Consider the following 115,343-nt stretch of genomic DNA (forward strand, 5'->3'; position numbering starts at 1 on the left):
ATTCGGGTGCGTAGACCCGGACATAGTCGATGACGAATTCCTGCGGGAAGATGGCATCATCTACCTCAGGGCCGCCGAAGTTGCCGCCGATGGCGACGTTGAGTAGGATGTAAAAGGGCTGGTCGAAGGGCCACACTTCTTCGCTGCGCTCCTCCGGGTCGAAGGTGTACACCAGCTGGTCGTCGACGAAGAAGGAAATCTCCTCCGCCGTCCACTCCGCGGCGTAACGGTGAAAGCCCTCCTCGATATCGGCGAATTGGCTCTTCTGCGAGCTGCCGTTGTCCCCGTGGCCGGCGGCGGTGTGCAGGGTGGTGAATACCTCGCCGGGTTCGCGTCCCACGTACTCCAGGATGTCGATCTCTCCACTCAGCGGCCAGCCGACCTCATCGATGTTGGTGCCCAGCATCCAGAAAGCCGGCCAGATGCCCTGGCCGGTTGCCAGCTTGGCGCGGGTCTCGATGCGCCCGTACTGGAACTCCTTATTGTCTTTGGTCGTGATCCGGGTGGACGTATAGCGGTCGCCGTCCCTACGGGCCGTGATGACGAGGTGGCCATCTTCCAGCCGGTGGTTATCCCGGGTGTAGATCTGCCGCTCGTTATTGCCCCAGCCACAAAGGTTGGGGCAACCGTCGCCGAGTTCGAAGTTCCAGACCGTCGTATCGAGTTCGTCGGCGTTGAATTCATCCGACCAGAGCAACGTACGGTCGCTGCCGCCCGGGGCTCCGGGCTGGCCGGGTTGGCCGTCCTGACCGAGCTGCACGTTGCAGGCGGCCAGGGAAAGCAGGAGGGGGAGGGCGCAAGAAAAGGCGTGCATGCTGGAGGATTTACTGGTATACCCGTACGTAATCCACTTCCATGGACGAGGACTGAAATTCAGGATCGATCGCCCCGCCCAGCGTGCCGCCTACGGCCACGTTGAAGATCAGGAAGAAGTCGTGGTTGAACGGAATGCCCGCGTTGTTCTCGAAGGTGTGGTACACCTCATCGTCTACGAGGAAGCGGATGGTGTTTTCCGTCCAGATGGTGGTATAGACGTGGAATTCCGTCTCGGCGTCTTCCACGGTGGTGCTCTGCGTCACGGCGTTTCCGCCATTATTGCCGGGGAAGTGCAGGGCGGAGAGTACCCGCGTCGGGTCGTTGCCTACGTGCTCCATCATATCGATCTCGCCGCAGGCCGGCCAGCCCACTTCGTCGAAGTTCGCGCCCAGCATCCACAGAGCCGGCCAGGTGCCGCCGCCCTCGGGCAGGTTGGCCCGAATCTCGATACGTCCGTAGGTGAACTCGAACTTGTCCATCGTCACGATCCGTCCGGAGGTGAATTCCGAGCCGCTGAAATTCTCGCGCTGGGCGGTGATGGTCAACATGCCGTCGGCTACGCTTACGTTGTCGGTGCGGTCCGTGTAGTTCTGCGATTCGTTGTTACCCCAGCCGTCGTTGCCGGTACCGGTGTCGTAGCTCCAGGCGGTGTCGGCCAGTACGTCGCCGTCGAATTCGTCGGCCCAAACCAGGTTATTGAATTCCGGCTCCTCGTTGCCGCCGCCCCCGCCACCTTGCACGGGCTTTTCGGAGGTAAAGATGTGGTACCAGGCCAGGGCATTGTTGCCGCCCATGACGACCCGTACGACCAGCCGGTTTTCCGTCAGCGAAAGGATCTCGTAGGTCGAATTGCCCACGTAGTAGCTCATGAAGCCACCCTCGGTGAAGTTCAGCAGGGTACCCCGCGTCTGGCCGGGAATGTCGTTGGCGACCACGACCGACTCGGAGGGAGACAGGGCCACCAATTGGGGATCGTCCTGTACCTCGTATGCCAGACAGGCGTCCTCACCGCCCGACCCGCCGGCTACGCTCAGAAAGTCGACGTTGAAGAAGGTGAATCCGAAGTTATTCAGCTCGTAGTACAGATTGTCCCCCTGGCGGCTGAAGATCAGTTCGTCCTCGTACATACACGTATTGCCTACCTTTTCAAAGGGCGCGGCCTGGTAGTAATTCGCGAAGTAGTTGGCCGTGGCATCGCCGTCGTTTTGCCCCACGCCCAGGTGGCCGGGCTCGTCGGCGGCCCAGTACCAGGTCTTGGTTCCGTCGCCGGTAAGCAGGGCGAGAGCCTCGTTATCGTTAAAGGTGCTCTCCACGGTAACTTCCGTGCTGCCGGTCGTGGCGATGCCGGCGGTTCCCGAAGCCACCACCGTTACTTGGTAGGTATTGATGCCTACCTGGGTGAAGCGCTTGGTGAGGCGACCGCTGGGAGCCACCTCCTCGGTGCCGTCGCTAAAGATGTATTTATACGTAATGGCATTATCCGCCGTAGCCACGAAGGTGACCGTACCGCTGCCGTCCCCGTTCGGGGTGTCCGCCGTTTGTCCCGTCACGTTGGCCTCGATCTGCAGATTGGAGGGCGCGGTGAGATCGCCGAAGGCGTATTCTTCCTGCTCGCAGGCGACGACCGTTAGGCCGAGCAGCAGCAGTATATAGTGGAATTTCATGATCGTTATATTCTTGTTTGGTTAGGTCTCTGTTGCGGCGGAGCGCAGGTAAAGACACTTTTTAGTGGGGGAAGCGGAATCAGGGCATCTGCCGGATGTCGTCGAAATAGTAGACCGAATCGTCACCGACCGTACCGAAGTCGAAGAAGATCACCACCTTGGAGTAGTCTTGGGTCAGGTCGCCGCCGCTGTAGTCGAAGGTGAGTTCCTCCCACTGATTGGCGACGGTCGTATTTCGGGTCACCTCCATGGCGATGTCGCCGTTGCCGGCATTTTCCATCTTCAGCAGTACGGGGATACCGGCCTTGGGCGACCAGACCTTCACGGTTACGGTCGTGGTTTCCGTAAAGTCGATCGGTTGGGGCAGTTCGCTTACCGCACCGGCCCAGTCCATGGCACCCGTGGGCTTGGTGAACTCACCCACCCGGCCGGACATATTGATGCCGGTTGGGTCCGGGTTGTCAACAATCGCTACCGCCGCGCCACCGAAGGCCGACAGCGCGTAGTCCGTATCTTCTGATTCGAAGCCGATGGGTAGCTCGTTGACGACCTCCTCGCCGCCACCGACGCCTACCTGAGCGATGTCGTCGAAGTAGTAGGTCGCGCCGGTACCGGGATTGCCGAAGTTGAAGAAGACGGCCACCTTGCTGTATTCGCGGGTCAGGGTCGGATCGGCCTCGGCTCCGCCGTACTCGTAGGTGAGGGTTTCCCAGGCATTCGCCACGGTCGTGTTTTGCGTGACTTCGATGAAGATGTCTCCGTCCGTACCGTTTTCCACCTTGAGCATCACGGGGATGCCGGCGGCCGGCGACCACACTTTCATGGACAGCTGCGTAGAGGCCGTAAAGTCGATATTTTCGGGCAAGGCGATGGCCACGCCGCCCCAGGTCTGGGCGCCTTCGGTTTTGATCACCTGACCGACCTTCGCGCTGGTGTTACTTCCCGTGGCGTCCGGATTGTCGATTAGTTCGAAGGTTGCTCCCCCGAATTCCTCCCAATTGTAGGTCAGGTCGTCGGACTCCAGGGTGATCGGCAGGCTGATCACCGGACCTAAATCGGCCATCATGACATCGTCGAAGTAGTAATCCGCACCCGTGCCGGCATTACCGATATCGAAGAATACGACCACTTTGCTGTATTCCCGCGTCAGGTCGTCCTCACTGAAGTCGAAGGTGACTTCTTCCCACTGATTCGCTACCGAAGTGTAGATGGTGTCGTCGACGAAGATGGCGCCGTCTCCGGCGTTCTCCAATTTCAGGGTGACGGGCGTACCGACCTGGGGAGCCCATACTTTCATGCTCATCCGCTGTGCCTGACTGAAGTCGATGGGGTCTCCGACTTCCACGAAAGCACCCGCCCAAACTTCCGAGCCCTCTTGCTTATTCAGTTTCACCACGCGGTCACTGGTGTTGCCGTCATCCGCTGCCGGATTCGCTACTACCTCCGCGCTTGCCCCCCCGAAGTTGGTAAAGGTGTACTCCCGGCTGGCATCTTCGAAGGTCAGGGGCAGGTATAGCGGATTGGTGATATTCACCTCGACGGTATCGCTCACCGTTGCCGTGCCGCCACTTCTGGCCTCCACGACCAATTGGTACAATCCGACATTACCGTACTCGTAGCTCACCGTTTCGCCCTCCTGGAAAGAAACCGGCTCTTCGTCGAGGTCTTCGCCGAAGTAAACCAGGAAGTTAGTTTCCAGGTCCGCCGTCGCGGTCACGTCGATGGAAAGCGGGTTTCCTGCGGTCGGGGTGACGCTAACGTTCAGGTTTTCCGGAGCGCGGAAGCTGACCGTCAGTTCCTCGGTGTAGGTAGTGGTTTGCCCGTTGATGTTCATGGCTTCCAGGGTGACGGTGTACACGCCCTCGTCGTACACGTGGGTGATGGTCTCGCCGGGAGCCAGATTGCCGGAGGCAGCGCCGCCGTCCCCGAAGTCCACGGAGAAGGCCGTTACCGCCTGACCGCCGGGGCGGACCGTCACGGTACCGGTGTTGTCGCCGGTGATCTGGAAGTCCAGCGAGAGTTCGCTGGGCATGGCGGCACTATCCAGGTCGGGCATCATCAACTCGTCCTCACACGCACTGATCGCGAGTACCAGCAGGAGGAAGTAAAATATCGTATTCAGTTTCATAACTGTAGTTGTATTAGGATGCGGGGTACTCGCTTAGTAGTTGGGATTCTGTTCCCAGTTGCCTCCCGAAAATTGGATTTCCTCGAAGGGTACGGGGAAGACTTCGTTCTTTCCGGCCGTAAAGCCGTCAATCTCGGCGGCGGCGCGGCCGGTCCGGACGAGGTCGAAGAAGCGGTGTCCTTCTCCCACGAGTTCCAGCCGCCGTTCGGCGAGGATAAAGTCGCGCAGGGCATCACCGGAGGCACTGATGTCGTGGTCTTCGTCGCCGAAGGCACGGCGGCGGACCATATTGAGGTACTCCCGTGCCTGCTCGTCGTTGCCGGTGGCATTCAGCGCCTCGGCGGCCATTAACAGGACGTCGGCGTAGCGAATGGCGCGGTAATTGTTCGGATTGGTCAGGTTCTGATCGCCGATGTTGGTGTCCCCCTTCCGGGCGATATACTTGCGGTTGTAGTAGCCGGTGTGCTCGTAGCCGGTACCGTAGGTCGCGCCGGTCTCGTCGGCCCACGCCTCGATATCGAGGATGCTCACGTCGCGGCGGCTGTCGCCGGGCTCGAAGGCATCGTAGGCCTCCTGTACCGGTACGTTGAAACTGAAGCCACCGTCGAAAACGGGGCCGCTGTAGTTACGGATGCCGTTGAAGCCGACGGCGATGTTGCCTTCGCTACACTGCAGGCAGCCGAAACCGGCGCCTTCCGCGTCGGAGTACTGCACTTCGAAGATGGATCCGGGGCCGTTCTCGCCGGCCGGCTCGAAGATGCCGTCGAAGTCCTCTTCCAGCATGTAATTGCCGGATTGGATCACCTCCTGCAGTACCTGGGCAGCGGAGGTGTAGTTTTCCTGGTACAGGTACGCTTTACCGAGCAGCGCCTGGGCGGCCGCCTTCGGTACGCGACCCACCTGCGGAGCGGTAGCGGCCAGATCGGGGATCGCCGCCATCAGGTCGGATTCAATCAGGGCGTACACCTCGCTGACGGGGCTGCGAGGGATCGAATTTTCATCTCCCAGGGCGAAGCGGGCCTCCGGCTTGATCGGGATCGGGCCGAACCACTTGACGAGTTCAAAATTGTAATAAGCGCGCAGGAAGCGGGCCTCGGCGATGATCTGCGCCTTTCCGTCGAAGTCGATCTTGTCCTGAAATTCCAGGATGAAGGTCGCCCGGTTTACGCCGGCAAACATCCAGTCCCAGATGTTACCCACCTGGTCGTTGACGGGGGTGTGGATCATATCGTCCACCTGCTGGAAACCGATGACGTCGTTGGCACTCTCGCCGCCGGCCAGGGTATTGTCGGAAGCGATCTCGCCGAGCAAGACATTCAGATAGGTGGGTTGCAGCAGGTCGTACGCGGCGATCAGGGCGTTCTCGTAATCGGGGGGCGTATTGAAGTAGTTCTCCGAATCGATGGAGTAGACCGGGTCGCGGCCGATGAAGTCCTCCTCGCACGCCGTCAGGCTGATGAGCAGCGCGGCCCCGAGCAGGAATGTCGTTTTCAGTTTGTGCATAATCTTTGGTAATTACAGGCTGAGGTTAGCGCCGACGAGGAAAGAGCGGGCGATGGGGTAGAAGCCGAAGTCGATGCCGCTGCCGATGGGGGCACCGCTGGAGGCAGCGGGGTCGTAGCCCAGGTAGTCGGAAAGGGTGAGCAGGTTGTTGCCGCTGAAGTAGAGGCGAAGGCTGGAGTTATCCCGACTGCCGATGGTCAGGGGCAGGGTGTAGCCGAGGGTCACCGTCTGCAGGCGCAGAAAGGAACCGTCCTCCACGTAGAAGTCGGAGAAGACGCGGTTAGCGGTAGCGGCGTTGGTCACGCGGGGTACCTCGTTGGTGCTTCCCGGGCCCGTCCAGCGCTGGAGGTAGTAGTCCAGGCGATTGACGTCGCTCAGTGCCCGCTCGTAGTTGCGGACGATCTCGCCCCCCAGGCTTGCGAAAGCGTAGGCCGTAAAGTCAAACCGGCGGAAACTGACCTGGGCGTTGAAGCCCATCGTCATATCGGAGATGGGGTCCCCGAGGTAGGTCCGGTCGTCGGGGTCGATGACGCCGTCGCCGTTGGTGTCGACGTAGCGCAGGTCACCCGGTTGGGCCTCGGCGCCGAGCGCGATCTGGGACGGCGCCCCTTCGACATCGTCCGCCGTTTGGAAGATGCCGTCGGTCTTATAGCCGTAGAAGTAGCCGATGGGCAGGCCGACTTCCATCCGGGAAGGAGCAAGTTGGCCGACGCCGAAGCCGCCACCCTCGATAAAGCCGGTGCCGTTATTCACCTCCAGTACCTCGTTGTCGAGGGTGGTGAAGTTGTAGTTCAGGTTGATGCGCCAGTCGCTGTTTAGCCGCTCGCGGTAGTTGAGGGCCAGTTCCAGTCCGCGGTTGCGGACCGCGCCGGCGTTGACCGTAGGTGCCGCGCTACCGGGAGCCGCCGTGCCGACGATACCCGACACCGGAATGTTGCTGATCAGCAGGTTGTCGCGGGTGTTGATGAAGTAGTCGGCTACCACGCTGAGTTTATAGTCCAGTAGGTTCAGGTCGAAACCGGCGTTAAATTTCTTGGCCTCCTCCCACTGCAGGGCGGGGTTGGGCAGCGCGCCGATCGCCGTACCGTTGACCAGCACGCCGTCGAAAACGTAGGTGGCCTCCCCGCTCAGGGTACCGATGTAGCCGTTGTTAAGGATCTGGTCGTTACCGAGGATACCGTAGCTCACGCGCAGCTTAAGCAGGTCGATGGCGCTGTTGTCCGCCAGCGTATTCTCGTCCAGCACGATCACCCCGGCCGTGAAGGAGGGGAACAGGGCCGAGCGGTTCTGCGGGCCGAACTTGGTGGACGCATCCCGCCGCAGCATAGCCGAGGCGAAGTAGCGTTCGTTGTAGTTGTACTGTACGCGGCCGAAGTAGCTCAGGCGGCGCTCGTCGTAGCTGTAGGAACTGACGTCCCGGGCCCCTTCGGGGCTGGTGCCGGTGGCCAGGCTGATGTCGGCAAACTCCACGTTGTTGTTCGGTACGTCGTAGCCGGTGGCGAATAGGCCGTTGCCCAGTTCCCGGAAGATGGTCGTACCCACGGTAGCGGTCACCTGGTGGGCCTCCCCGAACTGCCGGTCGTAGGTACCGAAGAGGTCGATGGAGTAGTTATTGTCGTTGATGCCGTTCTGGTTGACGCTGCTGCGGGTCACGTCGAAGACCTTGCCGCCGTAGCTGATCAGCGGGTTGAATACCCGGCTCTCGCTGTTGGAGGTGTTGAAGCCGACGCGACCGGTCAGGGTCAGGTCGTCGATCAGGTTCCAGTCCAGCGTAGCCTGGCCGTTCAGCTTATTCAGGTTGTAGTCGTTGTAGGTATTCGCGATCTGGGCGGCGGGGTTGATGACCTCGATGCCGAGTCCCGGCGTATTGGGCACCAGGGTAAAATCACCGTTCTCATCCGTTACCGGAAGGGTGGGAGGCGTATTGAGGGCATTGAAAAGCACCGAACCGAGACCGTTTTCGCTCAGCGAATTGCGCTCCAGGTAGGTATAGATCAGGTTCGTGCTAAGTTTCAGCCGGCTGGCCAGGTCGACGCCGAGGCTGACGCGTCCGGTTGCCCGGGTGAAGGCGGACTTGTCCCCCCCGATGATGCCCTCCTGGTCGAGGTAGGAACCCCCGATGGAGTAAGTGATCCGGTCGCTGCCCCCGGAAGCCGTGAGGTCGTGACTCATGATGGGGGCATTGCCGAAGACCTGGTCCTGGTAATCCGTGCCGGCCCCCAGGTTGGTAGCATTGGGGTAGGGGAGGGCCTGACCGCCCGCGGCGTAAGATTCGTTTAGGAGGAGCGCGTACTCCGTGGCATTCAGCAGGTCTAAGGAGCGGGAGCTTTCCTGCGTGCCAACGTAAGCGTTGTAGCTGATGCGGGTAGGCTGGTTCTTTTCTCCCGTCTTCGTCGTGATGAGGATAACGCCGTTGGCACCCACCGTACCGTAGACCGCCGCCTGGGCGTCCTTTAGCACCGTGATGGTTTCGATGTCGGCGGGGTTCACCGTGCTCAGGTCACCCTGGTATCCGTCGATGATGACGAGCGGGGCGTTTTGCCCGTTGGTGGAAACACCGCGGATGCGGATATTCAGTCCGGCACCCGGCGCACCGGATTGGGTCGTTACGTTGACCCCGGCGACCGTACCCTGCAACGCCTGCTCGATCTTCTGCGGCTTCAGGTCGGTGATGGTCTCCGAATCGACGGTGGAAACCGCCCCGGTGACGTTTCGCTTGGTCTGCGTACCGTAGCCGATCACGACCACCTCGTCCAGGGCCTGTACGTCCGATCCGAGCTCGATGGTCAGCGGATCGCTGTTTTCCACCGTCACGGTCGTTGGTGCGTAGCCCGTATAGGAAATGCGTAATTCCGCACCGGCGGTTAGGTCGGTTATGGTGAAGGATCCATCCAGATCGGTTACCGTGCCCCTGACGTTTCCATCACCGGGGCCGGAGGCGACAATCACGCTCGCCCCGATCAAGGGGTCACCGCTTTCCGCGTCGGTTATAATACCGGTTACGTCAAAGCTTTGCGCGGTCAGACTAAAACCCGTACCCAGGAGTACGAGCAGACATAAAATTTTATACATGCGACTTGAAGTTTAGCAGCACTCCCTACACCATAATCGTGCCGTCACCGGGCTTCGGTAGAGTGTACTGCAAAGCTAGTAGTGTTGTGGTCGCGAATGGCAATGATCGACCCCTACAAAAACTCCCTGGTTGCTGAAATGCCCGTAGATGCTCGTTTTCATTACCGTATTCGTACACCGGCCGACACGGAAGACGGGCGCGTGTTGTGGTAATGTATGGGTGGTGTTGGGGTGATCGATGGGCAATTTTCTTTCTACCTGCGCCCCGCCGCAAGAAATTTCGTCAACGATGGAATATCAGATCTCCAGGATGTATTCCGTCAGCCCCGTTTCCCGCTCCAGCCCCATCTTTTTGCGCAATCGATAGCGCTTTACCTCCACGCTGCGGGGAGAAATATTGAGCATGGGCGCGATCTCCTTGGAGGTCAGGTTAAGCCGAAGGTAAGCGCACAGTTTGAGGTCATTCGGCGTGAGTTCGGGGTGGCGCTCCTTGATCTTTTTGAAGAACTCCCGGTCGGCATTTTCAAAGGCATCACGGAAGAGGGCCCAGGTCTCCGCTTCGTCGATGTTGTGATCGATGGTCTTGACGACGGCCCGAATATTCTTCTCCGGATCGCGGGCCGCCAGCAGGTCGGACTTGATCTGCTGCAAGAGCTCGTTCTTCTTGACCAGGTTCATGGTGGACAGGGCCGCCTCGCGGTTCTTGGCCTCGATATCCTCCCGCAGGCGCTGGTTGTTGAGGCGGGCGAGTTCGAGTTCCGTTTGTCGCTGCCGGGCGGCCATGGCACGCTCCTTTTCCACCCGCCAGAGACGCTGCTTGCGGCGGTAGTAGCCGGTATACGAGCGGTGTAACAGGAACACGAGTCCCACCGCACCCAGTAGGTAAAGCAGTATCGCCAGATAGGAAGCGTACCACGGCCGGGCGATCGTAAAGGGGTAGCTGATCGTATTTTCCGACATTCTGCGCCCCAGCAGGGATCGGACCTCGAGGGTGTAGCTTCCGTAGCCCAAGGCCGGAAACCGCACGGTCGTTGCCTCGGTCCATTCACTCCACTCGTCGGTCAGTCCCCGCAGGCGATACTGATAGCGCGGGTGGAAGTACTGACTGTAATCCGGTACCGCGTAGGAAAACGAAAGGGTGCGTGAGGTATACGGTATGGTTTGGGCATCGCGCAGCGGAAGCGCCCGCGGACCTTCCTGTCCTGACTGACTCGTGACCGCCGTTAAGTGCAGTTCGTGCCGTTGCAGGGGAACGGCAGCGCGAGCCAGGATCAGGTAGCCATCCGCCGTACCGATGAGTAGGGTGTCCCGTCCGATCGGGGTTATGTTCTCGTACCCGACCGGGGCATCGATCAGCTCAGTAGCAAGGGCAATGTCGGCTCGTCCGAGGGATTCCCGCAAGGCACCACGCTGCAGGTACCCCAGGCCGTCGGCGTGTACCAACCAAAGTCGGCTATCGGTCGCGCTGAGCCGGCCGCTGACGTAGCCTTCCGCGGGTACTTCCGCGCTCAGACCCGGGGACCGGTGGAAGCCCTTTTCGTAATTTTCCAGTACAAAAATGCCCTCCCGGGAGTAATAGTATACGCTGTCCTGGAACGCGGTCAGGCCCGCATTCTTACCCTTTTCCGGGGTCGTGTACTGCTGGCTTTCCGTCACCCGTCGGTAGTTCGCGTCGAGCCGTAGGCCGTAGACACCGCGGTACTCGTGACTTACGTAGGCGTGCCGGTCGGGTTGAAGGGTGAGGTAGCGGGCCGATAGATCGAAACCGTCGATGCGGTTCCGCAGCTGCCAGTTTCCCTCGTCGCGCTCCAGCACCGACAGGCCCTGATAATTTCCCTGTAACAGCCAGTCCGGGTGCCCGGGGATTGCCTGAAAGATCCACGTACCGCGCACGTCGGCTATGAGGCGCGCGGTTTCGCCGTCCACCGCGAAGGTGCCCGAATCGTGGCCGGCAAAAAGTTGCCCGGCGTGCTCGTACAGCGACCAGACCTGTCCGCGGGTGCCCGGTACGAGGTCGAATCCGCCGACGTCGTCCCGGACGAAAAGTCCCTGATTGCTACCGAGGTACAGCCTTCCCGCATGGCGGGCGGCGGCGTACACCGTGCCGACCTGTCCGCTGCGGTCGGTGAACTTGCGGATCGGGGAGGCCAAATTGATGCAGTTCAGGCCGTTGTCCGAGCCCGCCCACACATTGCTCTGAGCATCCTGGTAGAGGGAGAGAACCGTATTATTAGTCAGGCCTTTCACCTGGTCGATGTGGTACTGAAGTTGCCCCGCCGCATCCGTCACGTACAGCCCGCTGGAGATGGTTCCGAAGGCGTGGCCTCCCCGCTGCAAATCGATGGCACTGTACACCCGCTTGCCGGCGAGAAAGGCGAAGTCATTAAGCGCTTCCGCCCTTCCCCGGTCCAGAAGAAAAGTGCCATCGGATTCCGTCTGAAACAGCAGTCGGCCGTCTTCCTGCCAGAGGTGTATGATAGCGGAGGCGAGGGCGCCCGGGGGCAGCAGGGTACGAATGCGGCCGCTCCCGATCAGGTACAGACCGCCGCCCGCATCCGTGAAGTACAGACCGCTGAGTAGTTGGAAGGTCTTGGTAACCCCGTTTTCCGGCCGTAGCACGTCAATTTTCCCTGATTCGGGGCGGTAGAAAAACAGTTGCTGCAGGGATTGAAAAATGATCGCGTCCTCATAGCTCAGGATATTCCAAAATTGCTCGTCGGGCAGGAGGCGATCGCTCACCCCGTCGGTCAGGTTACGGTAGCTTAGGTGCCCCTCGGGCTGGCGTACCCAGTAGCCGAAGTCCATATAGCTGCCGGTATAGACGCGGTCATTCGTGGCGTGGACCGAGCGAATAACCGATTCATTGCGGGAGGGGTAACGGGTCCACTGCGCGCCGTTGTACTCTAACAGCCCTTCGTTGTTCGCAACGTACAGGAAGCGGTTTTCGTCCTGCCCGATCATCCAGTTCTGGCTGCCCGCCCCGTAAGTGGCCGGATCAAACCGATTCACGGGGGGGAGTTCCTGGGCGGCGGTGCGCAGGTAGAATGCTGACAACAGGACCAGACCTACTATACGGACGAGAAACATAGGACCCGTTAAGGTACATTGCTACGGGCTGGATTAGCGTCTTCCTGGCCGCCAAGTCGCGGGACGGTAATCATTGCGACGATTCCCCGCTTGTCACCATCCGGCACGATGTCGGTTTGGACGTGGGCACTCGCGAGTGTACATTCAGCAAAACGAACGGCGGGATTTTGAGCCTAACCAATTCATACTATCATTGGTCTCCTGCGGCACGGAGTCGATTTCAGGTGAAGCTCGCCCTTTGGGCCTGCGTACCCAATCTGTTCCTTGCCGGTGGACTGTACCTCCTTTCTCCGGGCCTACTGGTGATTTCCGTCTTTTCGTTTGCCATCACGCTTACGGTGGTTGCTTCTTTCTTCGATGTCCCAAGCCTCGTCGAGCGGGGTAAATTGACCTATTATTCACCCTTTCTACTGGGGGAAGAACCTAAAAACGGGCGCATGACCGTGCACGGGGGCACGCTGTTCGACTACTACTTTACGCTGGATCGGTCCGATCCCGGCACTGTCCGGACCCGGCAGGTTTTAGTGGAGTATTTGCGGGGATTACTCGCGCTAACCGAAGCGCACGACGACGAACTCACGGTCCGGGGCACGAGCTACATCGTCGGTGAGCGCACGGCTAGCCGGGTAGGACTTACGAAGACACCGACGGACAGCCTGCAGTACCTGATCTTACTGTTCAACTACTTCAATTTGGCGGTGGCCATGCGGTTGGTGAAGGGGCGCTGGGAATGGCCGAACCTGCATCGGGTACACACGTTTGCCGGCCGGGTTGGGGACATACGGCTGCGGGCGGCTTATATTCAGTCCCTGTTGCTGCGGCTTGAATCGCGGGATTGAAGGTTGCGGCCTGGTTAAGAGCCGGTCTCCGAAGCGGTGCTGCTGCTTACCTGATTTCAAGAGGTAATACCCAGTTAATATGCCTTTGCCACCTTTGCGCATTCGGCCAACGATCCGTCCGGTCCATCTCTTTCGGCCCGGACGTAGGCATAGGGGACTTCTTTAGGATCCTGCAAACCTTCACTTATGTACTTCCGCACCATGCTTTTCGTCTACCTCGCTTCCTTCCGGCTGTGCGGGCAGGTGGGAACGAATGACTACTACCCCCCAACGCCGGTTCCTGATCGCATCATGCTCAACCTGACGGACACCCCTTCGACCAGTACCGCCGTGAACTGGCGGACGTCGCTTCCGGTCGCGAAGAGCTACGTACAAATCACCGAGGCCGATCCCGGTCCCGACCTGGAAGGCTCCGCCCGGGTGATCGCCGGCACCAGCGAAAGCTTCATGACGGATCTGAACGGGGCCCGCTTCCATTCGGCTACCCTGGATGACCTGCGCCCCGGGACGCAGTACGCCTACCGCGTCGGCGACAGCCTGCACTGGAGCGAATGGAATCACTTTACGACCGCTGAGGCGGGGGAAGCGCCGCTGTCTTTCCTCTACTTCGGTGATGCGCAGAACGACATTAAGAGCCTGTGGTCACGGGCCATCCGCGGTGCCTACGCCAAAATGCCCGAAGCGGACTTCATGCTTCACGCCGGAGATTTGATCAATCGCTCCGACCGCGACCACGAGTGGGGGGAGTGGTTCTACGCCGGCGGCTGGATCTACGGCATGATGCCGAGCATCGCCACCCCCGGCAACCACGAATACGGCCGCACGATCCTGGGCGATCGGGAACTGTCTCCCCACTGGCGACCGACCTTCCACCTGCCGGAGAACGGTCCGGCCGATTATCCCGAAACGGTCTACTACGTCGACTACCAGGGCACCCGGGTCATCTCCCTCGATTCGCCGGCCTTTCTACGGGACTCCAGCGAGGCGAACGTGCAGATGGATTGGTTGCGGGGCCTACTGGCCGATAACCCGAATACGTGGACGATCGTGACGATGCACCATCCGGTGTACTCCAGCCGGCTGGGTCGCGACAATCTCGAACTGCGGGAAGGGCTGCAACCCATTTTCGAGGAATTCGGGGTCGACCTGGTCCTGCAGGGCCACGATCACACCTATGGTCGCGGTACCAACCTGCCCATCGGCTCCGGCAAGCAACCGACCATCGACGGACCGATCTACGTGGTGAGCGTCAGCGGCCCGAAGATGTACGATCTCAGCCTGGAGCCCTGGATGCAACGCGGCGCATCCAATACCCAACTCTACCAGTTGATCGAGATCGACGGCGACGTCCTGCACTTCACCGCTTACACCGTCACCGGCCAGAAATACGATGCCTTCGAGCTCCGCAAGCAGGGGGCCGGCCAGCCCAACGTCTTCATCGATCAGGCCCCGGCGGATGTTCCCGAGCGACTGGCCCTGCCCCCTCGCTTCGAGCGCGAATACACCGACGAGGAGCGCGCCGTATACCGCAACCGCTTCGAGGAGTACGAGGCCCGGAAAAATTGACCGGGATCATTCCGGGTCCCGGAGCTCCAGCTCCGGGGGACTGATCTGCCGGTTCGTTTAACCCGAGTTATAAATTTCCCCACCCGCTGTGACCGGACTACAGGTCGGGACCCGGGCCACGCCGACTCCCCAGGCATGCAGGAAAGGAAATAGCTATTTTCATCGTGCAGTAACCCGCAGCTAACCCTCATGAAAACCGCAATCAGAGCTATGCAACCCGCTGACTGGCCGCAGGTGAAAGAAATTTACCTCCTAGGGATGGCGTCGGGCACGGTCACCTTCGAAACCGGGGTGCCGGAGTGGGAAGCGTGGAACGCCGACCATCATCCTTTTTGCCGGATCGTGGCCGTATGGGAGGGAAGGGTAGTCGGATGGTTGGCCCTGAAGCCGATCTCGAAGCGAGCCGCTTACCGGGGCGTAGCGGAGGGAAGCATTTACGTCCACCCCGATCACCGGCGCCGCGGGATTGCCGCGGAACTCATTCGGCGGGCCGTAGTGGAAGGAGAGGAAGCGGGAATCTATTCCGTACAGGCGTCCGTGTTCCCGGAGAACGCCGCCAGTATCGAGCTGCTAATGCACTTCGGTTTTCGACGGATTGGGGTCAGGAAGAAAGTGGCCCGACGCGATGGGGTATGGAAGGATAACGTACTGCTGGAGCGGCGAAGTGAACTGCCGGAGTACAACTGACTGGCCGGCCTGGATTGCTCTCTCGCTTCGTCCGCCGAGCGTAGCTCGTCTGCCGAAGCGAGAGGTCTGCCGAACAAAGTAGTGCCCTCTTCACTACAGAGGTAGCCCATCAATAACCACCCCAGTATGCCCAACCCCCTCTACACCTGCCCCGAATTCACGCTGTACCCGGATGGCGTAGAGCAGGGCAAGATGCGGGCCGAATGCCTTTCTTCTACCCGATTGCGCAGTAATTACGGAGACACCATCCACGACGACCGGGATCCCCGCACCGAATGGGAAATGGCCAGCGACATTCCCGAGGGGGCAAGCTATAGCTCCGATCAGCCGCTCGTCGATGCCTTGTTTAATCTGGCCAGGGAGGAAGCCCACCGTAACGTGGAAGCGGATGGTACCCTGCGCACCGGCGCCAAGTGGGCGGGGGTATGGACGCGGGATGTCAGCTATAGCGCCTTGCTGGCCTTTGCCATTCACAATCCAGAGGCGGTGAAGACCAGCCTGCGGGATAAAGTAAGGCGGGGGCGTATCGTACAGGACACCGGCTCGGGGGGCGCCTGGCCGGTTTCCTCCGACCGGACGACCTGGGTGCTGGCCGCCTGGGAAGTTTACCAGGTAACGGGCGAGCGGGAATGGCTGGAAGAGATCTTTCCCATCATCCAGGCTACTCTCGACGACGACCGGAAGACGCTGGCCGACCCCGAAACCGGGCTTTATCGCGGCGAATCTTCCTTTCTTGATTGGCGGGAACAGACCTACCCCCGTTGGATGGACAACACCGATATTTACGAGTCACTTTGTCTCGGCACGAACGCCGTCCACTACCGGGCGCACTACCTCCTGGCGGAAATGGCCGATATCCTGAATAAAGATGCCGCTCCCTACCGCGAAACCGCCGAATCGCTCAAGCAGGCCATCAACGACCGGCTGTGGCTGCTCGATAAGGGGTACTACGGACAGTACCTCTACGGCCGCGACCATATGCTGGTCTCTCCCCGCTTCGAAGCGCTGGGGGAAGCACTGTGCATCCTTTTCGACGTAGCTGACGCCGAGCAGTCCGCCTCGATCGTCGAGCGATCGCCCCTGACTCCCTACGGGGTATCCTGTATCTACCCCCAGATACCGGATATGCCGCCGTACCACAACAATGGGGTGTGGCCGTTCGTGCAGGGCTTTTGGAACCTGGCGGCCGCCAAAGCCGGTAACGGGGCGGCACTGGAACACGGACTGGCGGCCATCTACCGCTCGGCCGGGCTGTACCTGAGCAACTACGAGAATATGGTGGCCGAGAGCGGCGGCGTCATGGGTACGGAAATCAACTCCCACCGGATGCTCTGGAGCATCGCCGCCAATCTGGCCATGGTCTACCGGGTTTATATGGGCATGGAGTTCCGGGCCGACGGCCTCTATTTCGCTCCTTCCGTACCGAAAAGCTACACCGGCGCGCGTCGTCTGACCGGCTTCCGGTACCGCGAGGCGACCTTGGACATTACCGTAAGTGGTTACGGACAACGCGTCAAGGCCGTACGGATCGATGACAGGCCGGCGGACGTAGCTTTCGTGGATGGGAAGTCGACGGGGCACCACACCGTGGAGATCGAGCTGGACGATAAGGAATTTACCTACGACGCGATAAACCGGGTCGACAATCAATCGTCCCTGCCCACGCTCTGGGCCGGAAGGGTAGGGGAGGTGCTGCAGTGGAGCCGGGTAGTTGGGGCCACGCACTACCTGGTCTACCGCAACGAGGAACTGTTCCACCAAACGTCCGACAATAAATGCCAGGTGGATCCCTACGCGTACGCCTCCTACCAGGTGGCCGGGATGGATGCCGAGGGGCAGGAGGCCTTCGCCAGCGAGCCGGTACTGGTGACGCCGGTCGTCCACGTGTTCCAGGCGGAAGGCTACGCCCCGGCGGCCAGGGTGGAGGAAAGTGTCGAACACTACACCGGAAAGGGTTTTGTGGAACTGACCCGGGAAGAGAACCGCGAGGTGAAATGGGAGATCGAGGTCGAAGAGGCGGGGACCTACCTGGTCGACTTCCGCTTCGCCAACGGCAGCGGGCCGGTGAACACAGATAACAAATGCGCCATCCGCAGCCTGACAATCAACGAGCAGTACGCTGGCGCCGTCGTCTTTCCCCAGCGGGGCGCGGACGACTGGTCGAAGTGGGGCCACAGCAATGCCCACCGGGTGTCGATGAAAACGGGTGCGAATACCATTCTACTTCACTTCGAGGAATGGAACCATAATATGGACGGGGAGGTGAACCGGGCTTTCGTCGACTATATGCGACTGACGTTAGTGGAGGACTAGCGGTTTCCGAATGGGTTTTTACCTGCGCTCCGCCGCAAATAAGATTGGTCAGCCTTGCCGGTGGGCTTGTTTCGGTGGAAATTTTAAGGGTTGGCGATTTAATTACATAGATCTTTGACTCATGTATAAATTATGTGTACTCATCGTCGTCCTGATCACCCTGCTGGCCTGCGAGAATCCATCTGGGGAGAACAACCAGCCGGACACCATCCCAACCACTGACGAGACTGCCATCGACACCGTGGAAAACGAGACCCTAAGCGGGACCACCGGCGATTTACAGGGGAAGTGGCGTAGCGCCGACGACTCCTTGCATACGCTGGTCTTCGAGGGTAACCTGATGACAATGAACTACGCTGGAGAAGCAGCCGGCGAGGCGGAAAACTTCGTCATCGGTTCGACCTGTCCGGAAGCTCCCGCCACGGCCTCCACGAATGATGAGCGCCGCTACCTCAGCGTGCCCGACGACAACCGGTGCTACTACATCATCGAGCTGAACGATAGTAGCCTGCAGATGAGCTACCTCGGGCGAGGTAATACGCTGCGGTACACCCGCTAGCTTCGCCAGGCCTACCCAGCAAGCAATCTACTCCACAAACGGCCCGCTTTTCCGTTATGGCAGCAAAGCGATCAACATGTACAAAGTAATCCTGACCGCCCTCACGCTAATCATGGCGGTGGCCTGCGGCGAGGTATCCGAATCCGTGCAGGAAGCGGGAGACAAAACGGTTTCCAAGACGAACACCGTCGGCGAATTACAGGGAACCTGGAAGAATGAGGACAACGTGCTGCAAACCGTACGTTTCGAAGGAAACCTGATGATCACCAGCCAGCAGGGAAGCGTCGAATCAGAGGAGAACTTCGTCATCGGGCGTACCTGCCCCAACGTATCCGACGCCGTGGAACCCACCGGAGACGGCCGCTATCTCGCTATTCCGGACGACGGTCGCTGTTACTTCATCGGCAAGCTGAATGCGGACCGGCTGGAGATGAGCCTGGTGGGGAAGGGGGATAAGCTTTGGCTGGTGCGGGCGGAAGACGGGTAGAAGTACGATTTTTGAAGTACGAATTACGATTTACGAAGGGGCTGCCGCGTTTGGTAGCTCGCCTGCGGCTCGTGGATCCTCCGGGTTGAGGACCTCAGGTCCGATCGGACGTGGTACTTGGCGCGTAGCCTCGCTCGCCTTCGGCTCGGGATTTAGTTCAACACAGATTTCGCGGATCGCTTCGCTCGGGCACGGATGCCCGCGGATTATGGAAGGCGCTGCGCGCTTTTCCCGCATGATGGAGCTCGCCTGCGGCTCGTGGATCCTCCGGGTTGAGGACCTCAGGTCCGATCGGGCATGGTACTTGGCGCGTAGCCTCGCTCGCCTTCGGCTCGGGATTTAGTTCAACACAGATTTTACGGATCGCTGCGCTTGGGCACGGATGCCCGCGGATTGGCTGCGCCGCTGCTTCGTGGTTGTCCTGCCGGACTTTAGATGTCGCGGATTATGGAAGGCGCTGCGCGCCTTCTTCTGTGTCTCTGTGTTTAAATTTTAGCCGTATTGCATGCCTGCTACCGGCGTAGCCCCCCGTTCGTTGTTTTTTAACCGCGGATTCAGGCAGACCGCTGCGCTAGTTCGCGGATTTGCACGGATTGGCTATGCCGCTGGTTCGTGGTTTTCCGCAGAGCTCCGGATTACGCGGATTATGGAATGCGCTGCGTGCCTTCTGCTCAATTTTTGGCCTCTCCCCCGGCCCCTCTCCGGAGGAGAGGGGTGACACAGCCTGGTTGAATGTCCTGCTATTTAGTTCTTCTTCGCTCTGGGAAGATCGCCGTGAATCTTCTCGGAACCGATAAGCACAGCATGCCTCCAGCGATCTGGCGGGTTGGTCACCCCTCTCCCTTGGAGAGGGGCCGGGGGAGAGGGAGGTAGGATTCTCCCGGACTGCCAGACACCCCCTCTTAGCACAGCGGCTCATGAAGCTTATGAGTTCAGGACCTCCGGTCCGATTTCGCTATTTCGGCGGTCACTTCTTCGGCCAGGCGGCAATCCAGAAGTCTGTATTAGGTTATATATGGACCGCAATTAATCCTACCATTCGTGAGCTACCCATCACTGAATAGACTACTTTACTTGTTGTTCCTGCCGCTGCTGGCGCTGGCTTGTGAAAAGGAAACGATACAACCCGCCCAGAATCTTCCCGGCCAATCGGAGCAGCGAGTATGCCGGATCACCGAAATACCCTACGGTAATTCCATCTATCTGCCGGATACGGTCCTGACGGAATACGACACGCTGCGGTTCGTGTACACGGACGACGGCAAACTACTTACCGCGGACCGCTACGAGGGGGGACAGGTGACCTTCTCCTACGAGGGCGATCGGGTAGCCGGGGCCGTTTATACCGTTCCCGAGTATGCCGTGGAATTTGTGGGCATCTATAGCTACGACGATGAGGGCCTGCTGCGGGAAGTGCGGTACCCGAACTGGTACACTTCACCACGGCGGGGGGAGTCTCGGCTCGAGGTGGACAGTTTCTTCTACGACGACACCGGGCGCAGAACAGGCATGTCGACCTGGGCGGAAGTGGATGATCACCTGTTTACCGGTTACGTTCCGGTCGTGGAGCGGAGCTATACCTACGATGCAAGCGGCAACATCCCCCAGGTAATCGAACTGGAATACTACAGCACCCAGTACGAGGGCCGGCAGGCGAACAGACGGGTGACCACCCGAACCGGGTTCACCGTGTACCGCAGCCTGCTGTTCGAGTCCCCCCTTCGTGACCACCATCTCTATGCCATCTCGCCGTACCTGCACGAACGCGAGGAGTTTATCGTGACCGATCCGCGCGGGAACCGAAAATCCTACGGTACGGCCGATTTCGTCTTTACTCCGGAGTACATCATTCCCGAGGGCTACTATACCTGGTCGCGCCCGTACACCTGTTTTGGCGAGTAGCCCCCTTCTACTGCGCTCCGCCGCAAAAACCAACTTTCGAATCCGCCGTTAAGCCGGTATGGAAGAGCTAAAAAACTTCAGCGTAGCCCCGGAGCGGCTCCAGCAACTCAACGAAAAGGATCTGAAGGAAGACGGGAAGTACGTCGTCTACTGGATGCAGGAAAGCATGCGTGCGTACGAGAATCCCGCCCTGGAATACGCGATCCGGTGGGCGAATGACCTGGACAAGTATTGCGTGGTCGTATTCACGTTGATCGATGACTTTCCGGAGGCGAATCTGCGCCACTATAAATTTCTGATCGAGGGGCTGAAGGATGCCGCCGACCGCATCACCGAGCGGGGGATCAAGTTCATTCTGCTTCACGGCCCCCGGGCGGAGAAGATTGCTGGCTTCGTGGAACAAAATGATGTTTGTGCCGTCGTCACCGACCGGGCCTATACCCGCCACGAGCGAAAATGGCGTTCCGATGCGGCCGAGAAGCTGGATATACCCCTGGTGCAGGTGGAAGGGAACGTGGTGGTACCCGTCGAAACCGCCAGTGATAAGCAGGAGTATGCCGCGCGCACGATTAGGAAGAAGATCATGGGGAAGGTCGAAAAGTTCAGCACCGAAACTACCGAGACGAAGCCAGACAATCCCAGCAAACGGGTTCATCTCAGCGGCGATATGGAATTGGATAGCGTGAGCGGAGTACTGAACCAACTGAAGGTTGACCGCGAGGTAAAGCCCGTTGACGAATTCATCGGCGGCACCACGGAGGCCCGTAAGCGGATCACCAGTTTCCTGCGCGCGGACCTGGAGGGATACGCCGACGGCCGGCTGGAGCCTTCGGAAGACGCTACCAGCCACATTAGCCCGTACCTGCACTTCGGACACATCAGCCCGTGTGAGTTGTACCGCAAGGTGAACGATTCCAGCGCCCCTAAATCCGACAAGGAAGGCTACATCGAGGAGTTCGTCGTGCGCCGCGAACTGGCCCACAATTTTGTCTGGTACGCGCCCGACACCTACGATAGCCTGGACGCCGTTCCTGATTGGGCCCAGGAAACCATGGAAAAGCACGAGAGCGACAAGCGCCCACACCATTACACCCGCGAAGAACTGGAAAATGGCGAAACCGACGACGATGCCTGGAACGCCGCCATGAAAGAAATGCGCGAGCGGGGATTCCTGCCTAACTACATGCGTATGTACTGGGGGAAGCAGATCATCACCTACACCAATACCTACCAGTACGCCTACGAAACCACGCTCTACCTCAACAATAAATACTTCATGGACGGACGCGACCCCAACAGCTACACCAACGTGCTGTGGCTCTTCGGCCTCCACGACCGCGGCTGGACCGAGCGGGACGTATTCGGCAAGCTACGCACCATGACCCGCGGCGGACTGGACCGCAAATACGACGTAGAAGGCTACATCGAACGCGTCAACGGGTAAAACGCGGTCTCCGACCGCGCTGTACGATGCGCTTTCCAAGCGCGCAAGTACGATGCAGTCTCCGACTGCGCAAAACAGAAAAGCAGACCCGGCGTACGCCAGGTCTGCTTTTCAATAAGAACGAATCGCCTAAAGCGACTTAGCCGCGTCGGTAAGCTGCTTCCCCAGCGCCTTAATCTTATCGGCGGTAGCACCTTCCGCCTGTTTGGCGGCGGCGGTGGTCTTCTTGCCGAGGGAGGTCAGCGCCTTCTTCAGTTGGGCGGGCGTGGTGTCTTCGTCGCCGAGCAGATCGCCGAGCTCTTCGAGCTCGTCGGCAATTTGGATCAGGTCGTCATCGTCGGAGTCGCCGAGCGTGTCCACCCAGCTATTGATGCTGCGGGTCGCGCCGGTCTTTGCCTTTTCGAGGCCCTGGTCGAGCGATTTTATAGTGGAATCTAGATGGGCATTTTCACTAGCCATGGTAATCGTAGTTTGATTTCCTAGCTAATACGATTTGCCGGCAAACGTTCCAATATTGACCACCATTGTGAAAATAATTATCGACGGGTGGCGCTAATCCTCACTTCCTGAATCTCAAAAAAACGAGAGTGTGAAAAAAGGCTAGTCCGCGCCGTTCTCCTCGTTCACCGTATTGATGAACTCCACTACGCCGGCGAAGTACTTTTCCTGGTCGTCATACATTGCCATGTGACTGCCGTCGGGTAGATATAGGTAGTGACCATTGGGGAATTGCTCGGCCATCCATTCCATATGATCGGGGTCCATGGTGTCGTGCTCGGCACCGATAACCAGGGTAGGGACTTCAATCTGGCTCAGATCCGCACTGCGGTCCCAGTCGGCCAGGCTGGCACTGGGGTGGATGCCGAATTCGCTGGGCCCCTGCATGGTGAGGTAAACGTCGTAGTTGACGTGCTCGAGTCCGCGCAAAGCGGGTTCCGGCCAGTCCGCCACCGGCATACGCAGTACGTGCTCGGTGTAGTAGTTTTCCATCAGGAGTTCGGTGTAGCGCGGGTTGCCGTAATCTTCCGCCGCTTCGAGTTGCTGGATTTCCGCCAGCACGTCGGGGTCGAGCTGGGGGCCGAGTACTTCCTGCGCGTAGCGATTGTATTCCGGGATACTTGACATCATATTGGAAATGATGAGTCCCTTAAGCGCGTCGGGGTGAGCGAAGGCGTATTCCATGGCCAGGATCCCGCCCCAGCTGTGGCCGAGCAGGTAGAAATTTTCGGCGTCCAGCCCAAGCGCCTGCCGAACCTGATCGACTTCACTGACGAAGCGGTCGATGGTCCAAAGGGTAGAATCACCAGGGTGGTCGCTCCGCCCGCTTTCCAGCTGGTCGTAGTAGTAATACTCGATATTCTCCCCGGGGAAGTAGCTGTCCGCCGCCTCGAAGTATTCGTGGGTGTTCCCCGGCCCGCCGTGGAGCAGCAAGACTTTCTTGTCCGGATTGTTGCCGACCCGCTTCGTCCAGACCCGAAATTCACCGGCGGGAGTAGAGATCGGAATCATCCGGGCACCGCCGGCCAAAGCATCGACGTGGTTGGTGCGGTCAAAGTAAGGGGCCGTTTCGGGGGTGTCGACCGTCGGCGAACAGGCAAACACACAGAGGATGGCTAAACGCAGTATAAATGGCATGCAATAAAGGTATAGATCACCCAGCCAGGATGCGCCAGAAAGACCCACGTTTTAGCGAAGGAGCGAGAAGGTTGTCAAAAACGCGCTCTGATGGCAGCGTTTGTCTATTAAGTGTCGTTTAGACAAAAATCGGCAAATTAACGGAGCATAAATTAACGCAAGCTGCGCTTAAATGATACTTTTGCCCCCCGGTGGAGGACTCCCCCCCGCCATCACGAAATCGATTGTGTAACGCAATATCTATACATTATGATAATTTCTATACGCAAATGCGTATCGTTGACTCTTTTTCTTTGCTTGTTAACCAGCGTAGCCTGGTCGCAAACTACGGTCACCGGTACGGTCACTGACGGCGACGGTTTCCCCCTGACCGGGGTGAACGTTCTGGTTGTTGGGAGTAGTTCCGGAACGGTCACCGACCTGGATGGGGAGTACAGTCTGACGGCTCCGGAAGGTTCCGTACTACGTTTTTCTTATATCGGTTTCACTTCCCAGGAGGTGCCCATTGAAGGACAAAGCGTTATCGACATTACCCTCGGTGCGGATGCCAACGTAATTGACGAGGTAGTGGTCGTCGGATACGGTAGCCAGCGCCGCGAGGCCGTTACCGGTGCCGTTTCCTCCATTGACGCCGAGGAAGTATCTGCCCTTACCGTCAGTAACCTGGGTGAAGCAATCCAGGGCCGGCTCGCCGGTGTCCAGGTAGTCAGTGGCGGCTCGCCGGGTGCCCCCCCGATCATTCAGGTCCGGGGTATCGGCTCCATCAGCTTCGGCTCCGGCCCGCTCTACGTTGTGGACGGTGTTCCCGGTGCCGGTGGACTCAACCAGTTCGATTCCCGCGATATCGCCAGCATCAACGTTCTGAAGGACGCTTCGGCAACCGCCGTTTACGGTTCGCGCGCCTCGAACGGTGTCATCATTATCGAAACCAAGAAAGGTGCTAACGCGCAGGGCCTGCGCATGAGCCTCGAATCGACCGTCGGTGTTCAGACCCAGCCCCGTCGTTATGACCTGCTCAACACCGACCAGTACATCCAGTACGCCGAGATCTTCAACGGAGGCCCACTGCCCCGCGATCTGGATCAGCCGGTTTACGAAGGTGCCGATCAGACTTTCCGGGAAACGGAAACCGACTGGCAGGACGCCATCTTCCAAGATGGCCTCATCACCCAAAACTCCCTTCATATCACCGGAGGCGGCGAACGGTCTTCTTTCTTTAGCTCCTTCGGCTACCTCAAGCAGGAGGGCGTCGTGAAGGGATCGCCCTACGAGCGTTTCAACTTCCGGATCAACAGCGAGCACTCCCTCAGTGAAGACGGACGGTTCAAATTCGGTCAGACCCTCCTCCTGGTAAACGACGAGCGTGGTATCCAGCCCGAACTCGGCGGACGCCCGCTCTTTCTTCAGGCAATTCAGTCGCTGCCCTACCAGCCGATCGAAAACCCCAACAACGTGGGTGGTTTCTCCGGTGCATCCTCCGGCCTCGACATCGCCGACCCGGGTAACCCCGCCCTGGCGGTTAACCTGTTGGAAAACCGGGATCGCGTATTCAAAATGCTGGGTACGGCCTACCTGACCTACGAACTATTAGATGGTCTGGAGGCTCAGGCTTTTGTCGGAGGGAACTACCAGAACTACCGTAATTACAACCGGACGCCGATTTACGAGTCGACCTCGCCCAATAATAACAATACGATCATCGATAACCGCCAGACCACCTTCAGCCCGATCTACCGCGGCCTGCTGAACTTCGATCGACTCTTTGGCGACCACAGCATCAACGCGGTACTGGTAGGGGAAATTCAGAACAGCTATTACAGCCCCCTCGCACTGACCGTTACCCAGCCTAACCCCGTATTAGACGTGTTGGAGGGCGGAGCCGATCTGCGGGTAATTCCCGGCCAGCTGGCACCCAACGAAACGACCCTGCGTTCGTTGGTAACCCGCGTGACCTACGGTTACCAGGGTAAGTACTACGCGACCTTCAGTTTCCGTCGTGACGGATCGTCGATCTTCGCTCCCGGATTTCAGACCGAAAACTTCCCCGCCGGTGCCCTTGGCTGGAACATCAGCGAAGAGTCCTTTATGGATGATACTCCCTTTAGCCTCCTGAAGGCACGGGTCAGCTACGGACGTACCGGATCGATCGGTCTTCCCCCCTACTCTTTCCAGGATCCCATCAACTCTACCGTCGGTCCGGTCTTCGGCGGCGGCAACCAGCCCACGATCAGCTACATCAACACCCTGGCGAACCCCGAACTGCGGTGGGAGCTTACGGACATGCTGAACATCGGTTTGGACATGGGCTTCTTCAACAACCGCCTGAACTTCAGCATGGAGTACTACGACCGTCAGGTGGATAACCTCATCCTGCAGATCGCCCTGCCCCCCTCCGCCGGGGTCGCGACTACCTCCCAGAACATCGGTGCGCTTCAGAACACCGGCTTTGAGTTTCAGGGACAGTACTACGGTAATCCGAGTGGTGATTTCCAGTGGAACGTATCGGCTAACCTGAGTACCAACTCCAACGAAGTGCTCAGCCTCGCCAACCCGGACGATGTGATCGAAGGCAACAACGATATCGAATTCACCGGTAGCTTCAACTCCACTGTTACCCGCGTGGGTGACCCCGTATACAGCTTCTTCGGATTCGAAACCGACGGCATCTTCCAGACCGTCGGGGAAGTGGACGAAGCACCCTTCCAGAACGACCTGACCGCACCGGGCGACATCCGCTTTGTCGATCAGAATGACGACGGTGTCATCGACGCGGCCGACCGCGTGATCATCGGTAAGTACCTTCCCGACTTCACCTACGGCTTCAACTTCAATGCACGCTACGTTGGATTCGACTTCAACGTCTTCTTCCAGGGCTCGCAGGGCAATGACGTATACAACGGCGTCGGATCCTTGCTTTCCCAGACGCAGCGTCTGTTCAACGTCGGTACCGATGTCCTGAACGCCTGGACCCCGCAGAACACCAGCACGGATGTTCCCCGGATCGTCGCCGACGACCCCAATAATAACCGTCGGGTATCCGACCGTTTCGTGGAAGATGGATCGTACCTGCGGATGAAGGCCCTGACCGTCGGATACACCCTTCCCCTCTCCGAGGGCGGCGTATTGTCTAATCTTCGCCTGTACCTCACGGGTCAGAACCTAGTCACACTCACGGGTTACAGCGGTCTGGATCCGGAAATCGGCGGCGCCCTGAGCGAAACCGGTTTCGATAACGGCGATTATCCCAATGCCCGCGCCTTCATTTTCGGTGCGCAGGTTGGCTTCTAAGCACCCACTCAATCCGCAACCCTCCACCCCCGCGTACTATTAGTAGAGCGGGGGTGGAGCGGCCAAGGCCTTTAATCAATCAATACAACATCTTGCGATCATGAAGTTGAAAGCTATATTCTTATTCGGACTCCTCGCCATTGGCTTCGGCTGTAGTGAGGACGATCTGACCCGCCTCGATCCGGGCCGCGTCGTTCCGGAAAACTATTTCCAGAACGAGCAGCAGATCGAGTCGGCTATCCTTAGCGCCTACTCTACGTTGCGCTCCGGCCCCCTGGTCAGCCGCTGGTATTTCTTTATCAACGACCTGCGTGACGACCACCACGTCGCTACCTCGTCCCTGACCGTTTTGTTATCGATCCCCGGCGGTAATGCCGCTGCGACGGATTTCGAAATGACGGAACACTGGACTGCCCTCTATCTTCTCATCCACCGCGCGAATACCGCACTGGACGGCATCGAGGCTAACACCACCGTCGACGAAGACGTGAAGAACACGCTCGCCGGTGAAGCCCGTTTCCTGAGAGGGTGGGCCTACAACGAACTCGGCACCCAGTGGGGTGGCGTTCCGATCTACACGACCCGCCTGACCACCCTGGACGGTTTCCAGCCACGTAGCACCCGTGAGGAAACTTTCGCACAGGCGCAGGCCGACCTACAGTTTGCCGCGGAGAATTTGCCGGAAACCCGCGCCGATGCCTCCCTTGGACGCGCAACCCGCGGATCCGCGCTGGGTATTCTCGGTCGTAGCTACATGCAGACCGACAATCTAGACGAGGCCAAGACGGCCCTGGAAGCCATCGTTCAGTCGAACCAGTACGAGCTGGAAGAGAACTTCGGTGACCTGTTTATCGAAGAGAACGACTTTAGCTCCGAGAGCCTGTTCGAGGTTGTGTATGCCCCCATTGGCGACTACAACTGGAACGGTTTCGGTACGGGTGACGGCTCGGACTCCAAGTCGGTACGGGCCCAGGAGTACGGAAAGGCCTGGCGGAACGTCGCGCCATCTTCCGACCTCGTTAACCTGTACGAGAACGAACTGGCCGGCTGTGACTACACCGACCCCCGCCTGCGCGAAACGGTCATCTTCGATGGCGATACGTACGCCAACGGTACGGAAGTATTCGACGATGCTCGTCCCAACAGTCCCGATATTAACTACCAGGGTACGGAAATTGGAGCGAGCTTCTACAAGTACGAAGTTTACTACAAGCTCAATCCGGGTGAATTCTACACCTCTACCACCAATTACATCCTGATGCGCTACGCTGACGTGCTGTTGCTGCTGGCCGAGATCGAAGCCCGCCAGGGTGACCTTGACGCCGCCCGCGACTACGTCAATCAGGTCCGCTCGCGTGTCGACCTTCCCGACCTGGAAGACAGCTGCGTTCCCAATGAATCCCGGGATGAACTCATCAAAGCCATCATCGATGAGCGCGGTAAGGAACTCGCTTCGGAATCCGTCCGGGCTCGTGACCTGCGTCGCTGGGATCTCTACGGTGTGATTGATGCCGCTAACTACCTGGACTACTGGACGGACCGCGAACTGCTGCTGCCCATCCCGCTCCAGGAGATCGTGACCAATACCGAGATCAGCCAGGCCGATCAGAACCCCGGCTACAACTAGTCGGTTCCACGTAATTTGTTCCATCAATGGGGACCGTGTCCAACCGGATACGGTCCCCATTGTGTTTTTAGCACAAGTCTACCGTTATGCGTTGGTTTTATTTTCTGGCTCTCTTCACCCCGTTTGCCTGCTCCGGTCCGGAGGGGCACCATTTCGAGCTGCTCGCTCCGGAGGACGTGGGGGTGGACTTTGCCAACGTCCTTTCCGAAAACGATACGGTCAACATTCTCCAGTACGAGTACCTCTACAACGGCGGCGGGGTAGGGGTAGGAGATTTCGACCGGAACGGGCGTTACGATCTATTCTTTTCCGGTAACCTGGTGTCCAGTGAGCTATACCTCCAGGATACGGACGGCACCTTCCGCAAGGTGACCCAGGCCGCCGGCCTGACGACGGATCGGTGGTGCGCCGGCGTCGTGGTGGGTGACGTCGATGGCAATGGCTACGACGATATTTACCTTTCCGTGCTGCACCCGGGTGACGAACGGCCCAGTCCGAACCTGCTGTTCTTGAATGAAGGCCCGACCGGTCCGGACAGTATTCCCCGGTTTAGGGAGGTAGCCGCCGAGGCGGGCGTTGCCGACCCCGGATTCGGTACGCAGGCGGCCCTGCTGGACTACGACCGGGACGGGCGCCTGGATCTCTACGTCCTGAATAATTCACTGGAAGAGTACCCCCGCACCATTGCCAAGGGCACGGACACCCTGGGCCGGGGAGCCAGCGTAGACCGACTGTACCGGAACGTGACCGAGCCGGGAGGCGAATTGCGGTACGAAGTCGCCGACCAGTTGCGTACCGAAGGGTGGGGATTGGGTATCAACGTTCAGGATTTCGACGGCAACGGCTACCCCGATATCTACGTGGGTAACGACTTTATGTCCAACGATTTTCTCTTGCTGAACTACGGGGGGACATTCACGGACGAGATCAACGACCGCATGCCTCACCAGTCCAAAAACACCATGGGCGTAGACGTCGCGGACCTGAATAACGACGGTTATCCGGAGATCATGACCGTGGATATGCTGCCCGACGATAATCTTCGCCGGAAGACGATGTTCTCCGATATCCCCCACGCGGCCATTGCCGAGGAGGAGCGGCGGGGCTACAATATCCAGTACGTCCGGAACACGCTGCAGGTCAACAACCGGGACGGAACCTTCAGCGACGTAGCTCTCCAGGCGGGCGTGGCCGCTACGGACTGGAGTTGGGCACCCTTACTCGCCGATTTCGATAACGACGGGCGGCGGGACATCTTCATTTCAAACGGCTACCCCCGGGACGTGACCAACCGGGACTTCATCGATTATGCCCAGCAGGCGGAAATGTTCGGAACCCAGGAGGCCCGCTACCAATCCATCGCCCGCGCGCTCGAGGACGTCGGCGGGGTGTACCAGCGCGACTTCATCTTCCGCAACGACGGGGACCTGCGATTCACCGCCACCGACTGGCTCCCCGAAGACCCGACTTACGCCAACGGCGCGGTAACGGTCGACCTCGATAACGACGGCGACCTGGACCTGGTCACCAACAACATCAACCAGCCGGCGCGCATCTACCGGAATATGAGCCGCGAAAACGCCCCGGACTCGACCCACTATCTGACGGTTCGGCTGGAAGGGCCTTCCGGTAATCCGGACGGACTCGGCGCCACCGTGCATCTCGTCGCCGGTGATCTGCGCTTAATGGCGGAACAGCAGCGGCAACGCGGCTACCTCTCCACGGTGGACCCCCGTCTGCACTTCGGATTGGGAACGAGAAAGCAAATCGATTCCGTGGTAGTCGTCTGGCCCGGGGGCAGGCGTTCGGTTGTGGGGGGAGTGGCCGCGGACCGGGAACTGACCGTTCCGTTCGGGGAAAGCAAATTACCTGCGCCGCCGCCGCCCGCCTCCTTTGCCGATACCTTGGCGCTGCAACCCGTTGCCCTGAATTGGCTACCCCGCCACGAGGAATCTTACTACACGGACTTTGACCGCTACGCACTCAAATTGCGGGACAACAGCCACGACGGTCCGGCCCTGGCCGTTACCGAATCCGGACAGCTGATCGTAGGCGGCGCAGCGGGGCAGCCGGTTACCGTGTACGATTTGGGCGACGGAGCGCAGGTAGAAAGCCTTTCGGAAACCGCCGCATCCGAAACCACCCGGCTTCTACTTTTCGATTACGACGGTGATGGCGACAAAGATCTCTACGTGGGTAACGGGAGTAGTGAATTTGACAAGCGAGACGAATATTTCCGCGACTTCCTCTACGAGAATAAGGATGGCCGCTATGCGTTGACAACCGACGTGCTGCCCGAAATTCTGGTGCCCACCGGTGCGGTAGCGGCCGCCGACCTGGAAGGTGATGGTGATCTGGATTTGTTTGTCGGCGCGCGGTTGCTGTCGGGCAAGTATCCCCTGTCGCCTAGCTCCTACGTCCTGCGCAATGACGGTGGCCGCTTTGCTGTAGCGGATGAAATTGACGCCGGTATGATCACCGGGGCCGTATGGCGGGACCTTAACGGCGACGGGCGCCCCGATCTGGCTACGGTGGGGGAATACAGCAGCCTGCAAGTGTTCATGAACGGTCCGGAAGGGTGGACTCCGCAGACCGTCGACCCTAATCTGGCGGGCTGGTGGTACTGTCTGATCCCAAATGACCTGGACGGCGACGGCGACGTAGACCTGCTGGCAGGTAACCTGGGACTGAATAGCCTGTACACCGCCTCCTCCGAGGCTCCGCTGGTCGTGCACGCCGATGATTACGACCGTAACGGGGCGATCGATCCGATCGTGACCGCCTACCTGGAGGGGAAGTCTCACCCCATTCACCCGCGCAACACCCTCGCCCGGCAATTACCCAGCCTGAAACGACAATTTCCGGACTACGCCACCTACGGCACCTGGACGGATGCCGAGATGCCCGAACTGACCGCCGAAGGAATCCGTCTGGAAGCCCGGGAGTTTCGCTCCGCCTGGTTCGAGAACCAGGGGAACGGCACCTTCACCGCCCACTTCCTGCCGGGTACCGGGCAAACCGCCCCGATCCGCGACGCGATCGGCACCACGCTGGCGGACGGTCGCCCGGGCTTGCTCGCCGTACAAAACGACTATGCCTTCGAAGTGCTGAACGGCCGCATGGATGCCGGCACCGGTCTGGCCATCACCCTAGACGAAGCGGGCGAGCCCGAAGTACTGCCGGATTACTGGAGTGTACGCGGCGACGCCCGCAGCGTCGTACAGTGGCAGGAACTTTTCCTGGTCGGCATCAATAACGGCCAGGTCCGCGCCTACCGTACGATGCGGTCTCCGACCGCGCTGTAAAATGCGGTCTCCGACCGCGCCGGCACAATGCGGCCTCCGGCCGCGCGTTTCCATTTACACTGTGCGCCCCCTGAAACATGCCCTAGCCGTACTCTTACTAACCCTCCTGACCCAGGTAGGCGGAATCCTCTACCTCCTCCATATCCCCATCGCTCGCAAACTCCGCTCCCTCTTTCCCGGTTGGCGGGGCAGTCTGATCGGCGCAACCTCCTTCATTATCCTACTGGTGGCGGCAGCAATCTGGGTCATTCCCACGGTAGCGCGCCCAATCGGACGGGTACCTTTACCGCTGCGGGCAACTACGGAAGTGCCACTTGCTCCCGGAGGCTGGTTAACCGTTCTGGCGAATCGCCACTACGTCAAACCCGAAATGCTGGACGTGCTGCAGGGTGTAGCGAAACGTATGGCCGCGCGCTTTCCGGGTACGGAGCTTCGCTACCTGGATGCAAATTTTCCCTTTCTCGAAGGCTACCCCTTGCTGCCGCACCGGAGTCACGATGACGGGAATAAGGTGGACATCAGTTTCCTGTATCTGGACGAGCAGGGAAAACGGGTGAACGCCAGTCCCGGACTGCTAGGTTACGGCTACGTGGAAGCTCCCGGTCCGGGGGAACAGGACCAGCCGGCCGTCTGTGCCGACCGGGGATACTGGCAGTACAGTTTGTTAAGTACGCTCAATACTGATGATACTGACCTGACCTTTGACGAGGTTGGTACGGCCTGGCTAGTAAGGACTATCACCGCCGATCCACGCATTGGTAAGGTGTTTGTCGAACCGCATCTTAAGACGCGGCTCGGTCAGGGTGGCAACGACAAGGTTCGTTTTCACGGCTGCGTGGCCGTGCGCCACGATGACCACATTCACCTCCAGTTGTAGCGGATAGTGCTATTGGGGCGTCGACCAAATCCCCTCCAGGGAATAAGCTTCACCGCCTAAGACTTCCGTATCGGTACCACTGAACACGGACACCTGCTGGAACGGCTCGGAGGGGAAGAAAATCTCCGTAATCACGGTAGCGCCGTCGTCGGTAAACAGCTCGGCGGAAGCCACGTCCAGCAGCAGATGCAGGCGAACGGTGTCGGAGGTTGCCACGCGGGGCGCACGTGCCGCCGTGCCGGCAAAGACATCCGAGAACTGATCCTCTCCGGCCTCGCTGCGGTCGCTGAAGAATTCATCGGTAGATGGATCGTACCCGACGCGGTAGGCTTCGCCGGCCTCATTCTCCAGTCGGATGCCGAAGGGCTCATCCGTTTCCGAAGTGATTAGAAAGGAGATATCTACTTCCTGGGTACCCTGCGTGTTGCTGGCAACGGTGGTACTGCCCGCGGCAATTTCCGAGGGGGTACCGCGAAGTTTTTCCAGTTCCCTGACCGGCGTGGAGAAAAGCCGGTAGCCCGCCGGCAGTCGGTGAAGGGACAGGGCACGCGGCACCGTCATCGCGCTGCGCCAGACGGTAGTCGGTACCTCCTGCCCGTACAGCCAGTTGCTCATCCAGCCGATGAATATGCGGCGACCGTCCTCCTCCGGAATGTTGGCAAAGGTTACTCCGGCGTAATTGTCCCGGCCGTAGTCGATATAGACCCCCTTCCCGTTTTGGACATCCGGAAGAAAGGACGGGTCGGGGGTGAAGGACTTCCCGTCGAAGTCACCAACGAAGTACTGGGTAGCGGATCCGCCATTCGGTCCGCCGGGGTTGATGCTAATGAGCAGCACCCATTTGGTTTCCTGGCCTCCCGCTACGGTCAGGGGGAAGAGGTCGGGACACTCCCACACGCCACCGTGCCCACCGAGCTCCGTTCCAAATTCGCTTTGCAGTTCCCAGTCGATCAGGTTATCACTGCGCCAGAACAGGATCCGGTCCTGGGCGGCGAGGGCCATGACCCACTGGTCGCGCTCCGCGTCCCACATAACTTTCGGGTCGCGAAAGTCGCGAATAAGCTTTTCATTCGAAATGACCGGATTGCCGGCGTATTTCGTCCAGCTCCGTCCGTTGTCGTTGCTGTAGGCGATGGCCTGGGTCTGGTGATCGTCGCGGCCGGCACTCGCGGCTTCGGCATCGTGGTAGGTGAAGATTGCTACGAGCGGGTCTTGTCCGTCGGTGCCGAGTCCACTAGTGTTTCCCTTATCGACTACGGCACTTCCCGAGAAAATGTAGCCGAGGGAATCGGGGTACAGCGCGATAGGTAAATTTTCCCAGTGGACGAGATCCTCGCTCACGGCGTGCCCCCAGTGCATCGGGCCCCAGACATTGCTGTCGGGGTAGTGTTGATAAAAAAGGTGGTATTCCCCGTCGTGGTAGACCATGCCGTTGGGATCGTTCATCCACTGGGCCGGTGGGGAATAATGGTAGCGGGGTCGGTGGGCTTCCGCGTATGGAGTGGTGGAATCGGCCATGGAGGTCATCGTATCCACCGCGGCCGGGCGTTCGCTACCGCAGGCTAGCAGAAACAAGATGGGGATACTGAGGAGGAGGGTGTGGCGACGAAGCATGACCGGATAGTTATATGCCAAATATAGGTCACGCGCTCCGCCGCCCTATATTTAAACCCACACGCTATCTATCGATCATGCCATTAGCCATACACAACTGGATGCGCGCCGAGCCCCTGGAGGCCACGCTGGCCCGCATCCAACCCCTGGGGTACGATTATCTCGAAGTTCAGGGTACGCCCGCCGATTATGACACTACGGAGGTGCGCCGCCTGCTGAAAAAATACGATATCCGCTGCTGGGGCTCCGTGACGCTCATGCTTGGCAAGCGCAACCCTTTGGCCGCCGACCCCGGTGAACGGGCCGACTCGGTCCGGTACGTCAAGGAAATCATCACGATGGTGAAGGAGCTAGACGGCACCATGGTTTCGGTGGTTCCCGGCACGGTTGGCAAGATCATGCCCGGGGCCCGCCCGGAAGAGGAATGGGGCTGGGCGGTAGCCTCCATGCAGGAATGCTACGAATTCGCTCAGGCCGCCGGTATCAAATTGGGCATCGAGCCCATCAACCGCTTTGAAACCTACTTCATTAACCGCGGCGAGCAGGCGTATGCCCTGGCCGAAGCTACCGGGCCGGAGTGCGGGGTATGCCTCGATATCTTCCACATGAATTTGGAGGAACCGGACTATTACACGACGATTGAGCACTGTGGCGACCGCCTGGTCGGTTTCCACGTGGCCGATAACAACCGCATGGCACCGGGCATGGGCCACCTCGACTGGCCGCGCATCGTAGATACGGTAAAGCGTACCGGCTTCGATGGTCCGCTGTCGGTAGAGTTCGCCGCCCCGGTAGATCGTACCCCCGCTAACCCGTATCCGAACAGCATCGACACCGATCCGCAGGGGCTCACCGAGGAGGCACGTAAATTTCTCGAGGATCACGGCAGCTCGGCGCTAACCGAGGCGTTCTACACGATGCTGACGCGGAAGTCGGCGGAGACCTTGCTGCCCCTGCTATGAAGATAAAATCAGTAAAGGCCTACTGGCTGCGCTGCCCCATCCCGGCCGGGCGGCAATGGCGGTCGGACTACGGCCAACTCACCCACTTCGACATGACGCTGGTGGAAGTCACGGACACCGACGGCAAGGTCGGCTACGGCGAGGCCAAGGCGGCGGTCGGTGCTACCGGGGCCTGTGCCTCCATCGTGACCTGCATTGAGCGGGAATTAGCGCCCCGGCTCGAGGGGCTGGATGCGGATCGCATTACGGCGGTGTGGGAGGAAGTCTACAGCGGCAGCCGCGCACACTACGCCCGCGACCGGGGGCGGGTGTTTCCCATTCTCGGCAACCGGGGGACGACTATTTCCGCCTTGAGCGGCATCGATACCGCCCTGTGGGACCTGCGGGGCAAGCGCCTGGGCGTACCGGTCGTCGATCTGTTAGGGGGTGCCTGCCGCGACAGCATGCCCTGCTACGCCAGTGGCGGCTGGGCGGATAAGGACCGGCTTGGCGATCAACTCAAATCCTACCTCGATCATGGCTACGGCGGAGTAAAGATGCGCGTAGGGGTGATGGACGATACCCTAAGCGAAACCGTCGATCGGGTAGGGGAGGCCCGCCGCGCCCTCGGACCGGATATCGACATCATGGCCGACGCCCACGGCACCTTCAGTGTCTCCGAAGCCCGCCGCTTTGCCCGGCAGACGGAGGATCTAGATCTTTACTGGTTCGAGGAGCCCGTCACTTCCGACAATAAAGCCGGCACCGCGGAGGTGCGCCGGGGCACCACCACGCCGATCGCGGCGGGGGAGAGCGAATTCACCCGCTTCGACTTCCGCGACCTGGTCCTGGCGAGAGCGGTCGACGTCCTCCAGCCCGACTGTGCCATCGTGGGCGGCATCACCGAAGCCCGTCGCGTGGCCGCCCTCGCCGAAACCCACCAGCTCGAACTCGCGCCCCACTGCTGGGGCTCTGCCTTCAGCTTCATGGCCGGCGTTCACCTGGCCTTCAGTAGCCCCTCGGCCGTCTATATCGAGCATTCCCTGGGCGGAAACCCGATGCTCTACGACCTGGTCAGAGAGGCCCAATCGTTACCGATGGCCGCATCCGCGTCCCCGACCGACCGGGCCTGGGCGTGGAGATCGATTTGGATTTCGTGGAGCGGTATCGGCAGGAGGTCGGGTAAGTCTGTCCGCACGCTCGCAGGTGCAAGCACACTCCGAGGTGCTATGCTGATTCCCGAGCCGCATGCCTGCCGTGATCCGCACGCTCGCAGGTGCAAGTACACTCTGAGGTGCTATGCTGATCCCCGACCCGTCTGCCTGCCGTGTTCCGCACGCTCGCAGGTGCAAGTACACTCTGAGGTGCTATGTTCGGCCCGAGGTGAAAGCCCAAGGACCTCGGAATGTGACCGAGCGGCAGCGAAGGAGATTTGCGAGTGTCCGGGAAACAGAATGTATTACCTTAAACACCCGACCCCCGCCCCCCCGACAACCGACAACCTCCCCCCCCATGATCGCCGAAATCAACCACGTAACCCTAATCGTAGACAATCTCGAAGCCGCCGCCAGCTTCTACGAAAAAGAAATGGGCCTGGAGCCGGTACCTGCCTTTGTATTCGATTACCCTACGGCCTTCTTTCGCATCACGGACACCACGCAATTGCACCTGAGCGAATGGGAAGACAGCCGATCCTTCCGGGGGCACCTTTGCGTAAGGGTAGACAACTTCAGCGAGCTCTTCTACCGGATGAAGGAGCAGGGGCGCATCGATACCGAGCCCTGGGGCAAGGTCCGCCGCCTGCCCGACGGAGCCATGCAGGCTTTCATCCGCGACCCGGCGGGCAACCTGATCGAACTTACTTCCTTCCCGGACGATGAGATAGACCCCGCCATCTTTGCCGATGAACTCTACGAAGAGGGATTGTACGTCTCCGGCCGCAACGACTTCCGGGGTTATAAGGCTGAAGACGCTACGCTCTATCACCCACCGAAAACCTAATATTCGCGCCAATGTCCAAAACCATCTACATTACCGAACCCATCGACGAACGCGCGCTCGAGGTGCTGCCGGAGGAAGGCTACAACGTGGTTTTACCCGGGGACGAGCCCGATGATTGGGATACCATTGAGGCCATCGTCGTGCGGGGGCAGGTACAAGTGGACCGGTCGATGATGGACCGCTGTTCCAATCTGCGGGTCATCGTGCGTAACGGGGTAGGGGTGAATAACATCGACGTTGAATACGCCACCGAAAAAGGCATTCAGGTGCTGAACGTCCCAGGCGTAAATGCAGCTACCGTAGCCGAACATACGCTGGGGCTGATGTTGCTGATCGTACGGGGGATGTACCGCCTCATCCGCGAAGTGAAACAGGATAACTACGACTACCGCCAGGAATACAAGGGCCACGAGCTACGCAAACTCACGCTCGGGCTCATCGGCAAGGGGGACATCGGCAGCCGGGTAGCGGAAAGCGCCGCCGTCTTTGGAATGGACGTCATCTATACTTCCCGCAGCGAAGGTGATCGGTCGGAGGGCTACCGTTCGATGGATGAGTTGCTGGCCAAGGCCGACGTAATCAGTCTTCACCTGCCGCTAACCGACGAATCCCGTGGCACGATCAACGAGGCGGCCCTGGGAAAAATGAAGTCCGGTAGCTACCTCATCAACACCGCCCGCGCGGAGATCGTGGAGGAAAAGCCCCTGCTGGCCGCCCTCGAGTCCGGCAAGCTAGCCGGCTACGCCAGTGACCTGATGGTTAAGGGCGACGAAGATACCGTCCGCCAGTTGGTGAACCACGATCGCGTCCTCATCACCCCCCACGCCGCCAGTCTGACGGAGCTTACTTACTACGAACTCAGCGAACGGGGCCTGCGGCACGTCAAGGAATTCCTGGCCGGGAAAAAGATGGAGGAGGTGTACCGGGTTAATGAGGTGGCCAATCATTAATCAAGGTACCCGGGGAAGCAGGATAATCAGTCCTCTTTTGAAATTCTAACCGGTGAATAAGCGCTGGTTACGACTTCCGTTTGAAGGTATTTCGCAGTTGACGGCGTGGGCTTTCTGGCCGGGCTAGACGCGGTCATTATGATGAGGTGCCGGTGGCGGCCAAAGGTTGTTCTGTAACTATCGCCTATCGCGATCGGAAATGATGCGAGGCAGGAAGAATGCGGCATAGTTGGGAGGTGGTTTTTACCTGCGCTCCGCCGCAATCGTTGTCCAGGCAAAGGTTATTGGTTACATTAATGGCTTAATGTAATCACATGGCAACACGACTACTCTTACCTTTTCTTCTGCTTTTTTCTTTTTGCGTCGGAGCGCAGGATAAAAACGAAACCATAACCGGAATGCCCCTGCGGAACGTGGGGCCCGCCTTCGTGGCCGGCCGGATCGCGGATATCGCCCTCGACCCCACCGACGAGCACACCTGGTACGTCGCCGTAGGTTCGGGAGGGCTCTGGAAGACCGAGAACTCGGGGGTGACCTGGGATCCCATCTTCGACGATTACGCCAGCTACTCCACCGGGGCCGTCACCGTCGACCCCAGCAACAACGCCCGCATCTGGCTCGGCACCGGCGAGAACGTCGGCGGCCGCCACGTCGGCTACGGCGACGGTGTGTACCGCAGCGATGACGCCGGCAAGAAGTGGAAGAATATGGGGCTCAAAAACTCGGAGCACATCTCCGAAATCATCGTGCATCCGGAAAACTCCGACATCGTTTGGGTAGCCGCACAGGGGCCGCTTTGGTCCAGCGGCGGTGACCGGGGCCTGTATATGACCACCGACGGTGGCGAAAGCTGGGAAAAAACCCTCGGTGATGACGAATGGACCGGGGTCACCGACATCATGATCGATCCCCGCAATCCCGATATGCTGTACGCCGCTACCTGGCAGCGCCACCGGACCGTAGCCGCCTATATGGGCAGCGGCCCCGAATCGGGCATCCACCGGAGCCGCGACGGAGGAAGAACCTGGGAAAAGCTGACCAGCGGCCTGCCGAATGCCAATATGGGCAAGATCGGTATTGCGATCAGCCCGCAAAATCCCGATGTGGTCTACGCCGCGGTGACGCTGGAGCGCACGACGGGCGGCCTGTACCGCTCCGAGAACCAGGGCGCCAGCTGGACCAAGATGAGCAATACCGTCAGTGGCGGGACCGGCCCGCACTACTATCAGGAGCTCTACGCCAGCCCCCACGCCTTCGACCGCCTGTACCTGATGAACGTGCGCGTGCTGGTGAGCGACGACGGGGGAAGCAACTTCCGCGAGCTCAAGGAAGAACGCAAGCACTCCGATAACCACGCGCTCGTCTTCCGCGAGGACGATCCGGATTACCTGCTGATCGGAACCGACGCCGGTCTCTACGAGAGCTTCGATCTGGCGGAGAACTGGCGCTTTATCGATAACATGCCCATCACCCAGTACTATAAAGTAGCGGTAGACGACCGGGAGCCTTTTTATCACATCTTCGGCGGAACGCAGGACAACGGCAGCACCGGCGGACCGAGTCGTACCGATAGCGAGGCCGGCATCCTCAACGGGGATTGGTATAAGACACTGGGCGCCGATGGCCACCAGTCGGCCACCGAACCCGGTAACCCCGACATCATCTACGCCGAAACCCAACAGGGCGGCCTGCACCGGGTCGATCTGAAAACGGGCGAGACCGTACTGGTACAACCCCAAGCACGGGAAGGCGATCCCCACGAACGCTTCAACTGGGACGCGCCGATCGTGGTAAGCCCACACGACCCCGCCCGCCTCTACGTAGCCAGCTACCGCGTCTGGCGGAGCGACAACCGCGGTGATGACTGGACGCCCATCAGCGAAGACCTCACCCGCAACGAAGAGCGGCTGGAGCTTCCGATCATGGGCCGTGTACAAAGCTGGGACAATGCCTGGGACGTGGGCGCCATGTCAAACTACAATACCATCACCTCACTGTCCGAATCACCCGTACAGGAAGGCCTGGTCTGGGCCGGTACCGATGACGGCATCCTGCAGGTAACGCAGGACGGCGGCGGCCGCTGGAAAAAGATCATGGTGAGCGAGATGCCGGGGGTGCCGGAACGGGCCTTCATCAATGACGTCAAGGCCGATCAGTACGACGCCAATACCGTCTACGTCAGCCTGGACAACCACAAGGCGGGGGATTTCAGCCCCTACCTTTTCAAGAGCACGGACCTGGGCGAAAGCTGGACCGACCTGGGGAGCAGCCTTCCCGATCGTACGCTCGTATGGCGCCTGGTGCAGGATTTCGAGCAGCCCGAGCTACTCTTCATCGGAACGGAAAACGGAATTTATACCTCGCTGAACGGAGGTGACGAGTGGAAGAAACTGGCCGGGGCACCCACCATTCCCTTTCGCGACCTGGCGATCCAGAAGCGGGAGCACGATCTGGTAGGTGCCAGCTTCGGACGGGGTTTCTGGATTCTGGATGACTACAGTCCACTGCGGGAGATGACCGATGAAAATCTGGCGCAGGATGCCTACCTGTTCGAGCCGCGCGACGCCTGGTGGTATTCGCCCCGCGACAACGACCCCGGAGTGGGCGCGAACGTATACGCGGCCGATAACCCGGAATTCGGTGCCACCTTCACTTACCATCTAAAGGAGGGATTCACCAGTAAGAAGAAGGCCCGCCAGGAGGAAGAGAAGGCGCTGGCGGATACCGAGGAAAACATCCCCTTCCCCGGCTACGATGCCCTGGACGCGGAGGCCAGCGAAATGGCTCCGAAGATCTGGCTTACCGTATACGACAGTGACGGGGAGGTAGTCCGTAAAGTGGAGGGTAACAATAGTAAAGGCCTCCACCGTACGACTTGGGACCTTCGCTACCCTTCCTTCTTTGCCGTACGCCCCGGACAGTCGGGTGGGGGAGGCCGCTGGTCGAGTGGGCCCCTCGCGCCTCCGGGTGAATACACCGTTACCCTGTCGAGGGAAGAGAACGGCTCTGTCAACCAGCTGGCCGGCCCGGTCAGCTTCGAGGTCAAGCCGCTGCACGAGCCTACCCTGGAGGGGCCGGCCCCGGCGGAATACCAGGCATACCGGATGGAATTGATCGAGGTACAGAATCAACTGGCTTCCGTCCAGGAATTCATGAGCGAGGCCAAGGGACAATTGTCCGCGATGGAAACCGCCCTCGAACGAACCTCCGTGGAACCCGGTGCCCTAAACGGTCGGCTGTATGAATTACGCCAGGAATTGATGGCCCTGGAGAAGGAGGTAAACGGAAGCCCGAGCCGGGAGGAGATCGGGGAGCGTAACCCACCGACCATCAGCAGCCACTTCTATACCGGCTACCGCGGCCTGAGTACGACCTACGGTCCGACCGGCAACCACCGGCGCAGTCTGCGGATAGCGGCCAGCGAGCTGGAGGAATTGATGCCCCGGATCGAGCGCCTGCGGGATGAAACGATCCCGGAGTTACGCGATGAACTCCGTAAGGTCGGAGCTCCCTATATCATTGGCGCGGGGCGCTAGCGTTACACTTGTCGGGCCGGAAACCCTTCCGGCCCGACAATTACGATTGCTAAACTAAGACCAAGCCGCCGGGTTTCTACAATAACAGCCGGCGATTGCCCGTCCCTGCCTATATTAAGCAGGTAAAACCCCCGAAAAGAGCGAAAATTCGCTATCGAAGTATGGATACAGCGCAAAAAAAGACCGCCCAGCCGAAGGCAAAAAATACGACCGCCAAAACGAACGGCGTAGCTAAGGAATTGAAATACAGCAAGGAGCAGTACCTGGAATGGTATACACTCATGCTCCGTATCCGTCGCTTCGAAGAGCGGGCACTGATGGCTTACGGCCAGCAGGACGTGCGCGGTTTCTGCCACGTTTACATCGGTCAGGAGGCCGTCGCGGCCGGTATTGAGAGCGCGATCACGAAAGATGACGGAATCGTGACCGCCTACCGTCAGCACGGTACGGCCATCGGTCGCGGTGTTCCCACTAAGGAGGCCATGGCCGAGCTCTACGGCAAGGCGACCGGCATCGTAAAGGGTAAGGGTGGCTCGATGCACTTCTTCAGCCGCGAGAATAATTACTACGGAGGTAACGGTATCGTAGGCGCCCAGATCCCCATCGGAACCGGAATCGCCTTCGCCGAGAAGTACAAGAAAACGAAGAATCTGTGTGTCGTCATGTTCGGCGACGGTGCCGCCCGCCAAGGTGCACTGTGGGAAAGCTGGAATATGGCCATGACCTGGAAAGTTCCCGCGCTTTACATCTGTGAGAACAACGGGTACGCCATGGGTACGAGCGTTCAGCGCACCAGTAACGTGACCGACCTGGGCAAGCTGGGTGATAGTTTCGAGATGCCCAGTGAGACCGTTGACGGCATGGATCCGGAAGCGGTACACGAGGCCATTTCCCGCGCCGCCGAGCACATCCGCGCCGGTAACGGCCCCTACTACCTCAACATCAAGACTTACCGTTACAAAGGGCACTCGGTTTCCGATCCCGCCCGCTACCGGGAAAAGACGGAGGTGAAGACCTACCAGGACCGCGACCCGGTCAAGATGACCGAGAAGAAGATCCTCGATAACGGCATCGCCACCGAAGAGGAGATCAAGGAGATCAAGGATCAGGTAAAGGCGGAAATCGCCGAGGCAGCTCAGTTCGCCGCCGATAGCCCCTATCCGGACGCAGACGGTCTGTACGCCGATAACTATTCGCAACCCTACCCCTTCCTGACCTAGTGCGGGAGTAATCAACGGGACCGCCGGGGAGGCGGGGCGCAAAGCCAAAGACATTCCGCCGGGGAGATAGTACTCACTTAGCGGGCTTTACCTTATCTTTGCGCCACTTTTTCAGCAGCCGGGCTCCCCGTGGAGTTGGCAGCATCACGAGTATTATGGCAAGAAAGAACAATATCGGACGTCGCCCGACCGGAACGCCTAGCCGCGGCCGGAGCAGTGAGGGTAATCAGGAAATACGGATCGAGGAGCAGGACGATAAGCTCGTCGATATTATCGAGGTCCGCGAGAAGGGCATGGACTTTTTCGAGCGCAACCGCAAGCCGATTATCGGAGCGGTCGTGGCCCTGATCTTCATCGTGGCTGGTGCCCTCCTCTACCAGACTTTCATAGCCGGGCCCGCCGAGCGCAATGCCGCTCAGCAGATGCAACAGGCACAGTACCAGTTCGAGCAGGACAGCTTCGCCCTTGCCCTGACCAACCCCGGACAGGCCTATCCCGGCTTTCTCGAGATTGCCGATGAGTACGGAAGTACCGAGGCCGGTAACCTGGCGAATTATTACGTAGCCGTATGCTACCTCAACCTCGGCCAGTACGAAGCGGCCCTGGATTACCTGGAAGATTTCGACGCCGATGGCGATCTGCTGCCCACCATGAAGATGGGCGTGATGGGTGACCTCCAGAGCGAACTGGGTGATTTCGCCGCGGCCATCGATGCCTACGAAGAGGCCGTTGACGCAGCCGGTGACAACTATGTAACCGGAGGCTACTACCTCAATAAGTTAGGTCTGCTCTACCGCCACCAGGGAGAAACCGAGAACGCGCTGGATGCCTTCCGCCGTCTCAAGATGGATTTCGGGCAGAGTGCCGAAGCCGCTCAGGCGGATAAGTACATTGCCGCTCTGGAGCAATAGTCGGCTTTACGCGCCGAACCGGCGATGAAGCAGGCGGAGAGTCCGAAGCTTCTTGCCGCTGTCATCGTAGATAGAAATAAGATAAAGCCCGTCCGGCAGGTTTTCAATGTCGAAACCGTCGGTGCCGGATTCCGCGGAGAAAGTCTTGATGCGGCGACCCAGCGTGTTCGTGACTTCTACCCGCCCAAGGCGCACGGACCGTGGCGCTTCCACGTAAAAGCGATCGGTAGCCGGATTGGGGTATAAGCGAACGGTAGTGGGGTTGGCGCGCGCGTCCGCTTCTTCCGCCGCAGTAGGATCCTGACGCGTCAGGGTCGTGTTGATGGTGGCGGCAGCCAGAACCGTGCCCGGGAGGGTAAGGTCGGAAAAGCGAAGTTCGGCCGTTCCGTTGCCGGCGACACCGTCGGGACGCAGCACTACGAAGAAGGTGGTCGACTGGCCGGGGCTAAGGCTGATTTGCCGCCCGGCGGCCTGCGGATCGTCGGAAATAACGTAGGGCGTAGCCCGGCTGACCCGGTCGAGGGCCGAGTACGACCACGCGCGGGGACTCTCCCGAACGACGTTTTCCCGGAGCAATTGAATCGTCCGGCCGGAGTTGTTCGTGACTACTACGGCGGACACATCCTCAAAATCTTCGTCGATGTTATCCACCCGGATCACCTTGTTGATCTCCGCCGGCTCCACCCGCAATGCGGAAGATGACTGCGCCGGCATACCCAGGCAGGGAAGGAGCAGCAGTAAGGAGAGTAGACGTTTCATCGGTGGAGTGGTAGAAGAATGCTCATATTCAACTGAACGAGCGGATAAAGGTTAGCGCCAGCTACAATAATAATGCGGCAACGGGCTAGCCCAGGATACGTGTCGGCAGTTTAACACTTAATTCACCAGAAGGGGGGCGGCGTTACGCGCTGCAAAATATCCACCTCTGCGATACGTCTGCTACCTTTGCGGCCTATGAAAGTATCGCTCAATTGGCTAAGAGAGTACCTGGACCTGAATTTTCCGCCCGAGCGCGTCAGTGATCTACTCACCGGCACGGGGCTGGAAGTCGAGGGAATGGATAAGGTGGAATCCGTCCCGGGCGGGCTGGAAGGTGTTGTCGTCGGCCACGTGGTCGAATGCGGGAAGCACCCCAATGCCGACCGGCTTTCGGTGACCAAAGTCGACATCGGTCGCGAAGAACCGGTGTCTATCGTTTGCGGAGCCCCCAACGTAGCTGCCGGTCAGCACGTGCCGGTCGCTACCGTAGGTACCACGCTCTATCCCACCGGAGGCGAAGCGTTCACTATTAAAAAAGGAAAGATCCGGGGGGAAGTAAGCGAAGGCATGATCTGCGCCGAAGATGAACTCGGACTGGGAACCGACCACGACGGGATTATCGTTTTTGACCGGGCTTTCGAACCCGGCACCCCGGTGGCGGACGTCTATGAGCTGGAGACCGACCACGTATACGAGATCGGTTTGACCCCGAATCGCTCCGACGCCACGAATCACCTGGGGGTCGCCTTCGATCTCGCCGCCGCCCTGAGCGTGGAACGGGACGATCAGGTGACACTCGTTCAGCCGGACGTCTCGGCTTTTGCCGAAGGGGATGCTGCCGCGCCCGCCGCGCAGGTTGCCGACCCAACCCAGGCGCCACGCTACGCGGGCCTGGTGATCGAAAATTTACGGGTAGCTACCAGCCCCGACTGGCTACGCGCCCGCCTGAATGCGATCGGCGTGCGACCGATCAATAACGTGGTCGACGTAACAAACTACGTCCTGCACGAACTGGGGCAACCCCTGCACGCCTTCGACCTGGATAAGGTAGCCGGTAGCCGTATTAAGGTGCAGAAACTAGCGGAGGGGACCGTGTTCCGCTCGCTGGACGGGATGGAGCGAAAGCTCTCGGCCGACGACCTTGTGATCTGCGACGGAAACGACGACCCCATGTGCCTGGCCGGTGTATTCGGCGGGGCTGACAGCGGAGTGACCGAGCAAACGACCCGCATTTTCCTGGAATCCGCTCACTTCGAGGCGGGAACGGTCCGGCGTACGAGTATGCGTCACACCCTGCGGACGGACGCCGCGCGCATCTTCGAAAAGGGTAGCGACCCGAACGTGGTCGTATACGCGCTGAAGCGGGCCGCCTTGCTGCTGCAAGAGCTGGCGGGGGGGAAGGTAGCCGGTAAGATGCTGGACCTTTACCCGGAGCCCATCGAGCCGAAACTAATCACGGTCCGCTATCAGCGTATCAGCGAACTCATCGGCGTCGATCTTGGACGGGATACGGTACGGAATATCCTGCGCAGTATGAATATGGACATCCGGGAAGATGACGAAGCCAGCTTCACCGTGGCCGTGCCGACCAATAAGGTCGACGTCACGCGGGAGGTGGACGTAATCGAAGAGATTTTGCGGGTCTACGGCTTCAACAAGATTCCGGAGCCCGACATGATCACGACGGCCATGGTGGTAGCACCACAGCCCGACCCCAATGCCTTGCGCGAATTGATCGGCGATCTGCTGGCGGCTAACGGGTTCCTGGAAATGATGGCCCTCAGTCTGACGGAAAGCCGGTACTACGACGACAGAAGTCACCTGATCGGCATCAATAATACCAGCAACGTACACCTCGATGTGATGCGGCCGGACCTCTTGTATTCCGCCCTGGAGGCCGTTCGGCATAACCATAGCTTCAGCCAGCGCGACCTGCGTCTGTTTGAGTTTGGGCGCAGCTACGGCCTGGAAGGAGAAAAATACCGGGAGATAAACCACCTTAGTCTTACGCTAACCGGACGCCGCCACGCCGAGAGTTGGCTAAGCACGGGAGAGGACGATCGCGCCGGCTTCTATACGCTCAAGGCAGCCGTGGAATTGGTACTTCAGCGACTTGGTGTCGACAACTACCGTACGGCGGAGGCCCCTTCGGACCAGTTCGACTTCGGACTGCGGTACCACAAGGGTCCCATGGAACTGGTTGACTTCGGTCAGGTTGCCGCAGTCCCTCTGGACCGGGCCGGCGTAAAGGAGACCGTGTTCTTTGCGGACTTCAACTGGGATAACCTGTTGCGCGTATTACCCCGCAAGCCAATCCAGGTGACCACGCCGGGTAAGTATCCGACCGTGCGGCGCGATCTGGCCCTGGTGGTAGACGTCGGAGTTAGTTTCGCGGATATCGAGCGGCTGGCCGCTAAGGCGGGCAAGCAGCTCATCACCGAGATCAATCTCTTCGATGTTTACCGAAACGAGGAGCAGTTGGGGGTTGGTAAGAAGAGCTACGCGGTCAGTTTCCTCTTTGAAAGCACGGAGCGTACCCTGAAGGATAAGGAGGTCGACAAGGTCATGTCCGGGGTGGAGGCGATCCTCGGCAAGCAACTCGGCGCGGAGGTTCGCCGTTAATTCATAACTTTAAGCCCTACCCACCAATTGACTATGACACCGGCAACAGAAATTGACGGTCTGGAAATAAAATTACGGCAGCTTGCCGCTAAAGTTGACCGCCAACGGGCGCAATACGAGGCGACGCTGACCGAGAACGAAAATCTGAAACGCGAACTTGACCGCCAGCTCGGCGTCGTCAGTTCGCTTAAGGATAAACTAGTGCAGTCCCAATCCTCCCCGGAGGGCGGGGCACCGCCGGCCGATACCCGCGATCACCAGGAGACGATAGACTACTGTCTTCAGGAAATCGACCGCTGTATTGAATGGCTTCACCGCAACTAAGTCATGGCAGATAACGCCCCCGATAATAAACCGATCAGCGTGGTCATTGCCGGCCGTCCTTATCCGATTCGCGTAGCCGAAGCGGAGGAAGAAGGCCTGCGTGCCCTGGTAAAGGAAATCAACGATCGATTCAATGATTTCCAGATCCGGTATCGCGATCGCGATAAGCAGGATTGCCTAGTTATGACCCTGCTCACCTACGCCAGTGAACTACGCAGTGCCCGCGACCAAGCCGACAGCGGCTCGGATGTCGAGCTCAGCAAACGACTGGCGAAGCTGAACGACTTAGTTGAGGCGATGCTCTAGTGAGCTTCACTTCTATAACTACAACGAACAATGGAAATCATCATCGGGCTCGTCATCGGGCTCATCGTAGGCGGTGCGATCGCCTACTTCATCTTTGGCAACAAGGCCAAAGAGCAGGACCAAACCCACCAGGCCGAAGCGGAAAAGACCCTCGCCGAAGCCAAACTGAAAGCCGATAAGATCCTGTCGGACGCGGAATTAAAAGCCGAAAAGACCTTCGCCGAATACAAAGACAAACAGGAAGCCTTTAAAAAGCAGAAGATCGCCGAGAGCCGCGAAAAATTCGCTCGCTATAAGGAGGAATTCAAGCAGGAGAAGGCGGAAGAACTGGTGGAGCTCCGCGAAAAGCGGGAGGCGCTCAAGGAGGAACAGGCCAGCATGAAAGAAGAGCGGGCCGGCTTCAAGGCCGAACTGGACGAGGTCCTGACGGCAAAGGAAGGGCTAAAGAAGCGGGAGGACGAAATCCAAAACAGGAAGCGCCTGCTCGACGAGGAAATCGATCGCACCCGGGCCAAACAGGAGGAACTCGACAATCAGCACGAACGTTTCACCCTCGAATTGGAGAAGATCGCCAGCCTTTCCCAGTCAGACGCCAAGCAGCGACTTCTGGAAGAGGTGCGCGCCAAGTCGGAAAGCGAAGCCATATCCCTCCGCCGCGAACTGCACGAGCAGGCCAAGGAGGACGCCGCCAAGGATGCCCGCAAGGTGGTGATCAACACCATCCAGCGCATGTGCGCCGAAATGACGATCGAGAATACCGTATCGGTTTTCAGTCTCGACAACGATAACGTGAAGGGGCAGATCATCGGCCGGGAAGGACGCAACATCCGCGCGATCGAGGCGGCCACCGGTGCCGAACTGGTCGTCGACGACACGCCCGAAACCATCGTCATCTCCAGTTTTGACCCCATCCGCCGCGAGGTGGCTCGACTATCCCTGAAGCGACTCGTCAGCGATGGCCGGATCCACCCCGCCCGCATCGAGGAAGTGGTCAACAAAACCCGTAAGGAACTCGAACAGGGAATCAAGGAAATTGGCCAGAAGACGGTCATCGAACTGGACATTCACGGCCTGCCGGCGGATCTGATACGCATGGTCGGCAGAATGCGCTACCGCAGCAGCTACGGACAGAACCTGCTGAAGCACAGCGTGGAAACGGCCCACCTCTGTGCCGTTATGGCCGCCGAAATGGGACTGAATAAGAAGCAGGTAAAACTGGCCAAACGGGCCGGACTGCTGCACGATATCGGCAAAGTTGCCGACGAGGACAGCGAACTGAGCCACGCGCTCTACGGCATGCAGCTGGCCGAGAAACTCAACGAGAACGCGATCGTCGTTAACGCCATCGGTGCCCACCACGACGAAATCGAGATGAATAACATCATTTCGCCCATCGTCCAGGCCTGTGACGCCATCAGTGGTGCGCGGCCAGGAGCCCGCCGGGAAATCCTGGAAGGTTACATCAACCGGATCAAGGAGCTGGAGGAGATCGCAAAGAAGCACGAGGGCGTCAATTCCGCCTTCGCCATGCAGGCGGGGCGCGAGTTACGCGTTATGGTCGAAGCCGAAAAGGTGAGCGATCAGCACGCCGACGAACTCAGCTTCAAGATCAGCCAGGAAATCCAGGAAACGATGCAATACCCCGGTCAGATCAAGATCATGGTGATCCGGGAAACGCGGTCGGTAGCCTACGCCCGCTAGGCGAGCTACCTGACCACCACCCGGCCGGAATAAGCCCGCCGTCCGGCGGGTACCAGCACGGTATAGAAGCCCGGCGTGAGACCGGTGATATCGATCTGGGCCTGTCCACCGGAAAGGAGAATGGGTTGGCGCTTGACCTGCCGACCGTCGGCGGCGAAGACCAACGCGTACGTTGGCTCTTGGATCGCCTCGGTTTCCAAGGTAAAGCTTCCGGAGGCCGGATTGGGGTAGATACGCAGCCTGTCGGCAATTACCTCGTGGAGAGACGTTACGCTTTCGAAGCTGAGCGGCCAACCGAGGTCGTAAAGCACGCCCAGGGTGACGGGGCCCGGGCTTCGGATGGCCTCCCCACTTGCAATGGAGGGGGTCATAAGGGCGTCTTCGGTTCCAGCCCGGTAGGTTCTTTCGTCGAGGTGACTCACGCTGCTGCCCACGTCGAAGGTCTCGGGAGCATACAGCGGAACAAGCTCCCCGCCATTCAGCGCTACGGATGTATCGCCGGCGAATTCAAGGCGTTCGATGACCGCGGCCAGCAGTTCCTCGGACGGGGAGTTGAACAGGAGGGTGTCAGCGAGCTGCTGGCCGGGAGGCGTTTCCAGGAATAGGTCGTAGATGATGAATAGCCTTTCATTTAGTTCCGGATCCTCGAACCCAATACTGAGCGTGGTGTCGGTCGTACTGTCGACGCTGCTCAGAAAGCCAAGACCGTGCCCTAATTCATGGAGGACCACGCTGGCCAGATCGATGCGGTTGCGCGGCACGGAACCCGTGGTACCGTAGTTCCAGTTTGCCTTGCTGTTAACCACGACGTTGATATCCGCTTCGTCGGTTTTATTCAGGTCTTCTCCGGTTATAGCCTCCGCCAGGGCCACCGGATACCAAACCAATGGGTTTACTGCGCCCGGGAAGGCACGATAAATGGTGCTGGGTCCCGCGCTGGCCAGAATACGATCATCCCCCTGGTCGCGCCAGTCGACCAAAACTCGGACGGGAACGTCAGACTGCAGGTAACTGCCCCAGACATCGGCGGCGAACCGAATACTCTCCTCCGCCTCGGGCGGAACGCTGTCGGTAAACGTGACCTCGAAGCGGGTTCGCATTTCCGCCGATCCGTCAATGACGTTAGCCGGACCCGGCACGGTGGCCTCAATCACGGTATCGCGGCCCCAACAGGTAATGGAATATCCGATGGTATCAAACTGTGCCTGACCGTAAAGTCCGCACGATAGAAAAAGGAGGAGCAGCGAATAACGCATGAAAGACAATTTAATCGGGGGTAAGCGGAAGCTTACTGGAGAATTTTCTCGGTTTCGCTGTAGTCGAGCGATTCCGCCTTAGCATATTCGATGGCCAGGCGGGCCGTGGATTTGGCTTTCTCCATTTGGCCGGTTTTATGATACAGCCAGGCCAGGGTATCCAGGTTTGGGTAATATGGCCGGATCTCTACCGATCTCTTTGCCCAATCAATGGCCAAATCCAATTGTTCGGGGTCATCACTGTGTTCGAAGAAGTTCCACGCCACGGTGTTGAGCTCGGCGTAGTCGTCGCTGGGGAATCGGGTATAGTAATCGGCGGCGGTGGCAAGGTAGCTGGTCATGTCCCGTTGCCGCTGGTGATACACCATGGCGTAACGGGGGAGCAATCTGTCCACAAGCTCCGGAGCCTGCTCGCCGAAGTAGGGCTCGATCTCGTCGGCGGAGACCAGGCTGCGTTTGCGGTTGGTCTGGTGATACTGATTCACGAGCGCGCGCTCGATGACGCCGTACACGCGGTCTCCATGCTGCTCCTCAACGGTAGCGGCATTCTCGATAAGGAAATCCATTCGCTTATCGCCCAGGCTGCCGGGGCTTTCGAGGATCAGGCGGGTATTTTCCGGCATGGTCCAGTCGGACTGGCCGTCCAGGTATTCGGCGATAACGCGATCGGCCTGGGCTTGCTCGTAATTGGTGGTCAGGGAACGGGCGTACTCACTCACGAATTCGGGGGTGCGGTCACCTCCGTCGTACCGCTTTTTCATGGCTCCCAGACTGCGGTCGGATACGGCGACATCGGCCAACTCGAGCAGGGCCGGCTTCGGAATATACCCGACGGCCTTATGCACGAGTTCCCCATCTCCGTCCACGAAAAGATAGGTCGGGTAGGCGGCAACGGAATAGCGGCTGGCCAGCGATGGGCCCTCCCCCTTTTCCATGTCAAATTTGGCGTTGATGAAGCGCTCGTTAAAAACTTCCGCAACCTCGGGGTCGGGAAACACCTTGGCATCCATCATTTTGCACGGGCCGCACCATGTCGTATAGGCGTCAATAAATATCAGCTTATCCGCCTGCTTTGCCTCGGAAAGCAAGTCCGCGAATGCTTCACGTTCAAACTCAATACCAACTGCTTCTTGGGCTGAAAGACCAACGCAGCACAGGATCAATAGAGGGATTAGTTTCATGGGCTTAACCAGCCAAGCTGGCGGAATTTAGATGAATCGATGCGTTTGCCGTCCGCGCCACCCGGCAAAAATTCCTTGGCGGGGAGATTTGCGGCAGCATAGAGGTTGCCGTAGAAATCCCTTTTCGGAGGGTGATTGGCGGAACAGACATTGAAGATACCGGTTGCTTCGGTTTTTATCGTCACGCGGAGGGCTTCAAGTACCGCCTGTCGTGAAACCATATTAACCGGCGCGTCCCCGTCCGGGATGACCGGAACCCGCCGAAAAAATCGAATAGGGTCGCGGTCCGGTCCGTATAAACCACCCAAACGAAGAATGCTATACCGGCCGGCGTGTTCGCGGAAAAAGGTTTCGGCGGCGACAACCGCCCGACTGGAGTGGGTATCCGGAGCCACGGGAGACGATTCCGTTATCGTCCCGGTCGTCGACTTGCCGTACACACCGGTGCTACTCGTATAAATGAGGTGCAGGCCCGGTAAATAGGGGCGCAGCGGAGCCAGCAGATGCAGATAATGGGCAACCGTATCGGCCCCGTGGGTACGCCCACCCGGAGGGATGGCCACAATCAGGTAGGCCAGATCGCGCAGGAAGTCGGCCAAGGCCTCGGTCTGCGTCGGCAGGTCAATGTAATAGGGAGACACCCCACAAGCGACCAGCTCGTCGCGAGAACCGGTGCGACGATAGCTCCCCCTGACCGAATAATCCGGACTGAGGTGATGAGCGGCGGCCATTCCGAGCCATCCCGTACCAAGGACGGCCAAATTGGATTTCATGGGATTAGTAGTTACGAAAATCAACCATTAAGACGGCGGAAGGGGTGCAAAAATTGTGTATCATCAATTTAGTTACACAATACAATTTCAACGCAAAATAGAAGTAATTTGCTTGTACAAAATGGGTGAATACCGTATCTTTGCCGGGAGCCTGAAGCGGGGGGGGAACAAGGCTTCTACACTATGACCGACGATTTATATTAACATGTTTTGAGTGAGTATTTACGGGAGGGGGGCCACTTGGCCTCCTTTCTTTTTTCCCCCTAGGGACGGTGGAAAAGCGCAAAAGAATGCGAATATCTAACTTCATTCGGGGAGAACTTATTGGCCCGTGTGGTTTTGCCTATTTTCCTTATCAATACCATCGCCTGCGATGCACCAAGATTTTAGTGAAAAATTCAAATGGAAGACGGGGAGCCGGCATTACCTCACCACGGATGACCAGGATGAGGTAGAAGCCTATCTGGCCGAACAGGACTTTCTGATTCCGGGCGAAGAGGTGCTGGCCGTCTTGTCAGCGGGGGAGGGAAATATGAACGTGACGCTACGGGTGCTCACCAGTCGCCGGCGTATCATCGTGAAGCAGAGCCGTCCCTGGGTAGCGCGGTTCCCGGAACTGGACGCACCGGTCGACCGCATCCTCATCGAACGGAATTTCCACCAGGCGATCGCGCGGAACCATTTTCTAGTCGGGCACATGCCGGAAATGCTACGTTGTGACCGGGAGAACTACGTCATCATTTTAGAAGACCTGGGTCCGCTGGAGGATCTTTCTACCGTGTATAACGAACGGACCGACTTTACCCGCCGGCAGCTAGGAACGCTCCTTCGCTTTGCCGGGGAGGTCCACTCGCTTACGCCGGCGGACTTCCCGCCCAACCTGATGCTAAAGCATCTCAACCACGCGCACATCTTCGATTTACCCTTCCAGGCGGGGAATAATTTCCCCCTGGACGCCATCTATCCCGGCCTGGCGGCGGTAGCCCTGCCGTACCAGCACGATGAGCGCCTGCGTGACGCCGTGCGGGAATTGGGTCAACTATACCTCGACGGGGGAGACCGCCTGGTCCACGGGGACTATCACCCGGGCAGCTTTTTGCAACTGGATGATCGCGTCTTCGTCATCGACGCCGAGTTTGCCCACCTCGGGCGTCCGGAGTTTGACGTCGGGGTACTGATGGGGCACCTGTTGATGAGCCGGTCGAGCGAAAAGCGTATCCGGCAGATCGATACGGATTACGCCAAGCCCCCCGGCTTCGACGTTGCTCTTGCAAGGAAGTTTTGCTACGTTGAAATCATGCGCCGGATCATTGGTATCGCCCAGCTACCGCTGTTCCTGAGCCTGGACGAACGGAAGCACCTGCTGGAACGGGCCCGGGCGGGTTTGGTACAGTGAGGTTGATCGGTATAGCTGTCAGTTCGTTAGCGTAGGCCCGTGACAGAATGTCGCCTCGCCCGCTTTGGCCTGATATATGCGCAATCTCCCTCCGGGTAGTGGTATCTTCGCCTGCCACGATTGTTTCCTCCCGGGGAAAGCACTTTACCTGCGCGCCGCCGCCCTTAACCGCGCCCCTGTTTATTAAGCTATACCATCATGTTTGAGGCCCTAAAGAAATTATTCGGTTCGAAGCAAGACCGCGACGTTGCCGCCTACCAACCCATCGTTGACGAAATTAACGAGATATACGACGGACTTTCCACTCTGTCGAACGACGAGTTGCGGCAGCGGACGGATGAATTCCGACAGCGAATAGCGGACTATCTCTCCGAAATCGACGAGGAGATCGTCAAACTGCGCGGCGAGGCGAAGGCTGAGACGGACTTCCGCCAAAAGGACGAGATATTTAAGGAGATCGACCGGCTGGAGGAGCAGCGCAACGAAGAGTTGGAGGTCGTGCTGAAGGAAATCCTTCCCGCCGCCTTCGCGACCGTAAAGGAAGTCGCCCGCCGCTTTACCGAAGGGGCGCTCACGGCTACGGCCACCGATGCCGACCGGGAGCTAGCTGCCGGCAAAGACTACGTTACGGTAGACGATAACGGGCAGGTGACCTACAACAACAAATGGATGGCCGCCGGTGGCGAGATCGAGTGGAACATGATCCACTACGACGTGCAGCTGATTGGCGGACAGGTTCTCCACGACGGTAAGATCGCGGAGATGCAGACCGGCGAGGGTAAAACGCTGGTGGCTACGCTGCCGGCCTACCTTAATGGCCTGAGCGGCCGCGGCGTACACGTCGTAACCGTCAATAATTACCTTGCCCAGCGGGATGCCGAGTGGATCGGTCCGGTGATGCAGTTTCTGAAGCTCAGCATCGACTGTATCGACCTGCACCGCCCCCACAGTCCGGGACGCATCAAGGCCTACAATGCCGATATCACCTACGGAACGAACAACGAATTCGGCTTCGACTACCTGCGCGACAACATGGTGCGGGCTACGGCCGACAAGGTGCAGAAGCACCACCACTTCGCCATGATCGACGAAGTGGACTCCGTGCTCATCGACGATGCACGGACCCCGCTGATCATTTCCGGTCCGGTGACCAACAACGCCGACGACCAGGACTACCTGGAACTAAAGCCCGCCATTGAAAAGCTCATCGCGCAGCAGCAGAAGACGGCCAATAAGTTCCTGACCGAAGCCAAGAAACTCTTCAAGGAGGGCTACATCGGCGTCGAGGAGGGAGAAGCCGGCATGGCGCTCTTCCGGGCGTACCGCGCCTACCCGAAGAGCCGCCCGCTGATCAAATTCCTCTCCACCGAGGGCGCCCGCGTGCTGCTGCAGAAGACGGAGAACACCTACATGTCGGAGAACAACAAGCGGATGCCGGAGGTGGACGCCGAGCTGTACTTCACCATCGACGAGAAGAATCGCCAGGTGGATCTGACCGACAAGGGCACCGACTACCTGAGCAAGTACAACGACGACCCGCACTTCTTCATCCTCAATGACCTGGCGACCAGTATGGCCGAGGTCGATAACCGGGGCGACCTCGACAAGGAAGAAAAGGCCCTGGCGAAGAATAAACTCGCCCAGGACTTCGGTGTGAAATCCAAGCGCCTGCACGCCATCAGCCAGCTGCTCAAAGCTTACGCCCTCTTCGAGCGCGACAGCGAGTACGTCGTCATGGACGGACAGGTCAAGATCGTCGACGAGCAAACCGGCCGGATGATGGAGGGACGCCGCTACTCCGACGGACTCCACCAGGCACTCGAAGCAAAGGAAAACGTGAAGGTGGGCGAGCTGACGCAGACCTATGCTACAGTTACCCTACAGAACTACTTCCGCATGTACCACAAGTTATGTGGTATGACCGGTACGGCCGAAACGGAAGCCGGTGAATTCTGGGAGATCTACAAACTGGACGTCGTGGTCATCCCGACCAACCGTCCGATCCAGCGCGACGACCGCAACGACCTGATCTACAAGACCGACCGGGAGAAATTCAATGCGGTGATCGACGACATCGTCGAGCTGAGTAATGCCGGCCGCCCCGTACTCGTGGGTACCACGGCCGTCGACATCAGCGAGAAGATGAGCCGGATGCTGCAACTGCGCGGCATCGACCACAACGTACTGAACGCCAAGCAACACCAGCGGGAGGCGGACATCGTTGCCGAGGCCGGTCGGCCCGGTAAAGTGACCATCGCTACCAACATGGCGGGTCGGGGTACGGACATCAAGATCAGCGACCAGGTCAAGAAGGCCGGTGGTCTGGCCATCGTCGGTACTGAGCGCCACGACAGTCGCCGGGTAGACCGTCAGCTGCGCGGTCGTGCCGGTCGTCAGGGAGACCCCGGTTCCAGCCAGTTTTACGTCAGCCTCGAGGATAAGCTGATGCGCTATTTCCAGAGCGACCGGATCGCCAAATGGATGGACCGCGCCGGCCATAAAGAGGGCGACGTGATCCAGGCGGGCATCGTCACTAAATCCATCGAGAACGCGCAAAAGAAGGTCGAAGAAAACAACTTCGGTATCCGGAAGCGATTGCTGGAGTACGATGACGTGATGAATATCCAGCGGGAGGCGATCTACCGGAAGCGCGACAACGCGCTCAGCGGCCAGCGCCTCAGCCTGGACCTGAATAACTCCTTCGAGGGGCTGATCGACGATATCGTCTATGCCCACAAGCAGAACGGTACTTACGACACCTTCCGCCGCGCCACCCAGCGCCTGCTCGGCTTCGAGTCCGAGATCCAGGCCGCTGATTTCGACCACAAGGACGTCAATGACATTGCCGACCAGCTGCTGGATCAATTCCGTGCCTTTTACGAGCGGAAGATGCTCACGCTCATCGAGCGCGTCATGCCCCACATCCGCAAGGTCAACGAAGAGCAGCCCGGCCGCTACCGCCGGATTATTATTCCCTTCACTGACGGCAGCACCCACCCACTCCAGATCACGGCCGACATCGAACAGGCCCTGGAGACCGATGGCAAGAGCATCAAGTCGGACATTGAGAAGGCCGTATCGTTGGCGATCCTTGATGAGAACTGGAAGGAGCACTTACGCTCGATGGACGAGTTGAAGACATCTACCAATATGGCTTCCTTCGAGCAGAAGGATCCGCTGGTGGTGTATAAGATGGAATCCTACAACCTCTTCGAGGAACTTATCAGCCGCATCAACGAGAAGACGACGAGTTACCTGGCCAAGGGTGACCTGGTGATCGCCGAACCCCGCGATATCCAGGAGGCACGGGCCCCGCGCCGCGTGGTTCCCGCGCCGACCCAAGTGAACCGTAGCCAGGATCCGGAACCGGCCGCCGCCGCTGCGCGTCAGGCCGCCGAAGCCGCCAGTAAGCCCGAGAAAGTGGAAACTTTTCAGCGGGACTCGGTCAAGATAGGCCGAAACGACCCCTGCCCCTGCGGAAGCGGGAAGAAGTTCAAGCACTGCCACGGCAGGTAGAATGACCGTATATTGTGGCCGAATGGTGCATGCACAAACTACCCCTTAAGATCCCCGGATTGAACAAGTTTATCGACCACACTTTCCTTAGCCCCTTGGCTACGGCGGCTGACATTAAGCGCCTATGCGAGGAGGCCATCGAATATGGCTTCTACGCCGTATGCGTACCGCCCTACTTCGTCCCGAAGGCGCACCAGGCGCTGCACGATCACGCCGTTAAAGTCGCGACGGTCATCGGTTATCCCTACGGGTACTCGGAGACTTCCATCAAGGTAGCCGAGGCCCGGCGCTCCCTGGATGAGGGGGCGGACGAACTGGACATCGTCATCAATATCTCCGCCGTCAAATCCGGCGACTGGAACTACGTGCGCACGGAGATCGAGCAGATGGCCACGACCGTTCGCCTTAAGGGAAAGGTCTGCAAGCTGATCCTGGAAATCAGCGTGATGACGGACGAAGAGCTGGAGCGGCTGGTCGAACTTTGTAATAAGGTGCGCCCCAACTACGTTAAAACCAGCTCAGGCACCCAGGGCGGTGCGACCGTCGAGCAGATTCGCTACTTACGCGCTAACTTGGATTCGGAAATCCGCATCAAAGCCAGCGGTGGAATCCGTACCCGCACGGCCGCCGCCGAACTCCTGGAAGCCGGTGCTGACCGAATCGGTACCTCTTCCGGCCTGACGATTATTCAATAAAGCTCCCTACCATATGCGCACGCTCTTTCTGCTTACTTTTCTGGCCACGGTCTCCGGACTATCGGCGCAGCGCATGGTAGCTATATCACCCGACGAGGACGTATCCCGCGTGCTCGACCTCTTTTCCGAAATCAACGAGCGGGAAGACAAGGTAGAAGGCTGGCGGGTACAATTACTGGCCACCACCGACCGGCAGCAACTCGAAACGACCGAAAAACAGTTTCGAGCGGACTATCCGAGCGTCACCGTCGACTGGGTGCACAACAAACCGTACTACAAACTGCGCGCCGGCGCGTTTTTCACCCGCCAGGAGGCGGAACGCCTGCGTCAGAACCTCAGCGAGGAATACGAAGGCGTGTACCTGGTAAAGGACGAGGTAGAAGAATCCGTATTGCTGAAGATGTACTAGAGCGGCCATGGGCAAAATTTCCCTCAAAAGGTCGCGGACGGATGTAGCCACCATCATCCTCTATTTATTTTTGGTATTCACCGGGCTGTTAATGATCAACTCGGTTGGCTCGCCACCCGAAGGTTACAGCGGTGGCATCGCCGGCAGACTGGCCACGCCGGCCGGCAAGCAGTTTTTCTGGGTGATCCTGTCCGCCGGAGCCTGGCTGGCCATCAACTACCTCATTGACCGAAAAATATGGGTAGTGGGGGCATACCCCATCTACGCCTTTACGATCGTATTGCTGCTGCTGGTATTGATAGCGGGCAAGGAGATAAACGGTGCCCGCTCCTGGTTTGCCGTGGGCGGCTTCACCTTTCAGCCGAGCGAATTAGCCAAGTTTGGTGCCTGCCTTGGTATGGCGGCCTTCATGAGCCAGTACAGCGGCCGTCTGGACAGCTTACGTACCATTGCCTATGCCTGCCTCATCTGGCTGATTCCCGCGGTGGTTATCCTGGGCCAGCCCGATATGGGGTCGACGCTCGTCTTCACCGGTTTTCTGCTGGTGATGTACCGCGAAGGGCTGAACCCGCTGATTTTCATCCTGGGGGGCTTCACCGCCCTGATGGTGGTGCTGGGCATCATGTTCTCCTTCGAAGGGCTACTCGTCACCTTGATCAGCCTGTGCTTACTCCTCTTCGCCTTTTCGGTCACGCGCCGAACCCTGCTGTGGATCACCGGAGCGGTAGCCACCGGAGGAGCGGCTTTCTACGGCATGCAAAACGGGTACGGGTGGCAGACAATCAGCGTACTGGTAGCCGGTTTGCTGGGCGGTATCGTGTATCACCTGTTGCAGCGGAATACCCGCCTCGTCGGCATCAGTATGGCCTTCATGCTCTGGGGGCTGGCGCTGACCTTTACCAGCAATTACATCTACACCAACAAGCTTTTACCCCCGCACCAGCACGAGCGGGTGGTCGTCTGGCTGCACCCCGAAGACGCGGACCCGCGCGGCTCGTATTACAACCTGCTGCAATCCAAACTGGCCATTGCCGCGGGCGGGGTCACCGGTCGGGGGCTGATGGAGGGTACCATGACCAAGTACGATTACGTGCCCGAGCAGATGACCGACTTCATTTTCTCGGCGGTTGGGGAGGAGCAGGGATTCGTCGGGGCGGGCACGCTCATCGTGGTCTTCTTCCTACTGCTGTGGCGCATCACGGTAATTGCCGAGCGCCAGCGTCGCACCTTTTCCCGGGCCTATGCCTACAGCGTGGCCGGCATTTTGATCGTGCACTTCCTGGTTAACGTGGGCATGACCATGGGGCTCATCCCGGTTATCGGGATTCCGTTACCGTTCATCTCCAAAGGCGGCTCGTCATTGCTGAGTTTCACAATTATGTTGGCGGTCATGCTCAAGCTGGACAAGCACCGCGGGGAGGTATAAAATTATCCATTTCAACCGTGTAGCTGCCATCCGCACATGCCAATTTTTGCGGCGGAGCGCAGGTAGAAACAACGTCACACGGACTTCTGCCAAATAAAAAACCCTCCGCCGACTCACGGTCGACGGAGGGTTTACACTTTAGGCTTTGGCAACCTAGAAGTTGAAGCGGTATCCGCCAGTCAGCATATTCACGCTGAAGAAGTTCCGCGTCGAGTAATCCGCAAAGAAGCGTCCGTTACCGACGGGTAGGTAAGTACCGATCAGCAGGTTAATGGCGGGACGGAAGTTTGTCTCGTCACTGTTTTCATTATCCTGGATCTGCATCACACCGAGACCGATACCGGCATAAGGAATCAGGCCGGTAGATTCCGAGCGATCGGGAATGATGGGATATACGATGTTACCGAAGATACCGAAGGTCGTCGGAGCTCCGATACCGAAGTATGCCTCGGGCATGAACTCAGCCCGTTGGTCGGGTCCGAGTTTGTAGTGCCAGCGCAGACCTACACCCAGTCCGGTAGCATCACCGAAGAACAGGTTGGCCGTACCCGACATACCCGTGTAGGTGACACCGGAGAAGAAGCCTTCGGCATTATCGTCGGCCAGATATACACCACCGGTATTCACGCTGATGTCTTCGAGTCCGACGACACCCGGGCGCGTAATGGAGTTACCCAGGGAGTCGGTATAGGTTACCTCTCCTTCCCGTGCTTCGCGGCGAGCCAGACGGCGTTCCTGACGCAGACGTTCGCGTTCCAGGTCGAGCTGGTTATTGGCGACCTCCTGCTGCTGTTGCAGCCGGTAGTTCTCCTGATTCGCGCGATCCAGGTCCCGTTGCAGGCTGCGGATCTCGCTCATCATTTCACTTTGGTAGTCGGTCAGGTCGCGCATCACGTCGTCGCGGTACGTTCCACTGTTGTTGTCCTGGATGTTGTTGATGCGGTCCATCAAGCGGTTCTCGAGCTGCTCGATACGGTCTTCTGCGTCTTCGTCAATCTCGCCGTCGTTCTGACGTGATTCCAGTTGGCGCTCGAGTTCGTTGATCCGGCTCTGCATATCGTCCGAGTTGGATGGCTGCGTGGTGGCGTTGTTACCAGCAGGTACGCGCATCGATTCAATCTGGCGTTCCAGGTCACGGATGCGTTCTTCCGAACTCATATCTCCCGTGGGGCGGGCATAATCGCTGCGGTTGTTGTAGTCGCGCATGTCGTACAGGCGATCCTCCATCCGCTCGATGCGGCGGTTGATCTCGGAGATCTGCTCGCTGCGCTGGTCGGCGGGCTGCTGGGACATTCCGTTAGCATTCCGCTGGCCGATGGCGTCGATCAAACGGTCGATCTGCTCGGACTGAAGTATGATGAGGCTTTCATCGGTTCGCTGATTAGCGGGGGCCATCGGTTGCAGTTGCGGTGCACGTCCGAGTGCGGCGTCGACTTCGGCGCGCTCAACCTGATCGCGACGGAATTCCTGTTGGGTTCCTTCAACGGCCAGTTCGTCCTGACGGTCCTGTACCTCTGCTACGATAGCGCGGGCTTCAGCTTGTTCTTCCTTGATAATAGCCGCGGTGCGCGCATCTCCGGCTTCCAGGGCATCGAGCAGTTCCTCGTCGAGGCGGGCGATGGTATCCTGGTAGCGGCTACGCAGACGCTCCAGTTCCAGTTGGTTTTCCAGTCGGATACTGTCCGCCCGGCGATCGAAGTCACTCTGCTGGTTGGCCAGGCGATCTTCGAGGGTTGACTGCCGTACGACATCGGGGTTATCCCGGTTGTTGCCGCCTAGCGTAAAGCCCAGGCCGGCCGTGTACATGGTCGAGGTGGTGAGCTGTTCGGTGCTGTTCAGGTCTTCCAGATCGGAACCGCTGGTCAGCAGGGCACGGACACCACCATTAAGCGTGACCCGTTCGCCGAACTTCAGGTAGATACCACCACCACCGGAAGCGAATCCCTGGCTGGAGGAAAAGGCTTCGCCTTCTTCCAATCCATCATTGTAACCGGGAGAAAGATCGATATAACCACCACCTACGGTGAGGTAGGGGACGATACCGGAGGAGGCCTGAGTCAGGTTAAAGCGGAAATCACCACCGTACAGGCTAATGTCGTCGAAATCAAAGTTGAGGTCTTCTTCCGTCATGCCGCGGTAGTAAAAACCACGTAGGCTGATAAGGGGGCCGAAGCTAAATCCGGCGGTACCACCGGCGAAGTAAGCATCGCGGTAAGGGAGCTGGTCGTCCCAGTCAACCTGAGCGAGGCCGAATTCCACGGGAAGGGACAGGCCACTGATGCCGCCCTGGAAATTCTCCAGGTACTTTTGGTCGATATCACTGAGTTGACCCGGCCGGCGACCGCCCAGGTAAAACTGCAGGTTGGCGGCTACGCTGTAGGTACCCACCTGGTCGGAGTCGAAATTATCCAGGTCAAGGTTGTTAGCCTGTCGTTCGACTTCGTTGAAGAGGTTACGGACCGTATTGCCGGAGTAGGCGATGTACTTTCCCTCTACACCGAAGGCATAGCGGTCGGCTGCACTAAGGGTGAGTCCGATACCGAGCGTTCCGAAAATGTTGTCGGCGGCTTCCAGGCCTTCCCGTTCGGTAGACTGTATACCACCACCGAGTAGCAGATAGGGGAGAAGAGTTCCCCGGCCGATATTGAGCTTGAGTTCGGCGCCGTACCGGGCCAGGTCAACCCCCTGATTGGCGAAAGAAGAGTCGATGTTGAGATCCAGGCCGGCGAAATTGGTCTGCTGGTCTATCGTCTGCAGGTAGGTAGCGCGTAGCTCGACGTACTCACCGAACCCGAAACCTAACCGGCCGCCAAACATAAAGGCATCGTCCAGGCCGGATTCCGATCCGAACCAGTTATAACTGGCCGAGGGGGCGATGGTGTAGCTTACGCCCTTCACCTGGCCCCTCACGGAGCCAACTAAAAAGACTAGTAAGCACAATAGTAAATAGTTACGCATATAAATATGATTATGGTGTTTGCTTAAGCTCATATGTTAAAATGAGCCACAATTGTTCAATAAAATCCACGTGCTTCTTCCCCTGCGCCCTGGTTTAGGTTAACCTGGGCAAGGTTCTGATGTTCGGGTAATCCCGGAAAGGGTAAATACTGCACATTCACCGTGAGTGACTAGACGTGTACTTCCCAGAAAGTCACACACTTTCAGAACTTTGTACGCCTATATTTGGAGTTCAGTCACCCGACGTTAACCTACCCGCCGCAACCCGGATACCTGTTCCTATTTAGGCTATAGGTAGCCAATCATATAAACGGGAACCGAAGAAGAATAAGTAATCGGTTACGTGCAACCCGGAGCGTGTTCCGTCGTCGTTGTTGTAAATGCACAAACGTGGGAGCTCACCCAATCCTGAATAACATGCCGACCGCCGCCGAATACCGCGACACACATCGGGATATCGTACTTGGATGCCAGCGTAAAGACCGGAACGCGCAACGGCAACTGTACGGATATTACGCCCGTCCGATGTATAACCTGTGTCTGAGAATGCTCAAACACAGCCATGATGCTGAAGATGTACTGCAAGTCGCCTTCGTACACATCTTCGCCAAGATTGACACGTTTAATTTTGAGGCCTCGATCAGTTCGTGGATCAAGCGGGTCGTGGTCAACCGCTGTATCGATCATCTGAAAAAGAGGCGATTGCTGACCACGGACCTGGATCCCTCCCGTCACGATGCCGCCGTTGACGATGATCCTCAACCCTACGACAGTGGTGGGTACACCGTAGAAATGATCAAAGAGGCCATTCTGAAACTCAGCGAAGGATACCGGGTCGTGCTCACGCTTTACCTCTTCGAAGGATACGATCACGAAGAGATCAGTCAAATACTGGGGATCAGCGTGGGGACTTCGAAATCACAGTACAGCCGGGCCCGTAAGCGGCTCGCGCAACTGTTAACTGAATAATTATACCGTCATGAATCACGACAAGCTCGAAAATTTTGTCCGCCGAAATCGGGAAGAGTTCGACGGTGAAGTACCCCCCGCAGGCCTGTGGGGCCGAATAGAAGCCTCCCTGTCCGATAGCGATGAGGAGACCGTCGATCCGCTGGAAGGTTTTATCGCCAAAAATCGCGAAGCCTTCGATCAGGCCACGCCGCCCCCACGTATAGCCGAAAAGTTGTTTGGAGACGAATCGCTGAAGCGCAAGACCGCGCGCCGCCGCCGGCTACTCAGTTACGCCCTAAGCGTAGCCGCCTCTTTGCTGCTGTTGTTTACGGTGTATCGCTTCGGCAACGCGGCGGGCTACGAAGCGTCCATGGAGGAGCAGCGCGTCGCCCAGCAACTCGAAGATATGAATCCGGAACTGGCGGAAGCGGAACGCTTCTACCAAAACCAGATCGACAAGGAATTTTTAAAAGTGCAACAGGTCAATGATGACCCCCAGCTCAGACGAGACCTGGCCGCCATCGATAAGGCCACCGCGGACATCCGGTCCGAACTAATCAAGGTACCGGCCTCCCAGCGCCACGTACTTGTTAACCAGCTCATCTCCACTTACCGGACCAAGCTGGATATTCTGCTGCGCATTCAGCAGCATTTCCCTACTAAGCATCAGCCGGGCAGCCCCGCTCCCGCTCGCAATACAAATGTCAATGAAAGCTAGAATTTTACCCCTCTTGTTTCTCGTAGCGGCTTGGCTACCCCTCGCTTCGGCTGACCGGCCGGTGACGAAGTTTGAAAAGGAAATCACGGAAACGTATAATATCGATGCCAATGGGCGAGTCCGTCTGGATAATCGCTACGGAGAAATCAAAGTCTCCACCTGGACGCAATCAAAAGTAAAGATCAATGTGCTCATCCAGGTGGATGCCCGCGATGAGGATGCCTTCCAGGACGTGCTGGACCGAATCGATATCGGGCTATCCGGAAACGGAAGTACTGTCTCCGCGGTGACCAGCATCAGCTCGAATCGCCGGAGTGACTCCTGGTGGAGCCTTTTGACCGGTGGAAGCAGCTCGGACGACTTCAAGATTTACTACGATGTCACGCTTCCCGCCTCCGTAAGCCTGGAGGTCGAAGCCCGTTACTGTGATGTCCAACTGCCCAGTCTTACCGGCGAGACCTTTCTCGACATCGGTTACGGCGACCTGGTTGCCGGTCGCCTGAGCAACCGCACGCAGATGGAAATCAGCTACGGCTCGGCCCGTGTGGATCGAATCGGTGACAATAGCACCCTCGAATTCCGGTACAGTGAAGGCATCATTCGCAACGCGGGGGACCTGCGCTACGACGGCCGCTACAGCGAAGTCCGCTTCGGCACTACGGGGGTCCTTCGGCTGGACGTCGGATACGACGAAATCGACGTGACCTCTGCCAAAGAAGTATACCTGGAGGGGAATTACAACGAGCTGGCCGTGGAAGAGGCCGGAGCCGTCTACATCGACGGCAATTACACGGATATTAATCTGGGGGTTATTTCCCAGGGAGTGAGGTTTGACGGCAACTATGGCGATTTGGAAATCGAGCGTTTGGTGAGCGGTTTCTCCTTCGTCACCGTCGATGCCTCGTATTCGGATATTCAGATCAATGTCGACGAGGATGCCGGGTATCAGCTTGATCTGCGGGCCCGTTACGGCGACATCAGTGCCCCGACCGATGGCCTTAGTCCCCGAAACGTCGGCAGTGAAAGCTCCTCGGAGTACGTCAAGGGTACCAAAGCCGGTAACGGAAACGGCCGGATTACGATCTCGACCAACTACGGCGATATCGATCTCTACTAGATGGTACTACATCCAGTCGAAGTCGCCCGACGGCCGGTCGGCATGGCTGCCCGGCTGGTCGTGGTTGGCGGTGAAATCCCAATCGTAGGTATCCAGTTTTTGGAGCGCGGCGGTGAGCAAATCGATACAGGCCTCGATATCTTCTACGTTGGCCATCTCCGTAACCTGGTGCATGTTCCGGAGGGGGATACTGATGGCACCGGCTATACTGCCCTGTTTCCCGTAGCGCTGAATGGCTGCCGTATCGGTTCCACCCGCCGGTAATAATTCCAGCTGGGTCTTGATACCGTCCGCCGCGGCAATGTTTTTGAGGTAGTTGACCATTCGGTAGTCGGAGATCACGGAGCCATCCAGCACTTTGATAGCCGCCCCGTAGCCCAGGCAGGTAACGTTTTCGCGGCCCGAGCTTCCCGGAACGTCGTAAGCGATCGTGACATCCAGCCCGAACCCGAAATCCGGGTCGATATGGCCCACGCTTCCCATCGCTCCGCGCAGTCCCACTTCCTCCTGCACCGTAAAGGTGGCGTAGAGGTCAAAGGGGATTTCTACTTCCTGAAGGGCGCGTAGCGTTTCCAGCAGGATGAATACCGAAACGCGATTGTCCAGCGACTTCCCCGTCACGGCGTCACCGATCCGGACCAAATCCCGTTCCCGGCTGATCGGGTCACCGACACCGATGAGTTCGTCTACCTTTTCCTTTGGAAGCCCGACATCAATGAAGTAGTCGCTAATGGGAACGACCTTGTTTCGCTCTTCCGTTTTCATGATGTGGATGGGTTTACTCCCCATCACGCCGATCACATCTTCCCGGCCGTGTACAACCACCCGCTGGGCGGTGAGTGTCTTTGGATCGAAGCCGCCCAGGGGTAGAAATCTTACAAAGCCCTTTTCGTCGATGTGGTTGACAATGAACCCGATCTCGTCCATGTGCGCGGCTACCATCACGCGCTTGCGACTCCTGCCTCGCTTCACCGCAATAACGTTGCCCATATTGTCTATCGACAATTCATCTACCAGATCACGTACTTCATTCAGCACGAGGTTGCGGATTCTACGCTCGAAGCCGGATACGCCAGGCGCTGCGCAGATGCGTTTCAGTAGTTCGAAATTTTTCATAATACAGTTTTGCGACAAACGGCAAAACTAGAGCATTGTTGGGACAATGATTTTGTAGGCCAATTTATTCGCTTACTCACCGTTAGTTGTCCGTTGATGGCGCCCATGCGCAATGGCCAGGTCATCCTTGCCCAATCACGGTATTCGGCACTTCCTCAACCCCGGGCCGCCGGGAAACGTACCTAATCCTTTACAAACCTTTATATCTATGGACAGTATCAAAATCCTTTGGGCCGACGATGAAATCGACCTTTTCAAGCCACAAATGCTTTTCCTGCGCAACCGGGGCTATGAGGTCACTACCGTTACCAACGGACACGATGCTCTCGAAGAGATAGAAGAAGACAAAAATATCGACATCGTCTTCTTAGACGAAAGCATGCCCGGCCTCACCGGCCTGGAGACTCTGTCTCGTATAAAGGATATTCAGCCCTCCATTCCCGTGGTGATGATCACCAAAAACGAAGCCGAGGATGTGATGGAACAGGCGATCGGCAGCCAGATCGCCGACTACCTTATCAAGCCGGTGAATCCGTCGCAGATATTGCTGACGCTAAAGAAGATCGTTGATGAGAAACGGCTGGTCCGCGAAAAGACCACCAGCGATTACCAACAGGACTTCCGGCAACTCCTGATGCAGATCAACAGCGGTCTTGATAAGGAGGAGTGGGTAGACATGTACAAGAAGATCATCAACTGGGAGCTAAAGCTTGACGAAAGCAACAGCGACCAGATGGGGGAGATACTTGCCGTGCAAAAGCGCGAAGCCAACGCCGAATTTTCGAAGTACATCGAGCGGAACTACATGGACTGGGTCAATGAAGACGACGCCCCCATCATGTCGCATAACCTGATGCGCGAAAAAGTCTTCCCCCATCTGACCAAAGAGCGGCCCACCGTTATGGTGTTGCTCGACAATATGCGCTATGATCAGTGGAAGGTCATTGAGCCCTACATCACCGAGTTGTATCGCATCGAGGAGGAAGATTACTTCTACAGCATCCTCCCTACGGCCACCCAGTACAGCCGCAACGCCATCTTCGCCGGCATGTGGCCCGCGGAGATCGAAAAGCACTACAAGCAGTGGTGGCTCAATGACAGCGACGAAGGCGGCAAAAACAACCACGAGGCCGATCTGCTCGGCAAGCAAATGGAGCGCCTCCTGCGCAAGACCGACTATAGATGGGACTACACCAAGGTCACCCGCACCAACTTCGCGCGGCAGATGCAGGACCGTGCACTGGATTTCCTCAACAACGACTTCAGCGTCATCGTCTATAACTTCATCGATATGCTGAGCCACGCCCGTACCGAAATGGAGGTGCTGAAGGAGCTGGCCGGCGACGAGAAAGCCTACCGCAGTCTGACCCGCAGCTGGTTTGAGAACAGCCCCCTTTGGGCTACCCTCCGCCGGCTGGCAGAGCGCGATATCAACCTCATTATCACCACCGACCACGGAACGATCCGCGTTAATACGCCCAGCCGGGTCGTTGGCGACCGCGACACCAGTACCAACCTGCGCTACAAACTGGGCCGTAACCTCCAGTACGAGCAGAAGGACGTCCTGGAGGTGCGCGAACCGAAGGAAGCCAAACTTCCTCGCCCCAATCTCAGCAGTAGCTTCATCTTCGCCAAGGAGGATAAATTCTTCCTTTACCCGAACAGTTACAACTACTACAATAATTACTACCGCGATACCTTCCAGCACGGGGGAATCAGTCTGGAAGAGATCATCTGCCCGGTGGTACGTTTACGCACGCGGTAGGGACAGCAGTCCCTTATCCGCCCCGCCCCGGCTAGTCCGCTGATGGGGGGAAGGATTTTTCTTGACCGATGGAATACCCTGTAAAGCCGCAACCACGTTGAAAGGCGTGTACAGCGGTTAGGCGCAGCACATATCCATAATGGTATACGTGCGGGTTGCTCCCAACCGATACGCTTACCCGCCTAATACCCGTCTGTGAAGTGCTTAGCCCGCTACCCCCGGATGACCACGATATGTATGCTGTTCATCCTCGTGGTCTGCCATACCCCTGAAGTGAACGGTCAGGGCATGGATCGCCCGGTTTACAGCGATCCCGCCGGATTTTCTCTCTTCCGCGATAACTACATGATCACCGGGGCACCTACGAACGGGCGTATCGACCGACAGACGAGCGACGTCGTCTTCCAATTAAGCTTCCGGCAATTAATCAGCCGCAACTTTCTCGGGCGGGGTATTCTCTTCTACGCTACGTATACCCAGACATCATTTTGGGATGTTTACCAGGTTTCCTGCCCGATGCGGGACGTCAATTACAAGCCCGGTGCCTTATTCTCCAAAACCGTTTACGGCCGCAACGGACGGCTGGCGGGTAAGGCGGAGTTTATCGTCGATCACTCCTCGAATGGTTTGGGTGGCCCGACCTCGCGCAGCCTCAACCGAATCTCCCTGGGTTACCTCTTTCCGGTGGGCCCCACTACGACGATTAAGGTCAAGGCCTGGTACCACTGGGCCTACGGCGTAGGTAGACGGAACTACCTCAACTACACCGGCATCGGCAATGTCAACCTCTACCACGAATTCAAGCCGGGCAAAGCCTATGCTCGCCTGACCGTCAGTAAAGGGCTCAACCTGGATGCCAAAGGGATGGTACGGACGCGCCTGTACTTTAATCCCCTCCGGAAAAAAATGGGGAACCAGTACCTGATGCTCGAGTGGTACGTGGGCCACGCCGAAAGCCTGCTGGAATACGAGGTTTTCCAGAGTAGTATTCGGGTAGGCTATGCCATACATATGCCGGAGTTCGTCATTCGCCGGAAGTAAAACATAACGAGATAGCTTTCCGCCCGCGGCGCCCCTGAGCGGAAGGGCATGACGCCCGGGCGCATCATAGGCCGGCCCGGGACCCCGCCGCCGTTCTGAATGAAGCGAGCCGCTTTATCTTGGCCGATCATTCCCGTATCGTGCTCCTTCCCCACCACACCCCCCACCGCCGAGAAGCCGGCTGCGACGAAGCCGGCCGCGGCTGCCTGGCCGGCCCCGTGTTCGCCGCCGCCGTTATACTGCCGCCCGGTTACGATAACCCCCGGCTGAACGACAGTAAGAAGCTTGACGAGCCGGCCCGGGATGCGCTGCGGGAAGCGATAGAAAACGACGCGCTGGCCTGGGCGGTAGCCAGTTGCCCGCCCGAAGAGATCGACCGCATCAATATCTTCCAGGCCAGCTACCGGGCAATGCATCGCGCCGTCGATGCCCTGGCAGAGCGTCCGGACTTCCTGCTGATCGATGGTAAATTCTTCGTCCCCTACACCGGCATAGACCACCTTTGCGTCATCAAGGGCGATGGGAAATACCAGTCCATCGCCGCAGCCGGCATCCTGGCTAAGACGCACCGCGACGAGCATATGCGGAAGCTCCACGAAGACTTTCCGCAATTCACCTGGAACAGCAACCGGGGCTATCCGACCAAAGCGCACCGGGCGGCCATCGAGGAGCACGGAGCCACCGTCCACCACCGCCGCAGCTTCACCCTGCTACCGGGCGGCGTGCAGTATAAACTCTTTGAATAGCCCGTTCGACAACGAAAAGCGGCCTACTATTGTACTACGGTACGGTACTATACCGTCGGTGAAGCCGGCGATCACCGTACTACACAGATGGCAAAGTCATCGCTTACCGAACTTATAATGGATATCGTAGCAATTGTTGGCCGGCCCAACGTAGGTAAATCAACCCTCTTTAACCGCCTCATCGGCGAACGGCAGAGCATCGTCGACGACCAGAGCGGCGTGACCCGCGACCGGCAGTACGGCCAGAGTCACTGGAACGGCAAGGAATTCGCGGTCGTCGATACCGGCGGCTTCGTGCGCAACAGCGACGATGTCTTCGAAGCGGCCATCCGCGACCAGGTCCAGATCGCCATTGAGGAAGCAACCGTCATCATCTTCATGGTGGACGTGACCACCGGCATCACCGATCTCGACGAAGAGGTCGCCCAGATGCTCCGCCGGGCGGACAGACCCGTTATCCTGGCCGTCAACAAGGTCGACAACAACCAGCGGCAACTGGAAGCCAATGAGTTCTGGTCGCTGGGCTTCGATCAGACCTTCTTCCTGTCTTCCATAACCGGCAGCGGTACCGGCGAACTGCTCGACGAAACCGTGGAGTACGTCACCCAGCGCGAGGAAGAGCCCACCGAATTCATGCAGTTGGCCATCGTCGGGCAACCGAACGCCGGCAAATCTAGCTTCATCAACGCACTGCTGGGTGAGGAGCGCAACATCGTGACCGACGTTGCCGGTACCACCCGCGACAGCATCAACAGCCACTATAATAAGTTCGGGAAGGAATTCACCCTCATCGATACCGCGGGTATCCGCAAGAAGGCGAAGGTGCACGAAAACCTGGAGTACTACTCCGTCATGCGCGCCATTCGTGCCATTGAAAAGGCCGACGTCTGCATCCTGATGATCGACGCTACCGACAAGGTGGAGAGCCAGGACCTGGCCATCTTCCGCATTGCCCAACGTAATAATAAGGGCATCGTCATCGCCATCAATAAGTGGGACCTGGTCGAAAACAAGGAAACCAATACCGCCCGCGACTACGAACAGGAAGTCCGCCGCCGCTTCGCCCCCTTCAATGACCTGCCCGTCATATTCATGAGCGTGACCGAGAAGCAACGCATCATGAAGGTGATTGAAGCCGCCGAACAGGTTTACGCCAACCGGACCAAACGCATTCCCACCTCCAAGCTCAACGACGTAATGCTGCCCGCTATCGAGCGCTTCAGCCCACCAGCATCCCGCGGACGCGTTATCTCCATCAAATTTGTCTCGCAGCTGCCGCTGGCCTATCCGGCCTTCGCCTTCTTCTGCAATCACCCCCAGCACATCAAGGAGAGCTACAAGAATTATCTGGAGAATCAATTGCGGGAAAATTTCGACTTTACCGGGGTGCCGATTACGATTTTCTTTCGGCAGAAGTAGAGGGGGGTGTCGGAGGTCGGGCGTCGGTTCTCAGTTGTCTGGTGTCGATTTTTTTGCGGCGGAGCGCAGGTAACCAGCTTGCCATCGACCGGAACGGTACTCGGTAATCCACACCCTCGTAACTTTGCCGCATGCTCCTATCCGTCCACCCCTACGATCTTCCCCTGCGGGACCCTTTTCAGACTACGCACGAAAGCAGGACGGTACAGCCGACGCTGATCGTGCGGATTGCGGCGGAGGGTTTGGAAGGATTGGGGGAGGCTCCGATGACGCGTTACTATGGGTTGGAGAGTGGGCGGTGCAGCCGGGAATTGGAAAGCTTTATACCTGCGCTCGCCGCAATAAATAGCACGGAGCTGCGGGAAGGGGGCGTACAGGCGGTTTTGGACCGAATAGGAGCCGAAGGCCTAAATCCGTTTCTGCGCTGTGCCGTTGACGTGGCGCTGCACGACCTGTGGGCGAAGCAGGCTGGCAAGCGGCTAGGTTTGCTGTGGGAGCAGGACCGGATGCGAAATATCCCTACGTGCTATACGATCGGCCTGGCGCCGGTGGAGGAGATGGTCCGCAAGCTGCGGGCTTTTGACTGGCCGGTGTATAAGATCAAACTGGGTGGGGGAGCGGACGACCTGGAAATCATTCGTGCCCTGCGCGAGTACACCGATGCGCCATTCTACGTGGATGCGAATACCGGCTGGACGGCGCGACAGGCCATCGACCTCTCCGGGCCTTTAAAGGAACTCGGGGTGGTCTTCATCGAGCAACCGCTGCCGGCCGACGACCGCAAGGGGCAGGCGGAGGTGAATAAGCACGCGGTGCTTCCGGTGCTGGCCGACGAAAGTTGCCAGACGGAAGAGGACGTAGAAAAGTGCGCGGAGATCTTTTCGGGAATCAACATCAAGATCGTTAAGTGCGGTGGCCTGTTGCCGGCGCGTCGCATGATCGCGCGGGCGCGGGAACTCGATCTGCAAGTGATGGCCGGTTGTATGACCGAAAGCAGCGTGGGCATCAGTGCGATCGCCCAATTGCTGCCGGAACTGGACTACGCGGATATGGACGGCTCCATGCTGCTGGCCGACGATCCGGCGCACGGTGTAAGCTTCGACTTTCATACCGGTTATGCCACGTATCCGGATCGGGCGGGCACGGGGGCGGAGCTCAAGTCACCCGTCGCTACCCGCTGAGCCCGGGCCACGCTTAACTTTTCGCTGCAAACTTATTGGTGATGGTCCGACTTCTAGGAGGGTAAACCATCATCCAACAACACATGTACGCCAGCCTTCTGCGTTTTCAGACACTCCTTCTTCTCTTCGGTTTGGGCTTTCTAGTCTCTACCTGTGCCACCAACCCGGTGACCGGGAAGAAGCAAATTTCCCTGATCTCGGAGGAGAGCGAGATTCAGATGGGGCAGGAATACGATCCGCAGGTCGTTGCCGAATTCGGTATCTACGAAGATCCTACCCTGCAAAACTTCCTTTCAAAGAAGGGGAACGAAATGGCCGCCATTTCCGAACGCCCTAATCTGCCGTGGACCTTCCGGCTGGTCGATTCCGAGGTGGTCAACGCCTTTGCCGTCCCCGGCGGATTCGTCTACTTCACCCGGGGCATTATGGCCCACTTCAACAATGAAGCACAGTTCGCGGGCGTGCTCGGTCACGAGATCGGTCACGTAACGGCACGGCATACGGTAGCCCAGCAGAGCAAGCAACAACTGGCACAGATCGGCCTAATCGGCGGGATGATCCTATCTCCCGAACTCGCCAGCCAGGGACAGACCCTGATGCAGGGTATGCAGTTGCTGTTCCTCAAATTCGGTCGCGACGCGGAGAGCCAATCCGATGAACTGGGCGTCAAATACTCTACGGCTATCGGCTACGATGCCAAAGAGATGGCGGGCTTCTTCGGCACCCTGGACCGCCTGAGTGGCGGCGAGGAGAACCGGGCCCCTACCTTCCTCAGCACCCACCCCGATCCCCTGAACCGGGAAGCGCGGGTTGAGGAGCTTGCCACGCAGGCGCAGGCGGGCACGACTCGCGACTTCGAAGTCGACCGCAATAGCTACCTGCGCATGATCGACGGCCTGCTGTACGGGGAGGATCCGGACCAGGGCTACGTGCAGGCCGGGGCATTTTATCACCCGGCCCTCCGGTTTAACTTCACCATCCCACAAAGCTGGCAACTGATCAACTCCCCTACGATGGTGCAGATGGTAGCCCCTGACCAGAATGCCATCATGCAGATGCGCTTGGCGGAGGGAACGGATGTTCGGGCCGCGGCGCAGAGCTTCGTCGAGCAGAACAAAATTCAGGTCTCCAATACGAGCGAACAGGCGATCAACGGACTTCCCGCGGTTACGGTATTGGGCGATATCGCTCAGCAAAACGAGCAGGGACAGACCGCGACGCTCCGGACCATCACCAGTTTTATAGCCTACGGTGGCAATATCTATATGATGTCCGGCCTGAGTATGGCGCAGGACTTCAATAAGTACGCCCGGGCCATGGAGGGAAGCATTCGTAGTTTCTCCGAACTGACCGATCAGAGCAAGCTCAACCGGAAGCCCGAGCGTATCAAGATCGTGGAGGTTGCCAGTGCCGGTACCTTGCAGCAAGCCCTGACCAGGGCGGGTGTACCCCAGGCTCGGCTGGAGGAATTCGCCATCCTTAACGGATTGAACCTGGCTAATCAGCTGCCTGCCGGATACCTGATCAAGGCCTACAGCGGAGGAACCGAGAATCTGCCCCGCTAAGCAGCGATCCTTAAGGCATTTTACCCAGGCCGGCCGTATTACGTACCGAAGGTCTCCGCTCCGCGGGCGGATCGATGGCTTCGTAGGCGGCGGCGTGCATTTTGATGCGGGTATCCAGCCGGTTGAGTTTGTTGTTCTCCATATCGGGAAACGTCCGGTTGGAGAGGAAGACGTAGACGAGGTCATCGGCGGGATCGACCCACACCGCCGTACCGGTAAAGCCCAGGTGGCCAAAAGCACGGGAGGAGGCATCCTCGGCCATGTTCAGGCTGCGATCCTCATCGAGCTGCTTCATGTCGAAGCCGAGACCCCGGCGCAGGTCGTCGTCGTAGCGGGTAGTGAACTGATGAATCGTTTGCGGGCTGATGTACTGCTTGCCCCCGTAGGTCCCTTCCTGGAGAAGCATCTGGAAAAGAGCCGCCACGTCGTGGGCCGATCCGAATAAACCGGCGTGACCGCTGACCCCGCCCATCATGCCGGCGCCCATATCGTGGACGTAACCCTGCACGGTACACATGCGGAAATAGTCATCTACCTCGGTGGGTGGGATGCGGTCCCGGTCGATGTAGCGAAGGGGGTTGAAGGTCAGTGATTCGAGGCCCATGGGGCGGTAAAAATGACGGGCCGCGAATTCATCGACCGTAAGTCCGCTAACCCGATCGACGAGTTTCGCCATCAGGTAGAAACCCAGGTCGCTGTAACGGTAGCGGCCGACATTCGGCAGCGGGCTGTCGTAGATGCGTTGCCACACGCTATCGACAAACACCTTATTCATGTAGAGCTTATCCGTAACCGGAACGACGAAGTTACCCGTCTGGGCGGTACGGTAAAACTGGGAGCTCGGCTTGGGATAGCGCCCCGGCGTAAGGGTGTATTTGTAAAAGGGAATCCAACTGGATAGCCCGGCGCGGTGGGCGAGGATAGCCCGGATCCGCAGGTTTTCTTTATTCGTTCCTTCCAGTTCCGGCAGATAGTAGCCAAGGGGTTTGTCGAGGTCGATGCGGCCGTCATCCACCAGCTTCATGACACAGAGTGTAGTGGCGGCCACTTTCGTGACGGAGGCCAGGTCGTAAACGTCATTAATGGAGACGGGCTGCTTTCGGGCGTAGGTATGATGACCGTACGCCTTCTCGAAGACCACTTTCCCATTGCGGGCGACAAGGACGACCATACCGGGAGTGGCGTGCTCGCGGATCGCTTCCCGGGCCAGTACGTCGATGTTGGAAGTGAGCGATTCGCCGTCGACGCCGACACTCTCGGGATTAGCGTACCCCATCCGGAAATTGGCGGTCGTTTCCAGGCCCGCGTTGTACGGTGCCTGCTTACTGGCCGTAACCGGCAGACGACCGGTGATCCGGTTGGCACCAAACAGGGCTTGGGCGGCAGCATCTTGGGCGACGTCATCGCGGGTGTAGGCTTCAAGGATCGTACCGAACTTATCCAGAGCAGCCAGGCTGTATGGGTTCCCGAAGACGGTGACGATCAGCTTGCCCTTTTGGTCGAGTTTGGTGAGCAGGTTGAGCACCTCGTTGCTGATGGATACTTTTTCGATGAACAGGCTACCGTCGCTGTAAAGGCTTACGACCACGACATCACCCTCTTCAACGCGCTGCAGAATTTGCTGCTGCTCGGTGGCTGTCGGTTTGGCGCCGGTGGTCAGGTGGGTGATCTGTCCGTAGTCATCCAGGCGGCTGGTAAAGGACGTGGGCTTGGGGCTGCCGACACGCAGGGATACGATCTTTCCGGTTTCCGGGGTGGCGATCGGAACCAGGTTTTCCTGGTCGCGAACGAGCGTCATAGCCGCTTCAAACAAATCTTGCTTGAGCGATTTTGCGGCGGCGGTGTTCAGCTCCGAACGCAGGTTCTCCGCGGGGGGGAAGCGCGCGTGGGTAAGGCCGAGGCGGTACTTCGAGAGCAGTATCCGGCGGATCTTTTCTTCCAGGTTAGCAGGAGCGATCGTTCCTTCGCTGACGTAGCGCTTGATGGTTTCAAAGGAGGCGGCGATATCTTCCGGTAAGAGGAGGATGTCGGAACCGGCGGCAATGGCCTCCGCTTCCACTTCGCCGGGGCTGTAGTGCTTGGTGACTCCTTTCATTTCCAGGCCATCGGTGAAGATCAGGCCGTTAAATTCGAGGTCGTCGCGCAGCAGGTCCGAAACGATCGGCTTGCTGAGGGAGGAGGGACGGTTGGGACGGCTATCAAGGGCCGGAATCTGTAGATGCGCTGCCATGATACTTCCGATGCCGTAGCGAACCAGGGCGCGGAAGGGGTAGAGTTCGATGCTGTCGAGACGGGCGCGGGAGTGCTTGATGACCGGCAGGTCGAGGTGGCTGTCCACGTCGGTGTCGCCGTGGCCCGGGAAGTGCTTCGCGCTGGCGAGTATGCCATTGTCCTGAAGCCCTTTCATGTACATGTAGCCCTTCGCCGTGACGTTGTAGCGGTCCTCCCCGAAAGAGCGGGTGGCGATTACGGGATTATTGGGATTGTTATTGACGTCCAGGACCGGGCTGAAGGAAACATTCACGCCGATGCGATGCATCTGACGTGCGATCTCAGCGCCCATATCGTAAATGAGCTGATTGTTGCGGATGGCGCCGAGGGCAAGTTGCTTGGGGAAGGAGATGGTCTGATCCGGCAGGCGCATACCCAGCCCCCATTCGGCGTCCATGCTGACCATCAGGGGCAAATCGCTGATGGCCTGGTATTGGTTGGTCAGTTCGAGTTGCTTCTCAGGCGTGCCCTGAAAGAAGCAGAGACCGCCGACGTGGTAGTCTTCGATTTGCTTGACGACCTCGGCTACGTGGTCGGGTCCCAGGTCGCTGTGGGCGCGGATCATAAACAGCTGGCCGAGGCGCTGATCCTCGTTCATACTGCTATAGACCGAATCAACCCACCGTTGTTCCGCGGCAGTGGGCCGGGAGAGGTCGGGTTCGTATACTTTTTGAGCTTGTGCCGTAAAAGACAGCAAAGCGAAAAAGGGGAGGATGATTTGAGAGAAGTGTTCGTTCATTAGACCGGGGGAAATAGTAAGCTGGACGTGTCAAGTAAGAAAAGCCAAAATGTCAATCACAATATCAGGTACGGAACTATCCGTCGATCGAGATCGATAAACTTTCCCGTACCCTATATATAACGGCTTTAATATACACTTACGGTGTAAGCGAACCCCTAAATATTTGGTAAATCTTATGTTAGGGCGATATCCACCCCTCGGGGAGCGTGTTCCGCTCCACGCCAGTGCGTCAGCGCGGGCCAGTAATGACGGAGGGTACACGCCGAATATCAGCATGGAAAATTCCCGACATCGTGTGGTGCCGGGCAGTGCGAGGTGCTCGATGTACCCTCTTTAACAAAGTAATATCGGATTTTACCCTACCAACTCCCCGGAATACAGCGGGAATTGCTCCATGTAAGCGTGCACTTCGCCACGGACGCGGTCCAGCGTGTCGTCATCTCCAGCATTGCGAACGACCTCATCGATCCACTCGACGGTTTTACGGCAGTCCTCTTCCCGGAAGCCCCGGGTAGTAACGGCCGCGGTGCCGATACGGATACCGCTGGTTACCATGGCCGACTTTTTATCGAAGGGAACCATGTTCTTGTTCAGGGTGATGTCTGCTTTGCCCAGGGCGATCTCCGCGTCGCGGCCGGTGATGTCCTTGTTGCTCAGGTCGATGAGCATGCTGTGGTTGTCGGTGCCGCCGCTGATGATGTGGTAGCCACGTTCTACCAGGGCGTCGGCCATGGCACGAGCATTGGCGATGACCTGCTTACCGTAGGCTTTCCAACCGTCCGTCAGGCATTCGCCAAAGGCAACTGCCTTACCGGCGATGACGTGCTCGAGCGGTCCGCCCTGCATGCCCGGGAAGACGGCGCTGTTGAGAATGCTGCTCATCTTGATGACATTCCCCTTCTTGGTTTTGCGGCCCCAGGGATTCTCGAAATCCTTACCCAGCATGATGATGCCGCCCCGCGGACCACGGAGGGTCTTATGGGTGGTGCTGGTCACGATATGGCAGTGGGGGAGGGGATCATTGAGTAATCCGGCGGCTATCAGGCCGGCCGGGTGAGCGATGTCGGCCAGCAACAGCGCACCAACTTCGTCGGCTATTTCGCGGAAGCGGGCGTAATCCCAGTCACGGCTATAGGCCGAAGCCCCGCAGATAATGAGCTTGGGCTGTACCTCCCGCGCCTTCTCCGCTACTTTATCCATGTCGATCCGCCCCGTTTCTTCTTCCACACCGTAGAAGTTGGCCTGGTAGTTCTTGCCGCTGAAATTCGCCGGGTGCCCGTGGCTCAGGTGGCCGCCGTGGGCGAGGCTGAAGCCTAGTGTTTTGTCACCGGGCTGCAGACAGGCCAAAAACACCGCCGCGTTGGCCTGGGCACCGGAGTGGGGCTGTACGTTGGCGTACTCCGCTCCGAAGAGTTCGCATAGCCGGTCGATAGCCAGTTGCTCTACCTGGTCGACGATTTCGCAACCACCGTAGTAGCGCTTGCCGGGGTAGCCCTCCGCGTATTTGTTAGTCAGGCAACTTCCCATGGCCTCCATGACGGCGGCGCTGGTGAAGTTTTCGGAAGCGATCAGCTCAATGCCATGGCGCTGGCGTTCGAGTTCCTGTTGAATGAGGTCGAATACGGCGGTGTCGCGGTTCATGGGGAGGGGGATTTTACGAGACTGCAAAGCTACGGGCTTGGGCCGACATCGGCCGCCCGAAAGTGCTGCCGTATCCTGACTATCCACCGACGATCCCGAGCGTTCGTATACAGCTTGTTGGGATTCTACCGCCGTCGTCCGTAAAACCAATACTTTTATCGGATGCAACTACGTAGCGCGATTCTTTTTCTGCTGGTCTGCATGGCGGTGCGGCTCAGCGGCCAGCCCGCCCCGGCTCCGGTGGTGTTTGCCCAAGATACCCTCTTTTATATCACGAGTAATATGGGCACCTTCACCCCCGCGCAACGGGCGGAACAGGTGCAGCGGAACCTTCAGCGACTCGCCAAGCTGCCCCTGCGGGAGTTCGACAGCCTGCGGGTGGTCGTACTGGACGGGGAAGCGGAGATCGTACTGGGCGATGATATCATCAACAGTATCTCCGTGCGTGAAGCGCAGGCCCGGGACCTCTCGGCGGAGGAGCTGGCACAACAGCGACTGGTGATGATCCGGCAGGCGCTCATTGCCGATTACAACGACTCATCCTTGCGCCGGGTCCTGGTGGACGTGGCGCTGTTCCTTCTGGCATTGCTGGTTTTCCTGGCTGTTTTCTGGGGGGTGAACAAAGCCTTCAATATTTTCCGATTCCGGCTCCGGAGTATAGACCACGCATTATTGCTGAGCCGAGTCGCTTTGGTCCGGCGCTTTTCGCTGGTTACGCCGCGTATGGAAAAGAAACTGCTGCTTTTCCTGCTTCGTATGCTGCGGTATACGGTCCTGATTGTGTTTCTCTACCTCTATTTACCCTTTCTCTTCAGCCAGCTGAACTATACGCGGGGATTTGGGGAGCAACTGATGGAATACGTGTTGCAGCCCCTGCGCTTTCTCTGGGACGGGGTCACTGGCTTTTTGCCCAGCTTCCTGTTCATCATCATTATCATCGTGGCGGCCCGCTACCTGATCGGGGGACTGCGGTATATCGCCCAGCAGATCGGATCCGGCCAGGTCACCTTTACTAATTTCTATCCGGACTGGGCCATTCCCACCTTCAATCTGGTGCGAGCGCTGATCATCATTTTCACGCTGGTCATCATCTTTCCCTACCTCCCGGGGGCGGGGACCGAAGCCTTTCAGGGCGTTTCCGTATTCGTCGGCTTGCTGCTTTCACTTGGCGCGGCCGGGGTGATCGGGAACGTTTTATCGGGCGTGATCCTCACCTACATGCGGCCCTTTGTAATCGGTGACCGCGTGAAGATCAACGACATTACGGGTGACGTTATCGGCAAGTCGCTATTGGTCACCCGGATCAAGACCGTCCGCAACGAGGAAGTGACCATTCCCAACGGGATCCTGATGAACGGTGGGGTTATGAACTACAGTTCCCTAACCGAGCAACATGGGCTGATTCTGCATACATCCATTACGATCGGTTACGATGTCCCCTGGCCGCAGGTGCACCAGTTGATGATCGAGGCGGCCAGGCGAACCGATCGCATCGACCGGGAGCCGGAGCCGTTCGTCCTGCAGAAAGCGCTCAACGACTGGTACGTAGAATACGAGCTGAACGCCTATACGCACGACAGTCACCGCATGGCGCGCATTTACTCCGATCTACATGCCAACATTCAGGACACCTTCCGGGAGGCAGGGGTAGAAATCATGAGTTCTCACTACATGGCCATTCGTGACGGGAATGCAAGTACGATCCCCGGTTCCAGTGGGGAATAGGATGAAAAACGCCCGTTCCCACCGAAGTGGAAACGGGCGCCGTATAGGGTTTTAAAATCTTAGGCTTCGGCGGCTACTTCCGCGTCGGCATTCTTGCCCTTGCCGTTGCGGCTGGCGCGTGCCTCTTCCTCGATGCCCATGAGCTTGGACTTGATCTTTTCTTCGACCACGTCGGCTACTTCGGGGTTGTCGAGCATGAACTGCTTGGCGGCCTCACGACCCTGAGCAATCTTGGCATCGTCATAAGCGTACCAGGCACCGGACTTTTGAATGATCTCCTGGTCGACACCGAGATCGACGATCTCACCGCACTTAGATATGCCCTCACCGTACATGATGTCGAATTCAGCGACCCGGAAGGGGGGAGCCAGCTTGTTCTTGGCCACTTTGACCTTGACGTGGTTACCGACTACGTTGCCTTGCTTGTCCTTGATGGCGGCACCCGTGCGACGGATATCGAGGCGAACCGAAGCGTAGAACTTCAGGGCGTTACCACCGGTGGTCGTTTCGGGGTTGCCGAACATGACGCCGATCTTTTCACGCAGCTGGTTGATGAAGATACAGCAGCAACCGGTCTTGCCGATGGTGCCGGTAAGCTTCCGCATGGCCTGTGACATCAGGCGAGCCTGCAGGCCCATCTTGCTGTCACCCATCTCGCCTTCAATTTCGGCGCGGGGTACCAGGGCGGCTACGGAGTCGACGACAAGGATATCGACGGCGCCGGAACGGATGAGGTTTTCGGCGATCTCGAGCGCCTGTTCTCCGTTGTCGGGCTGGGAAATGAGTAGGTTGTCGGTATCAACCCCCAGGCTCTGGGCGTAGAAACGGTCGAAGGCGTGCTCCGCGTCGACGATAGCTGCGATGCCACCGCGCTTCTGGCATTCCGCGATGGCGTGAATGGCCAGGGTCGTCTTACCGGAGGATTCCGGACCGTAGATTTCGATGATGCGTCCTTTTGGTAACCCACCGATTCCCAGGGCTACGTCCAGCCCCAGGGAGCCGGTCGGAATAGCCTCAACGTTGGCGGCCTGACTCTCGCCGAGGCGCATGATGGTGCCTTTGCCGTAAGCCTTGTCCAGCCGATCGATCGTCATCTGGAGAGCCTTGAGCTTGGCGGCGGTGTCTTTGTTATTATCTGCCATTATCCTGTTTGTTTGAAACTGCTTTTGTTTTGCGACGGTACAAATATAAACACAAATTGCGTGCTATGCAAGCAAAACAGCCGGTTTTGTCGATAAATAATTCGCTTTTTAGCGATAAATAATTAATTATAACTCTTTTGGTTATAAAAAATGTTTGAAGTTTGACTCCGAAACGTTTTGGGGCTGTTGACTTACCGGTTTCCGAGAATGACCTCTACCTGCGCTCCGTCGCCCATAAAAACGGAGCATTCGTCTTTAGGTTACTCAACCCTGGTCAGATAGTCGGTGCGTTGCGGGGCTGCTGGTGTCGTTATTATGATTATCGCTACTGACAAAGCCAGTCATTAAGGACGCAGCATACCATGCGAACGGGTTGACATCGATAATAGGGGTGTCTGGCCATATCTCAATGGCGGATGGACGGGCGAAATTATTGGCAGACAAGCTACTTGCCAGGAAATAATAGGGATAAAGTTGCAGAACACCACCTCCGGATCTTTGGCGAGCACGAAGCGTAGGACTTACCGGAAAGTCTTACTAATAATAGGCGGTTTTGACCTAGACAGGCCCGCCGCTGTAAGTACATACCCAATACGGCGCGACCGGCTGTAGCTTGGCCGGCGGCTTCCGGGGCATTGGTAACTAGGACCTACTCGGTAGAACATTGCCGGACACTTACAAAATAAACGTGGAGGCCGGACGCAGGAAACATTCTGTCCTACTACCGATCTTCTGAGCGCAGTTTCGGATTGTTGCGGTGGCGCTCCCGGTCCCGACCGGTCTTTTTTTCCAGACTGCGTTGTAAGGCATCGGTAAGGTCCACGCCGGTCTGGTTAGCCAGGCAGATGAGGACGAAGAGCACGTCCGCCATTTCCTCGGCGAGTTGTTCGGGCGCCCGGGCTTCGTCTTCCGGTCTTTTAAAGGACTGTTCCCCGTAAAGGCGGGCCATCAAACGGGCGACTTCGCCCGTTTCTTCCATTAGAATAGCGGTGTTGGTCAGTTCGCCATAGTAGCGTACGCCGACCGTTTTGATCCATTGATCGACCGTTTCCTGAGCTTCGCTGATGGTCATTGCCTGAGGCGGGGTGGCTAGCCTATCAATACGAGTTTATCAACGTAAAGGTGTTGCCATTTACGTCTACGGAATCGCCGTTGTGCTTGCCTCTCAGGGCGAGGTACAGGGGGCTATCTACAGAGATGCCCCGGTACTTTTTGCCATTGACTTCGAACTCGTCGCTGGCGGCACCTACTATAAAGTAACCCTTGTCGGTTTGGATGATGTCGCCGAGTTGAATCTCTTCGGTGGGTTCAATATCCTCGAGGTTAGAGAGTACATTGATATCGTGTTGCAGGGCCTCAACGACGGAAGAGCGAGCTTCAACGCGATTGATGGATTGGTCGACCTTTCCGTCTTCAAAAAGATTCTCGGTCTCCTCATTCGTTTCCTCCGCTTCGTCCATATCGGCCGTTTGCATGGCCAACATATTCTTATAGGAGTTCTCCTTCATCGTTAGTAAATGAGCGATGACGGCGTCTTTTTCGGATTGCTGCTCTTTGGTCAGTTTCATTGTGTATCGTTTCTGGATACTGCAACGGTTGAAGCCAGCGCTTGTTTGCGCGAAAATTTAATCGCGCCATGAACATCTGAGGGCAGCCTATATTCTATAAAAGAGCATACACTTACACCAAAAATTTGACCATCCGGCGGGAATAATCACGATGCGGCGCTGAACATGCCATCCCTTTACAGGGTCGCTGCTCAGTGTGGCAACGAACTCCCATGACTGACTCTATTATCGTGACTTCGCACAACGCGTTGTGCATATGCTCACACATCTAAGGTCATGTCTTTTGCTGGGTTTTTGGTTAATGTTCGGGCAAGCTGGTTCATCCGGCTTGCCTTTTTTTGTTGGGGGTGGGCTCACTTCGTTCGCGGTTGAGTGCCAGATCGCTTCGCTCCTGGCCGGTAGACAAACCTTCGGTTTTTGGTAGGGGGCTAGGTCGCTTCGCTCCCTGGCGGTAGAGGACCGGGGCGCTGCGCTGCCGGTCGGTAGAGGGACCTGCGGTCCGGTAGAGGTGGAGCTATTTTTGTTTGGCGACCCAGGCTACGTGGCGGCGGATGCGTTCGTCGGCGAGGAGGGCGTCTTTGGTGTTGTAGTCGCGAGCGAGTTCCTTCTCATCGGGGATCAGGCGGTGGATGCCCTTGTGACAGGGGCGGCAGATCGAGATGCGGCGGTGCGTCATCTCTTCCTTGGTAAAATGCTTTTGGAAGTAGCTTTTGCGGTGTACGGCCCGCGGTATGAGGTGGTGCTCGGTCAGGGTGGTGGTGCGCCCGCATAGTTCGCACTCCCCGACGGGTCCCCGCAGGCGATCGGTGTAGTTTTTTCCTTTACGCGGCATAGCTACCTAACGGGAAATATCGGTATCGGTTATGCGCAATCCGGCCGGGGTGCTATGCGACGGCGGGAAGATTAGTGCGCTTCCAGCCAGTTTTCTCCCTTGCCCGTTTCCACTACGATCGGAACATCCAGGTTGGGAATGGCCTCGCGCATCAGTTCCTCGATGAGCGGCGTGACTTTTTCCACTTCATCGCGGGGAGCGTCGAAGACGAGTTCGTCGTGTACCTGCAGGATCATGCGGGTACGGAAATTGCGCTCCCGCAGGGCTTTGTGAATGCGGATCATGGCCAGTTTGATCATATCGGCCGCCGTTCCCTGGATCGGGGTGTTCATCGCCATCCGTTCGGCCAGGGCGCGAGCTACACTGCTGCGGCTGTTGATGTCGCGCAAACCGCGTTTCCGACCGAGCAGCGTGGAGACGTAGCCTTCTTCCTTTGCCTGTTCTACGGCACCGCTCATGAATTGTTTCAGCCCGGTGAAGCGCTCGTAGTAATTCGCTATCAGCTGGCTGGCTTCCGAACGGCTGATTTCCAGTTCCTGGGTCAGGCGCTGGGCTCCGGCTCCGTAAAGGATGGCAAAGTTGATGGTTTTGGCCTGGTAGCGCTGCACGCGGGTCACTTCCTCGTAGGGCACGTCGAAGATCAGGGCCGCCGTGGCGGTATGGATGTCCTTGCCGGTCTTGAAGGCGTCCAGCATACCCTCGTCCTTGCTCAGGGCGGCTACCAGGCGGAGCTCGATCTGGGAATAGTCGGAGGCGAGCAGGATGTGGTCGGCATTGCGGGGAATGAAAGCCTTACGCACTTCCGCCCCCTCGGGAGTCCGCACGGGGATGTTCTGCAGGTTGGGGTTTGCGCTGCTTAGCCGGCCGGTGGCCGCGATCGTCTGGTTGAAGCTGGAGTGGATCCGCCCGTCGTCATTCATCAGCAGGGGTAGGGCATCCACGTAGGTGCCGAGCAGCTTGCTCAGGCTGCGGTGGCGCAGGATGAGTTTGACGATCGGAAAGTCGGCACTGACCTCGGCGAGGGTGGATTCGTCGGTTTTAAATTGGCCGGTTTTGGTTTTGCTGCCCTTATAGGGGACGCCCATCCGTCCGAACAGGATCTCCCCAATCTGCTTCGGCGAGCCGATGTTGAACTCCGAACCGGCCATCTCGTAGATTTCCTTTTCGATCGACTGCAGTTCGCCGGTGAGGGTTTTGCTGTATTCCTGCAGAAAATTGCCGTCGACGTTGATGCCCTCCAGTTCGATGTCCCGCAGTACCGGAATGAGCGGCGCTTCCACCGTTTCGTAGAGTTCGACAAGTTCCTCTTCTTCCAGTTCAGGCCAGAGCGCGTGGTATAGCTGTAGGGTGATATCGGCGTCTTCGCAGGCGTAAGGGACCACCTTTTCCAGTGGTACCTGCCGCATCGTCAGTTGTTTCTTTCCTTTTCCGATCAGCGACTCGATGGGCACCGGCTTGTAGTTTAGGTATTCCTCGCTGAGAAGGTCCATTTTGTGCCGTTTGTCGGGGTGCAGCAGGTAGTGCATGACCATGGTGTCGAGCAACTTGCCCTTTACCGTGGCACCGTAGCGCTCGAGTACGATCATATCGTACTTCAGGTTTTGTCCGACTTTATCGATTACTTCGTCGGCCAGCAGGGGAGCAAATTCGGCCACGATCGCCTCCGCCTGCTGCCGGTCCTCAGGTACCGGTACGTAGTATGCCGCTCCGCTTTTCCAGGCAAAGGACATGCCGACCAGTTCGGCGGTAGTCGGATCGACACTGGTGGTTTCCGTATCGAAAGAAATGGTTTTTTGCTTCGCCAGCTGCTCGACCAGCTTCTTCCTTCCCTCGGGGGTATCCACCTTTTGGTAGTCGTGCTCGGTGTTACCGAGGTGCTTGTCGGCAATGGCGTGAGCCGGCGGTTGCCGGAATTTCTTTTTGGGCGCGGACGCAGGTAAAGCGCTTTCCCCGGAAGCGAACAGGTCTCCCTGGGCCGTCGACTTAGCGGGGGCTTCCTCCTTGATTCCCAGGATCTCGTTGGCAATGGAGCGGAATTCGAGCTCGCGGAAAACGTCCGTTAGGTAATCCCGATCAAAATCCTCGATCAGGTATGCCTCCGGGTCGAATTTGATGGGTACGTCCTGAATGATCGTTGCGAGTTGCTTACTCAGCAGGGCCTGCTCCCGGAACTCCCGCAGGCGCTCCTGATTCTTCCCTTTGATCTGATCGGTGCTGTCCAGCAAATTCTCCATGCTGCCGAACTGCGCGATGAACTTCGCCGCGGTTTTGGGCCCGATACCCGGAACACCGGGAATGTTGTCGACCGAGTCGCCCATCAGACCGAGCATATCGATGACCTGTTCCGGGTGCTCGATATCCCACTTCTTATTGATGTCGTCTACCCCGAGTATTTCCACTCCGTTGCCCATGCGGCTGGGCTTGTACATCAGGATATTCTCTTCCACGAGTTGACCGTAGTCCTTGTCGGGGGTGACCATGTACACTTTATAGCCTTCCCGCGCCGCCTGCTTGGACAGGGTACCGATGACATCGTCCGCCTCGAAATTCGGTACGATGATGATCGGGATCTTGAAGGCCTGCAAAATCTGGTGAATGTAGGGAAAGGCGATGCCGATGTCTTCGGGTTGCTCCTCGCGATTGGCTTTGTAATCGGCGGCCAGTTCGTTGCGGAAAGTCGGACCGTCGGGATCGAACACCACGGCCAGGTGGGTGGGCTCCTGGTTCTTGATCAAATCCCACAGCGTACGGGTGAAACCGTGCATGGCGGAAGTATTGACCCCCTTGGAATTGATCAAAGGTCGATTGATAAAGGCAAAGTGGGCGCGGTAGACCAGGGCGTGGCCGTCGAGCAGGAAAAGGCGCTTGTCGGAGGCGGGATTTGGCATGTGGCGAAGATAGGTATGGCGTCGCTAAGCCCGCCAACGGGCACTAGGCGGGAAGCATCGAAGACGGCAAGGCAGCAATGCTTTTAAAAAAGATAGTATTGCTATCAACTTTGCGATTATTAGTTCGTTTCAGCACAAAAGAATCGATAATGCAACGTCAAAATCCCTTACCCATCTTCTTTCTATTCTTCGCTTTGGTCGCGATTAGCACCGCCTCGTCCGCCCAGGTCAATTCGGAGACCGAGAGCGAACGAGTCGTCCGGGAGCTAGATCGGATCGAAGATTTGACCAGCCACGGGCCCAACTATAAAAATCCGCGTGCCGCCGGACGCCTGTTGATCATCAACCGGGCCGCTCCGACGCTACCCCCGATCCCCATGGCCGCCCGGCTGACCGGCCCCGCGTATAAAAACCGGGGACCCGTAATCCATACGACCCGCACGACGACCGTGCGACAACCCAAGCGGGAGCGGCTGATCGGTCCACGCTACAAAAACCGGGGAGCCAAGTCGGGGAACTTATAGTGTCCAGGCGCCAAAACCATCCCGTATGAGCTTTTTCGATAAAATCAAGTGGGTATTGGGGATACTGGTTGTATTCCTCCTCGTGCTGGCTACTAACCTGATCGACCGGCAAAACTTTCGCGACGTTCGGGAGTCTATCGAAGCCATATACGCCGACCGGGTGGTTGCTCAAAACCTGTTATTTCGGATTTCCAAGGTGATCCACGAGAAGGAACTGGCGTATACCGAAGCGGATCGTGCCGCCCTGGATGGTCGATTATCTGCTCAGGAGGGAGATATTTCCGCCGCGGTAGATCGTTTTGCCGGCACGCGCCTCACCGAGCAGGAAAGCGTGGAATTTGGTCGCTTGCAAAAGAAGCTTGCCACACTGGCTTCACTAGAAGCGGATCTGGTCGAAGGAAAGGCCGAGCGGAGGGAAGTAAGGAATGCCCTAGAAGGAGTTCGGGAGTCACTGGACGATCTATCCGCGATCCAGCTGCAGGAAGGCAGGCAACAACTTCTGCTGGGCCAGCGGGCAATCAGTTCCTCCGATCTCTTCGCGCAATTGGAAATTGGGGCGCTCGTCGTTCTGGCGCTTGCCATTCAGGGTATTATCCTCTACAGTCCCGGCCAAAGCGCCAATCCACGTGCCACAGAGAGAAGCTAAGTAAACACCTGAAAAAAGGCCAGTTCCGACATGGAACTGGCCTCATTTACTTTACGCGGTACCGGCTACTTATTTGGCCAGTTGGCCCAATCGTTACAGTGACCGGCGTTGTCTGTTTTCGTAATACTGGTCTGTACACCGGAGTAGGTAGGATTCATCACCGCCTGGGGGCTATAGTGAACTTGGCCGGAGTTTTTATTGCGGAAGGCTTTTCCGAAGTGATCCTGGCTAAGTCCGTGGCCGGCCTCGTGCAGGGCAATCGATTCGGCATCGATCGACCTGGCAAAATTGAAGCGATCGTTGTAGTAGATCTCCCGGAAAGCGACGTCGGTTCGGTTGTCCCCGTTAGTATCCACGCTGGGTACGCCTGGCTTCCGGTGAACGATAGTGAAGGTGACGCCAACGATCGACCGTCCGCGGCTGCCAAAGATTCGGGTGAAGAACTGGCCGGGCATCCATCCGGCGTGGACAACATCGGCAACGTAGTCGGTAGAGCCACCGTAGCCAAAGAGGGCGGCCATATATCCGGTGGGTCGCCGGTCGAAGGGAATGCGTCGGAGTCCTAGGTCGGAGCAGGATACCTCTTCCCAGGTAGTCATTGCGCGTTGTACGGCTCCGTAACTGAGAGCGGGGGGCATGTCTTCGCTGGGTCGAAGTTCGTCGATGTAATACGTGATGTCGGAGGAGCCATCGTCAGAGTTTTCGGGTGCGAAATCGAATCGCATGCGTTGGTTTCCGCGCTCCTTGAAAAGGACGGTTTGGCCGATCTCGGCGGTTTCGTCGGCGGTCAGGTATTCCGCCATGACCACTTCGTAGGATGATTCTTGAGCAGATTTATCTATCCCCTTCGTGAATGCCGGCAACTCCATATAGATGGGGTCCGGACTCGGAAGGGGTACGAGGTCGTCGGTGTCTTCCTGACACGACAGGGCAAAAAAGCCGAGCGAGCAAAGCGTGATGGAACGTAGTAGAGGTTTCTTCATGAAAGGTCTGGAGTGAATGCCGCCGAATGGCGGATATGATTTGCGGGCTAAGGGAACGGCTTTCTACCCACATGGGTCTGCTACCTATCCCGTCCGCGCCAGACACTACAACCTCTGCTCCTTATCTCATATTTCAGCAACCCGAAATATTAAGCCATAACAATAATTAGTATAACAACTTTATCACAAGTCGCTGTCCCGCTATTGGTAGCCGACCGCAACGGCAACCAGTAGGCCGATCCAGGCCCAGATCAGCAACACGCCCGTAAGCGGCAGAATGAAACGCAGCCAGCGGTCGAAGGGTACCCGGCATACCCCGAGCATAGCCACCAGGCCCCCGAGCGAGGGATTGAACAGATTCGTCACCCCATCGCCGATCTGAAAGGCGAGAATAGCGATCTGCGGACTGAGGTCAAGCGCCCGGCCAAGGGGGATCATCACCGGCAGGGTAGCGAGCGCCTGGCCACTGCCGCTGGGTATCAGCAGGTTGATGCCGCTCTGCCCGATCGACATTCCCACGGCGGAGGCATACGTCGGCAACCCATCCAGAGCTTCCGCCAAGCCGTAGCTAATCGTATCCTGGATTTGCCCCTGCTCCATGATCACCTTGACCGTAGCCGCCATGCCGATGATGAAAGTGGCCGGAGCCATCTCGGCCACCGACCGCATGCCCGCATCCGTCACCTCCCGTGTACTCAGGCCGCTGGTTAGGGCGCAGATGACCGTTACGATCAGGAAAACGGCGGATATCTCGTTGATGCCGAAGTGCCAGGTAAATACACCATAGAGGACGAAAGCAAGTCCGCACAGGAATACACCGAGCAGCCACCAATTTCGGGGGGAGATTCGGTACTGGTCGAGGGGACGGGACAGGGCCAGGCCCGACGTGTCCAGGCCCTGTCCTATCCCGCGCTCCGGTGCCCGCTTGATCCGGCGGAAGTACCGTACGTTGTAGTAGGCGGTGAGGGATACGGCGCCGAGGCATAGTATACTGCGCAACTCCCAACCGCTAAAGAGCGGGAGCCCCGCGATTTCGTGACCAATTCCTACCGTATACGGATTGATGGGCGACAATCCGAAGGCTACGGTCATGCCCCCCAGGCTGACCCCGGCGGCCAGGATAAGGTCGCCACCCAGCGCCAGAACGACTACCACGGCAATGGGGACCGTGGCGATGTTGTTCTCGTAGCCCACCATCACGCCCAGCAGCCCGTAGACGAAGGTCAGCAGTACCAGCAAGAGCTCCGACCGCTGCGTCCCCATCCGGTATACGAGCCGTCCGACGGCATTCTCGATGGTCTGCGTCCGTTCCAGTACGGAAAACATAAGGGCACTGGCCAGGCAGATGAAAATGACCGGCGTGGCCAGCCGGTAGCCTTCCGGGAAAGCGCGGAACATCTCGAAGGGCCCGACCGGGGTAGGGGGTACCTCGGCAAAACTCCCGGGTACCACGCGATACTGACCGTTTACCTCTACGCGCTCGTATAGGCCGGCCGGCAGGAGATAGGTCATGGCCGTTACCACTACGATGATCGCGAACAGCATGATGAGGGGCGGGGGGATCCGGGTGAAGAGGCGGCGCATGGAGTGAAGGTACGCTCTTACCCGCCAGAGGGTACCCGGTGCTTCGCGGCCCCTGCCCTGTTATAGTTGTCTAAAATCCCAAGACGGCTGCCGTCAGATCGGTTATGAAGTACGTATTTAGGTGATTGCCGTGTTTCGTTGACCTAAAACCCTACATCCATGTACCGCTGTCTACTTCTATTCCTGGCATCGCCCTTCCTGGGCTGCACCCCCGAACCGATAGGGCCGCAACCCGAACCCTTCACCTGCAATTTTGGCTTCCTTACCGATGTGTCAAATGAGGTGTGCAGCTGCCCCGCCGACCATGTCAACCTGGGTAGCCTGGAGTGTCGCCGGCTGACCGTTGATGAGTTTTACACGGAAATGGAAAATTGCTACGTCGACCTGGGCATGATTGTCAAATTCGGCGATTCGGTACGGGTTTTCTCAGACCGACGCTCGGCCATTGACGTATACGTGGAGGATCCGGATACGGCGAGCTGGTCCGTTCACGCCGAGCAGCCGAAATTCAATAAAGTTTCGGGTATCCTATCCAAAACGGCCAGTGGTAAGGACAGTATTCAGTGGGACATACAGCCAAGGGAATACGCTAGGATCTTCCCGGGAAACGAGTATGCGTATTCCCCCTGGTTCACCGGCTACCTAATCGGTACGGACACGATCCGGGGCACCATTCACTGGGGACCCGGGGGGGAAGAAAGAACCCCCGTCGCGGAACTGGACTGTCCAGTAACCTTCATCAGGAGCGATGGATAGCGTGCGTATTGATGGTCGCCGCTTAGGGTACCATGCCGAGGTCCCGCAGGTGGTCTAGCGTCCCCTCCCGCACGATCCGGCCGTTTTCCAGGTAGTAGATGTAATCAAAATCCTTCAGCAGGTGCAGCCGGTGCAGCGTCGAAACGATGGTCTTATCCGGATACGTGGCAAAGATACGCTCGTACACCAATGCCTCCGACTGGGGGTCAAGGCTGCTCGTCGGCTCGTCCAGGAGCAGTAGGGTAGAGGATTCCGCTGCCAATAATCCGCGGGCGATACTCAGTCGCTGCCGCTGACCACCACTGAGATTAGCCCCGCCCTCGCTCAACCAGGTGTCGAGGCCGTTCTCTGCTTTTTCGACTACTTCTTCCATAGCGGCAAGCTGGATGGCCCGTTGCACGGCCTCGGGCTTTCGTTTGAGCCCCATCGTGAGGTTCTGGCGGATCGTTTCCTCGAAAATCTCCGGCGTTTGGGGAATCAGGGTGGTCTGTTCGTAGAGCTGGGCGGGGTCCGCTACCATATCCCCGTCGAATCGTACGCTAAGGCGGTCCGCTGGGTATAGCCCCCGGAGCAGATACAGCAGCGTGGTCTTGCCGCTGCCGCTGGGACCGATAAAGGCGATCCGTTTACCCCGCGGCAGTCGCAGGTCAATGTCCGACAGGCCCCGGTGCTCTTCGCTGTCCGCGTCGTAGGTGAAGGCCAGGTCGGTGACGGTCAGTTCCTTCCAGTCCTTCCGTACCTGGCTACCGGCCAGCGACGAGGCACGGGGTGCGGATTGGAAGGCCTCGACGATCGGATCGATCGCTGCCAGATCCGCCCGCAGCCGGATGATGGTGTTGTACTGCCCCGTGAGGGCATTGAACATGTTGGAAAACTGGTTGACGTAGCCGATCAGGGTGACCAGTCCGCCAACGAGGAAAACCTCGCCCGGCACGTAATTCTGGTACACGTAGCCGATCACGATGACGGCGTACATCAGTCCGATCAGAACGCCGGTGCTGAACCATTTTTGCTCGTTCAGTTGCGTATTGCGCAGAAAGGGCGGCCACACGGCCCGGACCCGGGCCTCGATCTGCCGCGCCGTCTGCCGACCGAGTCGAAGCGTGGTGACGGTAATGATATTCCCGAGATTGTCGGAAAGACCGGCCAGCAAATCGTTCTCCCGCTCGTTAGTCTCCTGCGTCGCGGCGATGATGGGGCGATCGAAGGCCAGCACCGTCAACACGATCAGAATCCCGGCCACGCCAGCTACACCGCCGAAGAGAACGCTGAACCAGATGATGGCGATGATCGAGATGAACATACGCACCAGCGTCTGAAAGTACACAAAGCCGTTATCGAAGAAGCTCTTGAGTGCCTCGTAGGCTTTCCGCGTGCGATTGATCGTATCCCCGCTGTGGTGACGACGGTGCCACTCCAGCGGCAGGCGAACGACCCGGTCGTAAGTTTCCATCAGCAACCGGCGGCTAATCTCGAAGGCCATGCGACGCTCCATCAGGCGGGCCGGCCACTGAAAAACCCAGCCCGCCAGGATAAGGGCCATGTAAGCTCCTCCGTAAATCCAGGCACCGGTAAGCAAATTCCCCTCGCCGGTCTGTAGGTAATTAATGAAGTAACCGAAGATGATGGGCTGCAGCGACGACAGCACATTAACGCAGGTGAACATCGCGTATATCAGGACGTAGCGCCCCCGCATGCCCCGTGCATACTGCCAGGAGATCGATAGTAACTGTTCGTAGGGGTTAGTAGAAAAAAACTCCCGCCACTGCCGGATCGTTCCTTGCAAAATGTAGATGTTTTAACTGCTGCCCAAAGGTCCGATAAGGCGACAACAATCCATATAGTATGATCCGTCCCTTTGTTTTCCTCTTCACGAGTTTACTCACTATGCCGGCCGTCGCCCAGCAGTTCACGGGAGACGAAGCCGACATACGAGCGATCCAACGGGCCGCCGCCGCCTTTTCCCGGGCCTACGTAAACGCTGACTATACCGCCATGGCCAATGCCTACACGGAGAGCGGACACATTCTCCCCGGTGGCTCGCCGATCATTACGGGGCGGGACTCCATCATCGAGCGGTGGCGACTGCCGGAGGGAGTCCGCATCCTGGAACACGCCACCGAATCCGTGGAACTGCAGGTGCTGGACGATTATGCCTACGACCTCGGCTACTACCGAGGTCGTACCCGCCGCCCCGACGGATCGGAGGCGGAGTGGGGCGGGAAATACGTCATCGTATGGCGCAAGCTCGACGGCGAGTGGCTGATGCACGTGGACATGTGGGATAGCGGGGAGTGACCCGGACACTCGGAGGTCCTAACTATTTTGGAGGGTGGGAGGAAGTTAGGACCTCGGAGTGTGGCCATACGTAAGTTGGCGACCTACGAGTGTCCGCCCGGATGGCGGCGGCCTGCGAGTGTCCGGCACAGTAGTTATTTTGCTCCCTTACCCTGCCACCCTAAGCCAATAACCGACGTATGCTCCCTTACCGCCTGCTCCTTTTCTGCTTCCTCTCCAGCGGCTTCCTTATCGCTCAGGTAAACAGCCGCAACCTGCCAATGGACACCATGATCGTCACCCAGGGCCAGGTGAGGATCAAGGGGGCAGCCGTACCCTACGAGGTTACCGCCGGCGTGCAACCCGTCTACGACGACAGCGGCAAGGTAACGGCGGGCCTCCAATACACTTACTACCGACGCACGGACAGCGAGGATCCCAATCGGCCCCTGCTCATCAGCTTTAACGGCGGCCCCGGCTCCGCTTCCGTGTGGATGCACCTGGCCTACACCGGCCCGAAAGTGCTCACCATCGATGAGGAAGGCTATCCCGTCCAACCCTACGGTATCAGCGATAATCCCTATTCCGTACTCGACCTCACCGATATCGTCTACGTGAATCCCGTCAACACGGGTTTCAGCCGCATGGCACCCGGGGCCGACCGCGAGCAGTTCTTCGGCGTAAATCAGGACATCAAGTACCTCTCCGACTGGTTGAGCAACTGGGTAAGCCGTCACGACCGCTGGCGTTCCCCCAAGTTTTTGATCGGCGAGAGTTACGGTACCACGCGGGTTTCCGGGCTGGCCCTCGAACTGCAGGAGCAAGCCTGGATGTACCTCAACGGCGTCATCCTCGTGTCGCCTACCGAGATCGGCATCGAGCGGGCCGGGATTGTCGAGTCGGCTAATCAATTGCCCTACTTTGCCGCCGCCGCCTGGTATCACAAGCGCCTGCCGGACGACCTGCAATCCATGGAGCTGGAGCCGATGCTCGCCGAGGTCGAAGCCTATGCCCGCGATGAATTTCTTCCCGCCCTGGCCAGCGGTATGGACCTGACGGAAGAGCGCCGCCGGGAAGTAGCCGAAGCCGCCGCCCGCTATTCCGGCCTCGACGCCCAGCAGTGGCTCGATAATAACCTGATGCCCACCACGGCCTACTTCTGGAAGAACCTGCTCCGCGGGGAGGAAGCGGGCGATTTCACGGTAGGTCGCCTCGACAGCCGCTACAAAGGGATCGACGCCCAGGCCGGTGGCGACCGCCCGGACTACAACAGCGAACTAACCAGCTGGCTGCATTCCTTCACCCCGGCCATCAACTACTACCTGCGCGAGGAATTGGGCTTTCGGACCGATCTGCAGTACAATATGTTCGGCTCCGTCTATCCCTGGGATCGCTCCGGCGACCGGACCGGCTATAACCTCCGCCAGGCCATGGCCCAGAATCCCTACCTGCATGTCATGATCCAATCGGGGTACTTCGACGGTGCCACGAACTACTACGACGCCAAATACACGCTCTGGCACCTCGATCCCAGCGGGCGTATGCGTGATCGACTGAGCTTCAAGGGCTACGAGAGCGGACACATGATGTACCTGCGCCGGCCCGACCTGGAGACCGCCAACGATGACGTGCGTGAATTTATCCGTAATGCCCTGCCCGGCGACAAGCCCGCGCGGTACTAAGCGACCGCATGGACCCAAAAATCCGCCCAAGCTTTTCGCCGACGACATTTAGCCGGGCGGCGGGCTGTTATCTTTACCCTACGTCGTAAACACCCCCTATGTTCCGAATGCTACTTATCGCAGGCTGCCTGTTGGCTACCTCGCTTTTCGCCCAGTCGCCCTTTCAGGTCAAGCCCGCCGCTACGTCGACGTCCGATATTGCCGGCCCCCGCGTCGATCTCCGGCTGGACCGAACGGCCCTGGGCAGACAGCTGTCCGCCAAGGCGGGGCAGATAAATCTTCCCCTCCCCGACGGTAGCTTGCAAACGTTTTCGGTGACCAACGATCCCGTTTTCGAACCGGCACTGGCCGCCCGGTACCCCGGGATCGGCAGCTACCGCCTGGCGGGGCCGTGGGGTACCGGGCGCCTGGCTATTTCGCCCGAGCGCGTTGACGTACTTCTCCCGGGACCGGATGGCTTGTACGCGATTCAGCAGGGCTACGCGCCGGACGAGTACGTGGCGTTCTATTCCCGAGACTACCTCGGCGAAGCCTTCGGCGGGTCCCTTGGATGCGGGTTTGACCCGCAGACCATAGAAGTTGGCGGCGGGAGCGCAGGTAAAGAGCCTTTCCGTAAAAGCATGGCCGTTCCACGCGAGCTCCGTCAGTACGACCTGGTCCTTTCCAGTACCGGAGAATTTTCCCGTCAGGTAAGCGATGGTAGCCCCACCAAAGCCAAGGTTCTCGCCGCCTTCAATACCCTCGTCAGCACGGTCAACGTCATCTTCGAACGGGAGGTCGGCGTGCGGATCAACCTATTGGCGCCCTCCGAGCAAGTGATCTACCTGGATCCCGATACCGACCCCTACAGCGACAGTGACGAAGGGACCGGATTGCTGGAACAGGTGATCGAGGCCTTCAACCAGGAGGGTATCCCGTCCAACATCTACGACCTGGGGCACGTGATGACGTCCCGCTGCGTTGACGTGGGCGGCGTAGTGAGCGGCCTGGCCTGTAGTGGCAGCAAAACCCGGGGCGTCACCTGTCTGCAGGGCCGCGATCTTGCCCGCACGGCCGAGCGGGTCATGGCTCACGAGATCGCACACCAGTTCTCCGTCTCCCACAGCTGGAATAACTGCCCGGGAAACCAGAATCAGCGGGCAGGTAATACCGCCTTCGAACCGGGTTCCGGATCGACGATCATGTCCTACGCCGGCGCCTGCGGCACGCAGAACATCGCAGGCCCCGATCCTTACTATCACACCGGTAGCCTGGAGCAGTTTCTCGACTTTACGCGGGAGGGCAATGCAGCGGCCTGCGCCACGGTGATCGAAACCGACAACGTCACCCCGGAGGTTCAACTCGATTACGAAGATGGCTTCTTCATCCCGAAGTCGACGCCCTTCCGCCTGACGGGTACGGCCACCGACGCCAACGATCCGGCGGATCAGCTGACCTACAACTGGGAGGAATACGACCTGGGACCGGCCACGGATATCTACGAGCCGGAAGGTTCGGCCCCCCTGTTCCGCTCGGTACCGCCATCGACCACCGGCTACACCCGCTATTTTCCCCGGGTAGATCGTGTAGCGAATCAGATCGACGCCGCCGATGAGTTTCTCCCCGATTACGAACGCGAACTGACCTTTCGCCTGACCGCCCGCGACAACAACGTGCAGGCCGGTGGAGTAGATTGGGAAGCCGTCCGTTTTCAGATTGCCGACATCGGACCGTTTACGGTGAATGATCCCGAAGTGCAGGCCGACCAAAATTTCCGGGTAGGCGAACTGCGGGAAATCACCTGGGAAGTGGCCGGTACCGACGGCTTCCCGGTCTACGCCCGAAGTGTCAACATCCTATTGAGCGGCGATGGAGGGCTGACCTTTGATTACGTTCTGGCCAGCCGGGTGGCGAATTCCGGAAGCGCCTACATCACCGTGCCTGATACGCTCGGGAATGCGATGCGCATCGTCATCGAAGCCGCGGACAACATCTTCTACAATATGAACGCCACGGACTTCAGTATTCAGCCGGCCGAACAGGCTCGCTACACGCTGGAATCTGACCTGAACTACGCCGAGGTTTGTCTCCCCGAAACAGTCACCGCCACCTTTACGGCCGGCAGCGTGCTGGACTACGCGGAGCCGGTCAGCCTTTCCGTCGATTCGACAGCACTCCCAATCGGGCTGGTGGCCACCTTCGATAACACCCAGATCCTTCCGGGACAAACCGCTCGCCTAACACTTGACTTGGAAGGGGTCACCGCATCCGACCGGGTGATTGTTCCCGTGATCGTAGCCGCCGAGGGCTTGGATACCGTCCGCCGGGAGATCATCCTGGATGTGGTCGCCAACGATTTTTCGGACCTCGTATTAGCCGGTCCTGCCGACGGTACGGAAGGTATTGTCCTGACGACCGATTTTGACTGGACGGCCTCCGTCAACGCCGAGTCCTACGACCTGCAGGTAGCTACTTCCCCCTCTTTTGCTCCGGCTACCCTGGTAGAGACCGTGACCGACCTGACCGAAACCGAGTTTACCCCGGAAGACTTCTTCACGGCCAATACGGTGTACTACTGGCGGGTTCGTCCCGTAAATTCCTGCGGCCCCGCCCCGTGGACGGAAACAAACTCCTTTAAAACCGTAAGCAACAGTTGCGAGGTAGCGAGCCGGACCGGTACACCGGTAAGTTTGCCCGGTACGGGTAGGGATCCCGCCTTATTGACCCGCAAGGATACCCTGCTCATTTCGCAGAGTGGTACCATCAGCGATCTGAACCTGCCCTATGTACAGATCAATTACCAGTTCGCCTCCAACCTCACCATCAGTCTGACCAGCCCGGCCGGTACCACCGTGAAGCTGTACGAGGAGAATTGCTTCAGTACGAATACCATCAATCTTGGTTTTGACGACGAAGCCCCTAATGGCATCGCTTGCCCTCCCGACGATAAGCGGGTGTTCCAGCCTACGGGCGAGCTCAGTGACTTCGACGGCGAGGGAACGGCCGGAGCCTGGGTACTCACCGTCGCGATCAGCGAAACGAACGGTGCGGCCGGGCAGATCGTTGCCTGGGACCTGGAATTCTGCGCCAGCCTCCAGGCCACTCCCCCGCAAACCCTCGTCAATGATCCCACCGAAGTACGGCCCCTGGGCCGGAATGCCATCCTCCGTAGCCAACTCGAGATCGTGGCCGCCTCCGCCAATCCGGTAGAGAGCGTGTACGTCCTGACCAGCCTTCCCGAGCGGGGCTTCCTGGAGCGCAGCGGCGTTGAACTTGGCCTGGGAGACACCTTCACCCAAGCGGATATCAATGCCCAACGCATCGTTTATGAGAGCCTGGATACTACGATTAAGTCGGATGAATTTGGGTTTGTTATCAACGCCGCCGACGGGGGGTACTTGCCAACTACCTATCACGAGATCGTCCTTACCGCCGACGCCGTAAATTCCATCAACCAATTTTCCGCGCTGGACAACAGCCTGCGCATCTACCCGAATCCGACCGACGGGCTGGTTACCCTCGAATGGAGCGGTGAAATCAACCAGCAACTCAGTCTGGACATCTACGATCTCAACGGCCGCAAACTCGACAGCAGACGCACCGATGCTGGAGCGGGCAGGGCTACGGTTGATCTTTCACGCTTCAAGTCCGGTGTTTATCTGATCCGTTTGGGCGGCGCTATTCGCCGGGTGGTCAGGCAGTAGGCTCGCGATATCCGCTGGACTGTTCGAGTCGCTTGGTCAGTCCCATGATCACTTCCTCGATGAAGTGCCTATGGACGATGGTGTTTTTGCCCGTTCGGTTGATGATGTTATCGGGTAGCGGCCCCCCGTAGCGTTCGATCAGGTTCTCCCGATCGTGGGCGTAGATCAGCACGGGGATCTCTTTCCAGTCCGGATCCTCAGCCAGCAGGACGGCAAAGTCCAGGCCGCGCAGTTTGTCGTTCCCCTTGTCTTCCCGGCGGGTCACGTCGGAGATGATGAGGTCGATCTGCGTGGTTTCGTCTTCGTTGAACTTGTTCTTGTTCATGAGTAGCTGCATGGCTTCGTCGCTGGTGCGTACCGAGTAGCAGAAGGTATGCAGGCGGTCGAGAATGGCCAGGGGAAGCGCGTAGGTGAAGGCGTCGTCGATCCACAGGACATTGTAGGGTTCCTCCCTTTCCTGAATGTGGTTGATGCGGTCTTCGAGTTGCTGGTCGTTGTGGATGCCGAGCACTTCCAGGGTATCGCTGAGGTCCCGAAGGTCGGACAATTCCCACATGACGGGTTTGATCTTGCGAAGCAGATTCGCCTTGATGGTATCCTTGTAGTCGGACCAGTTGAAGCGGCGCAGGAAATGGCTGGCGGCCTTGGCGCCCTGTCGGAACAGCTTCAGCTTGTTCTCCTCGGAAATATTGAAGTCGATCCAGTTGAAACCATCGATGTCGATGTATTCCACCAGGTCCTTGTACTCAGGGTGGTTGCGGATGAACTCAAAATCCCGCAGGTTGCGGACGCCGCTGGCCATATTGCCCATGAAGTCGGCCAGGTTATTGATTTCCCGGGCGCAGTTGCGGTCGACCCCAAGCTTAACGCCTACCGTGGGCCGCAGCGGGATGACATCCGCCTGGTGGAAGAGATCGATGGGAAAGTTGGACATGACCCCTCCGTCCACGAAGACGATCTCGCCGGGCAGCTCCCCGCTGTAGTCAGCTACGGCCCGCCAGCGCCGGCGGACTTCATTCTCGCGGCCCCTGGTCCATTCGAGGGAGGCGCGCTTCGGTTCGAAGAAGAAGGGAATAGACATGGAGGCGCGAACGAAAGAGGCCGGATTCTGCGCTGCCGGATCTTCGTAGTAGAGGTGGGCCATCCGCGGGAACTCGACCTTGGTTTGCGTGGTGATGTCAGCGGCTACGATGGCGATCTTAGGATCCAGTTCTTCGGCGGTCATGGCCCGCTTACGCTTACCGTAATTGGAGAGGTGGTACAGGCTGTCCGGGACGGCGCGAAGATTATCCTTCAGACCCTCCCAGCTGTCGTGGGTCAGGATGTCTCGCAACCATTCCTCGAAGTGAAGGCCGGGATTGATGCCCAACTTATTCTTTATCTCGGCGATATTGGTGATCAGGTGGAGGTACAGTTGGATCTTATTCCCGGACTCAAACGCTTCGGTGAGTTGCTCGGCGTCGTAGCCGCCGTCTACAAAGTCCATAAAGTCCTTCTCGGCGATGCGCTCCAGGACACGGACGCTCTTCTTCTCCTCCGGCGTTCCCAGGTCGGCCATGAGTAGGGCATTGATCGATCCGGCGCTGGTCCCCCCCAGACTTAGGAAGCGGATCCCCATTTCTTCCAGCACGTAGGTGAAGCCAACGAGAGCGATACCCAGGATGCCACCGCCCTCCTGCACGAGGTTCACGTACTGATTGCCGGCCTCATCGTAGATATCGGAAAATCGGAAACGATCGCCGCGTTTATCGCGAAATTCTTTAAGGTCTTCGATGATGTCGAAGACGGATTGCTCGTAGTCCTGGGTATTCATGGGTAGCGTTCGTGGGTCTTGATCCAATTAAACAATTAATCGTTACACGAACAAATGGCCGGCCCCTGACCGAAGGATGTGCGGGTCCGCCTCTCCGGATCGACCGAAAGGGGTCCTATTCGTTTACGGGTCCGCTGAAGGCATGCACGAGGAATTAGTCACCAGTAGGTGGTAGCTACAACATTGCCTCGGGCATTACGGGGATGCTACGGTCTGGCCGATTCGGGGTGATTCGGATACCTATTCAACAATGTGGAAGTATGGCGCTGCTTATATCCTGCGCTCCGCCGCCCGCAAAAACGCTCAGCCGATACCTTCGCGCATGCGCTGAATCTTCCGGTCCAGAAAGTAGCGCCAGCCGACGAGTGAGAAAAAATGAAGGGCTACGAAGGGAACGGTCAGGAGGAGAGTGAAGCGAAGGGGAACGATGTCCCACAGCAGGAAATACAGCGCCGTAAGGCAGAAGGTACGCATAGCGAATAGTGCGTACCGCTTCCTGCGGTAGGCGGGGCAGCGCATGGAGGATTCGTCGGCATTGCTACTGTAGCGTGTGAACCGATTTGCGTGATCGTAAGAACTGGTTATTGGGTCCAAAGCGTAAAGTGTGAAGCGTGTTAAAAAGCGTATGTAAAGATAATCTAAAAATAATTGTCCAAAATACCAAAATCTAACGAATTACATTCTTAAATCGGAGGGGGAATGTGAGATTGTTTAACTTGTTTCGGCAACGGTTTTTCCGACATCCATAGCCCGGTCAGCGACGATGTCTCCGGGCGATCTATCTTTACGTCCGTATAAAAGACCAGCCTGATGTCCGGCCGCAACAAACTGCAGAAGTTCGCCGAAGTACTGCAGATGCCCAATGTTTACGAGAGTTTCGAGCCCACCAAACCCGAACTGACGGGTGTTAATGGGACTAAAACGGACCTGCGTGGCAGGTGGGCCGCCGAGCACTTCGGCAATGACCGGCCCATCACGCTCGAACTCGCCTGCGGGCGGGGAGAATACACCCTGGACCTGGCCCGCCAGTACTCCGACCGCAACTTCATCGGCGTGGACATCAAAGGGGCGCGAATCTGGAAGGGCGCCAGAATCGCGCTGGCGGAAAATTTGTCGAACGCCGCTTTTCTTCGGACCCGTATCGAGGTAATCAGCCACTTTTTCGCTACCGGCGAGGTTGAGGAAATTTGGATCACCTTCCCCGATCCATTCCTCAAAAAGGGTAAGGAAAACCGTCGCCTGACCGCGGCCCAGTTCCTCAAGCAGTACCGCCGCATCCTGAAACCCGGCGGCGTCGTCCACCTAAAGACCGATAGTCAGGAGCTCTACGAATGGTCGGTAGAAACCCTCACCGAGCAACCCGCCGTGGAGATCCTGTACCGAGATCACGATATCTACAGCAAGCCGCTACCCATCCCCGAACTGGCCACCGAAACTTACTACGAGCGGATGCACAAGGACCTGGGCAAAACCATCACCTACCTCCGCTTCCGCATCGGCGACGGCGAGATCCTCGGCGGCAAGGGCATGCCCATCCACTAGCCGTACAACGCTGTCTCCGACAGCGAAGTAGGAAGCTGTCTCCGACAGCGCAAGTACAAAGCTGTCTCTGACAGCGAAGTAAAATGCTGTCTCCGACAGCGCTGGAAATCCCGGGCACCCCCCGCTACAACCCATAATACCCCAGCCAAAAGCCCCCCGCCTGCACCACCCAAATCCCCCCGTACAGCCCCACGGCATACCCCCACCGGGGCCCCGGCAAGCGCGGAAACACCAGCACCACGATCGCCAATCGGATCAGCGCGTATTGGATCGCCTGCAGCAGGTGCCAGGCATCGGTAGTGGCCACGAAAATGGTGGATGAGCCCGGGAATCGCTCCCGCAGGGGCCGGATCAATTCGCCCTCCGTGTCGGTCGCGTACTTATTCTCCCAGCTAATATCAGGATCCCAGAAGCGTTGGTTATCGAAGCGGGCAAAGACGGTATCGGCGTAGTGGAACTGCAGGTCGTCGCAGATTCCCTTGCAGAGGTGGGCGAGGAAGAGGAGGGCCAGTACCGCTATGATTTGCTTCGCCATGGGGTAGGAAGATACGGGCATTAGCCGTCCGCCCAGCGCAGCTGGTCTGCCGGCGGGTCTCCGCGGTGGACTACACCGATGAAGTTCCCAAGGCACTGGGCAGACGAGCTGGCGCTCGGCGGACCAGTGCCTGCTAAAACTGCGCCGTCACCTGTGCCCGCCCTACGTGTACCACGTCCGCTTCCCCCGTCTGCCGGCCGTCGTAAATGAGGTTGAGCTGGAGGTATTCGCCGAGGTTCTGGACGAGATTGATGTTCCAGAGCAGGTTACGGCCGGGCTGTAAACCCTGGAGGAGGGCGAAACCCACCGGACTGCCCGCCCGCCCGTTCTCGAAGTCGATCTGTACCCAGTTGAAGCTGGCGTTGATCCAGTTGCGGTAGTTGCCGGTGAAGCGCGCTTCCCGGCGGAGCGTGAACTCGCCGTCGATTTCCGGGAGCACGTTCTCCTCGCGGCCCAGTACCAGGGTGGTGTTGAAACTGAACTCGCCGGGCTGCCAGTTGATCCCGGGTTCGAGGCGGTTGAAGACGATCTTGTAGTCCTTTTCGTTAAAACGCTCCGAATCCGCTTCCCGCCGCCCGGTGATGCCCGCCGCCTCGATGCTCAACTGGTCGTTGGGGCGAAAGCGGAAGCGGAGTTCCCAGTCCTCCCGGCGGCTGCTTTCGTAGCCGGTGGTGAGTACGCGGCGGTTGCGCTGCTCGTCGTTGCTGAGCTGGATATCGTAGCGGGGATTGGCCCGGTTGAAAAACAGGCCGTGACGCCGCCGCACGTTCAGCGCCACCAGGTTGGAATCCGCCACCGCCAGCTGGAAGGGGTTCCAGGCCATGATATCGTCGGCTTCCTGGGTTTTACGGTCGATGTTGATGGCCGTGTTCAGGGCGATGCGGCCCAGAAATTTTTTGACACCCTTCGCTTCCCGCCACAGGCGGCTGGGGTCCCAGTTCAGGCGCTGGTTGATGCTGACGTTGTCGGTGCGGATGAAGTCGTTGTTAAAGACACTGACCCGGATGTAGTCGGCGATATCCGGGAAGGGGGAAAGCACGATCTCGTTGGGCTGGATGCGGCCGTCGTTGTTGTACAGGCTATCCTGCCAGATGTACTGTCCCTGCCCGGGGCCCACGTAGAGGTATTGGAAATCCACCCTCGGCTCCTGTCCGCTGCCCACCTGGTAGGTGGACTGGCTGGTGAAGGCTCGTTGTATGGCGTCGGCGCGCAGGTCAAGGCGGCCCAGGACGGTACTGCTCGGTCGGTCCTCGACCAATTCCTGGCCCGGTACGTCCAGTGCCCGGTAGGTAAAATTGCCGCCTACTTGCAAATTGCGGGCGGCCTGGTATTTACCCTCGGCCGTTAGCTCCCGGGCCGACGTACTTTCCGTCAGCTCCGTCCCCGCGGGGAGTTTATCGTCGCGCTGGCTGGCACTCAGGGTAAAAGCGTAGCGCTCACTGGCCGGGGCGGAAATACCCACCGTATAGCGATCGTACTGGAAGCTCAGCTGGGAAAGCGTATCGGTCGCCCGGGAACGACGTTCGCTCTTCTCCCCCGCGTAGGCGGCCGACAATTCCCACCCGCCTAATTGAATGAATTCCTTGCTGACCAGCAGACTCGGGCGGCGGAAGGTCCCCGTGCTCTCCGTATCCTCATTATCCAGCAGACTGTAGGCACCCGTCGCCCGCCACCCCGCCACGGCGAGCTGTAGCAGTCCTTCGTGCCGCTGCCCCCGGTAGTCGTCGCCCCGGACGAAGCGCTCGTAGTCGTAGTCCAGCCGGCCCACGCCCTCCCGTAGCAAGCCGACGCCGCCGCCCATCAGTTGTTCGGTCTGCTGCTCGGGCCGGATCGTGCTCAGCCGGTTGCTGAGGTTCCAATTGCGGTAGAATTCCGGGGAGCGGTAGGGGTTGATGAAGTTGAAGGTCCGTTCCACGAATTCGTAGCGGCCCCGGCCGGCTACCGCCCACCCGCTGCTGTCGGAACCGATCGCCACGGTACGGTCGGCGTCTACGCGGAGGGCGTGTCCGACATTGTCGCCCTGATCGAGGTCGCTGAAGCGGTTAAGATCCACGTTGCTCCGGCTGCCCTCGAAGCGGATGGCCCCCTCTCCGGAGAAGCGGTACTCCCCACCGGCACTGAAGAGTTGTTGCTGGCGCGGGGCGACCAGGTCGATCTCCGGGGAGAAGCGACCGAGCGGGTTACAGTCTTCGTCGTAGCCCACGAAAACGTACACTCGCTCGTTGGCGGGCCGGTCGGGATCCAGGCGGTACGGTCCGCCACCGGGTCCCCGGTCGGTGAAAGTGGCCACGTAGCGTCCCCGCTCGGAATTGTTGCTGCTCACCAGGTAGGGCATCTGCGGGGCGCAGGCGATTATCGTATCGCGGAGTTCGTAGGTGGCCCGCAACTCTTCCCGACCGTCCAGGGTGTCAAGGCTGCTGACGGGTATGCCCTCCGGACTGTCCCCTTCCAGACTCAGTGCCCGTCGCTGATCGGCGGTAAGCTGCAGGTCACCCGTGGCGGTCTTACTATCCTGCTGGGAATAGAGATTCACGTAGCCGGTAACGCGCCCCTTCGTATAGCGACTGCTGCCCGCCGTAAGGGTACGCAGGTAGCGTTGGTCGGCGTACTCGTACTCCACGGTGATGCGGACGTCACGCGTGATGAGCCGCCGGGTGGTGAAGGTCAGTTCGGCGAGGTTGTAGTCTATGACGTAGTCGGCGTCCAGACCGCGCTGCATCAATTGTCCATCCAGGTAGACCCGTTCCGTGCCCGCCAGGATGATGAGAAAGCGCTGTTCACCGTCGCCGGTGAGTTTGTACGGTCCCTGGTTGCCCTCCCCCGGGGTGATGTTCTGGCGAATGAATTGTCCGCGGGCTACGGCTACGCTGGCGCTGTTCTCCCAAACGGCCATTTCCCTCTCCCCCGACCCCTCTCCGGAGGAGAGGGGAGTACCCCCCGCGATCGTTGTGAAAGTGGCTCCCTCCAGCTTTTTATAGTAGCGCATGAAGTAGCCGTCCGGATTCCGGAGCTCGTAATCGCCGGCGGTCAGCTGACTCCGGTTCTTGCGCAGCTGGATGAAGATGCGGTCGAATTCCCGCAGCTGTTGGGTGGTGCCTTCGGGCTGTACGGGCAGGTTCTCGTCGGTGATGGCGGCGGCGACCTCGATGCCGTTACCCAACTCGCCGTTCAGTTGCAGGTTGAAGGCGGAATTCAGTACCAGGTCCTGCCGGTTCCCGAAGCTGATCGCCCGGCTGAAGCTGCCCCTAGTCTGCACCTTCGTATCGTTATCTAATAAGCCCAGTCGCACGTACGGATCGTACGCCCCGATCACCAGCCCGGCCTCTTCCCGCCGCAGTTGACTGCTATCCAGCAGTGCCACGCGCTCGTCCAGCGTAAACGGAAGGGCCCGGTACCGCAGGATCAACGAATCGGGTACGGGCAGGCCGGTCCATCTTAGGTAGCGACCACTGAGCATGTACTCGCTTTCCGCTACCGGATCGCCATTCATAAAGTAAGCCTCGAAGCTCCCCGGCGCCAGCGTAAGCGTATCCACCAGCTGTCCCGCCGGGTTCACGGCCACCTTTTTCTCCCGCAGGTTCGACAGGGGCGATCCCTGGCCGGCAAGCATACCGGTGACCAGCAGGCAGAGCACCAGCGATAGCATTTTTGGGATCACGGAGTACTAACGTAGGGAATAGTACGGTAGTACAGTAGTCGCCGGCTTCGCCGCCGGAGTAGTACGGTAGGCGGACGACACTACCGTACTACCCCGATTGCGCAGCAAACGACTACCGTACTACAGTACTCCCTTGGTGCTCGGCAGCCGCATATTATCCACATCCCGCCGCTTAGCCATCTTGATGCTTTTGGCGAGAGCCTTGAAGGTGGCTTCGATCTTGTGGTGCTCGTTGTCGCCTTCGACCTTGATGTTGAGGTTGCAGCGGGCGCCGTCGGTGAAGGACTTGAAGAAGTGGTAGAACATCTCGGTGGGCATGTCGCCGATCTTCTCGCGCTTGTACTCGCAGTCCCAGACGAGCCACGGGCGCCCACCGAAGTCGATGCCGACGGCGGCGAGGGCGTCGTCCATGGGGAGGTAAAAGCCGTAGCGTTCGATGCCGAGTTTGTCGCCGAGGGCCTGGGCGAAGGCTTCCCCGAGGGCGATGGCGGTATCCTCGATGGTGTGGTGCTCGTCGATGTCGAGGTCGCCCTGGACTTTAACGGTGAGGTCGCAGCCGGAGTGGCGGCCCAGTTGATCGAGCATATGGTCGAAGAAACCGAGGCCGGTATCGATGTCGGTCTGGCCGGTGCCGTCGAGGTCGAGTTCGATGCGGATGTCGGTTTCCTTGGTGGTACGTTGTACGCTGGCGGTGCGGCTTTGCAGACGGAGGTAGCGATAAATATCCTCCCAGTCCGTGGTCCGCTTGACGATGACGTCGTCTAGGTCTTTAAGTTGCTGGGTGCTGAGTTCCTCGTTCCCCAACTCCGGGTCGTTGGCCAGCCAGAAACCCTTGGCGCCCATGTTCTTCGCGAGTTGCATATCCGTCAGCCGGTCGCCCACCACGAAGCTACCCGGTATGTCGTAGGTGGGGTCGTCCATATACTTACGTACCAGGCCGGGGTTAGGCTTGCGGGTGGGGGCGTTATCCTTCGCGTAGGTGCGGTCGATCAGTTCTTCGACGAATTCAATGCCCTCCGCGACCAGCGCCCGCCGCATGGCTTCGTGGGTGGGCCAAAACGTATCCTCGGGAAACTCCGCCGTCCCCAGTCCGTCCTGATTGGTGATCATGACGAGCTGGTAGTCCAGTTCCCGCACGATGCGTCCCAGCCAGCGGAAGATGCCGGGGTAGAAATTCAGCTTTTCGACGCTGTCGACCTGGTAGTTTTCGGGCTCCAGGATTAGGGTGCCGTCGCGGTCTAGTAGGAGTAGTTTTTGGGGCATAATGTTGGAAGGTTCACCACAGAGTAATCAGAGGGCTTCACAGAGTAATCACAGAGGCGCTTCTCCTCTGTGAAGCCCTTTTTTACCTCTGTGGTTAGTTTTTAAAGGCGCGAAGCGCCGCAATTAGTGCATCATTCTCCGCCGGCAAACCCGCTGTGATTCGCAAACAGTTCTCCGCATTAGGCTGGTAGCTCTGGTTCCGCACCACGATGCCCTTATCGAGCAGGTAGCGGTACACCTTATCGGAATCCGTAAAACGAACCAGGAGAAAGTTCGTCACGGAGGGGAAGATATAGTCTACGAAGTCCAGCTCACCCAGCGCCTGCTCTAACCGCTTACGCTCACTAATCAGCAGGGCCACCCGCTCGTGCATGAGTTTCGGGGCGGCCAATGCTTCCAGGGCGGCGGCCTTGGTCAGGACGTTGATGTTGTAGGGCATCTTGATCGTCCGCAGCAGGTTGATGATGAACTCGCTGGCGTAGGCGGCTCCCAATCGGGCACCGGCCATTCCCCAGCCCTTGGAGAGCGTCTGGGTGATGATGAGGTTGGGGAACTCATCCAGTCGGGGCACGAAGCTTTCCTCCGGGATGAAGTCGATGTAGGCCTCGTCCAGCACCACGATGCCCGGGAAGCTGCGGATGAGGTCTTCCACCACTGCGGCGTCCATCAGGTTTCCGCTGGGGTTGTTGGGGCTGCACAGCCAGAGGATCTTGGAGGCTTCGTCCCAGCTGGCCTTGAGCTCGTCTACTGGAATACTGAAATCGGACTTCAGCGTCACCCCCCGGAACGCCGCGTCGTTGATGGCGGCCGCCACCTTATACATGCCGAAGGTGGGCGGCAGGGCGTGTACCGCGTCCTGGCCGGGGCGGCAGAATACCCGCGTCACCTGGTCGACGATCTCGTCCGATCCGTTACCTATAAAGATCTTATCGGCATCTACGCTCCGCAGATTGGCGAGGAGCATCCGGATGTCCGTCGATAGCGGCTCCGGGTAGCGGTTCATGCCATTGTCGAAGGGGCTTTCGTTGGCGTCCAGCAGCACGTCGGCCCGCCCCTTGAATTCCGAGCGGGCGCTGGAGTAGGGGGTTGCCCGGAGGATGTTCGGGCGGACGAGCCGGCGAATTTCTTCCGCGGTCCAGTTGATGTAGTCGGTGGTGGTCATGTCAGGCGGTTAAATACTTACGGTTAGGCATCCAGGGGTAAGACTTTCAGGGGGACGTACATTTCCTCCTGCGCGTCCGGGTCGTCGGGGCGGTAATCCGGCGCCATCCGTTCGAAGTGCGGGCGGCTGTTGTCGACGTCGTAGCCGGAGGTCGGCAGCCACTGCCCGAAGAGATAATTGACGGTGTTTCCGATTTCCCCGGGGAGGCCTTTGTGCAGACAACGGACGTAGAGCCCGCCGGCCAGATCGTGGGTTTCCAGACCGTCGGGGACCGCTGCTCCTTCCTCGACCGCTACGGCCGCCCACTCGCGGTATTCCGTATCCGGCGTCAGGCGGGCCAGCGACAGGTCGGCCGGGTAGACGCGCAGCGAATAGCGCCAGTCGTCCGCCCGCTGGTCGATCTCCTGGATGCGCGGACCGAAGTTGCGCCACAGGGCCGGGGTGCCGGCTCCGGCCAAGCTGGTCGTTTCGGATAGCCCGATCAGGGTGGTAGGAGTGAGGGAAAGGATGCTGATGTCCGGGTTCATACTACGTTTATTCGGTGGCCGGCTGTTCCCCGGGAACTCGGTCCGGGCCGGCGGCTAATTACAAATCGTTTAATCGCAAACTTACCGCGTTCCGGTGAGCGTGCAGCTGTTCGGCTTCGGCCATGCACTCGACCGTGGGGCCGATGTTGCGCAGCCCCTCGGGCGATAATTCCTGGAAGGTGATCTTTTTGACGAAGCTGTCCAGGCTCACGCCGCTGTACTGCCGCGCGTAGCCGTAAGTCGGAAGGGTATGGTTCGTCCCGCTGGCGTAGTCGCCCACGCTTTCCGGTGTATGGTAGCCCAGGAAGACCGAGCCGGCGTTGCTGATCTTACCGGCGAAGTCCCGGGCGTTCTCCATGCTCAGAATGAGGTGCTCCGGGGCATAGGCATCGACGAAGTCAGCCGCGTCGTTCCAGTCCGGGAATACGAGCGTGAAGCTATTTTCGATACTCTCGGAAGCCAGCGCTTCCCGGGGCAGTTCCGCCAGTTGCCGGAGCACTTCCGCTTTGACGGAGGCTGCCTTCTCCGGGGTATCGGTCAGCAGTACCACTTGGCTATCGTGGCCGTGCTCGGCCTGACTGAGCAGGTCGGCGGCGACGTGAGTGTCTTTGGCCCCCGCGTCCGCGCACACCAGCACTTCACTCGGCCCGGCCGGCATATCGATAGCCAGTCCTTCCATGGAGGCCAGTTGCTTGGCTACGGTAACGTAGGCGTTCCCCGGGCCGAAGATCTTGTACATCTTCGGCACCGTATCCGTTCCGTAGGTCATGGCCGCGATCGCCTGGGACCCTCCGATGCGGAAGATCTTGGTCACGCCGCAGAGGTCCGCCGTATACAGGATAGCGGGGTGGATCGCCCCTTCCTTATTTGGGGGAGAGCACAGCACGATCTCCTTGCACCCTGCAATGGCGGCGGGAACGGCCAGCATCAGCACGGTGCTGAACAGGGGAGCGGTGCCGCCGGGAATGTAGAGCCCGACGCGGTCGATACCCCGACTTTCGCGCCAGCAGCGTACGCCCGGCATCGTTTCTACTTCCTCCGGGGCCGTTTGCTGGCTGCGGTGAAAGGTCTCGATGTTTCGTTTCGCGGTCTGGATGGCTTCCCGCAGCTCGCCGGGCACCTGATCGCCGGCCGCGGCGATCGCTTCCGGACTTACCGCGAAGTCGTCGAGATCCACCCCATCGAAGCGGGCGGTGTAATCGCGCAGGGCGGCATCTCCGTTGTCACGGACGGTATTCATCACCATGCGGACCGTCTGCTCCAGGTTGCTCAGGTCGTTCGCGGGGCGCTGGCAAAGTGTATTCCAGGATTCGCGATCGGGGTTTTGGTGTATGCGCATCAGAGGATCATTTTAGCAATGGGAACGATCAGGATGCCCTCGGCACCGGCCTCCCGGAGGCGATCGATAATATCCCAAAAGCGGTCTTCGCTAATCACGGTATGTACGCTCGACCATCCTTCCTCCGCCAACGGCAGCACGGTAGGGGAGCGCATGCCCGGCAGCATTTTGGTCACTTCTTCGATGCTGTCGTTGGGGACATTCATCAGCAGGTATTTCTGGTTGCGGGCGGCCAGCACGGACTTCACGCGAAAAACGAGCTTATCCAGGATCTCCCGGCGGGCGTCGTCGATGCGGGGGCTCGCGGCGATGACGGCTTCCGACTGCAGAATGATGTCCTGCTCCTCCAGGCCGTTCTTGAAAAGCGTGCTGCCCGTCGATACCAGGTCGCAGATCGCGTCCGCCAGGCCGATATTCGGGGCGATCTCCACCGATCCGCTGATTTCGTGGATCTCGGCGTCGATGTTCTTTTTGTCCAAAAAATCCTGCAGGCTATTGGGGTAGCTGGTGGCGATCCGACGACCGCTAAGGTATTCCGGACCAGGGTAGTCGGTCCCGCGGGGCGTAGCCAGACTGAGGCGGCACTTACTGAAGCCCAGTTTCAGGACCACTTCGGCGTCCTTCCGCTTCTCGATGAGGGTATTCTCCCCGATGATGCCGATGTCCGCCACGCCGTCCTGGATGTACTGCGGGATGTCGCTGTTGCGCAGATAGAGCACCTCGGCGTTGAAGTTGCGGGCGGGAGCCTTCAGCTGGTCGCGGCCGTTATCGATCTTGATGCCGCACTCCTTCAGCAGTTGGATGGATTCATCGAGCAGGCGACCGGATTTCTGAACGGCAATACGTAAGGGGGGTGTGGACATTTCGGTAATGGATAAAATGCAAAGAGGCCCGCCGGATATTCCGACGGACCTCTGAGCAATACGTTTGTGGAGGAGAAAGTTTATCGCACCAAACTATCGCTCGCCGACGGGGCAAGGAAGAATCGGGTGATGATGGTGTACTCCAAGAATCATGTGGTGTGGGGCGGAATCGAACCGCCGACACATGGATTTTCAGTCCATTGCTCTACCAACTGAGCTACCGCACCTTTTTGCCATTCCCCGGGCGTTCCCGGCTTAAGCGGATGCAAAGGTAGGCATAAGCTTGGAAATCTTGCAAGCGGATGGTAGAAAATCTTCCCCCATCCGCATTAAACCGCCACGGCCCCCGCCACCGGGACCCCCGCCGCGCGGCACGCCTGCTCCAGGTGGCGCCAGTCGTGGTGGACCAGCAACCGCAGGGTATCGCCCAGCCGCAGGCGGAGGATCCACGCCAGGGGAGAGCGGATCTTCACCCGGTTCAGGTCCACCTCGCGGGCCCGGTCGATGAAGGCCCGCAGTTGCCGCTCGTCCGCCAGAAAGCGGTCCAGAACGGACCGGTCGAGCGTTGCTCCCGCCGGGTTCATCTTTTTTAAAGTGGGTACCGGTCTGGTGCCAGGTACCGGCTTCATACTGGCCGCCATTTTGTTTCCCACCCAGCTGCTGGTGAAGCTCGCTACGGCCGGCTTGTCCCCGGCGACCTCCAGTGCGGCGTGGATTCGGTCGTGGTAGGGGGCGTTCAGGCGATTGAGGTGTTCCAGGCATTCCAGCGCGTTCCAGTTTCCGGCGGCGGGCCGTTCGCGCAATCGATCGGTTGAAAGTTGGGCCAGGGTACGGGCCAGCAGCAGGTTTTCTTCGACCCGCGCGGCGAGGCGGTCCAGGAGTTCGGGGGCTGATCTTGCTTTCATGTTGACAAAATTAGGCGGTACGCGTCGCCCCAATCTTGATCGAACGCAAGATTTAGCCCGCGTCCTTTTTGATGCGCGATAGGGTTTCCGGCGTCATCCGCAGGTAGTTGGCGATGTATTTGGCCGGTACCTCCTGGAAGAGCCGCGGACTGCGGGCCAGCACCCGCCGGTACCGATCCTCCGGACTTGGGGTGAGCAGGTCGATCTCCCGCTCCAGCAGGCCCTGGATCAGCCACTCCATCGATTGTTCCCACGCCCGTCGTCGCTCCGGGTCGGCCTGCATGAAGGCCCGGTAGTCGCTGTAGTTGGCGATTTCCAGTTCGCTTTTCCGCAACGCCTTGATGCCAAAGCAGGAAGCCCCCCCACCAATATGCGTGTCGATGGCCGCCACCACATCGCCCGCGTAACCGAAGCGCATACACTGCTCCTCCCCGTCGATGATCGCGGTGGCCACCAGGGTGCCGCTTAGCACGAAGTAGATATCGCGGTCGCGGTGGCCGTGCAGCATCAGATATTCGCCGCGTTTCAGCGTCAGCCGGCGGTTCCACAGGCCGGCTTCGTCAAGCAATTGGTATAGGGGCGTAAAGGATGCCATCGGCTACCGGCTCTCGGGGCGTAGCCCGATCTTGTATTTATCGCCGAAGCCGGAGTTGTTCGGATCGTACGGGCCGGCGAAGTCCGCATCGACCCCGTCCGCCGGTATGGAGTCCTCCCGACCCAGGGCCCAGTAAATTCCGTTCAGCGCCAGTTTCCGCATGCTTGCCTCTTTAAAGTCGAAGGGGTGACCGAGGGTGGTGAAGAATACCCGGGCCGGGTCGCCGCTTTTGCCGGTGTAGGTCTTGGTCCAGGCAACGGGATTATCGAGGGGGTATTCGTCCAGCCGCCCGGCCTCCTCGTGATTGGATCGCAGGCTGTGGCCCATCAGGAGGGGCTTGCTGTCGCCGGCTAGCTGCCAGTCGCCGCCGTCCACGTGGTAGAGCCAGGAGTAGGCTTCGAAGGGTTTGACGCCATTGAGAATAGGGCTATTCGCTCGGTCTTGGACCAGGCTCACCTCCGTCAGTCGCCCGTGGCCGTCCTCGAAGTGGCCGTGGTGGGTGATCCACTGCTGGCCGAATACCTCCGTAGGCCATTCGTCGTTCAGGTGCATCAACGCGCTGTCCTGCTGCTCGGTATAGCGGAAGGCATGGGTGGCCGTCCGGAAGCCCACCATCGGACGGCCGCTCTCCGCGTAGTCGGTGATCTTCGCGGCCATCTCCGCCGGCGGCTGGCGGAAGCGGGTGAACACCACCATCAGGTCGGCATCCGCCAGTTCGTCGAGGCGGCTGATGTGGTAGACGTTGTTCGGATCGATGACCCCGCTGCTATCCAGGCTGTACCCGACCACCGTTTCGGCGTCGAGTTCGCGCTCCAGGATGGCCGCCAGCATCGGCATCGATTCCTCGGAGCGGTACTCCTCGTCGCCCGTGACGAACACGATCTTGGGCCGGTCCGCGGGCGCTTCCTCCGTCACGGCGGATTCTTTTTGCGGCGGAGCGCAGGTAGAAAGCAGCACCAACAACAGGAAAGCCGGAAAGAACAATTGATTCATAGTTATGCCTTACTTCTTCACTTTTTCCGGAAAGGGGTGCTCCTCCAGCAATTCGCCGGCCCGGTACATTTGGTCGCGGCCGGCGGTAACGGCGCGCACCTGGTCTACTTCCTCCGGCGTCACCATGCTTGCCTCGTTGCCGAAGGCGCTCCGCACGTAGGTCAGCACCGCGGCCATTTCCTCGTTGGTCATCAGGCCGCCGTAGGCCGTCATCGGTACCTGGCCGTTGTACCGCTTGCCGTTCACCTCCAGCGGACCGTACAGCCCGTGCATCACCAGTTTGATGAGGCG

General features: G+C 58.6%; 82 protein-coding genes, 1 tRNA gene and 1 pseudogene (2 of these 84 cut by a window edge). 45 read left to right on the forward strand and 39 right to left on the reverse strand.

Translation table 11 applies throughout. From position 1 onward, the window contains the following. From DRW39_RS15415 to DRW39_RS15440, 6 genes are all read right to left on the reverse strand, one after another. Positions 1–814, reverse strand: the 5' portion of a protein-coding gene (locus DRW39_RS15415) for a family 16 glycosylhydrolase (RefSeq protein WP_116107960.1). Its footprint begins 2 nt before the window's first position; the window shows 814 of its 816 coding nt (coding positions 1–814); the start codon lies at positions 812–814; its stop codon straddles the left edge of the window (only 1 of its three bases is visible, at position 1). Positions 815–824: 10 nt separating this feature from the next. Next, positions 825–2,480: a family 16 glycosylhydrolase gene (locus DRW39_RS15420; RefSeq protein WP_116107961.1), complete on the reverse strand. Its 1,656-nt coding sequence runs from the start codon at positions 2,478–2,480 to the stop codon at positions 825–827. 79 nt (positions 2,481–2,559) lie between these two features. After that, positions 2,560–4,608, reverse strand: coding sequence for a PKD domain-containing protein (locus DRW39_RS15425; protein WP_116107962.1), 2,049 nt, complete (start codon positions 4,606–4,608; stop codon positions 2,560–2,562). Between the two features lie 33 nt (positions 4,609–4,641). Next, positions 4,642–6,102: a RagB/SusD family nutrient uptake outer membrane protein gene (locus DRW39_RS15430; protein WP_410503599.1), complete on the reverse strand. Its 1,461-nt coding sequence runs from the start codon at positions 6,100–6,102 to the stop codon at positions 4,642–4,644. 21 nt (positions 6,103–6,123) lie between these two features. Next, complete coding sequence (locus DRW39_RS15435) at positions 6,124–9,183, reverse strand: SusC/RagA family TonB-linked outer membrane protein (RefSeq protein WP_116107964.1); 3,060 nt, start codon at positions 9,181–9,183, stop codon at positions 6,124–6,126. A 297-nt stretch (positions 9,184–9,480) separates the two neighbouring features. After that, on the reverse strand, positions 9,481–12,270 hold the full coding sequence (locus DRW39_RS15440; RefSeq protein WP_116107965.1) for a LuxR C-terminal-related transcriptional regulator: 2,790 nt from the start codon (positions 12,268–12,270) through the stop codon (positions 9,481–9,483). A gap of 224 nt (positions 12,271–12,494) precedes the next feature. Here DRW39_RS15440 and DRW39_RS15445 point away from each other — a divergent pair, with 224 nt between their 5' ends. From DRW39_RS15445 to DRW39_RS15485, 8 genes are all read left to right on the forward strand, one after another. After that, positions 12,495–13,109: a hypothetical protein gene (locus tag DRW39_RS15445; protein ID WP_116107966.1), complete on the forward strand. Its 615-nt coding sequence runs from the start codon at positions 12,495–12,497 to the stop codon at positions 13,107–13,109. A 186-nt stretch (positions 13,110–13,295) separates the two neighbouring features. Further along, on the forward strand, positions 13,296–14,675 hold the full coding sequence (locus tag DRW39_RS15450) for a purple acid phosphatase family protein (protein ID WP_198664910.1): 1,380 nt from the start codon (positions 13,296–13,298) through the stop codon (positions 14,673–14,675). Between the two features lie 189 nt (positions 14,676–14,864). Continuing rightward, positions 14,865–15,362 carry a GNAT family N-acetyltransferase gene (locus tag DRW39_RS15455; RefSeq protein ID WP_116107967.1) on the forward strand — a complete coding sequence of 166 codons (498 nt, stop codon included), beginning with the start codon at positions 14,865–14,867 and terminating at the stop codon, positions 15,360–15,362. Positions 15,363–15,488: 126 nt separating this feature from the next. Beyond that, complete coding sequence (locus DRW39_RS15460) at positions 15,489–17,675, forward strand: MGH1-like glycoside hydrolase domain-containing protein (protein ID WP_116107968.1); 2,187 nt, start codon at positions 15,489–15,491, stop codon at positions 17,673–17,675. A 121-nt stretch (positions 17,676–17,796) separates the two neighbouring features. Next, a complete protein-coding gene (locus DRW39_RS15465) occupies positions 17,797–18,234 on the forward strand; it encodes a hypothetical protein (RefSeq protein WP_116107969.1) in 438 nt (145 codons plus the stop codon). Positions 18,235–18,310: 76 nt separating this feature from the next. After that, positions 18,311–18,721 carry a hypothetical protein gene (locus DRW39_RS15470; protein WP_116107970.1) on the forward strand — a complete coding sequence of 137 codons (411 nt, stop codon included), beginning with the start codon at positions 18,311–18,313 and terminating at the stop codon, positions 18,719–18,721. A 1,041-nt stretch (positions 18,722–19,762) separates the two neighbouring features. Then, positions 19,763–20,623: a hypothetical protein gene (locus DRW39_RS15480; RefSeq protein ID WP_157976153.1), complete on the forward strand. Its 861-nt coding sequence runs from the start codon at positions 19,763–19,765 to the stop codon at positions 20,621–20,623. Positions 20,624–20,681: 58 nt separating this feature from the next. Next, entirely contained in the window at positions 20,682–22,067 is a 1,386-nt protein-coding gene (locus tag DRW39_RS15485) for a deoxyribodipyrimidine photo-lyase (RefSeq protein ID WP_116107973.1), read from the forward strand. Between the two features lie 129 nt (positions 22,068–22,196). Here the strand turns inward: DRW39_RS15485 and DRW39_RS15490 are convergent, their stop codons facing one another. Together DRW39_RS15490 and DRW39_RS15495 are read right to left on the reverse strand one after the other, a co-directional pair. After that, positions 22,197–22,526, reverse strand: a complete 330-nt coding sequence (locus DRW39_RS15490; RefSeq protein ID WP_116107974.1) for a hypothetical protein — start codon at positions 22,524–22,526, stop codon at positions 22,197–22,199. A 141-nt stretch (positions 22,527–22,667) separates the two neighbouring features. Continuing rightward, entirely contained in the window at positions 22,668–23,702 is a 1,035-nt protein-coding gene (locus tag DRW39_RS15495; RefSeq protein ID WP_116107975.1) for a proline iminopeptidase-family hydrolase, read from the reverse strand. A gap of 249 nt (positions 23,703–23,951) precedes the next feature. On the opposite strand from DRW39_RS15495, the gene DRW39_RS15500 reads away from it, so the two are divergent. The 4 genes from DRW39_RS15500 to DRW39_RS15515 all read left to right on the forward strand — a co-directional run bounded on the left by DRW39_RS15500 (position 23,952) and on the right by DRW39_RS15515 (position 32,799). Next, positions 23,952–26,990, forward strand: a complete 3,039-nt coding sequence (locus tag DRW39_RS15500) for a SusC/RagA family TonB-linked outer membrane protein (RefSeq protein ID WP_116107976.1) — start codon at positions 23,952–23,954, stop codon at positions 26,988–26,990. A gap of 100 nt (positions 26,991–27,090) precedes the next feature. Beyond that, positions 27,091–28,617, forward strand: coding sequence for a RagB/SusD family nutrient uptake outer membrane protein (locus DRW39_RS15505; protein WP_116107977.1), 1,527 nt, complete (start codon positions 27,091–27,093; stop codon positions 28,615–28,617). A gap of 86 nt (positions 28,618–28,703) precedes the next feature. Next, positions 28,704–31,922: a VCBS repeat-containing protein gene (locus tag DRW39_RS15510; RefSeq protein ID WP_116107978.1), complete on the forward strand. Its 3,219-nt coding sequence runs from the start codon at positions 28,704–28,706 to the stop codon at positions 31,920–31,922. A 61-nt stretch (positions 31,923–31,983) separates the two neighbouring features. Then, positions 31,984–32,799, forward strand: a complete 816-nt coding sequence (locus tag DRW39_RS15515) for a hypothetical protein (protein WP_116107979.1) — start codon at positions 31,984–31,986, stop codon at positions 32,797–32,799. Between the two features lie 9 nt (positions 32,800–32,808). Here the strand turns inward: DRW39_RS15515 and DRW39_RS15520 are convergent, their stop codons facing one another. Further along, positions 32,809–34,413, reverse strand: coding sequence for a glycoside hydrolase family 32 protein (locus DRW39_RS15520; RefSeq protein WP_116107980.1), 1,605 nt, complete (start codon positions 34,411–34,413; stop codon positions 32,809–32,811). Between the two features lie 77 nt (positions 34,414–34,490). On the opposite strand from DRW39_RS15520, the gene DRW39_RS15525 reads away from it, so the two are divergent. The 7 genes and pseudogenes from DRW39_RS15525 (at position 34,491) to DRW39_RS15555 (ending at position 43,972) form a co-directional block, all read left to right on the forward strand. Continuing rightward, a complete protein-coding gene (locus DRW39_RS15525; RefSeq protein WP_116107981.1) occupies positions 34,491–35,375 on the forward strand; it encodes a sugar phosphate isomerase/epimerase family protein in 885 nt (294 codons plus the stop codon). Between the two features lie 92 nt (positions 35,376–35,467). After that, positions 35,468–36,376, forward strand: a pseudogene (locus tag DRW39_RS15530) (mandelate racemase/muconate lactonizing enzyme family protein); the annotation flags it as partial. Between the two features lie 490 nt (positions 36,377–36,866). Beyond that, on the forward strand, positions 36,867–37,355 hold the full coding sequence (locus DRW39_RS15535; protein ID WP_232830162.1) for a VOC family protein: 489 nt from the start codon (positions 36,867–36,869) through the stop codon (positions 37,353–37,355). 11 nt (positions 37,356–37,366) lie between these two features. Next, positions 37,367–38,305 carry a 2-hydroxyacid dehydrogenase gene (locus DRW39_RS15540; RefSeq protein ID WP_116107982.1) on the forward strand — a complete coding sequence of 313 codons (939 nt, stop codon included), beginning with the start codon at positions 37,367–37,369 and terminating at the stop codon, positions 38,303–38,305. Positions 38,306–38,619: 314 nt separating this feature from the next. Further along, the gene (locus DRW39_RS15545; protein ID WP_116107983.1) at positions 38,620–41,841 is read left to right on the forward strand and encodes a VPS10 domain-containing protein; all 3,222 of its coding nucleotides are present in this window, start codon (positions 38,620–38,622) and stop codon (positions 41,839–41,841) included. Positions 41,842–42,002: 161 nt separating this feature from the next. After that, complete coding sequence (pdhA, locus tag DRW39_RS15550; RefSeq protein ID WP_116107984.1) at positions 42,003–43,061, forward strand: pyruvate dehydrogenase (acetyl-transferring) E1 component subunit alpha; 1,059 nt, start codon at positions 42,003–42,005, stop codon at positions 43,059–43,061. Between the two features lie 155 nt (positions 43,062–43,216). Beyond that, positions 43,217–43,972, forward strand: a complete 756-nt coding sequence (locus DRW39_RS15555; protein WP_157976154.1) for a tetratricopeptide repeat protein — start codon at positions 43,217–43,219, stop codon at positions 43,970–43,972. Between the two features lie 6 nt (positions 43,973–43,978). On the opposite strand, the gene DRW39_RS15560 is transcribed toward DRW39_RS15555, so the two are convergent. Beyond that, complete coding sequence (locus DRW39_RS15560; protein ID WP_116107986.1) at positions 43,979–44,731, reverse strand: T9SS type A sorting domain-containing protein; 753 nt, start codon at positions 44,729–44,731, stop codon at positions 43,979–43,981. Between the two features lie 195 nt (positions 44,732–44,926). On the opposite strand from DRW39_RS15560, the gene pheT reads away from it, so the two are divergent. Genes pheT through rny form a run of 4 tightly spaced genes read left to right on the forward strand, consistent with a single transcriptional unit; the run spans position 44,927 to position 49,684 of the window. Then, positions 44,927–47,353 carry a phenylalanine--tRNA ligase subunit beta gene (pheT, locus tag DRW39_RS15565; protein ID WP_116107987.1) on the forward strand — a complete coding sequence of 809 codons (2,427 nt, stop codon included), beginning with the start codon at positions 44,927–44,929 and terminating at the stop codon, positions 47,351–47,353. 33 nt (positions 47,354–47,386) lie between these two features. Beyond that, positions 47,387–47,677, forward strand: a complete 291-nt coding sequence (locus tag DRW39_RS15570; protein WP_116107988.1) for a hypothetical protein — start codon at positions 47,387–47,389, stop codon at positions 47,675–47,677. Between the two features lie 3 nt (positions 47,678–47,680). After that, positions 47,681–47,983 (forward strand): cell division protein ZapA, encoded by a 303-nt coding sequence (locus DRW39_RS15575; RefSeq protein WP_116107989.1) that lies wholly within the window; start codon positions 47,681–47,683, stop codon positions 47,981–47,983. A gap of 30 nt (positions 47,984–48,013) precedes the next feature. Continuing rightward, positions 48,014–49,684 carry a ribonuclease Y gene (rny, locus tag DRW39_RS15580; RefSeq protein ID WP_116107990.1) on the forward strand — a complete coding sequence of 557 codons (1,671 nt, stop codon included), beginning with the start codon at positions 48,014–48,016 and terminating at the stop codon, positions 49,682–49,684. Positions 49,685–49,689: 5 nt separating this feature from the next. Here rny and DRW39_RS15585 read toward each other — a convergent pair whose 3' ends face one another. From DRW39_RS15585 to DRW39_RS15595, 3 genes are read right to left on the reverse strand one after another with little or no spacing between them, the layout of a single operon-like run. Continuing rightward, on the reverse strand, positions 49,690–50,940 hold the full coding sequence (locus tag DRW39_RS15585; protein ID WP_116107991.1) for a T9SS type A sorting domain-containing protein: 1,251 nt from the start codon (positions 50,938–50,940) through the stop codon (positions 49,690–49,692). 32 nt (positions 50,941–50,972) lie between these two features. Continuing rightward, on the reverse strand, positions 50,973–52,121 hold the full coding sequence (locus DRW39_RS15590) for a thioredoxin family protein (RefSeq protein WP_116107992.1): 1,149 nt from the start codon (positions 52,119–52,121) through the stop codon (positions 50,973–50,975). Next, on the reverse strand, positions 52,118–52,894 hold the full coding sequence (locus DRW39_RS15595; RefSeq protein ID WP_116107993.1) for an NAD-dependent epimerase/dehydratase family protein: 777 nt from the start codon (positions 52,892–52,894) through the stop codon (positions 52,118–52,120). Before DRW39_RS15595 ends, DRW39_RS15590 begins: the two co-directional genes overlap by 4 nt. A 373-nt stretch (positions 52,895–53,267) precedes the next feature. Between DRW39_RS15595 and DRW39_RS15600 the strand changes: the two genes are divergently transcribed. The 5 genes from DRW39_RS15600 to rodA all read left to right on the forward strand — a co-directional run bounded on the left by DRW39_RS15600 (position 53,268) and on the right by rodA (position 60,336). After that, the gene (locus DRW39_RS15600; RefSeq protein WP_116107994.1) at positions 53,268–54,290 is read left to right on the forward strand and encodes a phosphotransferase; all 1,023 of its coding nucleotides are present in this window, start codon (positions 53,268–53,270) and stop codon (positions 54,288–54,290) included. A gap of 198 nt (positions 54,291–54,488) precedes the next feature. Continuing rightward, positions 54,489–57,806 (forward strand): preprotein translocase subunit SecA, encoded by a 3,318-nt coding sequence (secA, locus tag DRW39_RS15605; RefSeq protein WP_116107995.1) that lies wholly within the window; start codon positions 54,489–54,491, stop codon positions 57,804–57,806. A gap of 29 nt (positions 57,807–57,835) precedes the next feature. Next, positions 57,836–58,501, forward strand: coding sequence for a deoxyribose-phosphate aldolase (gene deoC, locus DRW39_RS15610; protein ID WP_116107996.1), 666 nt, complete (start codon positions 57,836–57,838; stop codon positions 58,499–58,501). Positions 58,502–58,514: 13 nt separating this feature from the next. Further along, complete coding sequence (locus DRW39_RS15615; protein WP_116107997.1) at positions 58,515–58,910, forward strand: SPOR domain-containing protein; 396 nt, start codon at positions 58,515–58,517, stop codon at positions 58,908–58,910. Positions 58,911–58,917: 7 nt separating this feature from the next. Further along, positions 58,918–60,336, forward strand: coding sequence for a rod shape-determining protein RodA (gene rodA / locus DRW39_RS15620; RefSeq protein WP_116107998.1), 1,419 nt, complete (start codon positions 58,918–58,920; stop codon positions 60,334–60,336). 153 nt (positions 60,337–60,489) lie between these two features. Here the strand turns inward: rodA and DRW39_RS15625 are convergent, their stop codons facing one another. Further along, entirely contained in the window at positions 60,490–63,294 is a 2,805-nt protein-coding gene (locus DRW39_RS15625; RefSeq protein WP_157976155.1) for a hypothetical protein, read from the reverse strand. Positions 63,295–63,711: 417 nt separating this feature from the next. On the opposite strand from DRW39_RS15625, the gene DRW39_RS15630 reads away from it, so the two are divergent. From DRW39_RS15630 to DRW39_RS15640, 3 genes are read left to right on the forward strand one after another with little or no spacing between them, the layout of a single operon-like run. Next, positions 63,712–64,263, forward strand: a complete 552-nt coding sequence (locus tag DRW39_RS15630) for an RNA polymerase sigma factor (protein WP_116108000.1) — start codon at positions 63,712–63,714, stop codon at positions 64,261–64,263. 10 nt (positions 64,264–64,273) lie between these two features. Next, positions 64,274–64,963, forward strand: a complete 690-nt coding sequence (locus DRW39_RS15635) for a hypothetical protein (protein ID WP_116108001.1) — start codon at positions 64,274–64,276, stop codon at positions 64,961–64,963. Continuing rightward, a complete protein-coding gene (locus tag DRW39_RS15640) occupies positions 64,953–66,080 on the forward strand; it encodes a DUF4097 family beta strand repeat-containing protein (RefSeq protein WP_157976156.1) in 1,128 nt (375 codons plus the stop codon). The genes DRW39_RS15635 and DRW39_RS15640 overlap by 11 nt, the downstream gene beginning before the upstream one ends. A gap of 6 nt (positions 66,081–66,086) precedes the next feature. Here DRW39_RS15640 and DRW39_RS15645 read toward each other — a convergent pair whose 3' ends face one another. Next, a complete protein-coding gene (locus tag DRW39_RS15645) occupies positions 66,087–67,196 on the reverse strand; it encodes a M42 family metallopeptidase (protein WP_116108003.1) in 1,110 nt (369 codons plus the stop codon). 208 nt (positions 67,197–67,404) lie between these two features. Between DRW39_RS15645 and DRW39_RS15650 the strand changes: the two genes are divergently transcribed. The 6 genes from DRW39_RS15650 to DRW39_RS15675 all read left to right on the forward strand — a co-directional run bounded on the left by DRW39_RS15650 (position 67,405) and on the right by DRW39_RS15675 (position 74,913). After that, positions 67,405–68,961, forward strand: a complete 1,557-nt coding sequence (locus DRW39_RS15650) for a response regulator (RefSeq protein WP_116108004.1) — start codon at positions 67,405–67,407, stop codon at positions 68,959–68,961. Positions 68,962–69,156: 195 nt separating this feature from the next. Beyond that, positions 69,157–70,002 carry a phospholipase A gene (locus tag DRW39_RS15655; protein WP_198664911.1) on the forward strand — a complete coding sequence of 282 codons (846 nt, stop codon included), beginning with the start codon at positions 69,157–69,159 and terminating at the stop codon, positions 70,000–70,002. Positions 70,003–70,142: 140 nt separating this feature from the next. Next, positions 70,143–70,748 carry a ribonuclease HII gene (locus DRW39_RS15660; protein WP_116108006.1) on the forward strand — a complete coding sequence of 202 codons (606 nt, stop codon included), beginning with the start codon at positions 70,143–70,145 and terminating at the stop codon, positions 70,746–70,748. Between the two features lie 114 nt (positions 70,749–70,862). Continuing rightward, positions 70,863–72,167: a ribosome biogenesis GTPase Der gene (der, locus tag DRW39_RS15665; RefSeq protein WP_116108145.1), complete on the forward strand. Its 1,305-nt coding sequence runs from the start codon at positions 70,863–70,865 to the stop codon at positions 72,165–72,167. Positions 72,168–72,298: 131 nt separating this feature from the next. After that, positions 72,299–73,348, forward strand: a complete 1,050-nt coding sequence (locus DRW39_RS15670) for a dipeptide epimerase (RefSeq protein WP_116108007.1) — start codon at positions 72,299–72,301, stop codon at positions 73,346–73,348. An 83-nt stretch (positions 73,349–73,431) separates the two neighbouring features. Next, a complete protein-coding gene (locus DRW39_RS15675; RefSeq protein ID WP_232830166.1) occupies positions 73,432–74,913 on the forward strand; it encodes a M48 family metalloprotease in 1,482 nt (493 codons plus the stop codon). Positions 74,914–74,923: 10 nt separating this feature from the next. Here the strand turns inward: DRW39_RS15675 and DRW39_RS15680 are convergent, their stop codons facing one another. Both DRW39_RS15680 and glyA read right to left on the reverse strand, forming a co-directional pair. Beyond that, positions 74,924–77,923, reverse strand: a complete 3,000-nt coding sequence (locus tag DRW39_RS15680) for a glycoside hydrolase family 3 N-terminal domain-containing protein (RefSeq protein WP_116108008.1) — start codon at positions 77,921–77,923, stop codon at positions 74,924–74,926. Positions 77,924–78,280: 357 nt separating this feature from the next. After that, a complete protein-coding gene (gene glyA, locus DRW39_RS15685) occupies positions 78,281–79,567 on the reverse strand; it encodes a serine hydroxymethyltransferase (protein ID WP_116108009.1) in 1,287 nt (428 codons plus the stop codon). 162 nt (positions 79,568–79,729) lie between these two features. Here glyA and DRW39_RS15690 point away from each other — a divergent pair, with 162 nt between their 5' ends. Further along, positions 79,730–81,292 carry a mechanosensitive ion channel family protein gene (locus DRW39_RS15690; protein ID WP_116108010.1) on the forward strand — a complete coding sequence of 521 codons (1,563 nt, stop codon included), beginning with the start codon at positions 79,730–79,732 and terminating at the stop codon, positions 81,290–81,292. Positions 81,293–81,351: 59 nt separating this feature from the next. Here DRW39_RS15690 and recA read toward each other — a convergent pair whose 3' ends face one another. From recA to polA, 5 genes are all read right to left on the reverse strand, one after another. Further along, entirely contained in the window at positions 81,352–82,434 is a 1,083-nt protein-coding gene (gene recA, locus DRW39_RS15695; RefSeq protein WP_116108011.1) for a recombinase RecA, read from the reverse strand. Positions 82,435–83,155: 721 nt separating this feature from the next. Further along, entirely contained in the window at positions 83,156–83,506 is a 351-nt protein-coding gene (locus DRW39_RS15700; RefSeq protein WP_116108012.1) for a nucleotide pyrophosphohydrolase, read from the reverse strand. A gap of 25 nt (positions 83,507–83,531) precedes the next feature. Then, complete coding sequence (locus tag DRW39_RS15705; protein WP_116108013.1) at positions 83,532–84,002, reverse strand: hypothetical protein; 471 nt, start codon at positions 84,000–84,002, stop codon at positions 83,532–83,534. A gap of 514 nt (positions 84,003–84,516) precedes the next feature. After that, positions 84,517–84,834 (reverse strand): hypothetical protein, encoded by a 318-nt coding sequence (locus tag DRW39_RS15710; RefSeq protein ID WP_116108014.1) that lies wholly within the window; start codon positions 84,832–84,834, stop codon positions 84,517–84,519. 71 nt (positions 84,835–84,905) lie between these two features. After that, complete coding sequence (gene polA, locus DRW39_RS15715; RefSeq protein ID WP_116108015.1) at positions 84,906–87,722, reverse strand: DNA polymerase I; 2,817 nt, start codon at positions 87,720–87,722, stop codon at positions 84,906–84,908. Between the two features lie 149 nt (positions 87,723–87,871). Here polA and DRW39_RS15720 point away from each other — a divergent pair, with 149 nt between their 5' ends. Both DRW39_RS15720 and DRW39_RS15725 read left to right on the forward strand, forming a co-directional pair. Further along, positions 87,872–88,246: a hypothetical protein gene (locus tag DRW39_RS15720; protein WP_116108016.1), complete on the forward strand. Its 375-nt coding sequence runs from the start codon at positions 87,872–87,874 to the stop codon at positions 88,244–88,246. A 25-nt stretch (positions 88,247–88,271) separates the two neighbouring features. Next, positions 88,272–88,892 (forward strand): MCP four helix bundle domain-containing protein, encoded by a 621-nt coding sequence (locus tag DRW39_RS15725; RefSeq protein ID WP_116108017.1) that lies wholly within the window; start codon positions 88,272–88,274, stop codon positions 88,890–88,892. Between the two features lie 65 nt (positions 88,893–88,957). Here the strand turns inward: DRW39_RS15725 and DRW39_RS15730 are convergent, their stop codons facing one another. Next, a complete protein-coding gene (locus DRW39_RS15730; protein ID WP_116108018.1) occupies positions 88,958–89,875 on the reverse strand; it encodes a hypothetical protein in 918 nt (305 codons plus the stop codon). A gap of 201 nt (positions 89,876–90,076) precedes the next feature. Beyond that, positions 90,077–91,459, reverse strand: coding sequence for a YfcC family protein (locus DRW39_RS15735; protein WP_116108019.1), 1,383 nt, complete (start codon positions 91,457–91,459; stop codon positions 90,077–90,079). A gap of 159 nt (positions 91,460–91,618) precedes the next feature. Here DRW39_RS15735 and DRW39_RS15740 point away from each other — a divergent pair, with 159 nt between their 5' ends. Further along, positions 91,619–92,215: a hypothetical protein gene (locus tag DRW39_RS15740; protein ID WP_116108020.1), complete on the forward strand. Its 597-nt coding sequence runs from the start codon at positions 91,619–91,621 to the stop codon at positions 92,213–92,215. A gap of 22 nt (positions 92,216–92,237) precedes the next feature. On the opposite strand, the gene DRW39_RS15745 is transcribed toward DRW39_RS15740, so the two are convergent. Then, on the reverse strand, positions 92,238–94,001 hold the full coding sequence (locus DRW39_RS15745) for an ABC transporter ATP-binding protein (protein ID WP_116108021.1): 1,764 nt from the start codon (positions 93,999–94,001) through the stop codon (positions 92,238–92,240). A gap of 59 nt (positions 94,002–94,060) precedes the next feature. On the opposite strand from DRW39_RS15745, the gene DRW39_RS15750 reads away from it, so the two are divergent. From DRW39_RS15750 to DRW39_RS15760, 3 genes are all read left to right on the forward strand, one after another. Continuing rightward, positions 94,061–94,513 carry a YybH family protein gene (locus tag DRW39_RS15750; protein WP_116108022.1) on the forward strand — a complete coding sequence of 151 codons (453 nt, stop codon included), beginning with the start codon at positions 94,061–94,063 and terminating at the stop codon, positions 94,511–94,513. A gap of 179 nt (positions 94,514–94,692) precedes the next feature. Beyond that, positions 94,693–96,174: a S10 family peptidase gene (locus DRW39_RS15755; RefSeq protein WP_116108023.1), complete on the forward strand. Its 1,482-nt coding sequence runs from the start codon at positions 94,693–94,695 to the stop codon at positions 96,172–96,174. A gap of 98 nt (positions 96,175–96,272) precedes the next feature. Beyond that, positions 96,273–99,857 (forward strand): reprolysin-like metallopeptidase, encoded by a 3,585-nt coding sequence (locus DRW39_RS15760; RefSeq protein WP_116108024.1) that lies wholly within the window; start codon positions 96,273–96,275, stop codon positions 99,855–99,857. Here DRW39_RS15760 and DRW39_RS15765 read toward each other — a convergent pair. Both DRW39_RS15765 and DRW39_RS22315 read right to left on the reverse strand, forming a co-directional pair. After that, positions 99,847–101,697 carry a patatin-like phospholipase family protein gene (locus DRW39_RS15765; RefSeq protein ID WP_157976158.1) on the reverse strand — a complete coding sequence of 617 codons (1,851 nt, stop codon included), beginning with the start codon at positions 101,695–101,697 and terminating at the stop codon, positions 99,847–99,849. The two genes, DRW39_RS15760 and DRW39_RS15765, sit on opposite strands and share 11 nt — an antisense overlap. Positions 101,698–101,973: 276 nt before the next feature. Then, positions 101,974–102,144, reverse strand: a complete 171-nt coding sequence (locus DRW39_RS22315) for a hypothetical protein (RefSeq protein WP_157976159.1) — start codon at positions 102,142–102,144, stop codon at positions 101,974–101,976. A 336-nt stretch (positions 102,145–102,480) separates the two neighbouring features. Between DRW39_RS22315 and trmB the strand changes: the two genes are divergently transcribed. Continuing rightward, positions 102,481–103,212 carry a tRNA (guanosine(46)-N7)-methyltransferase TrmB gene (gene trmB, locus DRW39_RS15775; protein ID WP_116108027.1) on the forward strand — a complete coding sequence of 244 codons (732 nt, stop codon included), beginning with the start codon at positions 102,481–102,483 and terminating at the stop codon, positions 103,210–103,212. A 124-nt stretch (positions 103,213–103,336) separates the two neighbouring features. On the opposite strand, the gene DRW39_RS15780 is transcribed toward trmB, so the two are convergent. From DRW39_RS15780 to DRW39_RS15835, 12 genes are all read right to left on the reverse strand, one after another. After that, positions 103,337–103,747: a hypothetical protein gene (locus tag DRW39_RS15780; protein ID WP_116108028.1), complete on the reverse strand. Its 411-nt coding sequence runs from the start codon at positions 103,745–103,747 to the stop codon at positions 103,337–103,339. A gap of 133 nt (positions 103,748–103,880) precedes the next feature. Next, positions 103,881–107,405 (reverse strand): hypothetical protein, encoded by a 3,525-nt coding sequence (locus tag DRW39_RS15785; RefSeq protein ID WP_157976160.1) that lies wholly within the window; start codon positions 107,403–107,405, stop codon positions 103,881–103,883. A 120-nt stretch (positions 107,406–107,525) separates the two neighbouring features. Then, positions 107,526–108,668 (reverse strand): bifunctional histidinol-phosphatase/imidazoleglycerol-phosphate dehydratase HisB, encoded by a 1,143-nt coding sequence (gene hisB / locus DRW39_RS15790; protein ID WP_116108030.1) that lies wholly within the window; start codon positions 108,666–108,668, stop codon positions 107,526–107,528. 94 nt (positions 108,669–108,762) lie between these two features. After that, a complete protein-coding gene (gene hisC / locus DRW39_RS15795; RefSeq protein ID WP_116108031.1) occupies positions 108,763–109,830 on the reverse strand; it encodes a histidinol-phosphate transaminase in 1,068 nt (355 codons plus the stop codon). A gap of 23 nt (positions 109,831–109,853) precedes the next feature. Beyond that, on the reverse strand, positions 109,854–110,357 hold the full coding sequence (locus DRW39_RS15800; protein WP_116108032.1) for a GyrI-like domain-containing protein: 504 nt from the start codon (positions 110,355–110,357) through the stop codon (positions 109,854–109,856). 58 nt (positions 110,358–110,415) lie between these two features. After that, positions 110,416–111,696: a histidinol dehydrogenase gene (gene hisD, locus DRW39_RS15805; RefSeq protein ID WP_116108033.1), complete on the reverse strand. Its 1,281-nt coding sequence runs from the start codon at positions 111,694–111,696 to the stop codon at positions 110,416–110,418. Continuing rightward, complete coding sequence (hisG, locus tag DRW39_RS15810; RefSeq protein WP_116108034.1) at positions 111,696–112,559, reverse strand: ATP phosphoribosyltransferase; 864 nt, start codon at positions 112,557–112,559, stop codon at positions 111,696–111,698. Before hisG ends, hisD begins: the two co-directional genes overlap by 1 nt. Before the next feature lie 154 nt (positions 112,560–112,713). Beyond that, positions 112,714–112,786: transfer RNA gene (locus tag DRW39_RS15815), tRNA-Phe, on the reverse strand. A 102-nt stretch (positions 112,787–112,888) separates the two neighbouring features. Continuing rightward, entirely contained in the window at positions 112,889–113,464 is a 576-nt protein-coding gene (locus DRW39_RS15820; RefSeq protein WP_116108035.1) for a DinB family protein, read from the reverse strand. Between the two features lie 52 nt (positions 113,465–113,516). Beyond that, positions 113,517–114,059, reverse strand: coding sequence for a Crp/Fnr family transcriptional regulator (locus DRW39_RS15825; RefSeq protein ID WP_116108036.1), 543 nt, complete (start codon positions 114,057–114,059; stop codon positions 113,517–113,519). A 3-nt stretch (positions 114,060–114,062) separates the two neighbouring features. Then, on the reverse strand, positions 114,063–115,052 hold the full coding sequence (locus DRW39_RS15830; protein WP_116108037.1) for a ThuA domain-containing protein: 990 nt from the start codon (positions 115,050–115,052) through the stop codon (positions 114,063–114,065). 9 nt (positions 115,053–115,061) lie between these two features. Continuing rightward, on the reverse strand, positions 115,062–115,343 hold the final stretch of the coding sequence (locus tag DRW39_RS15835; protein WP_198664912.1) for a PVC-type heme-binding CxxCH protein. Its footprint extends 2,853 nt past the window's final position; the window shows 282 of its 3,135 coding nt (coding positions 2,854–3,135); its start codon lies beyond the right edge, outside the window — the gene reads right to left on this strand; the stop codon is at positions 115,062–115,064.

It is taken from the genome of Lewinella sp. IMCC34191 (assembly GCF_003390935.1).
Taxonomy (GTDB): domain Bacteria; phylum Bacteroidota; class Bacteroidia; order Chitinophagales; family Saprospiraceae; genus Neolewinella.

Excerpts from the sequence above, each read along its gene's own strand:
- DRW39_RS15615 (WP_116107997.1), top strand. The coding sequence starts at position 58,515 with ATGCGCACGCTCTTTCTGCTTACTTTTCTGGCCACGGTCTCCGGACTA.
- DRW39_RS15555 (WP_157976154.1), top strand. The coding sequence starts at position 43,217 with ATGGCAAGAAAGAACAATATCGGACGTCGCCCGACCGGAACGCCTAGC.
- DRW39_RS15575 (WP_116107989.1), top strand. The coding sequence starts at position 47,681 with ATGGCAGATAACGCCCCCGATAATAAACCGATCAGCGTGGTCATTGCC.
- DRW39_RS15420 (WP_116107961.1), bottom strand. The coding sequence starts at position 2,480 with ATGAAATTCCACTATATACTGCTGCTGCTCGGCCTAACGGTCGTCGCC.
- rny (WP_116107990.1), top strand. The coding sequence starts at position 48,014 with ATGGAAATCATCATCGGGCTCGTCATCGGGCTCATCGTAGGCGGTGCG.
- DRW39_RS15425 (WP_116107962.1), bottom strand. The coding sequence starts at position 4,608 with ATGAAACTGAATACGATATTTTACTTCCTCCTGCTGGTACTCGCGATC.
- DRW39_RS15485 (WP_116107973.1), top strand. The coding sequence starts at position 20,682 with ATGGAAGAGCTAAAAAACTTCAGCGTAGCCCCGGAGCGGCTCCAGCAA.
- hisG (WP_116108034.1), bottom strand. The coding sequence starts at position 112,559 with ATGTCCACACCCCCCTTACGTATTGCCGTTCAGAAATCCGGTCGCCTG.
- DRW39_RS15455 (WP_116107967.1), top strand. The coding sequence starts at position 14,865 with ATGAAAACCGCAATCAGAGCTATGCAACCCGCTGACTGGCCGCAGGTG.
- DRW39_RS15735 (WP_116108019.1), bottom strand. The coding sequence starts at position 91,459 with ATGCGCCGCCTCTTCACCCGGATCCCCCCGCCCCTCATCATGCTGTTC.
- DRW39_RS22315 (WP_157976159.1), bottom strand. The coding sequence starts at position 102,144 with ATGCGTACCTTCTGCCTTACGGCGCTGTATTTCCTGCTGTGGGACATC.
- DRW39_RS15585 (WP_116107991.1), bottom strand. The coding sequence starts at position 50,940 with ATGCGTTATTCGCTGCTCCTCCTTTTTCTATCGTGCGGACTTTACGGT.
- hisD (WP_116108033.1), bottom strand. The coding sequence starts at position 111,696 with ATGCGCATACACCAAAACCCCGATCGCGAATCCTGGAATACACTTTGC.
- DRW39_RS15725 (WP_116108017.1), top strand. The coding sequence starts at position 88,272 with ATGAGCTTTTTCGATAAAATCAAGTGGGTATTGGGGATACTGGTTGTA.
- DRW39_RS15740 (WP_116108020.1), top strand. The coding sequence starts at position 91,619 with ATGTACCGCTGTCTACTTCTATTCCTGGCATCGCCCTTCCTGGGCTGC.
- DRW39_RS15460 (WP_116107968.1), top strand. The coding sequence starts at position 15,489 with ATGCCCAACCCCCTCTACACCTGCCCCGAATTCACGCTGTACCCGGAT.
- DRW39_RS15435 (WP_116107964.1), bottom strand. The coding sequence starts at position 9,183 with ATGTATAAAATTTTATGTCTGCTCGTACTCCTGGGTACGGGTTTTAGT.
- hisC (WP_116108031.1), bottom strand. The coding sequence starts at position 109,830 with ATGACCACCACCGACTACATCAACTGGACCGCGGAAGAAATTCGCCGG.
- DRW39_RS15440 (WP_116107965.1), bottom strand. The coding sequence starts at position 12,270 with ATGTTTCTCGTCCGTATAGTAGGTCTGGTCCTGTTGTCAGCATTCTAC.
- rodA (WP_116107998.1), top strand. The coding sequence starts at position 58,918 with ATGGGCAAAATTTCCCTCAAAAGGTCGCGGACGGATGTAGCCACCATC.
- DRW39_RS15465 (WP_116107969.1), top strand. The coding sequence starts at position 17,797 with ATGTATAAATTATGTGTACTCATCGTCGTCCTGATCACCCTGCTGGCC.
- DRW39_RS15520 (WP_116107980.1), bottom strand. The coding sequence starts at position 34,413 with ATGCTTCGTCGCCACACCCTCCTCCTCAGTATCCCCATCTTGTTTCTG.
- DRW39_RS15680 (WP_116108008.1), bottom strand. The coding sequence starts at position 77,923 with ATGAACGAACACTTCTCTCAAATCATCCTCCCCTTTTTCGCTTTGCTG.
- glyA (WP_116108009.1), bottom strand. The coding sequence starts at position 79,567 with ATGAACCGCGACACCGCCGTATTCGACCTCATTCAACAGGAACTCGAA.
- DRW39_RS15720 (WP_116108016.1), top strand. The coding sequence starts at position 87,872 with ATGCAACGTCAAAATCCCTTACCCATCTTCTTTCTATTCTTCGCTTTG.
- pdhA (WP_116107984.1), top strand. The coding sequence starts at position 42,003 with ATGGATACAGCGCAAAAAAAGACCGCCCAGCCGAAGGCAAAAAATACG.
- DRW39_RS15545 (WP_116107983.1), top strand. The coding sequence starts at position 38,620 with ATGGCAACACGACTACTCTTACCTTTTCTTCTGCTTTTTTCTTTTTGC.
- DRW39_RS15710 (WP_116108014.1), bottom strand. The coding sequence starts at position 84,834 with ATGCCGCGTAAAGGAAAAAACTACACCGATCGCCTGCGGGGACCCGTC.
- DRW39_RS15700 (WP_116108012.1), bottom strand. The coding sequence starts at position 83,506 with ATGACCATCAGCGAAGCTCAGGAAACGGTCGATCAATGGATCAAAACG.
- trmB (WP_116108027.1), top strand. The coding sequence starts at position 102,481 with ATGTCCGGCCGCAACAAACTGCAGAAGTTCGCCGAAGTACTGCAGATG.
- DRW39_RS15755 (WP_116108023.1), top strand. The coding sequence starts at position 94,693 with ATGCTCCCTTACCGCCTGCTCCTTTTCTGCTTCCTCTCCAGCGGCTTC.
- DRW39_RS15640 (WP_157976156.1), top strand. The coding sequence starts at position 64,953 with ATGAAAGCTAGAATTTTACCCCTCTTGTTTCTCGTAGCGGCTTGGCTA.
- DRW39_RS15470 (WP_116107970.1), top strand. The coding sequence starts at position 18,311 with ATGTACAAAGTAATCCTGACCGCCCTCACGCTAATCATGGCGGTGGCC.
- recA (WP_116108011.1), bottom strand. The coding sequence starts at position 82,434 with ATGGCAGATAATAACAAAGACACCGCCGCCAAGCTCAAGGCTCTCCAG.
- DRW39_RS15600 (WP_116107994.1), top strand. The coding sequence starts at position 53,268 with ATGCACCAAGATTTTAGTGAAAAATTCAAATGGAAGACGGGGAGCCGG.
- DRW39_RS15780 (WP_116108028.1), bottom strand. The coding sequence starts at position 103,747 with ATGGCGAAGCAAATCATAGCGGTACTGGCCCTCCTCTTCCTCGCCCAC.
- DRW39_RS15675 (WP_232830166.1), top strand. The coding sequence starts at position 73,432 with ATGTACGCCAGCCTTCTGCGTTTTCAGACACTCCTTCTTCTCTTCGGT.
- DRW39_RS15650 (WP_116108004.1), top strand. The coding sequence starts at position 67,405 with ATGGACAGTATCAAAATCCTTTGGGCCGACGATGAAATCGACCTTTTC.
- DRW39_RS15830 (WP_116108037.1), bottom strand. The coding sequence starts at position 115,052 with ATGAATCAATTGTTCTTTCCGGCTTTCCTGTTGTTGGTGCTGCTTTCT.
- DRW39_RS15760 (WP_116108024.1), top strand. The coding sequence starts at position 96,273 with ATGTTCCGAATGCTACTTATCGCAGGCTGCCTGTTGGCTACCTCGCTT.
- DRW39_RS15820 (WP_116108035.1), bottom strand. The coding sequence starts at position 113,464 with ATGAAAGCAAGATCAGCCCCCGAACTCCTGGACCGCCTCGCCGCGCGG.
- DRW39_RS15505 (WP_116107977.1), top strand. The coding sequence starts at position 27,091 with ATGAAGTTGAAAGCTATATTCTTATTCGGACTCCTCGCCATTGGCTTC.
- DRW39_RS15825 (WP_116108036.1), bottom strand. The coding sequence starts at position 114,059 with ATGGCATCCTTTACGCCCCTATACCAATTGCTTGACGAAGCCGGCCTG.
- pheT (WP_116107987.1), top strand. The coding sequence starts at position 44,927 with ATGAAAGTATCGCTCAATTGGCTAAGAGAGTACCTGGACCTGAATTTT.
- DRW39_RS15705 (WP_116108013.1), bottom strand. The coding sequence starts at position 84,002 with ATGAAACTGACCAAAGAGCAGCAATCCGAAAAAGACGCCGTCATCGCT.
- polA (WP_116108015.1), bottom strand. The coding sequence starts at position 87,722 with ATGCCAAATCCCGCCTCCGACAAGCGCCTTTTCCTGCTCGACGGCCAC.
- DRW39_RS15500 (WP_116107976.1), top strand. The coding sequence starts at position 23,952 with ATGATAATTTCTATACGCAAATGCGTATCGTTGACTCTTTTTCTTTGC.
- DRW39_RS15495 (WP_116107975.1), bottom strand. The coding sequence starts at position 23,702 with ATGCCATTTATACTGCGTTTAGCCATCCTCTGTGTGTTTGCCTGTTCG.
- DRW39_RS15560 (WP_116107986.1), bottom strand. The coding sequence starts at position 44,731 with ATGAAACGTCTACTCTCCTTACTGCTGCTCCTTCCCTGCCTGGGTATG.
- DRW39_RS15590 (WP_116107992.1), bottom strand. The coding sequence starts at position 52,121 with ATGAAACTAATCCCTCTATTGATCCTGTGCTGCGTTGGTCTTTCAGCC.
- DRW39_RS15730 (WP_116108018.1), bottom strand. The coding sequence starts at position 89,875 with ATGAAGAAACCTCTACTACGTTCCATCACGCTTTGCTCGCTCGGCTTT.
- DRW39_RS15570 (WP_116107988.1), top strand. The coding sequence starts at position 47,387 with ATGACACCGGCAACAGAAATTGACGGTCTGGAAATAAAATTACGGCAG.
- DRW39_RS15625 (WP_157976155.1), bottom strand. The coding sequence starts at position 63,294 with ATGCGTAACTATTTACTATTGTGCTTACTAGTCTTTTTAGTTGGCTCC.
- deoC (WP_116107996.1), top strand. The coding sequence starts at position 57,836 with ATGCACAAACTACCCCTTAAGATCCCCGGATTGAACAAGTTTATCGAC.
- DRW39_RS15750 (WP_116108022.1), top strand. The coding sequence starts at position 94,061 with ATGATCCGTCCCTTTGTTTTCCTCTTCACGAGTTTACTCACTATGCCG.
- DRW39_RS15525 (WP_116107981.1), top strand. The coding sequence starts at position 34,491 with ATGCCATTAGCCATACACAACTGGATGCGCGCCGAGCCCCTGGAGGCC.
- DRW39_RS15645 (WP_116108003.1), bottom strand. The coding sequence starts at position 67,196 with ATGAAAAATTTCGAACTACTGAAACGCATCTGCGCAGCGCCTGGCGTA.
- DRW39_RS15630 (WP_116108000.1), top strand. The coding sequence starts at position 63,712 with ATGCCGACCGCCGCCGAATACCGCGACACACATCGGGATATCGTACTT.
- DRW39_RS15800 (WP_116108032.1), bottom strand. The coding sequence starts at position 110,357 with ATGAACCCGGACATCAGCATCCTTTCCCTCACTCCTACCACCCTGATC.
- secA (WP_116107995.1), top strand. The coding sequence starts at position 54,489 with ATGTTTGAGGCCCTAAAGAAATTATTCGGTTCGAAGCAAGACCGCGAC.
- DRW39_RS15450 (WP_198664910.1), top strand. The coding sequence starts at position 13,296 with ATGTACTTCCGCACCATGCTTTTCGTCTACCTCGCTTCCTTCCGGCTG.
- DRW39_RS15490 (WP_116107974.1), bottom strand. The coding sequence starts at position 22,526 with ATGGCTAGTGAAAATGCCCATCTAGATTCCACTATAAAATCGCTCGAC.
- DRW39_RS15535 (WP_232830162.1), top strand. The coding sequence starts at position 36,867 with ATGATCGCCGAAATCAACCACGTAACCCTAATCGTAGACAATCTCGAA.
- DRW39_RS15595 (WP_116107993.1), bottom strand. The coding sequence starts at position 52,894 with ATGAAATCCAATTTGGCCGTCCTTGGTACGGGATGGCTCGGAATGGCC.
- DRW39_RS15635 (WP_116108001.1), top strand. The coding sequence starts at position 64,274 with ATGAATCACGACAAGCTCGAAAATTTTGTCCGCCGAAATCGGGAAGAG.
- DRW39_RS15670 (WP_116108007.1), top strand. The coding sequence starts at position 72,299 with ATGCTCCTATCCGTCCACCCCTACGATCTTCCCCTGCGGGACCCTTTT.
- DRW39_RS15540 (WP_116107982.1), top strand. The coding sequence starts at position 37,367 with ATGTCCAAAACCATCTACATTACCGAACCCATCGACGAACGCGCGCTC.
- DRW39_RS15510 (WP_116107978.1), top strand. The coding sequence starts at position 28,704 with ATGCGTTGGTTTTATTTTCTGGCTCTCTTCACCCCGTTTGCCTGCTCC.
- DRW39_RS15690 (WP_116108010.1), top strand. The coding sequence starts at position 79,730 with ATGCAACTACGTAGCGCGATTCTTTTTCTGCTGGTCTGCATGGCGGTG.
- hisB (WP_116108030.1), bottom strand. The coding sequence starts at position 108,668 with ATGCCCCAAAAACTACTCCTACTAGACCGCGACGGCACCCTAATCCTG.